This is a genomic window from Yersinia intermedia, assembly GCF_900635455.1.
Lineage (GTDB): Bacteria > Pseudomonadota > Gammaproteobacteria > Enterobacterales > Enterobacteriaceae > Yersinia > Yersinia intermedia.
On sequence record NZ_LR134116.1, the window covers coordinates 2,710,431 to 2,825,773 of the forward strand.

Genomic DNA, 115,343 nt, shown 5'->3' on the forward strand with positions numbered 1-115,343 from the left:
AACCACAGGAGAGGATGAATATGCAAGCTCCCCTAATACCTCAAGATGAGGCTAAGAGAATTGCTACATTACGCGCTTATAATATTCTCGACACTTCTCCTGAAGAACGCTTTGATCGTATCACCCGCTTAGCTAAACGGTTATTTGATGTGCCTATTGCGCTCATATCTATCGTTGACGTAAATCGTCAATGGTTTAAATCACATCCAGGGTTGGTAACCAGCGAGACGCCCAGAGATATATCTTTTTGTGGTCATGCCATTTTAGGTGACGATATCCTCTTAGTGCCCAATGCCCTTGACGATATCCGTTTTAGTGACAATCCATTAGTTACCGACGATCCTGGCATTCGTTTTTATGCAGGCTGTCCACTGGTTGTTCCCAATGGCAGTAAACTTGGGACACTTTGTCTTATCGACCTTAAACCACGCATTTTGGATGAATACGATCAGCAACTTTTATGTGATTTAGCAAAAATGGCCGAGCAAGAAATTGCTGCTGTTCAATTGGCAACTATTGATGAGTTAACACAGTTAACCAATCGTCGGGGTTTTGAGATTTTAGCTCAGCATGCACTAACGTTTTGTTCGCATAATAATATTCCTGCCACTTTGATTTTCTTTGATCTAAATGATTTTAAAGAAATAAATGACTGCTATGGGCATGCCGAAGGTGATAAGGCATTAGTGACTTTCGCTGAAGAGTTACAGCTTTTCTTTCGTGAGACGGATGTTGTCGCCCGCCTGGGTGGCGATGAATTTGTCACATTACTAACGGCATCGAGTTGCAACGATATACCAGAAATATTAAATCGCTTTAAAATTGCCTTAGAATTACGTAATAGCCAAGAATTGCGTGGTTATAATATTGGCTTTAGTGTGGGATATGCCAATTGCAACTTAGATAAAGACACACCGATTAATGAATTACTTGCTGCCGCCGATTCTTCCATGTACACGCATAAGTTAGAGTTACGCACTAAAAAGCCCCCTTTATCTAAGAGTTAATTTCATGTGCTATTACACTTATCAAAGCATCAGCAAGCCGTCGCGTTAATAATTAATCAAATCAAAACTAACGGCCTAAACAATAAATCAGCCAGAAGAGAGATAGGCGATATGCCCCTAAATGGTGCCAACTCCCTAAATAGGGGCACCACCTTAGTTATCCATAATAGAAATAACCAATTTTTCAATTAGTTAGATATGGCGCAGATATTGCTTAACTAAGAGTAACAATACCCAGGAGGAAAAATATGAAAACAATGTCTGCCTACTACTTACAATATGCTGTATTTTTGCTACTGGTTGCTGGAACCATCAATTTTATTTTTCAGTAACCACTATAAGAGTCTCGCTAACGCGCGGCTCTTTTGTTTTATCCGAGATAAAAAGTACAATAAATTGTCGTGTTAATACAAAAAATAGTTGTTTGACTCATTGAACCCCGCCCAGCATGGCTGGCATCCAGCCATCGTGCCTCGACGTTTAGCCTAAAATAGAAAGGATATGCTCAGGAAAGGCAGTATCAAACGTTTGAGCGATTTCCGCTTTCGATCACCATGGGTATTTACTGATCACAAACCCCTCATTATCACTGCCCCTAGATATTATGGGAAACTAAGATTTTTATTGTACAATCTTAGCAAATAAATTATTACGATTATCACAACCACACAGAAAAATAAAGTCACCAGCACAAGCCGATAATCATGGTTGATATTTATTCAATTTTATTTATTCAATTGATATTGGCGTTTTAAAGTATCTACCCATTGTTATGGTTAAGACTTACATAAAGAAGTTGATTAGCCTAATCGGGGTTCACTATTTATATATTATAAAAAATGTGAGGATGGACGATATTGAAATGGTGAAAAAATATGCCCATCTTTCACCGAATAATTTAAATGAACATGCCAGACAAATAGACGCAATATTTAATGATTGTGTCCCAAATATGTCCCATGAAACAGATTTGAAATTAGAGATTAATGCTAAGTGATTGATTTTGTTGGTGGGTCGTGCAGGGTTCGAACCTGCGACCAATTGATTAAGAGTCAACTGCTCTACCAACTGAGCTAACGACCCAACGGCGTTAATTATTCTCCTGTTAGCCTTGGCTGTCAAACATTTCATCAGATTTTTCTGTTTATACTGTTTTATATCCCTCTCTGGAGATTATTTATTCATCTGTTCTTTACGATTATTGTTAGTTATGTAACTTCATGTTGTAATTCCAGATGCTGTGATGAACTTAACAAAATTCAGTGTGTGAAATATAAACACTGGAAAACGAGGCGTATTGTGTAATTATTGTTGCGAAGATATTAAATAATTCACTGATTGTACTTAAAGCATACAAAAAATCCAAAAGACAGACAGACAGACAGACAGACAGACAGACAGACAGACATGCTAAGACCAAAGAGCCAACATAGAGCTCAACAACTTCACAAATACAGGAAGAGGGAATGGGAAAGATGGTAGACCAATCCAAAATAGTGGCAGAACAGTTGCCGGAACCTGAAGAGCACCTTCAACGGAGCCTCTCCAACCGCCATATCCAGCTAATTGCTATTGGTGGGGCTATAGGTACCGGATTGTTTATGGGATCGGGTAAAACCATCAGCCTTGCCGGGCCGTCGATTATTTTCGTTTATATGATAATCGGTTTTATGCTGTTTTTCGTGATGCGGGCTATGGGTGAGCTGCTGCTATCGAATCTGAAATATAAATCATTCAGTGATTTTGCTGCCGACTTACTCGGCCCTTGGGCAGGTTTTTTCACCGGCTGGACCTACTGGTTTTGTTGGGTCATCACCGGTATTGCTGACGTGGTTGCCATCACGGCTTACGCCCAGTTTTGGTTCCCCGGGTTCTCCCAGTGGGTTGCCTCATTGCTAGTAGTTTTACTGTTGCTATCACTGAATTTGGCCACGGTGAAAATGTTCGGTGAAATGGAGTTCTGGTTTGCCATGATTAAAATTGTGGCAATCGTGGCGCTGATCTTTGCCGGCTTAACCATGGTGTTAATGAGTTATCACTCCCCTTCGGGTACCACCGCGTCATTTACCCATTTATGGAATGATGGCGGGATGTTCCCGAAAGGAATCAGTGGGTTCTTTGCGGGCTTCCAGATCGCCGTTTTTGCTTTTGTTGGTATTGAGTTAGTTGGCACCACCGCCGCTGAAACCAAAGATCCTGAAGTGGTATTACCGCGTGCTATCAACTCCATCCCTATCCGCATCATCATGTTCTATGTTTTCTCATTGATTATGATTATGTCAGTAACGCCATGGAGTTCAGTGGTTGCTGATAAAAGCCCGTTTGTTGAGTTATTCGTCCTGGTCGGGTTACCCGCCGCTGCGAGTGTGATCAACTTTGTGGTCCTGACCTCGGCGGCGTCGTCAGCTAACAGCGGGGTATTTTCTACCAGCCGGATGTTGTTCGGTTTGGCAAAAGAAGGTGATGCTCCAAAGCAATTTGGTAAGCTGTCGCGCCGTTCCGTCCCTGCATCTGGCCTGACATTCTCTTGTATCTGTTTGCTAGGTGGTGTGGTTCTCATTTACCTAATCCCGAACGTAATGACTGTCTTTACACTGGTCACCACGGTTTCAGCGATTTTGTTTATGTTCGTTTGGACCATTATCCTTTGCTCTTACCTGGTGTATCGCAAAAGACGCCCGGCGTTGCATAAAAAATCCATCTACAAAATGCCAGCCGGTATTTTCATGTCATGGGTATGCATGGCGTTCTTTGCCTTTGTCTTGGTGCTATTAACCTTGGAAAGTGATACCCGCCAAGCGCTGATGGTGACACCGCTGTGGTTTATCATTCTAACCATTGGTTATATCATCTTGAAAAAACGCAGAACCTACTTGTACGACAATCGTAATCAGTAAGTCGCCATCATCAGGTATAGCGGTTGCTTTATTATCATCAGTTGACTCCCGGCGCGGGAGTCAGCTTTTTACCTACAGACTTACGCTGTCGTAATTGCTTCGCGTAATCGGCGTGGCGTTAAGCCAAAATGCTGCTGAAAACGCGACGTAAAACGGGACGGTGAAATATAACCGTGTTGTGCGGCAATCTCGCCGATCGAAAGTGAGGTGGTTTGCAACGCATGTAACGCACACCCCATACGGACTTCCTCTAAAATCATGCGGAAACTGCGATCTTCTTGCATCAGTTTGCGCCGCAAAGTTGAATCCCCAATATGCAAAGAGCGGGCGACGTCACTCACACTCCAGTTGCGTGCCGGATCGAGCAGTAAAACTTGTTGTACCTGTTCCGCCCATTTATCCCGGCGGTCGATTAATAACACCCCTGCCTGCCCGGCTAAATAAAGTGCCAATAAAACCCCCATAGCTGCATGCTGTAATAGTGCATCCGGCGCATGCCCCTTCACATTGAGTAATAAGCTATCCCACGCAAGGCGAGTATGGATATCCAGAGGAACACATAACGATGGCGCAGGCGCTGGCGTCACCGCCAAGGCACCGTACCAGTGGCGAAACCGGCGTAATAAACTTTGCGGCAGATAGACCATATCAGAACAGTAATGCCCACGTTCCGGGGTATTAGCGATACTGACTTCGGCACCGGCAGGAAACAAAATCAGCGACGACTGGCCGGCACTCGCTGCCTGAGCCCCCCATTGCACCAATTTACTGCCCTGACGGACATGGCACAGTGCAGGTGCAAACACCGTGACCTGATGCAACGTATGCGCCCGGCGGGCAACAATTTCAGCGCTGGAGATGACCATCTGGCTATGATTTATCTGCTGCATACTTTCTGCTCTTGGGTTAATAATTAGCGACTATAGGTGGCCACCAGTTGCGCTTTCGAAATCACATTACTGTTGAGCATAAACCCCACCAATGCACCACTGGCGTCGCTATTGAGAGGTAACTTATCGGTTTTCAATGCCCACACCGTGAACTGATAGCGATGGGGTTTATCCCCTACTGGTGGGCAAGCCCCCCCGAATCCCGCATAGCCAAAGTCATTACGCCCCTGAACGGCACCAACAGGTAACGTGCCATTTTTGCTCTGCCCAGCGTTAGTTGCCAATGAATGAACATCGGCGGGTATATTTACCACCGTCCAATGCCACCAGCCACTCCCCGTTGGTGCATCAGGATCATAAGCGGTTATGGCGAAACTTTTGGTTCCTGCTGGCGCGCCCTGCCATGAAAGCTGTGGCGATTGATTCCCGCCCTCACAGCCAAATCCGTTAAAAACCTGCTGGGTTTGTAAAGGCTTACCTTCAGACATATCGCTACTTTTGACGCTGAAGGTTTGTGCCTGAGCAGATAACGATACTGCGATAATCGCCAGAGACAGTGCTATTTTTTTCATGATGGTTCTCCTATGAGGTAAGTGAGTAGCTTACGCAAACAGGCTTTTTTACATTGTGCCATAACGCTCTGTTATTGTGCCAAAAAGCTCAATCAAGAGCGTTAAGACGTTTTATACTGGAGAGGTGACGCAATACGGTGAAATGCTCACAAGCGTCAGTTAAATAAGTCGTGGTAACACTGTCAGATAGGAGTCGGGAACATGTCATGCTGCTGTCGTGGCAGTGACGAGGGCTTAGGCATAGGTTTGTTGATATCACTTCAAACCTCATAGGAAACTTTGTATGAACCTGTATCGTATTCGTGAATTACGGTTGGCCCGGGCCTGGTCACAAGAACAATTGGCTGAGCTTTGTAGTTTGAGTGTGCGCACGATTCAACGCATAGAGAATGGTGAACAAGCCAGTCTGGAAACACTGAGTGCCATTGCAGCAGTCATGGATCTGAAAGTCGGTGAACTGTATTGCCCACATGCTTCTCAGGAACAAGATACCCCATCGCAAGCCGTTGACCAGCGCGTCATTGATGCCCGCAAAGCGGTTGAGGATGAAATGGCTTTCGTGCGGCAGTTGCTGCGGGCGGTTATCCTGTGTGCGGTACTGTTTGCTATCAATTGGTTTACTTCACCTGGCTATATGTGGGCCTGGTGGGTAGTCCTAGGGCTAAGTATTCCGCTGTGTCTGCGGGCAATAAATCAGTTTTTGCTAGGCAATTGGGTAGAGCGCTGGCAGCAAAAACGCTTACAAAAAAAGTTACGTAATCTGTAATGATATTGCACTAAAAAATCAGCAGAAATAGAAGGTTATCTCATAACCTATGCACTTTCCACTCGACTAATAAGTTGCAGCCTGATTGTATTGGCGTATGGTTAATAGGTGTCATTAGCAGCGACTATGATTACATCATCAGCATTATTCAATAAATTTGATTGGAGCATAGCGAGATGGCGAAAATTTTAGTGCTTTACTATTCCATGTATGGGCATATCGAGACACTTGCCAGTGCGATTGCCGAAGGTGCCAAAAAAGTTAACGGCGTTGAAGTGACCATCAAACGGGTCCCTGAAACCATGCCGCCAGACGCTTTCGCCAACGCAGGCGGCAAAACTAACCAACAAGCCCCGGTCGCGACGCCGCAAGAACTGGCAGATTACGATGGTATCATTTTTGGTACGCCAACCCGTTTCGGTAATATGGCAGGGCAAATGCGCACCTTCCTTGATCAAACCGGCGGGCTATGGGCTTCTGGCGCACTGTTCGGCAAAGTTGCCAGTGTGTTCTCCTCCACCGGTACTGGCGGCGGGCAAGAGCACACCATCACCTCCACGTGGACCACACTAGCCCATCACGGTTTTATCATCGTGCCAATCGGTTATGGGGCCAAGGAGTTATTTGATGTTTCACAAACCCGTGGCGGCACTCCATATGGCGCAACAACTATTGCCGGTGGTGATGGTTCCCGTCAACCAAGTGCTGAAGAGCTTGCCATTGCCCGTTTCCAGGGTGAGCATGTAGCGAAAATTACCGCCAAACTGGTAAGCTAATTCTCTTTGGACTTGATGATGCTACAGCGGTTAGTTTTGCTCGATATCTGACCTGGCCTCGGGTTTCGTAAACAGCGTTCTAATCTGCTTTGAGCACAGATACTGCTGTCTGGTAATAAAAAAAGCACCGCATAAAAGCGGTGCTCTCATTTGCTCATTAAACAGATTTAGGCTTCAAGCAGCCCTTGAGCCAGATAGTGGTTAGCATCAGTCACCCCTGGCAAAACGAAGAAATATCCCCCACCGATCGGCTTGACATACTCTTCTAGCGCCTCACCATTCAAGCGCTTTTGTACTGTCAGGAACGCCTTTTCCAAATCAGATTGATAGCAGATAAACAGTAAGCCCATGTCCAGTTGCCCTGAATTTGACACCCCCAGCGAGTAACTGTAGCCACGGCGTAACATCAGGTTATTCTGGGTTTCCGCGGTACGCGGATTTGCCAGCCGAATATGTGCATCCAGCTTAATCACATTGCCATCGGGATCTTTGGTGTAATCCGGCTCATCATGTTCATGTATGCTACCCAAGGGCGCACCGCTGTGTTTATCACGGCCAAAGATGGTTTGCTGTTCTTGTAACGGTGTGCGATCCCAGAACTCCACTTTAAAGCGAATAATCCGCGCAGCCTGATAACTACCACCGACGGCCCACGCAGGCTCCCCCATATTGCTCTGAACCCATACCACTTGATTGATCAATGGCTTATCACTGGTTTTCGGGTTTGCCGTACCGTCTTTAAAGCCCAACAAATTGATTGGTGTTTCTTTGCCTTTACTGCGGGCCGCATGAGCGGAAATAAAGCCTTCACGCTTCCACCTTACGCTGAGTAAGTCCGGCGAGTGCTTGATAATGTCGCGTAGCGCATGAATCACTGTTTCATTAGTATTGGCACAAATTTGCAGCAAGATATCACCATGGCACAAGCCTGCATCCAGTGAATCATTGGGGAAACGCGCCATTTTTTGTAGCCGTAGGGGTTTTTGCCCCTGCAAACCAAACCGCTCATCAAACAAGGAATCCCCGACAGAAACTGTGATGGTCAGGTTATCCGGGTAAATTTCCGGCCCCATAATCCCAGAGTCCAGCGGGGGTAATTTGGCATTCACCGAAGGTGCATGCCCGCCACTGGTCAGGAAGGCCAGTCGCTCAGTCAGCAGTTTGAATAATCGGGTCAAAGCCGCCTTATCGGTGGCCAGTACATCAAACGCTACCAGCATCATAGCCGCTTGCTGTGGGGTTAATACCCCTGACTGATGCTGACCATAAAAGGGCTGCTTCTGCCAGCGTTCATCTTGCGCAAGCGCGGCTTCAGGTGCCGGGCAATCAGCGGCACGGGCTATTTTTGCCCCACCAAGCGCCAAAGTGCCACTCATCATGCCCATACCCAGCAATAAACGCCGGCGGGACAGCAAGGCCGCCCCGTTATCATGTGGATACGGCCCGTGTTGCGGGCCGGTTTTCTTACTCATCTGAACGCCTCAATCCAAACCTAATACGCCACGAAGCTGAGCAAGGTCTTCCGCCAGTGCCGTAATCGGGCCCTTCATGGCATTGCGATCAGCATCAGTTAATTTCTCGTAAGACTCATAGCCCGCTTTCGTACGATATTTTGCCAATACGCTATCGACGGTTTTGAAATTAGCATCAATTTTTTGCAGCAGCGGTTGATCGGCTTTTTCCAGCAATGGCCGCAGCAGATTAACAATTTTCTGTGCACCATCAACGTTAGCCTGGAAATCCCACAAGTCAGTACGGCTGTAACGGTCTTCTTCGCCACTGATTTTGCTGGCCGCAACCTCTTCGATTAAGCCCGCAGCACCGCCGACCACTTTATTTGGCGCAAATGTCAGGCCACTGATGCGCTGTTGTAATTCAAGGGTGTCCTTATACAGTTGGTCGGCAAATTTATCCGCACCTTTGGTGGTGTTGTCACCAAACAGGATCTTCTCTAAACGGTGGAAACCGGTAAATTTAGGATCAGCAGCTTTCTGCTCAAAATCGTCTTCACGAGCATCGATACTGCCATCCAAATCTGAGAACAATTCAGCAATAGGTTCGATGCGCTCATAATGCTGGCGGGTTGGCGCATACAACTTACGGGCCAGAGCCAGATCGCCTTTCTTGATTGCATCAGTAAAAGCTTTAGTTTGCGTCACTAATTGGGCAACTTCTTGTGTCACATAGACTTTGTATTCTGCAATCGGCCCAACCAATGCCATCGCATCTGGTTTTACCGCAGTCTGATCCCCTGCCGCAGTCACAGTCAATTTGCCTTTCGGATTGCTGAGTAAACCGCAGGTCATATCGTATTCACCCGGCTCCAGATTAGCCGTCATCTTCTGAGTAAAGCCCGGTGCAATATTTTCACGCTCCTCAACCACCATAACGCCTTTGAGGATCTCCCACTCCAGCCCTTTCTGGCTGGCATTATGAACAATAAATTGAGTTTTACCGGCAGGAACAGACAGCACCATTGGCTCACACTGCTTGTCGTTAACGGTAATTTTAATTTGTGGAATATCAGCCGCATGTACGTTGCTAGCAACAACAGGTAGTGCCAATAGTGCAGCGTGCAAGGCGGTGCGACGGAAGAACCGGTTAGACATGTGAAAATCCCTGAATTATTGGTTAGTTTTCCGCGCAACAGAGGCAGTTGTGGCTGCAGTGGTGCGTGGTGGAAGGAAAAATAGGATCAGCGCCGGAAGCAGGTAGATAAAATAGGCTGCGACTTCACTGACTGTCGGAGCCTCCTGATAGCCAAACATGCCTTCAAGGAAGGTGCCAAGTAATGAGTGAGTGGAGAGCACATTAGTCAAATCGAATGCGATATCCTGAAAATGATTCCACAGACCGGCTTCATGGAAAGCTCTAATGGCTCCGGCGGCCAAGCCCGCGGCGACAAACAGAATGAATAGGCTGGTCCATTTGAAGAATTTAGCCAGATGCAACTTAACGCCACCCCAGTAGATCGCCATGCCCACCAAAATAGCGCAGGCCAGGCCAAGTATTGCGCCAATAGGTGCACCAATCCCAACATCTTGCTGGAAAGCCGCCAGTAAGAAGAACACGGATTCAAGCCCTTCTCGGGCGACAGCAAAAAAGACCATCGCCACTAATGCCCAGCCCTGACTACGGCCTGAATTAAGTGCATGATCAATTGCCCCTTCCAAATGGACTTTGACTGATTTGGATACCTTGCGCATCCAGAACACCATATAAGTTAAAATGCAAACTGCGACCACCGCGATAATGCCTTCAAACAGCTCTTGCTGTTTCTGCGGAAACTCACCGGTGGTTTCATTAATAAAGATGCCGATAGCCAGGCACAGCGCTGCCGCTGTTATCACGCCAATCCACACCGCCCCCATCCAGTGACCGCGTTGAGTACGTTTAAGATAACTGGCGATCAAACTAACAATCAGCGCGGCTTCCAGCCCTTCACGAAACATAATAAGAAATGGGACAAACATACTAAGCACCCCTGCGCTGGATATGGGTATAAAGGTGTAATTATAAGTAGCGTCAATTTACGTAAAGAAAAGTAAAACTAAGAACGATAGTGATTATCATTCTGGAAAAAAGAAATTCAAGTAGCTGAATAAGAATATTGTTAAGCAAACTGTGGCAAGTTGTTTCCGTCAAGTTAAATAACGAGTAAATTCATTAGGATATGAATTTTTACATCACACCGTTCTCTTCGCCGGTTTAGCGGTATCAGGTGAAATTTCCAGCAAAAAAAAGCCTCCTGTGTAACAGGAGGCGATATTAAGCAAACGTAAAAACGATTAATAACAACCCGTGCAGGCTATTAAACGGTTTTAAACTCCGCTTCGGCATTATGGAAACGTTCTGTAATGGTGTTAGTTGGCTCACGCCCCAGCAAGCTCACCACCACAATGGCGATACTCGCAAATAAGAAACCAGGGATAATTTCATACAAGCCTAACCAGGCATATTGCTTCCAGACGATAACTGTAATCGCGCCGATCAACATCCCCACCAGCGCACCATTACGAGTCATTCGCGGCCATATCACCGAGATAAGAACGACTGGACCAAATGCAGCACCAAAACCTGCCCATGCATAGCTAACCAAACCAAGAACCCGGTTATCAGGGTTCGCTGCCAGTGCGATAGCTATCAATGCCACCAATAACACCATGGCACGACCTACCCATACTAACTCTTTCTGGCTGGCCTTTTTACGCAAGAATGCTTTGTACAGATCTTCGGTCAACGCACTAGAACACACCAGCAACTGGCAGCTTAAGGTACTCATCACTGCCGCAAGAATGGCGGACAGTAAAATACCAGCAATCCATGGGTTGAACAGTAATTTAGCCAGTTCGATGAAGACACGCTCACCATTCTGGCTCACGTTCCCTGCTTGCTCAGGATGGTTTTCAAAGTAAGCAATACCAAAGAAGCCGACTGCAATGGTCCCCGCCAGACAGAGGATCATCCAGGTCATGCTGATACGGCGGGCGCTACGAATGGTACGGTGAGAGTCTGCGGCCATAAAACGCGCCAGAATATGTGGCTGACCAAAATAACCCAATCCCCAACCAAGCAGAGAGAGGATAGCAACCAGATTCAGCCCTTTAAACATATCGATATTCGCGGGATTTTTCGCGGCAATGATCATCACGGAAGTGTCGATACCGCCCACGGCCAGAATAACGATAATCGGGGTCAGGATCAGAGCAAAAATCATCAGCGTCGCTTGCACAGTATCCGTCCAGCTTACCGCGAGGAAGCCGCCAATAAAGGTATAAGCGATGGTTGCGGCAGCACCTGCCCACAATGCAGTGCCGTAGCTCATATCAAACGTGCTTTCGAATAAACGCGCACCGGCAACGATCCCTGAAGCACAATAAATAGTAAAGAAGACTAAAATAACTACGGCTGATATCACTCGCAGTAATTTACTCTTATCTTCAAAACGGCTAGTGAAATAATCCGGTAATGTCAGAGCATTATCATTGGCTTCGGTATGGACCCGCAAACGACCTGCAACCAACTTCCAGTTAAGATAAGCACCAATCGTTAAACCAATGGCTATCCAACTCTCGGAAATACCTGATAGGAAAATGGCCCCTGGTAGCCCCATTAATAACCAACCACTCATATCAGAAGCACCAGCAGATAATGCAGTCACAACACTGCCTAAACTCCGCCCGCCCAGAATATAATCATCAAAGTTATTGGTGGCCCGGTAGGCCATGAGGCCAATAAATATCATCCCAAAAATGTAAACTAAAAAAGTCACCAGCATTGGTGTATTCATGGTCATGCAACGTCTCCATAGTGCGTATTATCGTTTTAATATATCCCGCTATTTTGAGTTCTTTCCGCTCAGTGCGGTGTCATGTATTCACTCTGGATCGTCGGAACGTGACACTGAGTGGCACCAGAGATGAATGTAGAACCTCAGATAAACTACCAGCGCAACTATTCGCTGGTGAGCGGCTATCTCGCGGTTGCTATCCTAGTGGAGGAGTTTCCTCACCCACAACAAATTAAACAAATTTTTTACAAAAAATTCACGCCACATCACATTAAGCTATGCTGGAAGTTACACCTTCCATTGAAAAATGAGTTACACCTAAGGTTAATGCCTCATCTTCCCTACTATTGTTAGCATTAGCCTCTATCAAACATAATATCCGAATAATCCGTCACTCCCCTTAATTGTTAAAAACAAGACGCAATTCACACTTCATTCACGCCCTGATTTAACACAGTTGCACAAAGTTGCAACATGCCTGATATTGTCAGGAATCAAATCATAATCACCCTTATTAAAAGGAGCCGGACAGCATGGGTAGCACCACAATGGGCGTGAAACTCGATGAAGCAACACGCGACCGTATCAAGGGCGCAGCACAGCGTATCGACCGCACACCACACTGGCTGATTAAGCAGGCCATTTTTAACTATTTGGAAAGACTGGAAAATGGCAGTGTGCTACCCGAGCTGCCAACAACGCATGTGACCCCTATCGCAGAAGCGGACGATATTATGCCGCAAGTCACTGAAAGCGCCCACCAACCATTTTTAGATTTTGCGGAGCAAGTGTTGCCGCAGTCCGTTATTCGAGCGGCCATCACTGCGGCCTATCGCCGCCCAGAAACTGAAGCCATTCCGATGTTATTGGAACAGGCTCGTTTACCGGCAGATTTAGCACAAGAAACACACAAACTGGCCTATTCCATTGCCGAGAAGTTACGTAATCAGAAAAGTGCCAATGGCCGCGCGGGTATCGTGCAAGGTTTACTGCAAGAGTTCTCTCTCTCTTCACAGGAAGGCGTGGCATTGATGTGCCTCGCAGAAGCGCTGCTGCGTATTCCTGACAAACCCACTCGTGATGCACTGATCCGCGATAAAATTAGCAACGGTAACTGGCACTCTCATCTGGGGCGCAGCCCATCGATGTTTGTTAATGCGGCGACCTGGGGGCTGCTCTTTACCGGCCATCTGGTTTCTACTCATAATGAGGCGAAGCTCTCCGGTTCATTAAATCGTATTATTGGTAAAGGTGGTGAGCCATTAATCCGCAAAGGTGTGGATATGGCTATGCGCCTGATGGGCGAGCAATTTGTGACCGGTGAAACCATTGCCGAAGCATTGGCGAACGCGAACAAACTGGAAGATAAAGGGTTCCGTTACTCTTACGATATGCTGGGTGAAGCGGCACTGACAGAGGTTGATGCTCAGGCTTATCTGCTCTCTTATCAGCAAGCAATCCATGCTATTGGCAAAGCCTCAAATGGCCGAGGTATCTATGAAGGGCCGGGCATCTCAATTAAGCTATCTGCCCTGCACCCTCGCTATAGCCGTGCCCAATATGAACGGGTAATGGATGAGTTGTATCCACGGCTATTATCGCTGACCTTACAAGCGCGGCAGTATGACATCGGTATTAACATTGATGCAGAAGAAGCCGATCGTCTGGAAATCTCCCTCGATCTGCTGGAAAAACTCTGTTTCGAACCCAAATTGGCGGGTTGGAACGGTATCGGCTTTGTCATTCAGGCATACCAAAAACGTTGCCCCGCCACTATTGATGCTGTGATAGATATGGCCCAGCGCAGCCGCCGCCGGCTGATGATTCGCTTAGTCAAAGGCGCATACTGGGACAGCGAAATTAAACGCGCTCAAGTTGATGGATTGGAAGGTTATCCGGTTTATACCCGTAAGGTATATACCGATGTTTCTTATCTGGCTTGCGCACGCAAATTACTGGCCGTACCCAATCTGATTTACCCACAATTTGCCACTCATAACGCACATACCTTATCTGCCATCTACCATCTTGCCGGGCAAAATTATTACCCCGGCCAGTATGAGTTCCAATGCCTGCATGGCATGGGGGAACCGCTGTATGAACAGGTTGTCGGAAAAGTTGCCGATGGCAAGCTTAATCGCCCATGCCGCATCTATGCTCCGGTAGGTACCCACGAAACCTTACTGGCGTATCTGGTACGCCGCCTGCTGGAGAATGGGGCCAACACGTCGTTTGTAAACCGCATTGCCGATGCCACGTTGCCACTGGATGAGCTGGTCGCAGATCCCGTTAGTGCGGTTGAAGCCATCGCCGCAAGTGAAGGACAACTCGGTTTACCTCATCCACGGATCCCGTTACCACGCGAGTTATACGGTCAGGCTCGCGCTAATTCCAGCGGGTTAGATTTAGCGAACGAACATCGTCTGGCGTCACTCTCCAGCGCCCTACTCACCAGTGCCAGCCAGATATGGCGTGCAGAACCCATCATTGGTGCAGAGCGTGATAGCGGTATAGTGGTTGATAACCTAACCGAACAAACGGTTATCAACCCGGCAGAACCTACTGATATCGTCGGCTACGTTCGTGAAACAACGGAGGTTGAAGTCAATCGTGCACTGGATGTAGCTGGCAGCGCCGGGGCTATCTGGTTTGCAACGCCACCAGCCGAACGTGCGGCTATTTTAGTTCGCGCCGCTGAACTGATGGAAAGTCAGATGCAAACATTGATGGGGATACTGGTACGAGAGGCGGGTAAAACCTTCAGTAATGCCATTGCGGAAGTACGTGAAGCTGTTGATTTCCTGCACTATTATGCTGGGATAGTACGAAACGATTTCTCCAATGATAGCCACCGCCCTCTTGGCCCTGTGGTTTGTATCAGCCCGTGGAACTTCCCGTTGGCAATATTTACCGGCCAGATTGCCGCAGCATTAGCTGCCGGTAACAGTGTATTGGCAAAACCGGCAGAACAAACGCCACTGATAGCCGCTCAGGCTGTACGTATCCTGCTAGAGGCCGGCATTCCTCAAGGCGTGCTGCAACTATTACCTGGGCGAGGCGACAGTGTCGGGGCGACGCTGGTCAATGATAACCGTGTGCGCGGCGTGATGTTTACCGGTTCAACCGAAGTCGCCGCCATTTTGCAGCGCAGTATTGCTGGCCGTCTTGACCCCCAAGGCCGCCCAACACCATTGATTGCCGAAACCGGCGGTCTCAATGCCATGATTGTTGATTCCTCTGCATTGACGGAACAAGTGGTGACCGATGTCGTCGCTTCAGCCTTTGACAGCGCGGGTCAACGTTGCTCGGCTTTGCGTATTCTGTGTATTCAGGAGGATGTTGCTGAACACACATTGCAAATGTTACGCGGCGCGATGGCAGAGTGCCGGATGGGTAATCCAGAACGCCTGTCTACGGATATCGGGCCGGTGATTGATGCCGAGGCGAAAGCCGGGATTGAGCGCCATATTCAGGCCATGCGCGCCAAAGGGCGTAAAGTTTACCAGGCTGCCCGCACCAACAGTCAGGACGAGACAGAGTGGCAACGCGGTACCTTTATTAAGCCAACATTAATAGAACTGGATAGCTTTGATGAGTTGAAAAAAGAGATCTTTGGGCCGGTACTGCATGTCGTGCGTTTCCAACGTCAGGACCTGAGTTCCTTAGTCGATCAAATCAACGCATCTGGCTATGGATTAACCTTGGGCATTCACACCCGTATTGATGAAACTATCGCTCAAGTCACTGAAAAAGCGAAAGTAGGCAACCTCTACGTTAACCGCAATATGGTCGGGGCGGTGGTTGGCGTACAACCTTTTGGTGGTGAAGGGTTGTCAGGAACCGGCCCTAAAGCCGGTGGTCCACTGTATCTGTATCGCCTGTTGTGCAGCCGCCCAGAAGATGCTGTTCTTAATACGCTGGCACATCAAAATATTGAGCAACCACAGAATATGGCGGGTCGCGAAGCATTACAAATAGCCTATCGCGCCCTAATACAATGGGCTGACAAACAACAATACGGTGAATTAGTACCCTTGGCGCAGCGCTATGGTGAACTGGCACAAAGTGGGACCATCCAATTGTTGCCAGGGCCAACCGGTGAACGCAACAGTTATACCCTACTACCACGTGAACGTGTTCTTTGTCTGGCGGATAATGACGCTGATGCTCTAATACAATTGGCAGCCGTCCTGGCAATTGGCTGCGAGATCTTATGGCCAGAACAGGGGATACAAAAGGATCTGTTACGCCAATTACCTGCGGTAGTGCAATCCCGAATTACCCTTACCCATGACTGGCAAACCGCCAACGTAACGTTTGATGCTGTTATCTATCACGGTGATGCGGATCAATTGCGCACCTTGTGTGAGCAGATAGCTCAAATTGAGGGGCCAATTGTCTCGGTACAGGGCTTCGCCCGTGGTGAAACAAATATACTGCTGGAACGCCTGCTAATTGAACACTCATTGAGTGTCAATACCGCCGCAGCGGGAGGAAATGCCAGCCTGATGACTATCGGCTAGCTTAATAAGCACACGCCTTTTCGCATATGTAATACTGAATCACGGCTCACCAATAAGGTCCTTCGGGGCCTTATTCTTTACATAGACTTGGGTAGCAACTGGCGGGATAGTATTCGATATGTGCCGCATTCCCTGATGTAAAATGGGTATGAAACTATTTTCTTCTGGCAGCCTCTCGCACATTGCCTATCGTTCTCTTGAGTGTTTCCCTCTAATTAACCCATTATTAATCCTGAGAAATTACTGGACTGCCTACGTCCCTAGCTTTCTTCTTAGTGAAGATTCTATGTACAAACCCCTCAGGAGTGATAATAATATTCATGTCTGATAAAAAATTGTCGATGAGACTCATCAAATTGCTAAGCGACGGGGTAATGGTCAATTACGCCGTGAAATATGGGCTAACCGGGTTGGTACTATCACCCGCTATAATTTAGCCTATATCAATCACCATTTATCACAGGGTGATAATGGCCGCGTAGTGGGTTATGACAACGCGCATGGTTTTCACCATCGCCATTACTTAGGCGGTATTGAAACAGTTGATTTTGTCAGTTTTGAACAGATAGAGGATTGCTTTCAGAAGGATTGGACTTCACTAAGGAGAAGTTAATGGACAAACTTGTCATCAAAACAGCAACGGAAGGTGATTTTTTCAAACGAGGCAAGCAACTTGCAGCCTTGGCGGATGCGGGGAAAGCCTTGCCAGAAGAACACACGATTACTTTTGAAGATCCCTTAGAGATGGTTAGGACATTAAGTGCTGCGCGTATTGTCCTACTGCGGGCGGTAAAAATGTACCCCGGCTCAATCACCTCCCTTTCAACACGTTTAAAAAGGGATCGCAGTGCTGTTACTCGTGATGTAGCCATTTTGGAAAAGGCCGGTTTAGTCACGGTTGAACAAAAAGTATTACCGGGCCATGGGCAGATGAAAGAGGTTAAAGCCACCGCGCTCCGCCTTAAGTTGGAGGCTTTTTTGTAGCATTGCTTGATAAAATTGGGGGCAAAATGCCCCCATACTTCAATAGGTTTGGTTATAACGTCGCAAGAAAACTGCTCAGTGATTATTCAGAAACTTATCAAGGAATAACCGAGTACGCTCATGTTGCGGGTGGGCGAACAACTCTTTCGCTGGGCCTTGTTCAACAATCCGCCCATGGTCCATAAAAATCGCCCTATCAGCCACATCTCTGGCAAAGCTCATTTCATGCGTCACAATAACCATGGTGCGTTTTTCCTCAGCCAGTGCGCGGATAGTGTTGAGAACCTCCCCCACCAGTTCAGGGTCCAACGCTGACGTCGGCTCATCAAACAGAATAACCTGTGGTTGCATGGCCAATGCTCGTGCTATGGCAACCCGCTGTTGCTGACCACCGGATAAACGGCGTGGATAAGCATCTTCCTTGCCACTTAGCCCTACTTTTGCCAGCAGTTCACGAGCGCGTTTCTCCGCAGAAGCTCGTTTTTCGCCTTTAACAATAACCGGCCCTTCAATAATATTCTCCAGCACCGAACGGTGTGGAAACAAATTGAAGCTCTGAAACACAAACCCGACTTGTTGGCGCAGCGCTCGCACCTGACGTTGCTGCTTGCTGATAGGTATGCTGCCATCAATCTCAATATCACCAACACGAATAATCCCTGAATCAGGGACCTCCAGCAGATTAATACTGCGCAATAAAGTCGTTTTACCTGAGCCACTCGGCCCGATGATCGCCACCACTTCACCGCTATTTACTTCAAGTGAGATACCGTGCAGCACCTGCTGACCTTTAAACTGTTTAGTCAGTTGTTTAATGTCTATGGCACTCATGGCTACTCCTGATCCTGACGATTAACATGGGCTTCCAGCCGATTTTGTAATGCTGACAATAACGTCGCCATAATCCAATAAATCAACGAAGCCGCCAGATACATAGTGAAAACTTCCAATGTACGGGAAGTGACCAATTGTGCCTGCCGGAAAAGTTCAGGAACCTGGATCGTTGCCGCCAAAGAGGTATCTTTGACCAGACCGATAAAACTGTTACCTAGCGGGGGTAATGCGGTGCGCCCGGCTTGCGGTAATATCACCCGATAAAGAGTCTGCCAACGCGTCATACCGATACTGGCGGCGGCTTCCCACTGCCCTTTTTCAATTGACGAAATAGCGGCACGCAATGTCTCTGATGTATAAGCGGCAGTATTAAGTGACAAGCCGATCAATGCAGCAGGCATAGGATCCAGTTCAATGCCGAACTGTGGCAGACCATAATAGATCATAAACAGTTGGGCAATTAATGGGGTGCCACGGAAAATGGAGACATAGAAACGAGAAAGGAGTGATAACGGCAAGAAACGAGATAACCGCATCATGGCCAACATAAAACCTAATGCCAGACCAAAAAACATCCCCCCCAGACTGAGCTGGAGGGTAAACCAGGCACCTTTCAATAAAAATGGTGCTGAATCCAGCACCAATTGAATACTTTCTTGCATTATTTAGTTACGTCCGCACCAAAATATTTCTCAGAGATTTTGGCCAACGTGCCATCTTTTTGCATCTCAGTGATTGCCTGATTGATTGCCGCTAACAACTCAGGGTTGTTTTTACGCAATGCCACACCGGACTCTTGACGAGCGAACGCCGAGCCAGCAACAGCAAGAGTACCGCCGGTTTTCTTCACCAGATCCAATGCAGCTAAACGGTCAACCAAAATGGCATCAGTACGGCCTACACGCAGATCCTGATATTTAGTTGGGTCATCATCATAGGTACGAATATCAACACCTTTCAGGTTGTCACGTAACCACTGCTCATAGTTGCTGCCCAAACCAACACCGACTTTTTTGCCTTCCAAATCTTCAGGCTTGGTGAAGTTGCCTTCATTGCCTTTTTTAGTCAATACCTGAATGCCAGAGATGGTATAAGGCGTTGAGAAATCATATTTTTTCTTACGTTCTTCAGAAATGGTGACTTGGTTAATCGCCACATCAATACGCTTGGATTCCAATGAAGCCAACATGCCATCCCATTTAGTCGGGGTGATTTTGGCCTTAACGCCCATGTGTTCTGCCAATGCATTGGCAAAATCCACTTCAAACCCAGTGAGTTTTCCATCTTCACCTTGGAAACTGAATGGCGGATAAGTGCCCTCCAGCCCAACAATCAGGGTTCCTCGATCCTTGACCTGACTCAGCAAATCGCCTGCAGCATAAGACTTCACATTCAAGCCTGTTGCCAGTGCGACTGCCACCATGCCCAGAACTACCCGGCGACGAACCATTGAAAAACCCATAAATACCCCGACTGTCATGTTTATTTTTTGATATTCAACACTTTATCAGTGCTGTTAATGGAATAAAGGAATATAAACTAATAACGATAGCTATAAACGGAATAAGCCATAACCAAAGGTTACACCCGTGGATGGTAAGCAAACAATGCTGGCGCACCACCGGTGTGGATAAACAGAATTGGACCATCATCAACAAACTTATTCTGCTCAATACCATCAAGTAAGCCTGCCATCGCTTTACCGGTATACACCGGATCGAGCAATATACCCTCAAGCCTTGCCAGCAACCCAATAGCCGCCAGCCCTTCTTCGTTCGGCATGCCATACTGCGGGGCGAAATAATCATCCCACAAGATAATTTCTGCCTGCTCTCCTGTAATCCCCAGAGACACAGCTAACTCTTGCTGAATATGCGCCACTTTAGGGCGTTGCTCAGCCGCTTTACGCGATACCGTTACCCCAATCAGTTTCGTATCCGGCAATAACTGTTGTAACCCTACCGCCAAACCTGCATGGGTACCTGCACTGCCCGATGCCACAACCACCGAGCTAAAGGCAACATTCCCGGCCGACTGAGCCGCAATTTCTAATGCACATTGCACGTAACCCAAAGCGCCTAAGGCATTAGAACCGCCAACTGGCACCACGTATGGCCGAAAGCCCTGAGCCTCCAGACGAGTTGCCAACTCTGCTAGTTGTTGGTTCGGGTCATGTAACCCGTCGCACATCACCACATCAACGTTAAATAAATCCAACAGCAACCGATTGCCGTTGGTCAGATAATTTTCCTGAGTCGTGCCAATTGGATTCTCAAGCAATGCGACACAGCGCAGCCCTAATTTCGCCGCGACTGCCGCCGTTTGGCGAACGTGATTAGACTGAATAGCGCCTGCGGTAACCAGTGTATCCGCCCCCTGACTCAACGCATCTGCGGCCAAAAACTCTAACTTACGTAATTTGTTCCCCCCTAATGCCAGAGGTGTTACATCATCACGCTTGATATAAATTTCGCGCCCCAGATAATCGGAGAGTCGAGATAGTTTTTCCAATGGCGTCGCGTTACCGACCAGATCCAGACGCGGAAATTGCGCCAGTTTGTGTTGAAACGTCACGTTTCCCCCTGGGGAATTAATAAGTCAACTGTTGCCCAAAGAACTTGGCGTACTGGTAGGTAGCAAACGAATGATTCGGATAAGTCAACGTAACTAGCCACCCTACGGCTACAAGCACCAAGGGGAAATATAGATTTATCAGATGTAACACGAATAATCACTTATTTTTATTATAGATGTCGTTGACGATAACACAGGGGAATAACGTAAGATGCGGGATAAATAGACGATACTCATCGATTGCGAGCGGCAGAAGGCAGCATTGATAATGCTTAACTCAGAAAGTCACTTACGTGAGCAAGGGTTGCTAACCCTCCTACAGCGTACAGAGTGAAGGGTATTAACCCGGCACGGGGAACCTTGCCGGGCGTAAAATAATGACTGGAGGGTTTTGCATTGCACACAAGGTGTCGTTAATAAAAATACAGAGTTTTCTCAACTACCTGAATGCCCCGCAAGTCTCAGTAATTCTTTTGCCATTCCAAATACTGATCATATTTACGCAAAGCAATACGATAATTGTTATGCGCCGCATTAGGCAATTCATCAATAATGCGCTGATGCATAGTTTCACTAGCAAACTTTTCTGCCGGATAATTAGTGGCAACCAACATTTCATCCAGGCGACGTAAGCGCACAACATATTCGCGCACTGTACTATGGCTCATCTCAGTTTGTTCAAATAAATACTGCTTGAACGCCATAATATCAAAATAACCTGGGGTGCTATTACAATATATTTCGCTGCAAAAACGACATAATGCGGTCAACTCATGCTGAAGCTTTGACCAGACTTGATCGTCAATGGGCTGATCCATACCGGAGATAGCTTCTTTATTAATGATTTGTCCACGGAAAACCAACGCCATACGGTCAAGTTCTTTATGACAATGTGAACAATGGGTTTGGCCGTGCTTATAATCTTTTAAATAACGGCTCAGTGGCCGTTTTTTTAACTGAAGTCCTGGCATAAGAAGACCTACATTAATAAAATAGAAACGGTGATATCAGTGAGCGGAAGTGAATTAAGAGTCGTTATTCAAGCGGGCGCGTAAGCGTTTTATCGCCTGGCTATGAAGCTGACTGACACGGGATTCCCCGACTTCAAGCACGGCTCCGATTTCTTTCAGGTTCAGCTCTTCCTGGTAATACAACGTCAGCACCATCTTTTCACGCTCCGGCAATGCCTCGATCGCTTCAATCACGCGTTGACGCAGATTTCCTTCCAACAAATGTTGCAATGGATTGGCATCCTCATGCCCTTCCAGCAAGGGTTCGACACTTTCACCATGCTCTTCCCGCCATTCGTCATAGGAGAAAAGCTGGCTATTGTTGGTATCCAACAAAATCTGGCGGTATTCCGCCAAATCAATATCAAGAATTTGCGCGACTTCCTGCTCAGTTGCAGGGCGCCCCACCCGTTGTTCAACCTTTTGCATGGCACTGGCAACTTCACGTGCATTACGCCGCACACTGCGTGGAGCCCAATCTCGGCTACGCAGTTCATCTAGCATGGCACCCCGTATACGCTGTACCGCATAAGTGGTAAACGCAGTCCCTTGCAAAGCGTCATAACGCTCGACAGCATTCAGCAGACCAATACCTCCGGCCTGCAACAAATCATCCAACTCCACGCTGGCCGGCAGGCGAACCTGCAAACGCAGTGCCTCATGGCGAACCAAAGGAACATAGCGTTGCCAGAGGGAATTTTTGTCCATCACGCCTTCGGCGGTATACAGATCGCTCACTAGACAGGCACCTAAGGGTAAGAGAGTCGTACCATTATCCTGTCAGGTCAGCCAGACAATCGCTTGAATAGGCCTATAAAAGGGCGGCTATTTGGCTTATGCCCATTAGTTTTACTGTTAACCTATTGCAGTCATTGAAAAAATAGAGCGATAAATAGAGATGAAAACCGTTAAAAATAAGCCATTAGCGCCTGGTTTAAACTTATTCCCACTGGAAAGAGCGCTCTTTTCTATTTCCAGTGAGTAATATAAAAACCCCGCCGCAGCGGGGTTGACATAATGTGGTCTTTCTGGCGAATTAACGCAGCAGAGACAGCACAGTTTGTGGTACTTGGTTTGCTTGTGCCAATACTGAAGTCCCTGCTTGTTGCAGGATTTGAGCACGGCTCATGTTAGAAACTTCAGTAGAGTAATCAGCATCCTGGATACGGCTACGAGCTGAAGTCAGGTTATTAATGGTGTTACCCAAGTTGGTGATAGCTGAGTCAAAACGGTTTTGTACCGCACCCAGGCCACTACGCAGCGCATCAACTTGTGCCAGCGCTTTATCAACAGTCGCCAGTTGGTTATCAGTTGATTTCTGAGATGCAGCAGCATCTTCATTGATCAGGGTGGTGTTGCCGTTAGCAGTACGTGACATGTACATTACTTTGCCACCGAGGGTGATTTCATCACCTTTGGCGTTAGCGGTGTATGCAGTACCGTTAACAGTCAAAGTACTGCCAGTTTTGGTAGCACCTTTTAAATCCAGATCAGCTAAGGTTGCAGCACGGTTGGCTTCAGTAGCTTTTGTGGTTAAACCACCACCAACAACAGAGGTGAATACAGCGCTAGAAGTTTTCACTTCAGCAGCGGTGCCGTCAGGTGCAGTACTGGCTGAAGTTGTGAAATCAACACTTTTACCATCAACTGTAGCACTGAAAACACCGTTACCATTTGCGGTAGCCGCAGTCTTAACAGTAAATTCCATGCCTTGAGCAGTGAATTTATCACCTATTGCTTTACCAACAGACGCAGCAGCGATAGAAGTCGCTTCTGCACCAGCGGTTGCTGTAGTTGTGTAGGCAGTTGGGCTGTTATTCGTAGTCGCAGTGCCGGAGAATAGACCGGTACCCGCATCAATATACTGCGCTACGCCGCCCAAGCCATCAGTCACTGCACCTGAGTTAATATCCACTTTATAAGCAACAGCAGGACTACCAACATTGTAGTTCGTGCTACCAGTAGCTTTGAACTGAGAAGTCAGATCATCAACAGAGGCTTGTTTTGCACCATCAACGTTGAAGCCTTGCAGACCCAAACTTTTTGAGTCGATTTTTTCCAGATTGATGCTGATAGTTTCGCCATCGTTAGCGCCAACCTGAACTTTCATGCTACTGTTGCCAGCCAGAACTTTCACGCCGTTGAACTGAGTTTGGTCAGATACACGGTCGATTTCGTCCAGACGTTGTTTAATTTCGTCCTGGATTGATTTCAGGTCAGAAGATGAGTTAGAACCGGTAGCAGCCTGAACACTCAACTCACGCACACGTTGCAAGTTGTTGTTGATTTCGCCCAACGCACCTTCAGTGGTTTGTGCCAGAGAGATACCGTCGTTTGCGTTACGGGAAGCCTGAGTCAGACCTTTGATGTTAGAAGTGAAACGGTTAGCGATTGCCTGACCCGCAGCATCGTCTTTCGCACTGTTGATACGTTGACCAGAGGACAAACGCTCAATGGCGGAACCTAAAGCTGACTGGGATTTGTTCATGTTGTTCTGAGTCGTCAGAGACAGAATGTTAGTGTTAATTACCGCCATAATGTTATTCCTTAAATGCTGTTGGGTTATGGTTTGGGCTTACTGCCCACGGCTTCATCACCGTCACAACTTGTATCGGCGCTCTTTAAGGAACCTTTAGCCATTCTGTGAAATAATTTTAAATTTAGGTAAAATTATTTTTTCTCTCTTCTTTAATTATCACTCTATTCAATAGGGCAAATAGCGCCCTGTTATCCCCCGTTATTCCAGCCATCATAAATTCCATTTTATGTGTAAACTTTTCAATTCTCTGGCCGATAACCCTGTAACGACACTTGAATATTAAGGATTAGACATGGCAAGTATCAGTTCTCTGGGTATCGGTTCAAATTTAGAGCTAGGCACTTTACTGGATAAATTAAGTGCCGGGGAACAAACCCGCTTAACTCCGCTAACCAACCAGCAGACCAGTTATAAAGGCAAGCTTACTGCCTATGGTGTATTACAAAGTGCCCTGGCTAAAGTCGAAACGGCATCTGCAGCACTAAAAAAAGCCGATACCCTAGCCTCGACATCTGTTAACAGCACCAATACCGCTTTCGCTGCCACTACCAGTAGTGGTGCTACAGCAGGAAATTATACGGTTGAAGTGACTAATCTGGCTAAAGCGCAATCATTACTCTCTTCTGATGTGCCGAATGCCACAGATAAACTGGGTAATAGTAACGACAGCCGGACAATTACTATCACTCAACCCGGTCAAACAAAACCACTGGAAGTAAAACTGACCAGTGAGCAGACCTCGTTGACCGGTATTCGTGATGCGATTAATAAACAAGAAGGTAGTGTCAGCGCCAGTATCATGAAAGCGGATGATGATACTTACTACCTCGCATTAACCTCCAAGGAAACAGGGACTAAGTCAGAAATGACAGTCAGTGTTTCTGGTGATGATACCTTAAACAACTTTTTGAACTACACACCAAGCACTACCGGTGGTAGTGGCGCTTTAACGCAAAAAGTAAAAGCTGAAGATGCAACACTAACAGTAAATGGCGTATCCATTACCCGCCAAAGCAATACCATTACTGATGCACCGCAAGGCGTTACACTCAGCCTGAAAGCCTTAACCAAAAAAGATGAACCTGAGCAACTGACAATTACGCGTGACTCTTCCGCAACCAAAGCGGCGATTCAATCATTTGTCGATGCTTATAATTCATTACAAACCACGTTTGCTTCTTTAACCAAATATACTGCGGTTGAACCGGGTAAGGATCAATCAACCAGTAATGGCGCGTTAGTTGGCGATGGGACCTTGCGTAGTATTCAGACACAGCTAAAAAGTCAATTGGCCTCAGCGCAGGGAGGAGATGTAAAAACTCTGGCTGCCATGGGTATTACTCAAGATCTTTCTGGAAAATTAGTCATCGACTCCAAAAAGCTTGATAAGGCGTTGACTGACCAACCTAATAGTGTAACCACATTTTTTGTCGGTGACGGTAAAACCACCGGTTTCGCCACCCAGATGGATAACCTGCTAAATACTGCATTAGATTCCACCAAAGGCTCATTAAAAACAGCCACTGATGGTATCAACAAGACCTTAAAATCATTAGAAAAACAGGTTACCTCAACCACTGATAGCATTAATGCTACTATTGAACGCTATAAGGCACAATTTACCCAGTTGGACAAATTGGTGAGTTCATTAACCAATACCGGCAATTTCTTAACTCAACAATTCTCTTCAAAAGGATAGAGCATGTACAGCCGATCAGGGGTTCAAGCTTACGCAACCGTAGGGATCGAAAGTGGTGTAATGAGTGCCAGCCCTCATCAATTGATCGTGATGCTCTTCGACGGGGCGCAAAGCGCCCTGGTTCGTGCTCGCATCTTGATGAGTCAGGGAGATATTCCGGCCAAAGGTGCTGCGTTGTCAAAAGCCATTAATATTATTGATAATGGGCTGAGTGCAGGACTGGATATGGAAAAAGGCGGTGAGCTGGCACAGAATTTGTCAGCTTTATATGACTATATGTCGCGGCGCTTGCTGCATGCCAATTTGCATAATGACGAACAGGCAATTAATGAAGTGTCTGCTTTGCTCGAAAATATTGCAGACGCCTGGCGGCAGATCGGCCCCAATTATCAACCTGATTAGGACCCCATTTAATGGAACGTCACCAGCACCTTTTGTCCGAATATCAACAAATCCTGACACTCAGTGAGCAAATGCTTGCATTAGCCATTGAGGGGAATTGGGATGCGCTGGTTGATCTCGAAATGACTTACCTTAAAGCGGTAGAAAGCACGGCAAATGTCACTATATCCTCATGCTCATCTCAGGTGTTGCAAGAGCTGTTACGTGAGAAATTGAGAGCTATATTGGAAAATGAAATAGAAATTAAACGTCTATTACAGTTACGCCTGGATGCACTCAGTGAATTAGTCGGGCAATCAACCCGGCAGCAAGCTGTTAATAATACTTATGGTCAATTCCCTGATCATGCATTGCTGCTGGGTGAAACACAGTAGCGGCCAGTTGCCGAAAACGATTACACCTTTTGTTGTAAAGCAATTACATGTCACTGCAATTATTAACATGCCAATTAATTTTTATTGTCATTGTTTTTAACATGGGATTATATTGACAGTAACAATCACTCATATCGAGCTGGCTATTATTCTCACCATTAATCTTTTTCGCTAAAATAGCCAGTTACTGTAAATTTTCTATTAAAATGAGTTGCTACTCTGCCACTCAAAGCGTAAAGATATTCTCAGGCTAAAATTGTGAAATGAATATCGATGGAACGTACAATTAATTTTTGCCCCGGTGTGGGTAGCTCGGCACATGTTATTCAACACACAGAGCTACTACTCACCTCAGTCTATATTGAGCACCCCTTGCTCATTATGGTTAATCGTGGACACAAGATCATTCGCTGGGATAATCAGGAATGTATTATTCAAGCCGGTGAAATAGTTGCGGTGAGCAGTGGCCAAACAGTTGATGTAATTAATGGTTTATCTGACGACGGGCTATTTTTTAGCCACCAACTTCGCTGTGATCCTCGCTTGATTGCAACCTTTGCCAGTCATCCAGCATCGGCTGGTCTTGGGTATGTTACCGGCGTTATGCCCGTGCGTAATTTGGCACCTGAATTCATTAATACTTTTAGCAATACATTTAAAGCAATATCTGATACCGGTGATATTCCACCGACTATCGTCAGGCACCGTATGCTTGAATTGTTGCTTTGGTTGGCTCAGCGTGGCGTTAAATTCATATTAAATGAAAGTGACTCGTTAAGTGAGCGAGTGCGCCGTTGCCTGGCGGTTGACCCGCACAAAATATGGTCAGCATCAGAGGTGGCAGATCATATGGCGATGAGTGAAGTTGTATTACGGCGTAAGTTAGCCGCCGAAAAAATATTATTACGTGATTTGATGATTGATGTTCGCATGACCAGTGCATTGCGTTTATTGCAAGGTACTGATTGGCCAATTTCATTAATCGCCAGCCAGGTGGGTTACGAAAGTGCATCACGTTTTGCTGAACGTTTCCGCAAACGTTTTGGCTTTGCTCCTACCGCCATCCGTGGGCATCATCGCTTACATGCAGCAGATATTGACCCACCACCTGAAAGCTATCATCGCTATTTAGGCCTTCATACGCCTGATTTAGGTTCAATATAACCCTTTTTGAGATGATCATTTTGATAATTTCCGATATAGCTTTTTTAACACCTGTCAGTAAAAACCGTAGCATCCCATTCAAACTCATCCAAGTCCTTTTGACAGTCTAAAACTGGACTGCTAAATACTGCTTTTAGATATTCTGCACGTTAAAACTATTTTTTTCTGACTGTGATTAGTTTTTTCATCCAAAATCCTGATGAAAGTTAAAATAAATTATTTAAAATCATACTGTTATGGTAAATACACCCAAAAAGAGGAGAATATGCTGATTATGTCAGTGCATTCTATGATTATAAGTAATTAAATAATAAACTTCCGGGATGGCTACGATGCTAAGTAATCTGTTCGGGCTAAAAAACCGCTATCCTTTACATATTCAAATTGCAGCGCTCTTTACCTTGCTGATCGTCTCAATAGGCACCGTCATTATTATTTTCGGTCATAGCCAACTGACTAAATTGACTGAAATCAGCACTAATCGTCAGTATCAAAAAACCGGTGAGGCAATTGCTGCAGAATTGGATGCCGTAACGCGGCCAATGATCATGTCGGTTAATATTCTGGCAAGCATGCAAATCACCGAATTGGCGACCCTTGAACAGCGAATGGCCTTTGTCGGTAAATTTATTGAAATTCTGAATCAGAATAGTTATGCCAGTGCCGTCTATAGTGCTTATGCTAACGGTGATTTCTTTATGTTACGGCGTTTGACGGACGCTAACAGGGCATTATTCCATGCCCCTGAAGATGCCAAATGGGTGGTTCAAAGTAATCGTTTTCTCGATAGTTTACCGGAGAAACGTTTTATTTATTTGAATAAACAGCAGCAGGTCATCGCTGTTATGCCACGAGACAATGATAGCTACGACCCACGGCACAGAGATTGGTTTATTCTGGCCGCCGCAAGTCCTACTCTGATTACCTCCCCTATTTATATTTTTAAAGGCACCGGAGAAGTCGGTTTTACTTATAGCCGTCAGGCTGAGAATAAACAAGCAATCATTGGATTGGATGTTTCTTTGGCCTCACTTTCGCAATTTTTAATAAAACAAAATCTGCCACCCGGTAGCCAGGCCATTATTACTAACACTCAGGGTGAAGTTATCGCTAGCCTGCCGAAACCTAAAAATAAGGTGGCAGATAGCACCAATCCAGATCGGCAAATCCCTGTATTGCAAGCTTTGCTCAATGCTCAAAAAAACAACCAGGCGGGCAGCAAGTTACCAGCAAACAATACTAATCGTAGTATCATGTTTGAAGCACAAAATCAGCATTGGTTCGGCTCAGTTGTTGAGATTAATAGCAACGGTAATACCTATCAGTTGATTATTGCCACACCGGCAAGCTATCTGACAGCCGATGCAAATTCTATCCGTAATCACTCAACCTTTATCGCATTTATCCTGTTAATGCTCAGTTTGCCATTAGTGTGGTATTTCTCTCGAAAAATATCCAAGCCCCTTATTCGTCTACGCCAAGACGCTGATTCCATCAGTAACCTCTATTTTGAAGAGCGTGCATTAGAACACTCCATTATTGAGGAAGTTGATGAGCTCCACAAATCAATGTCAAAAATGAAGTCAACACTGAAGCAGTTTATTTCGATGGGCAATATGCTGACAGCAGAAAGTAATTTCTCCCGTCAAATGCAAGGGCTACTAAATGAAACCACGGACATTGCAGCCATGACTGGTGGGATTATTTTCTTGTCAGATAAAGATGAGGGAACCTTTACACCGACGGCATTTCGCTGGGATGGTGAAAATATCCCGGTAGCAGAAATGTCTTCATTACAGATCAAAGAAGATAATCTCGCTACCTTCCTACCCGTACTCGAAGGGAAAACCATTGTAGGAACACTCAATAAAGATAATTTTTTCAGCCAACTACATGATTTTCTACAGCCTTATCTGCCGCTGCGTTTTATTGCCGTACCCATGAAAACACATGATGATCAATTGCTCGGATTCCTGCTGCTATTTAATCCTTATGAGCTGAATGCTGAACGTGAACGCTCAAAAATTCAATTGGTTAATGCCCTCGTGGGCAGTTTATCTGTTTCAGTAGAAACACAGCGATTATTGCAAGAGCAGAAAAACCTGCTCAACGCCTTTATTGAGCTTATTGCTGGAGCCATCGATGCCAAAAGTGCCTATACCGGTGGACACTGCCAGCGGGTGCCTGAAATAACCAAAATGCTCGCCCGTGCCGCAGTCAATAGTAAAGAGGGGCCTTTCGCCAACTTTACGTTATCAGAAAATGAGTGGGAAGAGTTACATACAGCCTGCTGGCTACATGATTGTGGCAAAATCACCACGCCAGAGTTTGTGGTCGATAAATCAACAAAATTGGAGCTGATTTATGATCGCATCCACGAAATACGCATGCGGTTTGAAGTATTAAAACGTGAGAAAGAAATCGCTTTCTTACGCCAATATGGTGCGGTGAGCGCCAGTGAAGCCGATCAACGGTTGTTAGCTGATGAATTGCACCAATTAGATGAAGATTTTTACTTTATTGCCAACTGCAATGTCGGTGGCGAGTTTATGTCTGATGAAGCCATTGCGCGTATTCAGCAAATCGCCGGTTACCGTTGGACTCGCACCTTAGATGATAATGCGGGTATCTCCCATGAAGAGCGAGAACGCAAAGCCAGACAACCCGCTACTCCACTGCCAGTACAAGAACCGATGCTGGCGGACAAAGAAGAACATATTATTTACCGCGATAATAAAAATAAACACCCAGAATATTATGACTTTAAAGTACAGGAACCCGCGTTCCTCTATAACCGAGGTGAAATTTATAACCTCAGTATCCGTCGTGGCACGCTAACCGACGAGGACCGCTATAAAATAAATGAGCATATTATGCAGACCATAGTGATGTTAAATAAACTTCCTTTCCCGCGCACCATGGCGAATGTCCCGGTTATTGCCGGTGGGCATCATGAGCGCATGGACGGCAAAGGATACCCCTATCAGCTCACCTATAAACAAATGAGTATTCCGGTGAGGATGATGGCTATAGCCGATGTATTTGAAGCCCTGACAGCCGCCGACCGCCCTTATAAACCGGGGAAATTATTATCTGAAGCACTCAATATCATGGTCAATATGGTGAATGAAAATCACCTGGATCGCGAACTGTTCATCTTGTTCCTGCAATCAGGTATCTGGCATGAATATGCCGTTGTTCATCTGCAAGCAGATAAAATTGATCCAATTGATATACCTGTATTATTGCAACGAATTGGTCACCAGGATATATCATTGGCGCAGACAGCGTAGCCGCAAGGCACGTTATTTATCTGAATGGTATTGCAAAAAACATCGGCAACAAACAGAGTGTGCCACATCAAGAATTAACGTTATGCTGTTCAGTCGTACATTTTCTCAGCTATATAACAGGGGATCTGGCATGTTCTATCGTTACGGTGAAACAGAAATTAACCATCTCAAACGGCGCGATAAAAAGATGGCGGCAGCCATCGAGCGATTAGGGATGATAACTCGCCCGCTATCCCCTGATTTGTTTGCTGCATTGATCAGAAATATCGTCGACCAACAGATTTCGGTCAAGGCGGCACTAACAGTCAACGCACGGCTGCTCACATTACTGGGCGCAGTGACGCCAATAACTGTTGCCGCTGCCTCTGTAGAGGCGATTCAAGGATGCGGTATGACAATGAAGAAAGCGGGATATATTAAAGGCGCTGCGGATGCTGCACTTAATGGCTCGCTGGATTTATCTGCTATATCCCTGCTGCCCGATAACGACGTTATTGCGCAGCTATCAAACCTCAGTGGTGTCGGCATCTGGACCGCAGAGATGTTATTGATCTCCTCACTTGCCCGACCTGATGTTGTCAGTTGGGGAGATCTAGCCATCCGGCGCGGCATGATGAATTTATATGGTCATAAAACGCTGCCACGAGAACGTTTTGAACGCTACCGCCGCCGTTACACCCCCTATGGAACAACCGCATCCCTCTATCTATGGGCACTGTCACATGAGACGGTATAAGCCGCCTTACACCCCCATATTCATTACATCCTGATAAGCCGCAACCAACTTATTACGAACCTGAATGCCCAGCTGTAAAGATACTGATGACTTTTGCATATCTACCATCACATCATTTAGGCCAACACCGGGGACACCCAATTCAAAATTCTGCGCCTGAGTGCGGGCATGCTGCTGGTTTTCACTGATTTTGCCGATGGCCGCTTTCAACTCACTGGCAAAACCGGCCTCTGCTGGCAACATTTTTGCCGAACCTGATGCCTGCAACGCAGTGACCTGCAACTGCTGTAAAACCCCTTCAATACCTTGAACAGACATGCTCATCCTCAGACGACGTAGTGAGTCAAATAACAACATGGAAAGTGAGTACGCTAATGCGGTTATTCGCCACTCGCCACGTATCACTATTTTCAGGATGACACCCTAACACATCATTTTTGGACTAAAGCCGCTAATTAGATACAAAAATACCGGCTTATTGAGCCATCGAATTCATCACTTACAGCAAATAATGGCATGCCCATAAAAGGGGAGATCAGCTATTGATGCTTTATCGCTCACAGCACTTGGGAGTCTGTTTTGTTTCGACACATTTTTTACATAAAAAATACTAACTCAAACGTTGTTCAGCTTGGCCAAGGACGTGTATGAATGCCTCGATAACTGGCGGTGAAAATCGTGAAAATGTTTTTACGACAACACTGGCACGCCTACGCGCGAATCCAAAAATTCCATTGCTGATTGCTGCGGCTGCGGCCGTCGCTATTATTGTCGCGCTGATGTTATGGGCTAAAAGCCCGGATTATCGCGTCCTTTATAGCAACCTGAATGATCGTGACGGTGGTGATATCGTTACGCAACTGACACAACTGAATATCCCTTACCGCTTCGCTGATAATGGTGGCGCGTTGTTGATCCCGGCAGATAAGGTGCATGAAACCCGTCTGCGTCTGGCACAACAAGGCTTACCGAAAGGTGGGGCGGTAGGTTTTGAACTGCTGGACCAGGAAAAATTTGGCATCAGCCAGTTCAGTGAACAAGTTAACTATCAACGGGCATTGGAAGGTGAGCTGTCCAGAACTATCAGCACCCTTGGGCCAGTGATGAATGTCCGAGTTCACTTGGCAATGCCGAAACCCTCACTTTTTGTCCGCGAACAAAAATCCCCAACCGCATCTGTAACACTCGCGTTGCAACCAGGCCGCGCTCTTGATGATGGGCAAATTAACGCCATTGTGTACATGGTTTCCAGCAGTGTGGCCGGTTTACCACCGGGTAACGTGACTGTCGTTGACCAGACCGGTCGTTTGTTGACGCAATCAGACAGTGCGGGTCGTGATTTAAACGCCGCACAACTCAAATTTACTAACGAAGTTGAAAACCGCTTCCAACGCCGTATTGAAACCATACTCGCCCCGATGGTTGGTAACGGTAATGTGCATGCGCAGGTCACGGCACAAGTTGATTTTGCCAGCCGTGAACAGACCGATGAAGAGTACAAGCCTAACCAGGCTGCCGATAAAGGCGCGGTCCGCTCACAGCAAGTTAGTACCAGTGAACAACTGGGGGGAACCAATGTCGGCGGTGTACCGGGAGCATTATCCAATCAGCCATCTGCCACACCGGTCGCACCCATTGAAACCCCACAAGCGACGCCTGCTGCTGGTGCTGCTGGTGCCACAGCGAACAATGCCAACGCGGCGAATCGCCCGGCCACCACCACCGCTGCTAAATCGACAGCGACATCAAGCAATAGCCGCCATGACCAAACCACTAACTTTGAAGTTGACCGCACAATCCGCCATACCCAGCAACAAGCTGGCATGGTGCAGCGCCTCTCTGTTGCCGTCGTCGTTAATTACGGCAGTGATAAGGCAGGCAAGCCGGTTGCGCTGACGAAAGATCAATTGGCGCAAGTGGAATCCCTGACGCGCGAAGCGATGGGCTTCTCGACTGATCGTGGCGATACATTAAATGTGGTGAATACGCCATTTAGCGCCACCGACGATGCTAGCGGTAACACACTGCCATTCTGGCAGCAGCAGTCGTTCTTTGATCAGATGCTAAACGCTGGCCGTTATCTGCTTATCTTGCTGGTGGCCTGGATCTTATGGCGCAAATTAGTGCGCCCTATGATGGCCAAGAAACAAGTTGCTGATAAAGCTGCGGCATCAATCAATAACATTGTCCAGACTGCGGTAGCGTCTGAAAATGCGAAACAGAGTAAAGAAGAGCTGGCCTTGCGTAAGAAAAATCAGCAGCGGGTGAGTGCTGAAGTTCAGGCCCAGCGTATACGCGAACTTGCGGATAAAGACCCACGTGTTGTTGCGCTGGTTATCCGTCAATGGATGAGTAATGACCAATGAGCCTGACCGGAACTGAAAAAAGCGCCATCATGCTGATGACTCTGGGTGAAGACCACGCCGCCGAGGTGTTTAAACACCTCTCCTCGCGCGAAGTGCAGCAACTCAGTACCACCATGGCCAGTATGCGTCAGGTTTCTCACCAGCAACTGATTGATGTATTGGCTGAATTTGAAGACGATGCTGAACAATATGCCGCACTGAGCGTGAACGCCAGTGATTACCTGCGCAGTGTGCTGATAAAAGCCTTGGGGGAAGAGCGCGCATCCAGCTTGTTGGAAGATATTCTGGAGTCACGCGAAACGACCAGCGGGATGGAAACCCTCAACTTTATGGAACCGCAGATGGCGGCCGACCTGATCCGCGACGAACATCCGCAGATTATCGCCACCATCCTGGTCCACCTGAAACGCGCTCAGGCCGCCGATATTCTGGCGCTGTTCGACGAGCGCCTGCGCAACGATGTGATGTTACGTATCGCCACCTTTGGTGGTGTCCAGCCAGCCGCCTTGGCTGAATTGACTGAAGTATTGAACAACCTGCTCGATGGCCAGAACCTCAAACGCAGCAAAATGGGCGGGATCCGCACAGCGGCCGAGATTATCAACCTGATGAAAACACAACAGGAAGAGACGGTCATGGACGCGGTGCGCGAATACGACGGCGAATTGGCTCAAAAAATTATCGACGAAATGTTCCTGTTCGAGAATTTGGTCAGTGTCGACGACCGCAGCATTCAGCGTTTACTGCAAGAGATCGACAACGAATCACTATTGATCGCTCTGAAAGGCGCCGACCAAGCATTGCGCGAACGTTTCCTCAGCAACATGTCATTGCGTGCAGCAGAAATCTTGCGCGACGATCTGGCAACCCGTGGGCCGGTACGTATGTCACTGGTGGAAAACGAACAGAAAGCCATCTTGCTTATCGTCCGTCGTCTGGCGGAAAGCGGCGAGGTAGTCATTGGCGGTGGCGAGGATATCTATGTCTGACAGGATAAATGCCCTGCCCTGGCAACCTTGGTCACTCAACGACTTTGCCAGTACATCAGATACCACGCCGGCAGCGGCAGCGCCGGATCTCAGTATGCTGTTTACTGATGAACCGGATACGGGTAGCGATAGCGAGTCAACCACGGTTAATGAGCAACAAACATTAGCCAATCTGCAACTCGAAGCTGAGAAACTGGGGCGCCAACAAGGATTCGCCAAAGGGTTACAAGAAGGGTTGGATAAAGGCTACCAGACAGGTCTGGAGGAAGGTCATCAGCAAGCACTGGCCGATGCTCAAAAGCAATTGGACCCGATGACCGCCCACTGGCAACTGATGGTAAACGACTTCCAAAGTACCCTTGATGCACTCGACAGCGTGATTGCCTCACGGTTGATGCAAATGGCCTTGGCCGCCGCCAAACAAATTCTGGGCCAACCCGCAATCTGCGATGGCACAGCGTTATTGGCCCAAATACAGCAACTGATCCAGCAGGAACCCATGTTTACCGGTAAGCCACAATTACGGGTTAATCCTAATGATCTGGCTGTCGTCGAGCAACGCTTAGGCAGCACCTTAAGCCTGCATGGCTGGCGCTTGCTGGGTGATAGTCAAATTCATCCGGGTGGCTGCAAAGTCAGTGCTGAAGAGGGTGATCTGGATGCCAGCTTGGCTACCCGCTGGCATGAGTTATGCCGCCTGGCTGCGCCGGGAGAATTATGATGACCGCGCGCCTTGGCCGTTGGCTCGCCTCTTTAGATAAATTCGAAGAGCGCATCAGTCAGTCAACCACTATCCGCCGCTACGGACGGTTGACTCGCGCCACCGGTTTAGTCCTGGAAGCCACAGGGTTACAACTGCCATTGGGCGCAACTTGCCTGATTGAACGCCACGATAACGGCACAGTGCAGGAAGTTGAAAGTGAAGTGGTCGGTTTTAACGGCCAACGCCTGTTTCTGATGCCGTTGGAAGAAGTCGAAGGCATTGTGCCAGGAGCCAGAGTTTATGCTCGCGTGACCACTGGCGGTGCTTCAGCCAGTAAACAACTGCCGCTCGGCCCGGAACTTTTAGGCAGGGTATTAGATGGCAGTGCCAAACCCCTTGATGGCCTACCCGCACCTGAAACCAGTTATCGCGCCCCATTGATCACCCCGCCGATTAACCCGCTGCAACGTACCGCGATTGAGCAGGTTTTGGATGTGGGGGTGAGAACGATTAATGCCCTACTCACCGTGGGTCGAGGGCAGCGTATGGGCCTGTTCGCCGGTTCGGGGGTGGGTAAAAGTGTGCTACTTGGCATGATGGCGCGCTATACCCAAGCAGATGTGATTGTGGTGGGTCTGATTGGTGAACGTGGCCGTGAAGTAAAAGACTTTATCGAGAATATTTTGGGGCCGGAAGGCCGTGCCCGTTCGGTAGTAATAGCTGCCCCTGCCGACGTGTCGCCATTACTGCGTATGCAAGGTGCTGCTTATGCAACTCGCATTGCAGAGGATTTCCGTGACCGTGGCCAGCACGTATTGCTGATTATGGATTCCCTGACCCGCTATGCCATGGCGCAACGTGAAATTGCACTGGCTATCGGCGAACCACCGGCAACGAAAGGTTATCCGCCCTCCGTATTTGCCAAATTACCGGCGCTGGTGGAACGTGCGGGTAATGGTGTCACCGGAGGTGGCTCGATTACTGCATTTTATACCGTATTAACCGAAGGTGATGACCAGCAAGACCCGATTGCCGACTCAGCACGCGCCATTCTCGATGGGCATGTGGTGTTATCACGCCGTTTGGCTGAATCCGGCCATTATCCGGCCATTGATATTGAAGCATCGATCAGCCGTGCCATGACATCGCTGATCGATGAGAACCATTACAGTCAAGTTCGCCAGTTTAAACAGCTCCTTGCCAGTTATCAGCGTAACCGTGATTTGGTCAGTGTGGGTGCCTATGCCGCCGGTAGTGATCCGCTACTGGATAAGGCCATCGCCCTTTACCCGCAAATGGAAATCTTCTTACAGCAAGGCATGTTTGAACGCAGCAGTTACGAAGATGCATGTCAGCATTTGAAGAGTTTATTTCCGGGTTGATAGCCAGTGACTCAAACCACAGCCCCTGTCGCCTATCCACAGAAATTGGCGTTGCAGGTAAGCGGTAAGTGGATAAAGCCAAATTAAACAGTTAAGTGATTTTGGTAAGTGAACGTAGCCAACAACCCTGCAGCATCAAGTACGAAGGGTATAAGGAATACGATGAAAAGTCAGTCACCTCTCATCACCCTGCGCGATCTGGCCCAAAAGGCCGTCGAACAGGCAAGTACGCAACTGGGTCAGGTTCGCCTGTCATATCAGAATGCTGAGCAGCAACTCACGATGTTGCTAACTTATCAGGATGAATACCGGGTGCGGTTGAATGACACGCTAAGTAACGGGATGGCCTCTTCCAGTTGGCAAAACTATCAGCAATTTATTCAAACTCTGGAACAAGCCATTGACCAACATCGCCATCAATTGGCTCAGTGGAATGTCAAAGTTGAACAGGCAGTTAAGCATTGGCAAGAAAAGCAGCAACGGTTAAATGCATTTGAAACCTTGAATGAGCGGGCTGAAACTACCCTGCGTCTGCAAGAAAGCCGTTTGGATCAAAAATTGATGGATGAGTTCGCACAGCGCGCCTCACAAAGGAGTCTTAATTCATGAATCTGTCCCTATTGCCTGCCACTGCAACTGCCAGTGAAACTGAGGGCGCATCATCCTCTTCATCGATTGCTGCGTTATTTACTGATGCTGGGCTGCCGGCTGATTTTGCCAAATTATTGGGCGACCAACTGGGTAAAGAGCTGACTGCCCTGGATGCCTCGACATTGAAATCATCGCTGGCGGCGACCACTGATATCACTGCCGATGTAGACGGTGGAAAATCAATCGGCGGTAACAGTAAATTGAATCAGTTATTGGCCGCCTTAGGTGATATCAGTGCCACACTGCCAGCCGGCCTGACCCATGCAGGGCAGACTGGGGAAGCCAATAATGTGAAGAAAACCACGTTAGATGATAACGGCAAACTGGATAAAACGACTGAGCAAGTCGACGTCAGTGCGTTACAGTCGTTATTAGCCATGTTACCTCACCAAGTTGCCACCACACTGGGCACCGCCAGCAACGGGCAAAAACCATTGCTAACCGACAACAATGGCCTGACAAGTGGCAAAACCAGTAGTAAGCAGGACTTAGCCACGCTGACCAGTCTAACCTCACAAGATAAAGGTCTGGCGGCATTGATCGGCAGCACTGTCGGCAATGCGAAAAGCGACAATGCCACCAACAACGCACTGCTACCGGCCACCCCCGGTAAGGCTAAAACCACCACAGCCCAAGATAAATTAGTGCGCCTAACAGCAGCACAGGATGCAGATAGCAACCTCAGTGCGAAAGCCGTTCCTGTAGCAGTACAGGCTGACAAAACTATTGCCACAGCCGCTGTGGATAAAATAGCAGTGAGTTCAGCCACCGTGACACCATCACTCCCCCCGGTTTCCAGCCCTGTTCTGCCAGCGGCAGCCAGTGGCCCGGTTAGCGTGCCAGTCAGTGGTCATTTAAGCGCTCAGTTGGGTAGCCAAGAATGGCAGCAATCACTGGGGCAACAAGTGGTGATGTTTAGCCGTAACGGCCAGCAAAATGCCGAACTGCGGCTACATCCACAAGAATTAGGCGCATTGCAAATCAGCCTGAAAATGGAAGATAACCAGGCCCAATTGCACTTTGCTTCAGCACACAGCCAGGTTCGGGCAGCCATTGAAGCAGCGATGCCAAGTTTACGCTCGGCATTGGCTGAAAGTGGTATCCAGTTGGGCCAAAGCAGTGTCGGCAGTGAAGGACAGTGGCAGCAGGCGCAACAGCAAAGCCAACAAAACCAGCAAGGTTTCGCATCACGCGGCCAACCTGCATACGGTAGCACCGCATCTACAGATGCCCCGACCAGCACACCGTTGGTGACACCAGCGGCATTGCAGTCATTGGCTAATGGCAATGGTGGTGTTGATATTTTCGCCTAAAGTTGCTGTTAGTTTCAGCAAAAGGTGACAAACGGGCAAGTTAGGCCGTTTTTCCCCATCTATTCTGCCTATTGGCATTATGGATACGCGGGATAATCATCAGTAATAATTCGGATAGCGTGGGCTTATTTGTCGGTGGTCAGCGGTTTGTTTGTGCTACCCACCAATGATATACCTCAGGTTATTGTCGTGATTCACCGGTTTGATACCGAAACAGGAATTTGTCTTCTCCATGTCTGATAATAACTTCCCGGCCAAGCGTAAGAGTTCGATCTGGGTGATCCTGCTAGTGCTGATTGCTGTGGCAGCATCTGCAGGTGGCGGTTATAGCTGGTGGGTACTCCATAAGAGTAAACCTACCACTGCGAAAGCCGTTCCGGTTATTCCGGTGTTTATGCCGCTTGAGACCTTTACGGTCAATCTGATCACGCCAGATAACAATCTGGACCGTGTGCTTTATATCGGATTAACGTTAAGACTGCCTGACGATGCCACCCGTGCAAAACTCAACGACTATCTGCCGGAAGTTCGTAGCCGCTTGCTGTTGCTGCTGTCTCGTCAGTCCGCCGATAGCTTGTCGAATGAAGAAGGCAAACAACGTTTAGTGGGTGAAATTAAAAACGTACTTAGCCCGCCAATGGTTAAAGGCCAACCTAATCAGGTAGTCAGCGATGTGCTGTTTACCGCATTTATATTGCGATAATCATTATGGGCGATAGCATTCTTTCACAAGCAGAGATTGACGCACTGTTAAACGGTGACAGCGGTGGCGATGAGCCAGTTGCGGTTACCGGTAATGAAACAGACGTTAAACCTTACGATCCGACGACCCAGCGACGTGTGGTGCGTGAACGCCTGCAAGCGCTGGAGATCATCAATGAACGTTTTGCCCGTCAGTTCCGCATGGGGCTGTTTAACCTATTACGCCGCAGCCCTGATATCACTGTCGGCCCGATCAAAATTCAGCCATATCACGATTTTGCCCGTAATCTGCCAGTACCAACCAATCTCAACCTGATTCATCTCAAACCGCTACGTGGTACCGCGCTATTCGTTTTTGCCCCGAGTCTGGTTTTTATTGCGGTTGATAACTTATTTGGTGGTGATGGTCGTTTCCCAACCAAAGTAGAAGGTCGCGAGTTTACCCACACCGAACAACGTGTGATTAACCGCATGTTACGGCTGGCGCTGGATGCCTATCGTGATGCCTGGGCGCCTATCTATAAAATTGATGTGGAATATGTCCGTTCTGAAATACAGGTGAAATTCACCAATATCACCACCTCCCCCAACGATATCGTGGTCACCACCCCTTTCCATGTGGAGATCGGGGCGCTGAGTGGTGAGTTTAATATCTGTATTCCCTTCGCCATGATTGAGCCGTTGCGTGAGCTGCTAACCAATCCACCGTTGGAAAATTCCCGTCAGGAAGATAGCCATTGGCGTGAGACGCTGGTGAAGCAAGTGCAACACTCCGAGCTGGAGCTGGTGGCTAATTTTGTCGATATCCCGCTGAGACTGTCGCAGATACTCAAGCTGCAACCGGGGGATGTATTACCCATAGATAAACCGGATCGACTGATTGCGCATGTCGACGGCGTACCGGTACTGACCAGTCAGTACGGGACATTAAACGGGCAATATGCCCTACGTGTTGAACATTTGATTAACCCTATTTTGAATGCTCTGAATGAGGAACAGCCCAATGAGTGACCCTAAGCTTCCGTCTGACGATGGAAAGGAATCCGTGGACGATCTGTGGGCTGATGCGTTTAATGAGCAGCAGGCAGCGGATAAACCAACGGCCACCACCGAGGGCGTATTTAAATCACTGGAAGCACCGGATGCGATGGGTAACCTACAGGATATCGATTTAATTCTGGATATCCCGGTAAAGCTGACCGTTGAGTTAGGCCGCACCAAAATGACTATCAAAGAGTTACTGCGCTTGTCTCAAGGCTCGGTGGTCTCCCTTGATGGCCTGGCCGGTGAACCATTGGATATTTTGATTAACGGCTATCTAATTGCGCAGGGTGAAGTCGTGGTGGTCGCTGATAAATACGGCGTACGTATCACTGACATCATTACCCCGTCAGAACGTATGCGCCGTCTGAGCCGCTAATGACCGTAGCGCAAGTTGATACTGCCACGTCCACGGTTACAGCACCCGTTGTTACGACACAGGTGACTGCGCCAGCGGATGCTGCCATTGCGGTGGTGACACACGCCCCTACAGCCGATGTCGCAGTGCCCACCCCGCAAACCCCCGTTACTGGCTTTGCGGCCAGCCACCCCGGCACTACGGCGCAGCAGGCAGCACCCGCCATGCCCGCAGGATCGGTGTTAACTCAGGTTGGCAGCGTGCTAGGGGGTATTTTACTGCTGATTTTATGTGGTGCCTGGCTGGTGCGGCGTTTAGGTTTTGCCCCACAGGCCCGTAACAACAAATTATTGAATGTGAAGGCCAGTTGTCAGGTAGGTCAGCGCGAACGGGTGGTCATTGTTGAAGTCGACAATACCTGGTTAGTGTTAGGCGTAACCGCACAACAGGTAACACAACTCCACACTCTGACACGCCCTGTGGTTGATGAAGCCACCGCGGCTTCGTCGTCCGACAATGTGAAACCGGCCGATTTTCGCCAGCTACTGAACAACCATTTGTTTAACAAAAAATTGAAACATCCGGGAAAATCGGCATGATGTCTCTTCGCCCCGTGGCTGCCTCAGCAAATATCGTAGCAATCGCTACGCACAACACTGATTTTAATTATCAGTTGCTGCTTCGTCGTTTTCTGAAGGTACTCACCAATAAAACCACCCTGCTGCTATTGAGCTTACTCTGCTCTCCGGCGGTATTTGCTCAACTGCCGGGCATCATCAGCCAACCCTTGGCTAATGGTGGACAGAGTTGGTCTTTACCGGTGCAAACACTGGTTTTTATCACCACGCTGAGTTTCTTGCCCGCCGCCTTACTGATGATGACCAGTTTTACCCGTATCATTATTGTACTCGGGTTGCTGCGCAACGCATTGGGCACCCCCTCGGCACCACCCAATCAGGTGATGTTGGGCCTGGCGCTGTTTCTGACTTTCTTTATTATGTCGCCGGTATTTGACAAGGTGTATCAGGATGCTTATCTGCCTTTCAGTCAGGACAAGATAAGCATGGAAGTGGCAATAGATAAAGGCGCGCAACCCTTGCGTGAATTTATGTTGCGCCAAACCCGCGAATCGGATCTTGCCCTGTACGCACGGTTGGCAAATCTGCCACCATTGGAAGGCCCGGAAGTGGTCCCGATGCGGATACTGCTACCCGCTTATGTCACCAGTGAGCTAAAAACGGCCTTTCAAATCGGTTTTACCGTATTTATTCCGTTCCTGATTATCGATCTGGTGGTAGCCAGCGTACTGATGGCCCTGGGGATGATGATGGTCCCCCCCGCCAGTATCTCACTGCCCTTCAAACTGATGCTATTTGTCTTGGTTGATGGTTGGCAGCTACTACTGGGTTCCCTGGCACAGAGTTTTTATAGCTAAGGTAGGCTCATCATGACCCCTGAATCGGTAATGGCCCTCGGCGTTGAGGCAATGAAAATTGCGCTTGCACTGGCCGCCCCCTTGCTATTAGCCGCCCTGATAAGCGGCCTGATTGTTAGTCTGTTGCAGGCAGCAACGCAGATTAACGAAATGACATTGTCATTCATTCCAAAAATACTGGCGGTGTTCACCACTATGGTGATTGCAGGCCCATGGATGCTAAATCTGATACTGGATTATATGCGTAATTTATTCACCAGCCTGCCCACGTTGATTGGCTAACGGTGCTTTCCCTCGATACCACTCAACTTAGCGTCTGGGTCAGCCAGTACTTCTGGCCGCTAATTCGTGTGCTGGCGCTAATCACCACCGCGCCAGTGTTAAGCGAAAAGCAGATCAACCGTAAAGTCAAAGTTGGTTTAGCGTTATTAATTACCTTTCTGATTGCCCCTTCGCTGCCCCCGGTCAACATTCCTTTAGTCTCAACCGGTGCTGTCTGGGTCGCCGCCCAGCAGGTGTTAATTGGCGTCGCTATTGGCTTGACCATGCAGTTTGCTTTTGCCGCTATCCGGCTGGCTGGTGAAGTAATTGGTTTACAGATGGGGCTATCGTTCGCCACCTTCTTTGACCCGTCAGGTGGGCCGAACATGCCAGTTTTAGCCCGGTTACTTAACTTGCTCGCCCTGCTGTTATTCCTCACTTTTGATGGCCATTTATGGCTAATCTCATTGTTGGCCGACAGTTTTCATACCTTACCCATTCAGTTCGAACCGCTCAATGGTAATGGTTTTCTGGCCTTGACTCAGGCTGGCTCATTAATCTTTATGAATGGGTTGATGCTGGCATTACCGCTGATCACGCTGTTGTTAACCCTGAATATGGCGTTAGGTATGCTTAACCGCATGACCCCACAGCTTTCGGTGTTCGTTATCGGTTTTCCACTGACCTTGACCGTCGGGATCATCTCAATCGGACTGATAATGCCATTGCTGCCCCCCTTTGCAGAGCACCTGTTCGGTGAGGTATTTGACCGGTTAGCAGGCGTATTGAGCGGAATGGCGAGCTAAGTTTTCCAGCTTGGGGCGGGAGTGATAGAACAAAGTTGACTGGTAACAAAAAAAAGGTATGTCACCCCAAACCTTAGTGGAAGAAGATGACATACCAAAAAGTGCACCCGGTTTAAGTACACTTAATAGGGGACCTGTGGGGTAAGCCCACAGGCAGAAGACGGATTACTTATTCAGCTGGAACAGGGACAAACCCTGCATATCGGTAAATGTGGTATAAGAGGCCTGTAGTGCTGCCTGTTGCATCACATAGGAAGAGATAGCAGCAGTCCAATCCACATCCTGCAAATCACTCAAACGCTGTTTATTAATCAAACTACGATCACTGCCCAAACTGTCCAGGTTGTCTAGCTCTTGCAGTTGGGTACCGATTTCGGCTTGAACCGACAACACATTATTCAATGAGTTGGACAGCCCACGGATACCTTTATCCATATCGGCAGTGGCTTGATCTTTAACCGCATCAGTCGCCCCTTGTAACGGGACTTTCAGCGACTTGAGTACGGTATCGATGGTATTGAAAATATTGCTTTCTGACGCAACCGGCTTACCACCGGCATCATCAGGTTCGGGTTTCGCATTACTGGTCAATGCCATAAAGACACTGGAGCCGGTGTGCCCAACAGTAATCGAGCGGTTAGCATCGACTTTCTGTTCAATGGCAACATTGCCCCCCTGATAAGTCACATCACCGGTCGCACTGACCGCAAACGGCGGTTTGTCACTTTTAAAGCCAGCAAAGATGTAACGGCCGTTGCCATCAGTGGTGTTGGCCTGGTTGACCAGTTGGTCTTTCAAACCCTGTAACTGAGTCGCATAAGAGGCACGGTCATCGTCACTCAATATGTCGCTTTTGGCACTGATCACTAATGTCTGAATTGACTGAATAGTGCTGGTAGCCTGCGCCAGAACCGTGGTTTCCAGCGATGAACTCTGGCGAGCAAAACTACGTGCCAAGGTATATTGGCTATTTTCCGATTGAGCTTGTGACACCATCACCGCTTGAGATGCTGCCATCGGGTCATCGGAGGGGTTAACGACTCGCTTGCCGGAAGAGAGTTGTTGGCCCGACTGCATCCACAGTGACTGGGCGTTAGTCACGCCCTGCATATTTTGCTGATACAGCATGCTGGTACTTAAGCGCATGATGCCAGTTCCTTTTAGTAATCGTTCAGCCCGCAACCCTATCGCAACAATCAATCTGTCTAAACAGTGATGCTAACTAACCGCTAGATAAGATAAGTAGCGGCAGGTACTCTCTGCCGCTGACAAAAAATTAACCGCGCAGGCTCAGCAACGCATTAAACAGCGTCGAAGCCGTCTGAATGACCTGGGCATTCGCCAAATAATATTGCTGGAAACGCTGTAAATCGCCGTACTCTTCATCCAGGTTCACACCGGAAATAGACTGCTGCTCGGCGGTCAATTGTTTGACGATATTGGCTTGTGCTGTGCTGTTGGTTTTCGCGGTGCTGGTTTGGTTACCCACATTACTGACCAAACCGGCATAAGCACCAGACAGCGTGGCTTTGCCATCAACCAGTTTTTTGGTTTGCAGACTTAACAATGCCTGTGCATTAACGTTGTCACTCGCGCCACCATCAGCGGTACCGGCAGCCGCAATTTTACTTGAGTCGGTAATCTCGACCTGTAAATTAGCAGCCACGCTAGAGACCGTTTTGACGATAAACTTATCTCTGGCTTGCGCACCGGTAGTGCCGTTATCAACACTGACGGCGACACCATCAAAGCTCAACCCCGTCGTGTTACCGCTGCCGTCTTTCACTGGGTTAGCGGGCACTTTGGTGTTATCCGACAGGCGCGTTACCTGCCAGTCAGTTCCATCAAACTCTACGCTATAATCACTGGCTTTGACTTTTGAAGTATCGGTATAAGACACAGTCAAGCTGGCATCACCCTGATTTCTGGCGTTTTTTAGCACATTAGGTTGTGCAAAGCTGAAGAAATCTGTACCCGGCTCACCACTGGTATCAAACCCGGCTTTATGCTGAGTATTGAAGCTATCCGCCATGACCAATGCCAATTGGCCCAGTTGGTTACGAGCACTGTCGAGTGCTTCACTGCGGAATTTCAGCGTCCCGCCCAAGGTGCCCGTCGTCAGGCGGCTTTCGTCCACTTCAAGCACATCACCACTGCCATATTTATAGCCAATGGTTAATCGAGTGGCATCACTACTGGAAGGTATTGCTTGAACTTTATAAGAGTCCGGCCCTTGCACCAATGGCAAACCATTGGCAAAAGAAACGTTGTAAGCATCGCCATCTTGCTGGGTCACTGTTACGCCAACAATCTGGTTCAATTCGGTGACCAGTTGGTCACGCTGATCGAGTAACGCATTTGGCTCACTGCCACTGCTGCCGCGCAAACGGGTAATTTGATCGTTTAACTTGGCAATTTGGTCAGCATAGTTATTTATTTGCGTAACGCTTTCGGTGATCTTCTGGTTTACGCCGGTATCCATATCACGCAGATATTTATCCGCGTTCTGGAACTGATTAACCAACCCTTCAGCCTTGCCCAATACCGTTTTACGTGCCGCATCATCACCGGAGTTACTCACCAAATTTTGTAAGTTACTGAAAAAATCCTGCATGGTGCTGGAGAGGTTATTGGACGAATTAGAGAGCAAATTATCGATTTGCGAAATTTGCTGATAATAGGTGGTTAACCCGCTGCTCTGGGTTTGTGAAGACCGTAATTGGTTGGTAATAAAGGAGTTATATTCACGGTTAACACCGGTTACCGCAACGCCATTACCAATAAAACCGGCGGGACTTAGGGTTCCACCGTTTTGTGCAAAAATAGTATTCTGGCGATTATAACCAGCCACTTGGAAATTGGTGATGTTATTACTGACGGTGCTCAGGGCATATTGCGCTGCGCTCAGACCACTCATCGCAGTATTCATTAAACTGTTGGACATGAAGAAATCCTTTTACCACAGACGACGAGCATCGCAGCGCCTGCATTAATTAATATTGGGATACTGCCTGAGGAGACCTTAGCCTCCGCACAGCCTGTGATTATTATCGGCTCGACTTTGGAAAACTTGAGTCAAAATATGGGTGTAAATCTCGATCCTCACCAATCCAATAGGCGTATTGTCGCGGACAGTTTGGGTGCGCCAGCGCACAGGCAACGGTGCGTACACCATGACTTGGTAAATTATGGCTACGTGACGGCACCAAGCACTGTCCAATCCCAAAAATGACAAATAAAATAGCCTATTTAGAACAACTGGCTTAGGTCACTGCTATAAGCTTTCACTGCTTGTTCGCCAGTATTTTTCATTTGCTGGATCACACTGACTAATTTTTGCGCATACTGCGGATCGGTGGCGTAACCAGCTTGTTGCAGCGCATGTGCCCCCTGCTCAGGGCTGCGTGCTGCGGCAACGTTGGCATAGCGCGGGTTTTGCGTCAGTAATTTGACATAATCAGTGACAGCCTCGACATAGGAGCCATATACCCGGAAGCGAGCTTTGGTTTTCTTCGCCACACCTTGCTCATATTCGGTAGTAGTAATCTCACTGACTGGGCCATCCCAGTTACTGCCCGCTTTGATGCCAAACACGTTGTAACTGGTTTTGCCATCTGCCGTCGGAATTTCGCGCTGACCCCAACCTGATTCCAATGCTGCCTGAGCCACAATAAGCTGATGGGGAATACCACTTTGCTGACTGGCAATTTGTGCTGGAATAGACATCCGCGCCACGAAATTACCGGTACCTTGTGGCAATGGCGCGGAGTTGTTGGTGGGCGGTGTTGGCATGGCGCGACGCACCATTTGTGCCAATGCCTGTGCCGGTAATGTTTGCAGGACTTCATTATCCAGCATCATTGGCACCGTCCCTGCCGTTTCACTTGGCGAGGTAGAACCTGAAAGCTGCTCCACCATCATATCGGCCAGCCCCAACCCCTTGGCCGACATTTGCTGAGCGACTTGTTGATCATACATAGAGGTATAAAGCCGGGTCTGATCACTGTTCATCACGCCATCTTGCGGTAAGGCAGAACGCATGCTTTTCAGCATCATCTGCACAAACATCCCCTCGACCTGCTGGGCAACCTGCCGCAAGTTGCCTTGTGGATCTCTGGCCGCATCACGCTTTAAGGTATTCAGTGATTGGGCGTCATAGGCCGCCCCAGACATTGCCATCAGATCACTCATCAGATAATTTCCAATTTAGCCCGCAAGCAGCCAGCGCTTTGCATTGCCTGCAAAATAGACATCAAATCGATTGGAGTTGCCCCTAGCGAGTTCAGAGCACGAACCACATTATTCAGATTTGGGCTGGCATTGACGCGTTGCAATACCCCACCTTGCTGCTGAACGGAGATCTGAGTATTCGGGGTGACTACGGTCTGCCCGCCGCCCAACGGGGTATCTGGCTGGCTGACGGTATTTTGTTTATCAATCACCACCGATAGGTTCCCTTGCGCTACGGCACAAGAATCCAGCATCACATTGCGGTTCATCACTACCGAGCCGGTACGAGAGTTGATAATCACCTTGGCATCACCCGCATCGACATTCACCGGGATATTCTGAATATCTGCCAGGAAACGCACCTGCGAGCTGTTGCCACGCGGAACCAAAACCTGAATGGTGCGAGCATCAATCGCTGTCGCAGAACCAAAACCGCGCTGGCGGTTAATGGCATCACTGACCTGCTGTGCCATGGTGAAATCTTCGGTATTCAATTGAAGATTAATCACACCATCAGTGCCAAAGGTAGTGGGCAACTCACGTTCGATAGTGGCCCCATTGCTGATACGCCCGCCGGTCAGTTGGTTAACCTGTACACTACTGCCCCCCGATGACGCACCTGCACCGCCCACCAGCACGTTACCTTGCGCCAGAGCATAAACTTGGTTATCCACCCCTTTCAATGGGGTCATCAGTAGGGTACCACCACGAATACTTTTGGCATTACCCATTGAAGAAACCACAATATCAATGGTTTGCCCGGCACGGGAGAATGCCGGCAACTTGGCCGTGACCATCACCGCAGCCACGTTTTTGAGCTGCATATTGGTACCTGGCGGTACGGTAATGCCCAACTGTGACAACATGTTACTCAGACTTTGCGTGGTAAACGGCGTTTGCATAGTCTGGTCACCAGAACCATCCAGGCCGACCACCAGGCCATAACCGATTAATGCGTTATCACGCACTCCCTGAACGGTCACCAAATCGCGGATACGCTCTGCCGTTGCAGGTAAGGACACCAGCGTGAGCAGCGCAATAAGCTGTATAACAAATAGAGTGACAAGTGACTGTTTACGCATCGACGGCCTCTTAGTACGGTGAGATATTAAGGAAGAACCGCTGCAACCAGCCCATGGTCTGCGCTTCATTGATATAACCATTACCCACATACTCGATGCGCGCATCTGCAACCTGCGTTGAGGTCACGGTGTTGCTGCCGCTGATGGTGCGTGGGTTCACTACCCCAGAGAAGCGGATAAATTCGGTCCCCTGGTTGATTGCAATCTGTTTTTCACCGACCACATGCAGGTTGCCGTTAGCCAGCACGCGATCGACGGTAACGGTGATCGTGCCACTGAAGGTGTTGTTGGCATTCGCCCCCCCCTTACCGCCAAAGGTATTATCACCCGAGATATCCATATCAGCCCGCGCATTACCCAATAATCCTTCCAGATAACGCGGCGAAGTTGCCACACCAAATTTGCTTGCACCATTGCGGCTGGCATTGGCAGAGGAGCTTTTGCTGGCGCTGACATTTTCCTGCAAAGTAATCGTGAGTGTGTCACCGACATTACGCGGGCGACGGTCTTCGAACAAAGGCTGATAACCATAGTTCATCGGCTGAGCCGCCTGGAAAATAGAGCCATTTGGCAACGGCGCACTGGCCGGTGCCGGCTGTGCCGAGGTGGTGCCATCTACCAGTGATTTATGCGGAATATACGCGCAGCCATTGAGTAGCATCGCCGTCAACGGCATACAAACCCATTTCAATCCACCTGATGTGCGCAGCGGCTTTTTGTCCATCTCTGATTATCAGTCCTGTAACCGGTAAGAGGCCACACAGTCGGCCTCAGATACTCATTATTCTGTTGCAGTCAGGGGGCTAAATTGCCCCCTGAAAGCGGATTTACAGTTGGGTCAGTTTTTGCAACATCTGGTCTGAAGTTGAAACCGCTTTACTGTTGATTTCATAGGCCCGTTGCGTCTGGATCATATTGACTAGCTCTTCCGCCACATTGACGTTAGAGGTCTCAACATACCCCTGATACAGCAAGCCACCGCCGTTCAGACCTGGCGTGGTTTCGTTTGGTGCACCAGAACTGGCGGTTTCCTGATACAGGTTTTCGCCAATACTTTCCAGGCCACTGTTATTGATAAATGTGGTCAGGGTCAGTTGCCCAACTTGCTGCGTGGCGGTTTGCCCCTGCAAGGTGACACTGACTATCCCATCGCGCCCCACCGTCATGCTCAAGGCATTGGCCGGAATGGTAATCGCCGGTTGAACCTGAAAACCGCCGGATGTCACCAACTGGCCGTTTTGGTCCACCTGAAAAGACCCGTCGCGAGTATAAGCATTAGTGCCATCAGGCATTTGCACCTGAAAGAACCCTTCTCCTTTGATGGCAATATCTTTGGTATTGTCAGTCTTGGACAAGTTGCCCTGGCTGTGCAAACGCTCAGTCGCTACCGGGCGAACACCGGTACCAATCTGTAAACCAGAAGGTAGGGTCGTCTGCTCGGAGGATTGTGCCCCCGGCTGGCGCATAGTCTGGTAAAGCAAATCTTCAAATACCGCCCGTTGGCGTTTAAAGCCATTGGTGCTGACGTTCGCCAGGTTGTTGGCGATAACATCCATATTGGTCTGCTGTGCATCCAAACCGGTTTTGGCAATCCATAATGATCGGATCATCAGTTTATTCCTCTGCGCCTGCGCGCTTAGCCCATTGCTAACAACTGATTAGCACGCTGTTCGTTTTCATCCACACTGTGGATGACTTTCATCTGCATTTCGAAACTGCGGGCATTGGCAATCATGTCTGTCATGGCTTCAACCGCTTTCACGTTGCTGCCCTCCAGTACGCCCGGCATAATTTTAATCAACGGGTCATTGGCCAACTGAGCACCACGCGCCTGTTGTGTTGCCGGGGTGAGATGGAATAAACCGTCATCACCGTGCATCACTTCACCGGCATTGGCCCTAACGCGTTTGATTTGACCGAGTTGAGCAATCGTATTCGGTGAGTCACCCGCATTCAGCGCCGAAATAGTACCGTCGGCGGCAATGGTCACTGCGGCCTGCGGTGGCACTTCAATCGGGCCGTTATCCCCCATCAGTGGGTAGCCCTGCACGGTCATTTGACCGTTAGCCGCAACCTGAATATTCCCGTTACGGGTATAAGCCTCAGTGCCATCAGGCAGTTGCACTGCCAGATAGCCATCTTGCTGCAAAGCCACATCCAACGGGCGACCGCTATAGTTCATTGTCCCCTGGCTAATATCCACACCGGGGGTCGATGCCGTCACCATAGTGCGGGTTGCCATGCTCGGCCCGTCGATAGGTACGGCACGCATCGCTGACAACTGCGCACGGAAACCCGGCGTCGAGGCGTTAGCCAGATTGTTAGCCGTAACCGCTTGCTGCTCCAGCGACTGCCTGGCAGCCCCCATCGCGGTATATATTGCGTGATCCATGAGCTTATCCCGTCAGTTCGATTAACGCAGGTTAACCAGTGTTTGTAAGATTTGATCCTGGGTTTTGATGGTTTGCGCATTGGACTGATAGTTACGTTGCGCCACGATCATATTCACCAGTTCCTTACTCAAATCCACGTTAGAAGACTCCAACGCGCCACTGGTCAGGGTGCCGAAACCGCCGCCGCCTGCAGTACCGAGGATCGGGTTACCGGAAGACTTGGTTTCTTTCCAGACGTTATCGCCCTCAGGAGACAAACCTTCAGGGTTAGAGAAGTTAACCAGCACAATTTGTCCGAGCAGTTGGGTCTGCTGGTTTGAATAGGTACCTACAACCGAGCCGTCGTTGTTGATCTGGAAGCCAGTGAACTCACCTGCGGCATAGCCCGTTTGATTCTGTGTCACGATACCGTCAGTACCGGTATTTTGCTGCTTGCTGCCCGCCACATTCAGCGCGAAAGTTTGCGCCGGAGCACCGTTTACCACCGCCATAGGGACGGTCAAATTGAAATCGGTAGTACCCGCGCCATTTTTCACGCTTTTCAGTGCGCCATTGGTATCAAATACCATCGTTCCGCGCAGAGAGGCGGCAGCGGGGTCAGCAGGGTCAAACGGTTTGGTCGCATCGGCCAGTGTCCCGCTGCTGTCCTTGGTATAGACATTCCAGCTATTACCATTTACTGCATCTTCAGCGGTTTTCACATAGTACACATTGATAACGTGGCGGTTACCCAAGCTATCGTAGGTGGTCATGTTATTCACAAAGCTGTAAGTGTCTGGCTTTTGCGGGTCAAAGGTTGCGGTAATAACATCATGGGTTGAGGTCAGGTTAGCGACCATGTTGCCTGAGGTGGTCGCTTTCGCGGCAATCATATCCTGAGGAATAGACAGGGGTACCGGGTTTGCCCCTTGCTGCACGGTAGGAGGAGTGCCAGTTGCCGGATAGCCGGTCAGGCTCAGCCCTTGCATGTTAACGATATTGCGGTTTTCATCGAGTTTGAACTGACCGTTACGGGCAAAGAACACACCGCCGCTGCTGTCTTGCATGCGGAAGAAACCACTCTGGCTGATAGCCAAATCCAAACGGCGGTTGGTGGTCGTTGGCGTGCCATCGTTAAAGTCCTGAGTAATCCCGGCAACTTTAACCCCCATACCGGTCTGAGAGCCTGCGAACATATCGGCAAAAGAAACTGAGCCGGCTTTAAAACCTGATGTCGCCGAGTTGGCGATATTGTTACCGATCACATCCAGATTGCTGGATGCTGCGTTCAAACCGCTGACTGCTTGAGAAAAGCCCATTTTCTTCTCCGTTAGATTCGTGGTCCATTAAAGACCTTAAGCATTGATGGTATATCAATCGCTATCTTTAAAAATTAAAGTGAGTATTTTCAATACATTAACTCACCATGCATATATTTAATTACTGCTGCAAACTGCAAGCTGACCTATAAAATCTGGCGGACTTTATCCAGGGTAATGGTCCCCGCCAGACCCAGATCCAGTTTGGAACCATCGTTGCCACGGGTCACACCATTAACAACGGCGTAGCTCAGTGGAGTGGCAACCAGTGACTCGTTACCACTGCTGGCGGTAATCGTCACGGTGTAAGCACCATCTGGCGCATTGCCGCCAGCATCCAGTGAACCATCCCAGGTAAAGGAGTGGACACCTGCTGACAAGCCACCAATCTCAATAGTTCGTACTGCCAGACCATCTTTGTTGCTGATTGTTGCCGTCACTTTGTCTGCGGAACGTTCTAACTCAACACCAAATGGCGTGGTGGTGACGGTGCCATCTTTGCTGCCTGCCAACACCGTAGTGCCGGGGATCATCACGCCGTGACCAATCAGGCTACTGGCTTGCAGTGACTGACTGCTATCAATCTGTCCAGAAATGGAACCTAGTGTGGTATTCAACTTTTCAATACCACTCACGGTGTTGATTTGCGCCAACTGCGTTGTCAACTCGTTGTTTTGCATTGGGTTAGTCGGGTCCTGGTTCTTTAACTGGGCAACCAGCAACGTCAGGAAACTGTTCTGCAAATCCTGACTGGTGCTACCGCTACCGGTGGTGGAATTAGCCCCGGTTGCGTTGGTAATACCGTAATCGCTCTCAGTCAGAGAATTGGTAATGGCCATATATGCAAGCTCCTGTTATTGACCTAGTGTCAGCGTCTTGAGCATTAGAGATTTAGTGGTATTAAGCACTTCAACGTTGGCTTGATAGCTACGCGAGGCCGAAATGGTGTTAATCATTTCCCCTGTCACATCAACGTTAGGCATGCGGACATAGCCCTTGGCATCGGCCAGTGGGTTACCCGGCTGATACACCAAGCGATCTGGTGCGGGGTCGTCAACGATTTGGGATACACGTACACCACCGGTTTCCTGCCCTGGTTGAGCCGCTACCTGAAACACCACTTGCTTGGCACGATAAGGCTGACCATCCGGGCCGGTAACGCTATCGGCGTTGGCCATGTTACTGGCGCTGACGTTCAACCGTTGCGATTGGGCTGATAATGCCGAACCGGCAATATCAAAAATATTCAGTAAAGACATGCGTCTTATCCTTGTTGTAACACTGACATCATCCCTTTGATTTGGCCGCCAAGAACGGTTAGATCGGTCTGATATTTCAGGCTGTTATCGGCAAAATTAGTACGCTCACGATCCATATCGACCGTGTTACCGTCCATCGCTGGCTGATCTGGCACGCGGAATAAGAGGTCAAGGTCAGGCGGTTGAACCGTACTTGCCGGGATATGACGGGCTGACGTTAAACTGAGCGACACCCCTGTACCATTGGCACGCCCTTGCTCCATCACTTTTTTCAGTTGGCTGGAGAAATCGATATCACGCGCCTGAAAGCCAGGTGTATCCGCATTTGCAATATTGGACGACAGGATCTCCTGCCGTTGCGCGCGTAAATTAAGCGCCTCTTGTTGAAAACGCAGAGCACCGTCCAGTTTGTCGAGCATAGTCCCCCCGCAAGGTTAGAATTTGGAGTCGACAGCATAAACGCCGTATAGGAAAGCCTATCGCCAGAATAAGAGCAAAATGCGTCGCTATTTGTCCCCTTAACCTTATCGAGGTACGGGTACACTAGATGCAAAAGGGGTTCGCCCTTGTATTACCTGGTTGCACAGGCGGAGAGGAAATTGATGGCAATGAAAAAAAATGACGTCATAAAGTTGGCGTGGGGGGTGCTGTTGCTGAGTCAGACCGCCACTCATCCAGCAATGGCGGCAGATTTATCAACGCAGGTAAATCAATTCTTCCAACAGCAATATCCTGATAAAGAGAGTCAGGTTAAGGTGGTTATCAAAACGCCACAGAGTCAATGGCCACAATGTGAATTGCCAGACATCACCCTGCCTGCCAATGCCCGCCCGTGGGGCAATATCAGTTTGTCCGTGCGCTGCGAAGGGGTACGGCGGTTTATTCAGACACAAGTGCAGGTCAGTGGGCATTACGCGGTAGCTGGCCGCCAACTGGCTGTTGGCGAGAAGATTGCCGCATCTGATATCCAGATGAAACAAGGCCGGTTGGATACCCTCCCCCCAGGGGCTTTACTGGAACCTCATTTTGCCCAGGGCGCGGTGAGTTTGCGGCGTATCAATGCCGGTCAGCCTCTGACGCGCAATATGTTACGGCGATTGTGGGTCATTAAAGCAGGGCAAGAAGTGCAAGTCTTAGCGCAGGGAGAAGGGTTTAATGTTAACAGTAATGGTAAAGCGATGAACAACGCCGCCATACAAGATAACGTTCGGGTGCGCATGGCATCAGGCCAAATCGTCAGTGGTACCGTAGGCGAAGATGGCACAATCCGGATTATGCTATAGTGATTAAAGTTTTTTTAACCTTTGCCGATAACTCTGATATGCAGTTATCTGCGGGTGAAACATCGGCTATCCCGCCCTTCTTTTGTTAAAAGATAAAAGTCTCGCGGGTCGATAAACGTCAATCCCGCTATCAAGGGAGCAACACAACATGAGTATTGATCGCACTCAGCCGTTATTACCGGTAACACAAGTGCAGCCACGGGAAACCAGTGACATTGCGCAACAAATGCGTAAGTCTTCTGCCCAGACAAAAGCGCAGGTAAGTGGCACTGAGGTTAAATTGAGTGATGCGCAGGCAAAACTGATGCAACCGGGCAGCCAGGACATCAATGTAGAACGTGTAGAAACGTTAAAACAGGCAATCCGCTCAGGCCAACTGACGATGGACACCGGTAAAATTGCCGATGCCTTGCTCAAGAATGTCGCGGATGATTTGAAAAATAACTAAACGTAACAATAATCGTTAACCCTAGAACAATCGTTAACCGTAAAAGGATACGTGGTGGTGGAAAGATTACAGACCAACCTGGACCAGCAACTGGAACTTCTCGCGTCACTGACGACTGTTGTAGCGCAAGAGCAGCAATTACTCTGCTCCGGTCGGATTCAAGGTGTCGTCTTGCAAGGTGTGACTGAACAAAAAAGTTCAATACTGGCTACGTTGGCTTATCTGGATCAAACCCGGCTCACCACTGAAATTGCGGCCAATCTCCAGGCGCCTTATCATGAGGTTCCAGAGTTGGCGATGCGTTGGCAACGTATCTTGCAGTTGGCTGAGAACCTTCAGTACAGCAATTTGCACAATGGATTATTGTTACAACAGCATATTGAGCATAATACTCAGGCGCTGGCAGTATTGAATACCCGCCACGGGCAGTCACTGTATGGGCCTGATGGTCATTCTAAAGGTGCCAGTCTACTGGGGCGCAAGATCGGGATTTAAGATCCCATGTCTACGGATATAACCCATCGCACAGCCGAGGCTTATATCCGTATGGTTTTCCCATGTCCATTCAGCCGTAATTCCAATGCTTATTACCTACTCAAAAAATGGGTTTTCCTGCTTTTCTCCGATGCATTAATCTGCTGAAACTGAGCAAATGTGCTTAGTTTAAAGGAGGAGATATGAAAAAACGGCATCTAAGTCTGTTATTGGGGTGGGTTTTCTGTGGTGCGGCAGCACTAACTATGAGTCAAACGGTGCAAGCCGTTGAGGTCTACAATCAGTTAGAGCATCCGGTCTATTTCTGTGTGAGTTGCTATTACCCCTTAGTCTGGTTTTAACGATAATTGACCAGCACCTGATTGCTGATCACTTGCAACGGCGGGTTCACACGGCCTTTACCGGCAATAAAGTAAACAAACGTCAGTTGAGTTGCCGCAGCCTCCCCCGCCAGCCCTCGGCTCTGCCCGCTGCCCCCCTCAAGTGGCATACAGCGGTTCGGGGTGCATAATTTAACCTGTAAACCCTCTGGCGCTGTTGACATCAATTGGTAGCGCCAGCCAACAGACACGATACGCGCATTTTCCGACGCCAACGCCACCGGTGGTTTTAGTACCGCCGAAGAGGTGGCGACCCCGCACAAACCCTGTGTAACCCCGATATCGTCCGCGACCCAAGTGCCTGAAGCGACAGCATTCAACGGCAATACACTCACCGCAAGCAGCGTAGCCAACATTATCTGGGAGAGACGAATCAGCATCAAGCAGCTCCTATCGTAGATGTCATACGGATCTGGCGATTATCGCCAATTTCCAGATTAGATAGCACCACCATCTGTGGCAAACTACGGCGCAAGAAACGGGCTAAAAGTGCGCGCAGTGCATGGTTAACCAGCAACACCGGCGGTGCACCCAGCATTTCCTGACGTTGTAGCGCTTGTTTGGATTGATCCAACAGGCGGTCAGCCAACCCCGGTTCCAGACCACCACCGCCTTGCAGTGCTTGTAACAGCAAACGCTCTAATGCTGCATCCAGCCCAATGACCTGAATCTCGCCGGTTCCAGGGAACCATTGTTGTGCGATGGAACGCCCTAATGCGACTCGGACTACCGCCGTTAATTCGTAAGGGTCAGTCTGATTTGGTGCATGTTCAGCCAGCGTCTCAATAATGGTACGCATATCGCGAATTGATACCCGCTCCACTAACAGATTTTGCAGTACCTTATGCAGCGTGGTTAAGGTGACAACACCGGGAATAAAGTCTTCCGTCAGCTTCGGCATCTCTTGCGCAACCCGGTCCAGCAATTGCTGGGTTTCCTGACGGCCAAACAGTTCGCTGGCATATTGGCTGATCAAATGGTTTAGATGGGTCGCCACTACGGTGCTGGCCTCAACCACGGTAAAGCCTTGGATCTGCGCCTGCTCACGCAATGCACTTTCAATCCAAACCGCCGCTAATCCAAAGGCGGGGTCATGAGTGGCCTCACCCGGTAACGAGCCGACCGCATTGCCGGGGTTAATTGCTAACCAACGGCCAGGATGAGCTTCACCACTGCCAATCTCTACCCCTTTCATTAATATCCGATAGTTTGCTGGCGGCAGTTCCAGATTATCTCTGATATGCACCACGGGTGGCAGGTAGCCCATCTCTTGAGCAAACTTTTTACGAATACTGCGAATTCGACCCAGCAACTCGCCATTTTGCTGGAAATCCACCATCGGAATGAGGCGATACCCCACTTCCATCCCCAGCGGATCTTCCAGTTGGACATCAGACCACGTTGCTTCAGCGGCTTGTTGCTGGTCCTGCACCACCGGTGATTCCGCCACCACGGGTTGCTGCATTTGTTTGCCACGTAAACGCCAGGCTAATGCCAACAGCGCGCCGGTGAACAGCAGGAAGACAAAGTTCGGCATGCCAGGCACCATCCCCAGTAACCCTAGCACACTGGCACTTAGCACCATCACGCGTGGGTTATTAAACAACTGGGTGACCATTTGCTGACCAACATCCTGGTCGGTACTGACGCGAGTTACGATAACGCCCGCTGCCGTCGAGATAACCAATGCTGGGATTTGTGCCACCAGGCCATCACCGATCGTCAGCAATGTATAGGTTTCTGCTGCGTGCCCCACGCCCATATCGTGCTGAAGCACACCCACCAGTAATCCGCCGACCACGTTAATCACCATGATCAGTAACCCGGCAACCGCATCACCACGAACAAATTTACTGGCCCCGTCCATAGAACCGTAGAAATCAGCTTCTTGCGTAACATCGGAACGGCGTTTTTTTGCTTCATCTTCGCCAATCAAGCCAGCATTTAAGTCGGCATCGATCGCCATCTGCTTACCGGGCATACCATCCAAAACAAAGCGTGCCCCCACTTCAGCAATACGCCCCGCCCCTTTGGTAATAACCATAAAGTTAATTATGACCAAAATAACAAAGACCACGATGCCGATGGCAAAGTTGCCGCCAACCAGAAAGTGACCAAATGCCTCCACCACGCGGCCCGCAGCCGCCGCACCGGTATGCCCATCCATCAGAATGATACGGGTGGAGGCTACGTTTAGGGATAGACGCAGCAGTGTTGAAAACAGCAGAATGGTTGGGAATGCGGCAAAATCCAGCGTGCGTTGGGTAAACATGGCAACCAACAGCACCATAATGGACAGCGCGATATTAAAGGTAAACAGTAAATCAAGGATGAAGGGCGGCAGCGGCAGCACCATCATCGACAAGATCATCAGGATCAGAATTGGCCCGGCAAGGATTTGCCACTGCGTATCTTTAAAATTGCCCGGTAAACGTAGCAGGGCGGCCAAATTAGCCATTAGTCAGTCTCACTCTCTGTTGCAAAATCCAGCGCTTCCGGCACTGGCAGATGTTCAGGTTTTTTCGGGATTAGCCCGCCTTCCCGTTTCCAACGTTTCAATTGGTATACCCAGGCAAGGACTTCTGCCACCGCAGCATACAGGGTGGCGGGAATATGTTGGCCCACCTCGCTGTGCCGGAACAATGCCCTGGCCAGCGGCGGCGCTTCTAATAACGGAATGCGGTGCTCTGCACCTAACTCACGGATACGCAGTGCCACCGCACCAGCCCCTTTCGCCAGTACCTTAGGCGCACTCATTTTTGCTTCGTTGTATTGCAAGGCAACAGCATAGTGGGTTGGGTTGGTCACAATCACATCAGCTTTAGGGACATCAGCCATCATCCGGCGGCGAGCCATCGCCCGTTGCTGCTGACGAATGCGCCCTTTCACATGCGGATCACCTTCTTGATCTTTAAATTCATCACGTATTTCCTGTTTGGTCATACGTAATTTTTTAATGTGGCTGGTTATTTGGAAGAACACGTCGAATCCAACCATCGGAGTCAGGCCCAATACCACCACCAGTCCACAGAAAATAATCAAGTGGACAGCGTCACCCAAAGCAGCCACCGGGGGGGCGGCCATCAAGCGCATCATATCTGGCCAGTTATGCCAGAGGAATATACCGGTGACCCAACCGACCAGCGTGGCTTTGAGGATAGCCTTCAGCAGTTCAGCCAATGCCTGCGAGGAAAACATACGCTTTAAACCCGCAATCAGGCTCATCCGCTGCAAATCAAACTTGATGGATTCGCCGCTGAACAGCACGCCACCCAACAGCATCGGCACCGCCAACGCCACGATCACCAATCCGGCAAAAATGGGTAGCAATGCCATGATCGTTTGGCTCAGCAGCATCCCTATCTGGCGCAACATCTGTTTATCATCGCTGATAATGCCATGATCGAAATGCAGCCCTTGTGAAATCATAGCCGCCAGTTGGCGAGCCATCGACTCACCAGACACCCACAGGATCGCCAAACCGGCCCCGAGCATCAGCATCGAGGTCAGTTCGCGCGAACGCGGTATTTGGCCTTTTTCGCGAGCCTTCTCCAGCTTGTGGGCTGTGGGTTCCTCGCTCTTTTCCGCGTCGCTATCTTCAGCCACAGCAGGTTTTCCTGTTCAGCGTAAGCGTTCCCATGTCAAATAATGAGGAAATGAAAAATTGCTGTATAGCATGACAAATATTCAGCAAGGTTATGGATGGAACAAAGCAGCAATTAGGGGGTTATTTCTCGGATGAGTACGTCGTGTCAACTTCAGTTGCCTGTAGGGTGCTAGCTGTCGTCAAATTCTGCTAGCCAAGAACACACAACCAGTGATAGAGGATGAAGGGGGGATACTACCAGCCACAACGCCTGAAATAGGCTGTTTCAAATGAAATTATCGCGAGAACAATGCAGCGAGAAATAACGGCAGATGAGAGATCCCCCTCACCTGCCAATTATGACCCACAGCCGGCTTAAAAGCCTAAGCTGTCCAACAGGTCATCAACCTGATCCTGGTTGGCAATAACACCAGCACCATTCTTATCCAATTGTGGCCCGTTAAGTAGACTGTCAGCAGGTTTTTGCGGTTTAGAGGGCATATCTGGAATATTTTCCATCAGTACCATTAACAGTTGCTTCTCAATCTCTTGCACCACATCCATCATGCGTTTGATAACCTGACCGGTAAGGTCCTGGAAATCCTGCGCCATCATGATTTCCAACAATTGTGCGTTGGTAAATGAGGTATGTTGCGGCACAACATCCAAATATTCACGGGTATCAGCAACCAGAGCACGTGCATCTGATAACTCGACAGGGTTAGCAAACCATTCGTCCCAGCGAATTTTAAGCGCCTTCGCCGATGACTCCAGCTCATTTTGGCGCGGCTGTGCTGCCTCAACACAGTTCAGTGCTCTTTCTGCGGCTTGAGCCGTCATATGAACGACGTAATCCAGTCGATCACGGGCATCTGGAATGGCTTCCGCAGCCTGTGCAATCGCCTGATCAAGACCTAATTCGCGTAGGCTGTCGCGTAACATCCGCGTCAATTGGCCAATGCGACTTATTATATCACTGGCTGATGCCGCATCTGTTGCGGGCATTTGATGGTTACTCATCTCGCCTCCTTACATACCCAACTTTTCAAAAATCTTATTGAGCTTCTCTTCCAAGGTAGCGGCAGTGAAAGGTTTCACTACATAACCACTGGCGCCTGCTTGCGCTGCTGCGATGATATTCTCTTTTTTCGCTTCGGCGGTTACCATCAGAACCGGCAAAGTAGCAAGAGCACCATCGGCACGGATAGTTTTTAACAGGTCAAGGCCATCCATATTTGGCATATTCCAGTCAGAAACCACAAAATCAAAACCACCCGCGCGTAATTTATTCAATGCATCGACGCCATCTTCGGCCTCTTCCACATTGTTAAAACCCAGCTCTTTCAGCAGGTTTCTGACAATACGACGCATGGTCGAAAAATCGTCTACCACCAAAAATCTGAGATTCTTATCCGCCATACCAACTCCTAAGGTTTGTTGCTCACCGCTGAGCGATTAAAAACACACGCCCGAAAAATTTCACCCCAACGTCATTGGCGTTACAGTACACCAGCAAGTAAACGAATCCCGATGAGCTGACACAAGTCAGTGATTCGGGTGAGCACACACTGCTGCAACGTCAAGGACGAAGGGAACTAGATCCGCAAGGCTTGACCACTGCTAATCTGCGCCAACATACGCTGGCTTATCTGGTTCAAATCCAGAACTTCATTAACGCCCCCCATACCAATCGCCTCACGCGGCATGCCGAATACCACACAACTGGCCTCGTTTTGCGCGATGGTATAAGCACCGGCGCGATGCATCTCCAATAATCCGGCTGCACCATCATTGCCCATCCCCGTCAAGATAACCCCCACGGCATTACGCCCGGCATATTGCGCCACTGAGCGAAACAGAACGTCAACCGAGGGACGATGGCGATTAACCGCAGGCCCATCATGAATGCGAACCTGATAGTTAGCCCCACTACGCGCCAGCTCCATATGCCGATCACCGGGCGCAATATAGGCATGCCCCGGTAATACCCGTTCACCGTCTTCTGCTTCCTTCACGGTGATTTGGCACAGTTTATTCAGCCGCTCAGCAAATGAACGGGTAAAACCCGGCGGCATATGTTGAGTAATTAATAGTGCCGGGCTGGTTGGTGGTAACGGTTGCAATACCATTCGGATAGCTTCCGTCCCCCCGGTAGAGGCACCAATTGCAATTAACTTCTCACTACTAAGCAGCGGCGTATGCGTAAGCATAACCGGGGCATTTTCCGGTCCGCGCTGTGGCAGGCGGGCTTTAGCGGCGGTACGGATTTTCTCCGCAATCAACTCGCTGTAAGCCAGCATTCCCTCTCTGATACCTAGCTGAGGTTTGGTGACAAAATCAATCGCCCCCAATTCCAGCGCACGCATGGTTATCTCGGAGTTCTTACCGGTTAGTGATGACACCATCACTACCGGCATCGGCCGCAACCGCATCAATTTTTCAAGAAAATCCAAACCATCCATCCGCGGCATTTCAACATCGAGCGTCAAAACTTGCGGATTAAATTTTTTGATCAAATCACGGGCAACCAACGGATCGGGAGCCGCTGCAACCATTTCCATGTCTGGGTGACTGTTTATAATCTCTGTCATTAGCTGGCGCATCAATGCAGAATCATCAACGCACAATACTCTGATTTTACTCATCACCTCTCCTTGGTCAGTCCATAAACGGTCTGCCCGCGCAAATAGAATTCCCGACTAATTTGACTGAAATTCTCCGAGTGACCTGCAAACATCAGGCCGCCGGGTTTTAGCAAAGGGACAAAGCGACGCAGAATGCGCTCCTGCGTTTCTTTATCAAAATAAATCATCACGTTACGACAAAAAATTGCATCAAATTGTCCAGGCAATGCCCACTCAGGCGCCAACAGATTGAGTTGCTGGAAATGGATCATATTGGCCAATTCCGGGCGCACTCGCACCATGCCTTGATGTGGACCAGTACCACGCAAGAAATAGCGCTGCATCTGCTGTGCCGACAATGAACGCAATTCATCCTGTCGGTATATGCCACTGGTCGCTTTTTCCAGTACTTGGGTATCAATATCACTGGCTAGCACCTGGCACGAACCCGCACGATTTCCCAACACATCAGAAAGTGTCATCGCGATAGAATAAGGCTCTTCACCCGTCGATGCTGCCGTACTCCACACCGAATAACTCCCCGGCCGCTGACGAACATGCTCAGCCAGAATCGGAAAATGGTGCGCCTCACGGAAAAATGCCGTCAAGTTAGTGGTCAAGGCATTAACAAATGCTTGCCACTCTGCGCTGTTCGGGTCGGACTCCAGCAAAGCAAGGTATTGACCAAAGTCATTAATTCCCAGCAATCTTAGTCGCCTGACCAGGCGGTTGTAGACCATTTCCCGTTTGTGATCGGCCAGTACGATCCCGGCTCGTTGATAAATAAGTTGGCATATGCGTCGGAAGTGAACATCCGACAGCGGGAGCCGTTGAATCATCTGAGTCAGGATCGACCCAGACTCTTGGGGTAATGGCTGTTTCATCGATGATGGTTTCATCCGGCCTCACCCCACAACAAAGTCTTCGTTACGCCGTTTGACAATCTGGAATTTCCTTAACAGCCGGTTGCTTACCACTGCCGTCTGCTGCCTGCCCCTCCCCGCTGTCGCTATCCTGCTCCAAACGAAAGACAGACACTGCATCGGAGAGCCTACTTGCCTGCTCTTCCAGTGCGTTGGCCGCAGCCGCAGCCTCTTCCACTAATGCGGCGTTTTGCTGAGTGACCTGATCCATCTGTGTTACTGCAAGTGAAACCTGCTCAATACCTCGGCTTTGTTCATCCGAGGCGGAAGCGATTTCACCCATAATGTCGGTAACCCGAGTCACTGAGCGAACAATCTCTTCCATGGTAGTACCCGCATTTTCGACCAGAGTGGATCCCTGTCGAACACGGCTGACCGACTCATCAATCAACCCTTTAATCTCTTTTGCTGCTTGTGCACTGCGCTGGGCCAGATTACGGACTTCACCGGCGACGACAGCAAAACCGCGCCCCTGCTCACCGGCGCGAGCTGCCTCAACAGCAGCATTTAACGCCAGGATATTGGTTTGGAAGGCAATACCGTCGATAACACTGGTTATGGCACCGATCTTCTGTGAACTGGTGGCAATATCATGCATGGTTGTCACCACACTGCCTGCCAACTCGCCCCCTTTGGCGGCGGTCCCTGATGCGTCTTTTGCCAGTAATGTTGCCTGACGTGCATTATCTGCATTCTGTTTCACTGTGGCGGTCAGTTGTTCCATACTGGCTGCTGTTTGTTCCAACGATGCCGCTTGTTGCTCGGTTCTTGCCGACAAATCATTGTTACCCGCAGAAATTTCCTGAATCCCCGTCAGCATGGCTTCAGTACCATCTCGGACATGGCTAACGGTGGTGATCAACGACTGCTGCATGATGCGTAAACTGGCAAACATCTCGCTAATTTCATTGCGCCCAGAGACATAAATCTGCGCCGATAAATCCCCCCGCGCGATGCGGTCAAAATGCGCGCGCATAATTTTCAGCGGCGTGACAAACATGGTGCGCAGCCAAACAAGCGACGAAATCGCCATGGCGATTACCATGACAATCGCAGCACCAAATATCCACATGGAGAGATGATACGCCTGCTGGTTTTGGGTACCGGCCTCAGCAATCACTTCATTGGCGTACTGCAAATACTGTAAAAAATCGGCTTCGAACAAATCTTGTGTTTTCTGGGTGGGTTGATCCATAAAGCCTTGTAAATTACCGGCTTCCAGAAAATCGATTAGTTGTCGTAACGACGTCCGTAAGTTCTGATAACTGTTTTTGGTGGCATCCAACAATTCACTACCGTTATCACTCTCATCAAGGCGTGGCACAGCAATAAACTGATTGAAGTAGAGGTCAGCTTTCTGTAATGAGCTGCGCGCATTGCCCATTAATGCGTTGACTTGCTCCTGAGGTACTTTGAGAGCCGAGCGCGTCCCCGCCCGGTTTAAGGTATTACGCGCCTGAAGCAAGGATACCCAACTGAGGCTTAATGCATCCCGTTGCTGACTACTGAGATCCACCCGGTTCAAATTTTGGTAGTCTGAGCGAAAAGCAGTAAATGACAGACCACTTGAAATTAACTGTATCGAGCAAATCAATATCAGTAACAGGAAAAAGCTGGTAGAAATCCGAATTCGGCCAAACATCGTAACCTCTTCTCAGCCAGCTCATTGGCCGGCTTTATCTATTCCCGTTATACTTCAAGCTGCACGTTGGCTGCGCTCAATCACCCCAGTCACTGACTTGTGTCAGCTCTTGGGGATTAAGAGCCTCATCAGAGGCCCACCCTACGGGCCAGCGCTGGCGCTGTTCAAAATGGTTTACAACCAATTTGTCACTCACTTGCCGCCTTCCTGCAACTCGAATTATTTAGGGTATATTTTTTTGTGTAGGGTCTAGAAAGTTTCCCAATTGTCTTGCAGGTCACTTCCCAGTGTTTTTTTAGCCGTGATGCTCAAATCCTGTGCCGGCTGTTTTATTTTTCTAGCATCTCGTGTAGTACTACCGTTATCCATACGCAGAACGAATACAGACATGGATTGGGTTAACATACTGGCTTGTTCTTCCAGTGCGGCGGCGGCAGAGGCTGACTCTTCCACCAAAGAGGCGTTTTGCTGGGTGACACGGTCCATTTCAGTGACCGCTTGACCCACTTGATCGATACCGCGACTTTGTTCATCAGAAGCAGAAGCGATTTCCCCCATGATGTCGGTGACGCGTGTTACCGCATTAACGATATCCCCCATGGTTTCACCCGCACTTTCAACCAGTACTGACCCCATATCGACACGGCTAACCGAGTCTTCAATAAGGCCCTTAATCTCTTTTGCAGCTTGCGCACTGCGTTGTGCCAGATTACGAACTTCACCTGCCACCACAGCAAAACCACGGCCCTGTTCACCCGCTCGCGCAGCTTCAACGGCGGCGTTCAGTGCCAGGATATTGGTCTGGAAAGCGATACCATCGATAACGCTGGTGATATCAGCAATCTTCTGCGAACTGCCGGCAATTTCATGCATGGTTTGCACCACATTCGCCACCACTTTGCCACCTTTCTGTGCCGTTTCCGACGCACTCAAGGCCAGTTGGCTAGCTTGACGGGCATTCTCAGCATTCTGTTTCACGGTGGCAGTTAACTGCTCCATGCTGGCGGCGGTTTCTTCCAGTGAGGCGGCTTGTTGTTCTGTACGCGCCGACAGATCGTTGTTGCCGGCGGAAATTTCTGAGGCACCGCTATAAATGGCATCGGCACCTAAACGCACATCACTGACGGTAGTAATCAATTCCGTTTGCATGTGTTTCAGGCTGGCTGCCAATGTGCCCATTTCGTTGCGACTATGCACTTCGATAGTCTGGGTTAAGTCACCGTTAGCGATATGTTTAATATGCTCGATCAAGTGCTTAAGCGGATTAATCAAGATGTGTTGCATACCAAGCCAAACAACAATAATCACCGCACATACCACAATCAGTACGGTAATAATCACACCCATCGCGAAGCTAAATGATTGGTTGCTGTCTTCCACTGCGGCGGCATACAAGCGATCATTTTGTGTCAGGTAAGTGTTGTAGTCCTGCTCAAAAGCATTTTGGAAGCTAGAGGTGGGTTGATCGAAGAACTCATTGATCTTGCCAGCTTCCATCAATTGGATCAGTTCGGTCAAAGCACCAAAGTATTGGTCATAAGTCTGTTTTAATTTTTTAGCTGACTCAGCATCTTGTTGGCTATCCAACGGGATCTGTTCGTAACTTTTAAAACGCTCCGCCGCCACACCCAATGTCCCTTTGGCTGAAGCCAACAGGTCATTCACCGTAGGGCCACTACCGGTGTGATTCACATCCATCATGTAACGGATGCCTGCGCGGTTCAGCGTATTACGGGTTTGCAGCAGATTTACCCAACTTTCATTCAACACCGACTGTTGCTGACGAATAACTTGTAAGACCGCGAAGTTCTCTTTGTCATTTTTCAGGGAATTGAAGAAAAGCCCGCCGGAAACGAGCTGCAAGGCACCAAATAGCACTAACACCAACAGGAGGCTGGTGACCACTCTCATACGCTTAAACATGTTATCCCTTCATAAGTACGTCAAAACACGGGTACGCCAAAACATAGGACGTCTAATTAACTGTGTTATCGGCACTGGGAGGGGGAACTTTACCGGAGAGAGACATTATTTTAACGAGATGGGTGTGAGTGTTAGCCGTTTGTTATTATCGATGTAGAAACCGAGCTAATCAGGCTTGATCGGCTAAAAGCGGCCCGCTGTTTCGGCGAAGAACGCGATGGTGATTGGTTCGGTTGATATGAGACATGTGATCACCTGATCACTGAACGAATATCAACCGAAACCTTCTGGGCAGACTAACTTAAACTTACCCTTTAATGACAGAGTCAATCAACGACATCTCTTCACTGCTTAACAACTTTTCAATATCAACCAAAATCAGCATTCTTTCCCCGAGTGAACCTAAACCTGTTAGATACTCAGTTGCCAAAGTGACGGCAAATTCTGGTGCTGGGCGTATCTGTTCAGTGGTTAATGACAGCACATCAGACACCCCATCAACAACAATACCAACCACGCGCTGATCAAAATTCAGCACGATCACCACGGTATTTTCGTTATAACTCACGCCGCTTTGTGCAAACTTAACCCGTAAATCAATAATGGGGACAATGACACCACGTAAGTTAGTGACACCTTTAATAAACGTTGGGGTGTTAGCGATACGGGTCACCTGATCGTAACCACGGATCTCTTGTACTTTCAGAATATCAATTCCGTACTCTTCATCGCCCAGCGTAAAAATCAGGAACTCTTGTCCTACCGTTTCGCCAGCCAGCTTCGTGACGGTTGCTAGTCCTGCCATGTTTTCACCCTTCAATCAATAGGTTGAGTTTATGTTTGTTTTCAGGACCGGAATAAATTCCGCGCCCTATACCTGTTTTCATACGGGTTTAATACAGGCTTCATAGAGGTCCACCTGTTAGGCAGCGACCACATCATCAGCCGTTACGCGCTTTTCCCGGTTTAATGCCTGCAAAGCCGACACATCAACAATTAATGCTACGCTGCCATCACCCAATATGGTTGCGGCAGAAATACCTGGCACCTTGCGATAGTTACTCTCAAGGTTTTTCACCACCACCTGATGCTGACCAATCAATTGATCAACCAAGAGTGCATAGCGACGCCCGGCACTTTGCAGAATCACAACAATGCCCTGAGTCGCTTCAGTTTTGGCATTTTCAACATCAAATACCCGGTATAACTCAACCAAAGGTAAGTATTCACCGCGCACTTGCAATACCCGCTCACCGCCGGCTAACGGATGCAAATCTTCAGCCAAAGGTTGCAGCGATTCCATTACCGCATTCAATGGCAAAATGAAGACTTCATCACTGACTTTTACTGACATTCCATCAAGAATAGCCAGCGTCAATGGCAATAGAATACGGATTGACGTGCCAAGACCGGCCTGGAAACTGACTTGCACATGGCCGCCCATTTCCTGAATATTTCGCTTAACCACATCCATACCGACACCACGGCCGGAAACATCAGTGACTTGCTCGGCGGTGGAGAATCCGGGGGCAAAAATCAGCATCCCCACATCTTCATCGCTCATATGTTCATTAACAGCCATGCCTTGAGATTGGGCTTTTGCCAGAATCTTCTGCCGGTTTAGTCCTGCACCATCATCCAAGACTTCAATGCAGATATTCCCGCCCTGATGCTCTGCGGAGAGTGTCAGATTCCCGACCGGCTGTTTACCCGCAGCAATACGGGTTGCCGCATCTTCAATACCGTGGTCTAAACTGTTACGAACCAGATGGGTTAGAGGGTCAATAATGCGTTCAATCAGGCTCTTATCCAGCTCCGTTGAGCTGCCAAGCAGCGTCAGCTCGACTTGCTTATTGAGCTTGCTGGCTAAATCGCGCACCAAGCGAGGGAAGCGGCTGAACACATACTCCATCGGCATCATACGGATAGACATCACCGACTCTTGCAAGTCGCGCGCATTGCGTTCCAACTGCCCCATGCTATTGAGCAGATCACCGTTGATAACAGGGTCCAGAGTACTGGAGCGCTGTGCCAGCATCGATTGAGTGATAACTAACTCGCCTACCAGGTTAATCAACTGGTCAACTTTCTCAACCGCCACTCGGATACTGGTCGACTCGCTAGCCTTCGCTTTTGGTCTGACATGTTCCGGGCTGGTCGGTGCAGCAATAACCGCCGTTTTAGGCGTACTGTTGATGTCTGCAACCGGCGCGGCTACGGTTTGCGGTGATTCGGCGAGAACCGGTGCAACCACAGCAATTTCAGCCTCTGATTCTGGTTGCAACTCAGCTTGAACAAAACTGATCTGTTCTGGTTCCAGCACAAAACAGAGCACCGCGCTGATATCATCTTCACTGACAGATGTAATCAAGGTAGCTTCCAGGCTATCAGCACTTTGATGCGGATCTTTCACTTCACCCAGATTGCCCAGTTCTTCCAACATCAGCGGGATTTCTTGTTCTTTCAGGCCAGACAAGCGAATACGCATGCCCCCCTGAACCAGCGCCGGTGACTTACCGCCAACTTTGGTTTCGGTCGCTACCGCGCCACCGCTCCCTTGAGCTACAGGCACGCTGCTACTCGGGTTTTGTTGTTCTAAAGCCTCTAAGGCCAGTTGGCGCAATGCGTGGCAAATATACTCATAGCTTTCCGCATTAGGTTCCTGTGAGGTTTTATAAGCGTCCAACTGTTCCTGCATAATATCTTTCGTTTCCAAAAACAGGTTGATGATATCAGTACTCAACCGCATTTCGTCGCGGCGGGCACCATCCAACAGGTTTTCCAACAGATGAGTTGTCCCTTGTAATACCGTAAAGCCAAACGTCGCGGCACCACCTTTAATCGAGTGAGCTGCGCGGAAAATGGCATTGAGTTGTTCTTTATCTGGTGCTAGCGGGTCCAGCAATAGCAAGTGCTGTTCCATATCTGCCAGTAATTCATCTGCTTCATCAAAGAAAGTCTGATAAAACGCGGTAATATCCATGCTCACGGTGTCACCTCTACTGTGCGTCGCGGCTTGTCGGAGAGACCGGTGCATTACTTGCAGGTGCCGCAGGCAACGATGTCGTTGGTCCAGTGGCAGCTCGAGTGATGTTCCCCGTGCTCGATTGTTGTGTTTGTGGTGCTGTTGCCGGCTGCGCTATCGTTTTTACCGGTGCTGCCGTTACCGGTGCTGTTACCGCCGGTACTGTTGCCGCCCCAGTTGTTGACCCCGCAGCGACAGGTTGCTCAGTGGTCGTTGCCGTACCCGTCGCTGCTGGCGCTGTTGCATTCGCAGCAGCGGGAGTAGCGGTTGGCGCAGTACCGCTGGTCTCAAGCTGCTTTAAGCTCGCGGCTTTTTCTATATCCAGCGCTTTGTTATCTAAATTCTCATGCTCAATATCATGTTGCGTCTGTTTGTTCAGCACTAAAATACTGATACGACGGTTAACCGGATCATCCCCTGGTTGCTCTTTCAAGCGCATCGTCGAGGCCATGCCCACTACCCGCAGCACTTTTCCCTCATCCAAACCACCGACGAGTAATTCACGCCGTGAAGCATTAGCGCGATCAGCCGACAATTCCCAGTTGCTGTAACCTCGTTCGCCATTGGCATACGGCAAATCATCGGTATGCCCAGACAAACTGATTTTGTTTGGTATGTCATTCAAAATAGGCGCGATCGCACGTAAAATATCGCGCATATACGGCTCTACCTGCGCACTGCCCATCTTAAACATTGGCCGATTCTGGCTATCAATAATCTGAATTCTTAGCCCTTCTTCCATCATGTTGATCAGAAGATGTGGCCGTAATGCTCTCAGTCGCGGGTCGGATTCGATTAATTGATCCAATTTTTCCCGCAACTTATTAAGTCGATACTCTTCTTTGCGGCTTTCTTCCGAATCGATGTGCTTGCGTACCTCACCCACTTGCTGAGTTGGGTCATCACCGCCCCCCGGAATCGGGCTACTACTGGAACTGCTCTTATCACCACTGGTTAATGCTACTTTCAATGGGGTACGAAAATATTCCGCAATTTGTGTCAGTTGTTGCGGGCTGGAAACCGATAGCAACCACATCACCAGAAAGAAGGCCATCATCGCTGTCATAAAGTCAGCGTAAGCAATTTTCCATGACCCACCATGATGACCGCCACCATGCTTGGCTTTTCGCTTTCTGACCACAATAACGGGGTGGTTCTGATGCTTCATGCGTCCTCTTCTGTCGCTTGCGGTGCCGGAGCTTTCACTCTGCGCACATGCTCTTCCAGCTCAATGAACGATGGACGCTCAGTGGTGTATAGCGTTTTGCGGCCAAACTCTACGGCAATTTGTGGCGCATATCCGTTCAGACTGGAAAGCAGTGTCACCTTGATGCACTGCATCATCTTGGTGGTTTCTGCACTCTGTTGACGCAACAAGGTGGCCAAGGGTGAAATAAATCCGTATGCCAGCAAAATACCCAAGAACGTCCCCACCATTGCATGGGCAATTAGCGCCCCAAGTTCTGCAGCTGGCCGGTCGGCGGAAGCCAGGGCATGCACCACCCCCATAACCGCAGCAACAATACCGAATGCGGGTAACGAATCCCCCACCATCGCCAGGCTACCTGCGGGAACTTCACATTCTTGCTCGTGAGTTTCGATCTCTTCATCCATCAGAGCTTCAATTTCAAAAGCATTCATATTTCCGCTGACAATTAACCGTAAATAATCGGTAATAAATTCCACTAATAGCTTATCGGCCAAGATCCGAGGATAATTAGAGAAAATTTCACTTTCACGCGGACTTTCTATATCCCGTTCTAGTGACAGCATCCCCTGTTGGCGGGATTTAGCTAATAAACGGTAAAGCAACGCCATTAAGTCCATATACAGGACTTTGTTATATTTAGAACGGCGCATCAATTTTGGCATGGCCTTTATTGTGGCTTTTATGGCTTTACCGTTGTTACCCACGATAAATGCACCAACACCCGCACCGCCGATAATTAAAAATTCGGCTGGCTGATACAGTGCGCCAAGGTTGCCACCAACAATCATGTAGCCACCGAAGACCGCACCTAAGACCACGATATAACCCAAAATAACTAACACGCGACATCCTTAGCAAAGTGTATGGGTGGAAGGTGAGGCGTTAGCACTCTTTGAGTACGATGAATTGCCATTAGCTGGCTACAGGAACGGTATCCATACCGCTGCTGCAACCAAAAACTCTGACAACTCAAAGAAACTCAAACTGCGCGTCTAACCTGCTCATCCAGCAGTTGTGAAGTAATATCGGCAGATGGCGGAGAAAGTTTACGTTTTTTTACTGCGCGGGAAGGTGGCTGGCAGAGACTGCAAACAAAGCTGTTTCGTGGTTGATGCGCATGGGTGATAAAAGTCCCACCACAGCAATTGCAACCAGAGAGTTGCAACATACCACTGTCAACGAATCGGACCAGAGTCCAGGCGCGAGTTAACGCCAGTAATGGCGGCACTCCAGACTGGTCAGGACACTGTTCCAGATAAAGACGATAGGCCTTAATAACGGCCTCGACACCGGTGCATTGCCCGCTTTTCAGCAAGAAGCTGTAAGCGTTATAAAACATCGATGAATGAATATTCTGTTCCCAGGTCATAAACCAATCAGTCGAAAATGGCAACATTCCTTTAGGCGGCGGACTGCCTCTTAGCTCCTTGTAGAGCTTAATTAAACGCCCTCGGCTAAGTTGCGTTTCGCTTTCAAGCATCTGCAAACGCGCACCTAAAGTGATTAACTCCATTGCCAAATGAATATCTTTGGCTTCCTGGACAATACTTTTCTCAACCATCAGTCATGCTCTTTTTTTAGGCGCACTACCGTTTTGTAACGATAGCTCGTGGAGTAAATGACTCGACAAAAGGATCCCTGTATGGATTTGCTGCAAGTCATCTACACGAGACTCTTTCGTCAGATGATGAATAGTGTTGTGATCACTAAAACGGAAATGGCAGACTAACTGGTTAGTCTCAGCTAATTTAACCATTTGTGGCAAAGTTAACTGCGCTAATGCGTCGGCCATAGTATCTGTAATACCCAGACGAAACATCGCTGAAGCTTTCTCATCATTAATTAGCCGTTGAGCTAAAAGCAAGTAAGACAAATTAATATCATAAATATGTTTGAGTAATTCAGACGTACTCATTTTATACATCCCGACTGATTATGTTTTAAAACATAAGTTGGATGATAGTATTTTTCACCCAAGACCTGGGATCCTTCCCGATAGACAGTTAATTAAGCCCTTTAGAACTAAAAGTAATTAAAACCTACTGGTGTTACATTACAAAAATACCATTTTGGTATGAAATAACATGTCGTAAACTTGGCAGCTTTATTGAACGCTGCTCTGATAGTGCATCTTGCTGTGAAACTTTTCTTACAAAATATTAGGATTATTCCTAAAGAGGCCCAACTCTACTCCCGAATCGTTAGCACATACAACGTGACTGGTGATTCATTTTAAATGTAATGTGATATGCATCACAAAAATAAAATATAAAGTCATTTTTTACCCCCAAAATCGTTCATTTTTCACCCACCACACTGGTTAAAAAACACTCACAAGTCAGAAAAGAGCTAAAAAACTAGATATATAGGCCAAATTCTTAGCGTTTTTAGATCATTTCGAACAAAAGTATTCCCAAAGCAAAATAGCAGCACATAAATCTGTCATAACCCGAAATTTGTAGTGGTAAGATCTAATTGAGCCCGTTATAGCTCGGTTATCCTGTCAGTAACAATCCGAAACTATTTTGCTTTAACGAATATTTATGCGATTTCAAAAAAAACGTTTATCGCTTATTTATTAACCCACTCAACTTTTAACGTTAATAAACCTGACAACACGTATTAAAAAAGGCAACAGAAGTAACTGCATGTTTCAGACCAACGCTAGCGTATACATTTCATTTAGGCACATTTTAAATTTTGGTCCATAGATGCATCTTTGATAATTAATTGTAAATAAATTGTTATAGTGCTTAATTAATAATGTTTGAAGCATAAGTTACAAAATGCGTTAAATTGCCATTATTTTAATTAAGTTCCTATCACAATTCATATTATTGCTACCTCGTAACCAAATGTGACTGACATCTCATTTATCAAATGTGTATTCCCCTAACCTTTAATCTGTAGCCGTGCTTATGGGAGCTTAATGATGGGATACAGGAATGTACTGGTCGCAGTTGCTCTTTCACCCGATAGTCAGCAGTTGGTTAATAAAGCCGTTTCTATCGTACGGCCCTATAATGGGAAGGTTTCGTTAATTACCCTGACTACCGAACCGGAAATGTACAGCAGTTACGCCGCTCCCATGTTGGGTGATTTGCGATCTGTGTTACAAGAAGAAGCGCAGCTATTTATGGAAGAATTGGCGATTAATGCTGATTATCCCATAACGGATAGATCCATTGTGCATGGTGAGTTCGCTGGTAGCATGGCGTATGTTTGCCAGCAACAGCACATTGATTTGGTTATCTGCGGTAATCACAGTACCCGGCTGATGAATAAATTCTCCTGCTCTGCTGCCAAGCTGATTAATACCAGTACTGTTGATGTGTTGATTGTCCCACTTTGATTGACCCATAGTTGCACATGCGATAACCATGCGATTAACACAGCGATACCTTTCGCTGTCTTGTCGCACTATTAGCTGAAACCATCCCGCCAAGTTCTACTATTATTTTCAACACACGTTATTTTCAACATTCGCTATGTTCACTATTTGCTATGTTCACTACCTACCTTTTTACTACGTCCAAGTAAGGGAATCTGATGCCTCAAGATAAAATCAATAACCGCCGTATTCTGCTGGCTTCTCGACCGCATGGTACGCCTAGCAGTGAAAATTTCGCATTAGATATTCAACCTATTGCGCAACCCGCAGCAGGTCAGGTGCTGTTTCGCACTCGCTATTTGTCTCTTGACCCTTATATGCGTGGCCGCATGAGCGATGCCCCCTCTTATGCTGCGCCGGTGGAAATTGGCGATGTCATGGTAGGTGGGGCCGTTTCACGCGTTGAAGCCTCTAATCACCCAGAGTTTCAAGTGGGGGATTGGGTTTTGGCCAACAGTGGCTGGCAAGACTACACGCTATCGGATGGTTCTGGTGTCCGCAACTTGGGGCCACAGCTCTCCCATCCTTCACGCGCTCTGGGCGTTTTGGGCATGCCTGGTTTCACCGCTTACATGGGGCTATTAGATATTGGTCAGCCCAAAGCAGGCGAAACTCTGGTCGTTGCCGCAGCCAGCGGTGCGGTTGGCTCCGTTGTCGGACAAATTGGTAAACTAAAAGGATGCAAAGTTATCGGCATAGCCGGAGGGTTGGAGAAATGCCGCTATGTGGTGGAAGAACTAGGTTTCGACGCATGTATTGACCACAAGGCAACCGACTTTGCGCAACAATTGGAGAAGGTATGTGTTGAAGGTATTGATATTTATTATGAAAATGTAGGTGGCGCAGTATTTGACGCTGTATTGCCATTGTTGAACCCACGCGCCCGTATCCCGGTATGTGGATTGATAGCACGCTATAATGACACGGAATTACCGGATGGCCCGGATCGTTTGCCGCTGTTGCAAAGTATCATTTTGCGCAAGCGGATTAGAATGCAAGGGTTCATCATCTTTGATGACTACGGCCATCTTTTTGGTGATTTTTTACAGCAAATGACGCAATGGGTTGATCAAGGCAAAATCAAGTTCCGTGAAGACCTGGTCGATGGACTAGAAAATGCGCCACAAGCCTTTATCGGCCTACTGGAAGGCAAGAACTTTGGCAAGCTGGTGATTCGCGTCAGTAACGAATAGTCGAAATAATTCCGGGGCCAACTCGCCCCGGAAACTGTTATATCAATACCCTAATAGCAACAAATAGCCTTGCCGGATATAAAACCTAAACATTAATCGAAGCAATTACAGCCACTCGCCGAACCGGCGGATATAGAACTGCTTCATCATTTGCGCAACAACGCAGTAGCTTATCAATGTACCCGCTAACCATGGGAAATATTGCCACGGCAATGGTTGTAATCCGACTAATGCTCCTAATGGTGAGAACGGAATATAGATACCAATAGCCATGACCAATCCGGTCGTCAAGAGCACCGGCAAGGCGGCTGTACTTTGGATAAACGGTATTTTTTGCGTGCGCAACATATGGACAACCAACGTCTGCGATAACAGACCTTCAATAAACCAACCTGATTGGAATAAAGCCTGATGCTCAACGCTGTTCGCAGCAAAAACAAACCACATCAGTGCATAAGTTGTAATATCAAAAATTGAGGAGGTCGGCCCAATCCATAGCATAAAGCGGCCAATATTCTTAGCATCCCACTTACGTGGTTTACGTAAAAATTCTTTGTCCATTTTATCCCACGGTAAAGAGAGCTGGGAGATGTCATACATCAGGTTTTGTAACAGCAGGTGGATAGCTAACATCGGTAAAAAAGGAATAAAGGCACTGGCAACCAATACTGAGAACACATTGCCGAAATTCGAGCTGGCCGTCATATTCAGGTATTTGATAATATTGCCGAAGGTCTCACGCCCTATAATAACCCCCTCTTCCAGCACCATCAGATTCTTTTCTAACAGAATAATATCAGCCGACTCTTTAGCGATATCGGTGCCGGTATCAACCGATATCCCCACATCAGCATCGCGTAATGCCGGTGCATCATTAATGCCATCGCCAAGAAAACCAACGGTATGCCCATTGCTTTGCAGCATTTTTAGCACCCGTGATTTTTGCAAAGGGGTGAGCTTGGTAAACACCGTGCGCAACTCCACTTCACGCGCGAGTGTTTCATCATCCATACCTTCAATGTCACGACCACTCAGCGGCTCCCCCGGTTCCAAACCAACATCGCGGCAAATTTTTGCCGTAATAATCGGGTTATCGCCAGTTAAGACTTTAACTGCAACACCATTTTCACGTAGTGCGGTAATAGCAGCCTCGGCGCTCTCTTTTGGCGGATCGAGGAAAGTCAGTAGCCCTTGAACAACCAAATCACATTCATCAGCAATATTTAACGGTAATTCGCTAATCTGAGTCCCTAACTCACGGGTTGCCAGTAACAAAACACGAAAACCGTCTTCATTATATTGTGTAGCTAACGCCAGTAATTTGGCTCTGCGGGCGTCATCCAGTGGGTATATCTTATCCCCCTCGCGAACTTGGGTGCAGATACTCAGCATCTCTTCCACCGCGCCTTTGCAGATTAAACGCTGATGCTGTTGCTCATCTTTTACCACAATTGACAAACGGCGACGGATAAAATCAAACGGTAACTCATCCACTTTGTTAAAGCTGCGCAAAGCATCGATTTCTGGTTTACCACGGCTAAATTTCATCACCGCCTGATCCATCAGATTTCGCATACCACTTTGATGGAAACTGTTAAGCCATGCCAATTGCAGTACTTTACTGTCATTGCTGCCACTGGCATCCAGATGGTGTTCAAGAATGATGCGGTCTTGGGTTAATGTGCCGGTTTTATCCGTGCACAATACATCCATAGCACCAAAGTTCTGTATTGCATTCAATCGCTTAACCACAACTTTACGCCGCGACATAGCAATGGCGCCTTTTGCCAGGTTAGAACTGACAATCATCGGCAACATTTCAGGGGTTAACCCAACCGCCACTGCCAGTGCAAATAGTGCCGCTTCAGTCCAATCACCTTTTGTAAAACCATTAATCAGCAATACTATTGGTACCATTACCAGCATAAAGCGGATCAATAACCAACTGACACTGTTGACGCCACGATCAAATGCCGTCTGCGCACGCGTACCAACAATCGACTTAGCAAGCGAGCCGAAATAAGTATGCCCGCCAGTAGCCACAACCACGGCCATTGCCGTTCCACTGGCAACATTCGTTCCCATCAGACAGATATTGGATAGCTCAAGTAACTCACTCTCACTATTGACCTCCGCATCGACTGACTTCGAACTGATGGTCCCCATTGCGTCATACTTTTCAATAGGGATAGCCTCTCCAGTTAGAATCGCTTGGCTGATAAACAAATCTTTGGATTTAATCAGCCGTAAATCCGCTGGAATCATATCTCCGGCTGATAATAGAATAATATCGCCGGGCACTAACTGCTTAATCGCAATTTCTTGCTTTGCCGGTTGGGCGCTATGGCTACTACGACGTAATACTGTGGCGGTGGTTCGCACCATCGATTTCAGAGCTTCAGCCGCTTTATTGGTCCGGTACTCCTGCCAAAAACGCAGTAACCCACTGATCAATACCATTGTCACAATAATACTGGCACCAACCAGATCAGTTTCCTCTCCGTGTTGTAATGGCAGCCAATAATCAGTAAAGAAACTGATTGCCGCCAATATCATCAAAACAAAAATAAAGGGGTTATTAAATGCCGCCAGTAACTGAACCAATGCTGGGGGCGCTTTCTCATGCGCAACCTGATTAATACCGTATAATTCCAGCCGCTCCCTGGCATCCTCTTCTGTCAGACCATTTAAATTAGCATTCAACTTGGATAATGTTTGATCCAGACTGTTTTTGGCTTCCTGCGCAATAGCAAAAGGTTTTCTATTATTGCTACGGCCAGTGGCTGTTTTTTTGAATTGGGTCATAACGCTTCTCTTTTAATTCTAAACGCACAGGGCTTATCCGCTCAATTGCCGAGAGATAAATGTGCTGAACTATTATTGCGCTGCCAATTTTATATTTAATTAGCAGCAGCTAATTTGGTTAACTCCGGGGTGATCGTCCATAACAACTCCTTACTACCACATGGGTCAGCATTTAATTATTTACTGCGAATTTAAGTCACTTATTAGTGAGTAAACTACTTTACAATTAAACCGGTAATTCAGATGCAATGCGCCAATGAACTGCACTGACGCTCCGCTCCAGACTGACACGGCAAACAATACCTTCAATTTCTTTTTGCGCTGCGGGTGTCGCCATTATTTCTGCGCACACTTCCAATTGGCCGGGTTTAGCAATATCTGCACTACAAAGCGACTGTAACCGTAATGCGACGCCATTTAACGCCTGCAAAATAAGGGTGCGAACCAATATCTCATCTTCCGCACCACAAGTGACCTGAATCCGGTAACGAACCTCTAAATCTATAGCTTGTTGCTGAGGCTGCATATTAATCCGTTGCGCCGCCTCACGTAATAATATATTGGCACACAGAATAACCGCAGTGGCAGCTACCGCATTCCAATATAATCCCAGGCCACAAAGCACACCGATCCCCGCCGAGCACCAGAGCGTTGCGGCGGTATTCAAGCCACGAATATTCATGCCTTCACGCATAATGACACCCGCGCCCAGAAAACCAATTCCAGAGACAACTTGAGCGGCAATACGGCCAGGACTATCAGGGGATGTAGCATAAGAGCTGAGAATAAATACTGCGGCACCGGTCGCAACCAATGCATTAGTACGTAAACCCGCCATACGCTGACGCCATTGTCTTTCTGCGCCAATTAATGCGCCCAAGCACATCGCCAGTAATAAATTTACGACAAAAGGAGTTAATGCCATGATTCTCTCCATGAATTAATCATTGGTAGAATAATCATGTGCTAGTTAGCACACAGGTAATTGTGCTGAAACATATAACCTAAAGTTATGAATCAGCAATAGCCTGTATTTATGCCCGGAGGGAATAGTGCGTGGTTGTTAAATACCATAATAGAAACCCGAAACAATACCCTCGATGATTAAACATCGAGTTATATATCAAACCCACAGTAATTGAAGTTATAACCAGACCACAAACGAATAAATCTCGACGGCTGGCTCAAGTTTGTGTTTTAAGTGAATAAACACCATCAACACCACTATAACTTCAACTAATTAGGATCTACTTGGGTATGCACAACTCAGGATATAAGAGAGGGTGCTGCCCGCCATTTTCGGCAAGCAACAAATCAGTAGAGAGATAGGTTAGCTTGCCTTGCTTATTTGACTACTACTTTGCGTATCCATTAATTTCTCCACCTAAATTTTCCAAGAGTATAGTTGCGTGTGATAATTATGTAAAGCCTATATTTCTAAACAAAACCTAAACCAGCTCCAGTGAATTAAATAATAAACTTAATATTTATAATATATCGATTATTTGTGTCGCACCATCATCAAGCCGTTGAGCCTATATTAAGTATGCATAAGAATGAAAGCAGGGATGCGAGAATCAATTTGAGCACTCTCACCCGCCGTTACTCACGCCGATATCCTTCTCGCCTCGCTCAATGACCTTAACGTAAAGGTCGCTGAGGCATAACGTCTATAGCCCCTCATCCAGCCAGCACCGCCTATTCCGGTGATCTCCCCATCAAGTCATTGACGCAATTACAAAAATATAATGAGTCTTTAATCCAAATTGCGATCGTGATCTCATTTATAACCCTAACTATTTTAGGACCGTTGCCGATAGGTTCTTAAAGGACTGTTGAGATTTTTTTTACATATAGGGGTGGATTAACTTTAAGTAGCGATGCCTATACCCGCAGTAATCGGTGTTACAGCGCACAAGGCTATAGCATCAGATATACCGGGTACATCAGGCCAGGACCTTTCCTCGAGCGACTATAGAAACGGAACTAACAATGAAACGTGGAAGTACGCATCAGCCATTGGATATAAAAATAGCGCCAGAACAGAATAAAGATACGAAAGTATTATTTATCAATAACATGCGTCTGGTTACTTTGTTTATCGCCATCTTGGCAGGAATACTGCTTTTATTTGCAGCCGCAATTGGGACGTCTGGCTATTTCTTAAAACAGAGTAACCAATCACTGGAAGAGGCGACACAAGAGCTGGATATCCGCCTTGGCCTGTCCAACAGCTCGAACCACCTGCGCACTGCACGCCTTATTCTGATTCAAGCAGCATCAGCGGCACGCATCGGTGATACCGAGGGTTATCAACAAGGGCTAAAAAACGCTGAGAGTCGTATTACTCAATCGCAGCAAATGTTTGATCTCTACTATAACCGTCCGGTTAAATCCCAAACGGATACCGCATTAGATGTACCATTGAAAAAAGCCTACGAACAGTATCGCGACGAGGGGATGAAAATCATGCTCGACGCGACGAAAGAAGGACATTTTGAAGAAGTTATCTCCCTTGAGACTGAAAAACTTAATCAGTTAGATGATGCTTATAATGAGCCACTGCTGAAAGCCCTTAAATACCGTACCGAACAGGCTAATCAAATTAATCAAGCAGCCCAACAAGAAGCACGGCTTGGTTACATGCTGATGGGTGGTGCTTTTATTCTTGCTATCTTGCTGACAATCGTGGCTTTTTTAGTGATCAGCAAAGTCATCATCAAGCCAATTAATTGGCTGGTAGAACGTATCCAGCGTATTGCTCAGGGGGATTTGACACAAACGTCGGTCTCATTTGGTCGTAACGAAATTGGTGTGCTGGGTAACAATATTCAGCAAATGCAGGATTCGTTATCCATCACTGTTGGAGCCGTGCGCAGCAGTGCTGAATCTATTTACCAAGGCTCTAGTGAAATTGCTCTGGGTAATACCGACCTTTCGGCCCGTACCGAGCAACAAGCCGCATCACTTGAACAGACAGCCGCCAGTATGGAGCAACTGACCGCAACTGTGAAACAAAATGCGGAGAATGCTCATCATGCAAGCCAGTTGGCTGCTGATGCCTCAGGCAAAGCTGCTCAGGGTGGCGATATTGTTAATGATGTTGTTAGTACTATGGATAAAATATCCCTCAGTTCCATGAAAATTGCTGAAATCACCAATGTAATTAACAGCATTGCTTTCCAGACCAACATTCTGGCACTGAATGCGGCGGTTGAAGCTGCCCGTGCGGGTGAACAAGGCCGTGGTTTTGCCGTGGTGGCCAGTGAGGTCCGTAATCTGGCACAACGCAGTGCCGATGCTGCCAAAGAGATAGAATCGTTGATTGAGGCCTCAGTTGATCTGATTGGTGATGGATCAATTCTGGTATCGGATGCCGGTAAAGCGATGAACCAGATTGTAACGGCCGTTACTCATGTAACTGATATTATGGGTGAAATTGCATCCGCTTCTGATGAGCAGAGCCGTGGTATTAGCCAGGTTGCCCAAGCAGTTTCAGAAATGGACAATGTTACGCAACAGAACGCCTCTTTAGTTCAGGAAGCATCAGCGGCGGCAGCCTCTCTTGAACAACAAGCTGAAATATTGACTCAAGCTGTTGCAGTATTCCATTTAAAGGGTCACAACCCTGCCCCGTCACTTAAAACACCTGCACCGATGTCTGCCATGCAAAACAACGCGGCCAAGAATAAGAAGTCCGGTGACGACGCACTAAACTGGGAAACATTCTGAGTTAGCGCTAGAAAATCGTTCAATCAAGCTATGATTTAGATAGTTAGATAGTTAGATAGCAAAACCGGAGGCAAGGCGCACTCACCTTCCTCCGGTTTTTTGCATTACTCACAGCACAACAGGCTGAGTGCAAATGTTACTGGTGTAGCGGCTCGACAAAGGTACCATCATGGCTATCAATCTCGTTAAAGAACCAGACACCTGCCGGGTAATCTTCCAACGAAACCAAATACATGATGCCCTCACTAAACTGCTCGACCTCTAACACAACCCCCTCGCGTCGTGGGCCACCATCGGTTTTTACTGTCACCCGATCATTCACTTTCATGATATTACCTTCAATTAAATCAATGCTGCTAGTGTAGTACAGAATCAGGTGAGAATGATAAGGTTTACGTATAAACAACGGTATGCTTTCGCTAAATATAATTGCGGATAATAGCCGTGCCGGTTTACTTAATAAGGGAACTTGAGTGAATCAGAATAGAGGAAGATGAAGCAGAGGGTCTTACCGGATAGCAGAAAGTAAAAAACCCGCCTTAGCGGGTTTTTTTATAATCAGCCAAAGGCCAATTAGATTGCAGTTACGTTTGCTGCAGACGGACCTTTAGCACCGTTCTCGATAGAGAACTGTACATTCTGGCCTTCAGCCAGGGTCTTGAAGCCTTGATCTTGGATTGCAGAGAAGTGAACGAACACGTCTTTGCTGCCATCAGCTGGAGTGATGAAACCGAAGCCTTTAGACTCGTTGAACCACTTTACTTGACCTTTCATCATGTTAGACATGTGTATTTCCTTTATTAAAAAAATTTGCCACCATGGGCGTGTTATAGCCGGTTATCAGTCGTTACTTATGGAGGCACTATGAAGGAAATTCGTCAGTGAAGAGCTATCAACGATAACGCTTTAAATATGAACCACTTTACTCAAGATGTCGTGCATAAATAGGTCTGTACCACAGGCCGAGACGCATTAACTCATGACCGGCTTTTAATAGCAACTGTTTTTAGCTGGCAAACTGTAGATTCTTGTTTACATGGCTAAAATAAAACCAAAAAAGCTATTAATTATACTCTTGCAGCCCGTTTTTACGCAGAATAATCATAATTTTTATTGTTACTAAACTACTGCTGACCAAACGCGTATGGTAATGAAAAGGACAAAATGCGTTAAATGGGCAGTTTTACGCCATGTTTGCCAGCGGGTACTGAAAGTTTATCTCATGAATTTGCTATGATATGCGCCCACCTACCCCTGAGAGGAACACATGAGGCCTAAGTCTGTCACTTTAGATGATGTCGCACGCCAGGCGGGAGTGTCATATCAAACCGTATCACGTGTTTTAAACCAAGCACCTCATGTCTCACCAAAAACCCGCAGCAAGGTCGAACAGGCCATGGCTGACTTAAACTATGTCCCTAACCGTGTAGCACAGCAATTGGCAGGGAAACATAGCCTTACGCTTGGGCTGGCAACCACAGACCTCGCGTTACATGCCCCCTCTCAAATAGCCGCAGCAATAAAAAGTAAAGCGCGTGAGCTAGGATACGCAGTAGTGATTGCCATGGTCGATGATCAAACTGCCCCTGCTTGCCAGCAAGCGATAAATGAACTGCTAGCCCAACGGGTTGATGGCATCTTAGTGAATATTCCTCTGAAACCTAAAGCCAGTGCGATAATTGCCCAGCAATGTGCGGATACTCCGGTATTGTTTCTGGATGTGGATCCACAATCCACCGCTTTCAGTGTGTTGTTTGACGCCAAGGTTGGAGCCATTCAGGGAGCTGAGCACCTCATTACCTTAGGCCACCAGCAGATTGCCTTTATCTGTGGGCCGAAAAGCGCGATTTCAGCCCAGTTACGTTATCAGGGCTGGCTACAGGCACTCAATGACGCCTCGTTAACCCCTCAGGCGGTCTACTACGGCGAATGGAACGCCCGAAGCGGCTATCAGGCCACACAGAGGCTCATTGCCAGCAATATTCCTTTTAGCGCTATATTGGTCGCTAACGATCAAATGGCTCTTGGTGTATTACGCGCGCTGCATGAGCACAATATCAACGTGCCAGCGCAAGTCTCGGTCATTGGTTACGATGACACCGCAGACAGCGCCTATTTCCAACCGCCACTGACAACGATTAGGCAGGACTTCAAGCAATTAGGGGAAGAGAGCGTTTCCCGCCTGATTGTCAGGCTGCACCACACCATTGAGCCACCGTCTGGGTCTCTCTTGTTAGCCACTGAACTGACAATACGCCAAACAACAGCACGCTTTAAGCGCTCTATCCTTAAAAACAAATAAATGCGATCGCTCTCGACTATTTATCCAACCGCTATTTACTTTACCTGCCGCTGAATTCATCTTTACCGCATTAGAATTGTGAGCGCATAACATTTTTCCTATTTGATCACTTGCCAGCGCTAAAAAGTATCCACGCACATCGCAGAAATGAGGCTGATATCATGACGTCACAGCAAAAGGTTCAACAGCAGGTTCAAACCCCCTTGGCACAGATTTTGTCGCGTAGAGATTGGGAAAACCCGCAGGTGACGCAATATCACCGCCTTGAGGCACATCCTCCCTTTTACAGTTGGCGTGATAGCGATAGCGCAAAAAATGATATCCCTTCGCCACAACGGTGTTTACTCAACGGACAATGGTCATTCAGCTATTTCGACCAGCCAGAAAGGGTACCAGATGAGTGGGTTGAGCACGATTTACCCGGTGCGACACTGCTGCCCGTCCCTGCCAACTGGCAACGCCATGGTTACGACACCCCTATTTACACCAATGTCCAATACCCTATTCCGGTCGATCCGCCGCGAGTACCGCAAGAGAACCCTACCGGTTGTTATTCACGTAATTTCACTTTAGAGCCAAATTGGCTGTCATCTGGCCAAACACGCATTATTTTCGATGGTGTCAGTTCCGCATTTTATCTTTGGTGTAATGGGAAATGGGTGGGGTATTCCCAAGACAGCCGCCTGCCCGCAGAGTTTGATCTCACACCTTACTTACAGGACGGTAATAACCGCATCGCCGTTCTGGTTCTGCGCTGGAGTGACGGTAGTTATCTGGAAGATCAGGATATGTGGCGCATGAGCGGCATTTTCCGTGATGTCAGCTTGCTTCACAAACCAGAGATTCATTTGCGGGATATTCATATCACCACTCATTTATCTCCAGAATTCAGCTCTGCTAATTTAGAAGTAATGGCAGCAATAAATATCCCCGCCCTCAGCATCAACGACCCACACATTACCGGGGCTTACCAAGTTCGCGTACAATTGTGGCTGGCAGATAAGTTAATTAGCAGTTTGCTGCAACCGCTAGGTACCCAAGCTATTGATGAGCGAGGGCAATACACTGATCGTACCCATCTTAAGCTGCGGGTGGAATCCCCCTTTTTATGGAGTGCAGAACAGCCCACGCTGTATCGCGCTGTGATTTCACTGCTCACGCAGCAACAAGAATTGATTGAGTCAGAAGCCTATGATGTCGGCTTTCGACAGGTTGCCATCCATCAGGGTTTGCTTAAGGTTAATGGTAAAGCGGTATTAATTCGGGGGGTGAATCGTCATGAACATCATCCGCAAACCGGTCAGACCATAGATGAAGAGAGCATGCGACAAGACATCATTCTGATGAAACAGCATAACTTTAATGCCGTGCGCTGCTCACACTATCCAAACCATCCATTGTGGTACCGCCTGTGTGATCACTATGGCCTGTATGTTGTGGACGAAGCCAATATTGAAACACACGGTATGCAACCTATGGGGCGGTTAGCGAACGATCCTCAGTGGTTCTCTGCTTTCAGCGAACGAGTCACACGCATGGTTCAGCGTGACCGTAATCACCCTTGTATCATTATTTGGTCTTTGGGCAACGAATCTGGTCATGGCGCAACCCATGATGCCCTCTATCGCTGGATTAAAACCAATGACCCAACACGTCTGGTGCAATACGAAGGCGGCGGAGCAAACACGCCCGCGACCGATATTGTATGCCCAATGTATGCTCGCGTTGATGAGGACCAACCTTTCCCAGCGGTGCCCAAATGGGCAATCAAGAAATGGATTGGTTTGCCTGATGAATCTCGCCCATTGATACTGTGTGAATACGCTCATGCAATGGGGAATAGTTTTGGTGGATTTGCCCGTTACTGGCAGGCATTCCGCCAATATCCCCGGTTGCAAGGGGGGTTTATTTGGGATTGGGTAGACCAAAGCCTTGTCCGCGATGATGAGAATGGCGAACCTTATTGGGCTTATGGTGGTGATTTTGGTGATAGCCCCAATGACCGTCAATTTTGTATGAACGGGTTAGTTTTCCCTGACCGCAGCCCTCATCCCAGCTTGTATGAAGCACAATGCGCGCAGCAGTTTTTCCAATTTTCATTACTGAGCACCACGCCACTGGTGATAAGTGTTACCAGTGAATATCTGTTCAGGCACAGTGATAATGAACAGCTCTATTGGCGAATTGAATTAGACGGCGAATCGATACTGGAGGGTGATTTTTCTCTTGATTTATCTCCTGAGGCTACGCAGCACTATAGGCTGGCAGAGCAATTACCTCTTACAACTAAACCCGGTGATTTATGGTTAAACGTCGACGTCAGGCTGAGAACAAAAACATCTTGGTCAGCCAGTAACCATCGCAGCGCCTGGCAGCAATGGCGTTTACCTCAAGCGTTATCTATACCCTGCCGCTCTGTGCCAAATAGCACTGAGCTAAACAGTACCGAGCCAAGCGAGCTTCAGCTCATCCAAGATGCACACGCTATTATGGTGACTCACCAGCGGCAGCGTTGGCAGTTCAATCGCCAAACTGGCTTGTTGGAACAATGGTGGGTGGGTGAATTACCGATGTTACTTAGCCCGCTGTGCGATCAATTTGTTCGTGCGCCACTGGATAACGACATCGGTATTAGCGAAGCAACCCGTATCGACCCCAATGCCTGGGTGGAGCGTTGGAAAAAAGCAGGGATGTATCAATTGGAACAACGATGTCTATCGTTGCACGCTGATAGCCTCTCCCATTCAATACAAATCTGTGCCGACTACAGCTATGAGTTTGCCAATGAATCGCTATTGCATTCACATTGGCTATACCGTTTTGATCAGCAAGGCCGTATGACCATTGATGTTCAGGTTAGAGTGGCAACATCACTTCCCCCTCCGGCCAGAATCGGCATGTGCTGCCAACTATCAGATCTCGCTCCACATGTTGACTGGCTAGGATTAGGGCCACATGAAAACTACCCTGACCGCCAGCTTTCGGCACAATATGGTCAGTGGTCACAGCCGCTTGAGCAGATGCATACCCCCTACATTTTCCCAAGTGAAAATGGTTTACGCTGTAATACCCACACCCTGCATTACGGCAACTGGCAATTAACCGGTCGCTTCCATTTTGGTATCAGCCGTTACAGCACGCAGCAACTGATGACAACCAGCCACCAGCACTTACTAAAACCAGATCAAGGTACTTGGTTGAATATCGATGGGTTCCATATGGGGGTCGGTGGTGACGATTCATGGAGTCCAAGTGTTCACGCTGATCACTTGCTAACAGGTGAAAGCTATCACTATCAGGTCTGCTGGCACTATAAGGGCTAGGTTTAGCTGACAATACGGCTGCTATCTCGTAGCCGTACTTTGGGATGGTTTTTGGCCAAAATTTCAGATTTATACCTATAGCGTAAGAAAAGTAATGTTCATACAATCAAAGCGTTCCAAACATCTCTTAGTCTTGATTGTAGCCCTGCAAGTAAGCCATACATGCACGACTCCTTTGCAAATTTGTGCGCCCACACCGTTGGGCGCTTTTTTGTTTTCTACTTCACTGATATTTTCTGACGCTTCCCCCCTGTAATCACTTAAGCACATTCTCGTCATGAATTATTCCCATTACCAGACTAAGATACTCTCGTAATCATCGGCATAGCATCGGAGTTACCACCTTTAGGCGACAAGAGGAATATTATGACATCGTTAACACACCTCCAGGCGAATATGGTCGCGATTGAAATCACTCAGTCTGGTGGGCCAGAAGTCTTAGCCGCCGTACAGCGCCCAACACCTATGCCTGCTGCGGGCGAAATATTGGTTAAAGTTTCAGCCGCAGGTGTTAACCGCCCTGATGTAATGCAACGCCGTGGCCAGTATGCGCCACCGCCAGGAGCCTCAGATATTCCTGGATTGGAAGTTGCCGGCGAAGTAGTCGCCATTGCGGCTGATGTTAGCCGCTTTAAGATAGGAGACCGCGTGTGTGGGTTGATAGCTGGCGGGGGTTATGCTCAGTACTGCGTCATACATGAAACCAATGCCTTACCGATTCCCGCCAACCTGACTGATATCGAAGCTTCGGCGCTGCCAGAAACATTCTTCACCGTATGGACCAACCTATTCCAACGAGGCCATTTTAGCGCTGGTGAAACAGTCTTAATTCATGGTGGATCTTCGGGTATTGGGACGACTGCAATATTACTGAGTAAAGCATTTGGCGCACAGACAGTGATTGTCACTGTGGGTTCAGAGGAAAAACGCCAAGCGTGCCTGAAATTAGGGGCAGATGTCGCTATTAACTACCACACTCAGGACTTTGTCGCTGAAACTAAACGTGTGACTGTAGGTAAAGGCGCTGATGTCATTGTTGATTTAATTGCTGGAGATTATGTCGAGCGTAATTATGAAGCGGCAGCCATGAATGGACGTATTGTTCAAATTGGTACACAAAATGGTAACGCTAAAGATCTTAACCTAATGTTAATGTTGCTAAAACGCCTGACACACACCGGTTCCACTTTACGCTCGCGCAGCGTTGCAGAAAAAGCACTGATTGCTCAAGAACTGGAACAACAGGTCTGGCCTATGCTGGGTAAGGGCAACATGAAACCGCAAATCTGCCAAACATTCCCACTGGCAGAAGCGTCAAAAGCACATGAGCTAATGGAAAGTAGCACACATATCGGGAAAATTGTTTTGACCGTTTAACACGGCACAGAACTGTAAATACCGCTATTATTAACATTCATTCGCTGTTAGCCCTTATCGACCTATAACAGTTTAACCAAGTAATTTATTCAACTGATATACTTTAGATTTAACCTTCCGTGCTAATCTAGAACGAACCATTATGGTTTAGTTTTTATGAGTTATTAATCACAAGGTCATAATTATGGACATAATTAAAAAAATATTAATTGACGACATCGCAAGAATAAATCAAAAAGAAAAACGAGATGGTCGGTTAAAGTTTAACAGCGATTTTGTCTACAAACATCCCTATCTTTGCCTGGCAATGCTGGTGTCATATTTTTTAGTCTTAGTTTTGATGTACTTAACACCCTATTTTGGCACTGGATATATGATTGCATTTACTGCTTTCTTTGCGCTAATGTCCGCTGTGCTAATGATGGAAATCAAGCCCGTATTTAAGTTTGAAGATATTGGCATCCTTGACTTACGCGTTTGCTACAACGGTGAATGGTTCTTTAGTCGTGCGTTATCGGCACAAGCGATTGATGAAATATTGAATAACAAAAATATCAGTGATGACTTTAAACTTCGCTTTAAACATATTATTAATAATAAAGGCGAAATAGATTTTTATGATGTCTATGATTTGGCCTATTTACAAAAAAAGTCCGCACAATTCAATGAGTCAAACGTCATATCATCGTTAGCCAGTTCGTCAGTTATCGGGCAGTAAACGCCAGTATTTAGAACACTGTTGCCCCGCCAGGGGCTTTCAATCGTAATATCTAATTAGCCTTTTTATCTATCACGTACATTGGTTTTGTTAGGCAGATATAGTTAATATATTAAAATATTGCCTATAATAAGCGTAATATACCTAATAAAAAGAGGCTGATAGACATGGATAAAATTGACGAGCAACTGATAGCTATTTTAGCGGAAAACTCTCGGATATCTCTAAAAGATCTGTCACAACAAGTAAACCTATCGTCTCCAAGTACATCCGAACGTCTGCGGCGTCTTGAAGAGCGCCAGATCATCCGCAGCTACACTCTCGACTTAGACCAGAGAGCTTTCGGCTATAATTTGCAGGCCATTGTTCGTATAAAGCCACAGACGGGAATGTTGCACCGGGTTGCACAGATGATTCAGGAAACACCTGAATGTGTTGAATGTGACAAAATAACCGGCGACGATTGCTTCATTAGCCGTCTATTCATTCAGTCGTTGGAGCAATTAGATACCATCACTGACCGCTGGGCTGAGCACGCCGACATTCATACCTCAATCGTAAAATCATCCCCTGTTATGCGGCGACTACCCCCATTAATGCAACCCTCCCAGGGAGAAAAAATCTAAAATCTGTGCCTCCAGACTCACTTTATTTATAATAAAGAGTTATGCTTTCTACCATTAGATAGATATCAAGAAACGGATAGTTGATGAGCAGTGGAACCCTAAGTCAAGCGTCAGAGTCATTGATTCTAACGCTCCCCAATAGCCATTGGGATCAGTGTGAAACAGAAGGAGCCAGCGCTGTTGAGGCTCTGGAACAAGGTAAAGTGCTATTTTTACCTCATCTGGCTTTTGAACTAAGCGAGCAGGAAAAACAACTGCTGAACCCTGCTTTAGTTGATGTTAAGCGTAAAAATATCAGTTTCAAGCCGCTGGAAGGCACGTTAACCGGAGTCACTGATGAGAGCAAAGTTGCCTTAACCCGTCAGTTACTTGAACGCTACTACCAAAGTTGCCTAAGTTTAGTTACTCAATTACTGCCAGAATATAAATCTGCCCTGCGCAACCCAACTAACAGCTTACGTTTACACCCAGTTACTGCCTGGCGCGATAATACATCGTGGCGTAAAGACGATAGCCGCCTCCATATTGATGCTTTCCCTTCGCGCCCTAATTATGGTGAACGTATCATCCGTATATTCACCAATATCAACCCTCACGGCGAACCTCGGTCATGGCGTGTAGGTGAAGATTTTACCCAACTGGCCAGCCGCTATTTATCACAACTGGGTCGCTATTCGCCTATCAGTAGTTGGCTGCAAAATAAAGTAGGTATCACTAAACGCCGCCGTAGCCATTACGACTATCTGATGCTTCAGCTACACGACAAGATGAAGTCCGATTTGGATTATCAAAAAAATGGCCTGCAACAAGCCATTGACTTCCCATCAGGTAGCAGTTGGATCTGTTTTTCAGATCAAACCCCACACGCCGCAATGGGCGGGCAATATATGTTAGAACAAACGTTCCTGCTACCTGTTACTGGCATGAAATACCCAGAGCAATCCCCGCTAAAAATACTGGAATCATTGATGCACAAGTCGCTAATATAATTCATGTTGCTAACCCGCCAAGATGGCGGGCTATATATTAAATGCCTGCTGACCAAACCTCACTGGTTATATCGCAAGTGAATTAGCAAAAAAATCATTCTGAAGCTTGATCCTCGATAAAAAATAAATATAATCTCCCACGTTATGTAAGCCAACTCCACCATACGTTGACTTGAGGTAAATAAAATCACCTCATCGTACGCAATCGATACAGGGTATATTATTGCTCTGTTTTCGCTAATTATAGGCATATATCTTAGATGTCGGTTTTATTATATAGATTATTACCGCATCCTATAATCATGGAATCTGATCAGATGGCGATTGGAGGTTAATATGGTTAAGGTCTATGATAGAAACAGAAACCAAATCATCCCAGGCAAACGTGTCATGGTCGCACAAACTGGGGAAATTGACGTAGCAAAAGCGATCCATGCCGACGGGCTATCCCCAGTGCAGGCCGAACGGGAAAGAGTGGTTGAATTGCAGCATACAGGTGAGCGTTACGTGCCTTTCGATTTAGTCCGACTAGGCTAATAGTGCTGCGTGTATATAACCAATAGATTTAAACATGCAGTTTGCTTGCCGAGAAATGAGATAATTCTGTATTAGCAGTGGCTACTAATACGCCGGGGAAGCCTATATTAAAACGGTTACCCCGGCCTTACCATCTATATAATTACGGTATTTGATGGCTCGACTATAATAACCATAAAAACCATAAAAACCATAAAAACCATAACAACTGGGAGTGAAATCCTAATTAACACGTATTACGATTAACTCCAGTAATATATCCGGCTGACATTAATCACTGCCAACCGGACAAGCGCTATTTAAATATGGCAAGCAGGTTCAATCGCCTGAGCCACTTTCTTTTGGAAGGTATCAAGCTGACAAAGTTTGTCATCACCACTATTTTCACAACCGTCTATTGCAACAGGGACCCTACCAGCCGGATTGTTTTTCAGGTCTAGTTTCTCAGCATTTCGTAACTGGCCCATTGTTTGATAGAACATTTTCACCGCGATATAACGTTGATGATTATCTGGGTTTTGCCATAGTTCGAAGACCAATCCGCCCCCAGGAGGGGTATTATCGGGCTGCTGTGGTAATTGCCAGTTAGCCCCCAACATTCCAGCAATATTGGCGATGTTTGTATCATGTCCCCCTAGGAACAGAATTTTGGTTTGGGGTGATAATGGCAATGTTTGCCCCTGAGCATCACGCTGAAGGACAAGGGCAGTCTCGATCTGTTGCAGCAACGGTGTGCCCTTATGACGAGCGATATAAGGTGTTTTTGCCATTAAATCAAATTGCGCATTGTGCAACGATAATAACGAGATCCAATTATCTTCTCCCGTTAACCGATGCCAGGCAACATCAGGCATCGCTTGCGAATTTTGTAGCAAAAAGATCTCACCTAAGGTTGATGATAGCGCCAATGGTCCACTGAGCGAAACTTTTGTCCCCGGCTTGTTCACCGTGATCTTATTCGCTACAAAGTTGGCAAAATCACATACTTTTCCTTGCTGTTGCAGTGATTTACAGTAAGGAGATGCCGCAAAATTCAGAATCTCACCCATCTGGGCAAAGGGCTTAGCATAGCGTTTGCTCAGTTCACTTAATGGCGCACCAAGTCGCTCTTCAACAGCCTTATGGGTTTGTGTCGAATCTAACTTACACACCCCCGCGTCGACGGGGTGAAACAGCGGATCCACTTTTTTTAAATCAGCCTGATAATGTACTTTCAGTCCACACCCCGGTGCTATTCCATCAAGGAATGCCTGTCCCGTTAAACGCGTTCGTTGATCAACATCGGCCTGCGCATAAATAACCGCGTCAGTTGGGCACCCTGCTGCGAGTAACCCTTGGCTACGGTAGTAATCACCATAGAATCCGCCCATCAATGTCACTAATTGTGCACCTCGGGGGGTTAAGTATCCTGCGGCGACCGGCCATTGCGGCCACTTGTCAGGGGTAACATCATTCATTAACTGTGTTTGTTTGGTTGGCGAGCGAACACCATGGCGGCTCAAAATAACCACTCGCTCCAATGTATAGCCCGTGGGTTGTATGGCAACCGGCGCGGCACTAATCGCATAACTACTGAGTATCAAGGTCAGTGCGGATAATCGCAGACTATCTACTGTTATTGTCATAATTTTATATCCTTATTAAAACTACGAATATTTTTACCTCAACGAGTATGGTCGACGATCGCTGACCTCACAATGTGTGAAAACAATAAACAATAGGAGTGGTAATTGGTGCTATTGAGCAAAAAAACATGTCAATTGGCGCTAAACTTGATTCGGTTCTCAGTGTTAGAACGGTAATTAGCCGATGATGTCATTAGCGATATTTATATTGAAAGGAGGTAGGGTAAAAACCCGTTTTATCATTCCGGCCATTGTCCGAAAAGCATTTAGCGCATAAAAGCATTTGGCGCATTAGGATTGGAGAATATAGCCCGTAATCCGGTAGCTATACATACAAATCATAAGGAGTCTGACATGCGGAAAACAGGCGATATCGACAGAGTCATGTCGGCAAGACAACTGCCAAACAAAGCCGTAGCACTGATTCTTGCAGGAGGTCGTGGTTCACGCCTTAAAGATCTTACGTCCGTTCGGGCGAAACCCGCAGTTCACTTTGGCGGGAAATACCGCATTATCGACTTCGCGCTCTCTAACTGCCTCAACTCGGGTATTCGTCGAATTGGCGTGATAACACAGTATCAATCACATACTTTGGTGCAGCATATCCAGCATGGCTGGTCATTTCTCAGCGAAGAGATGAATGAGTTTGTTGATTTGTTACCGGCACAACAGCGCCAAGGACAGGAACACTGGTATACCGGTACCGCTGATGCCGTCTTCCAGAATCTGGATATTATCCGCCGCTATCGTTCTGAATATGTGGTGATCCTCGCGGGGGACCATATATATAAAATGGACTATTCACGCATGCTGTTGGATCACGTGGAAAGCGGAGCAGCCTGTACCGTGGCGTGTATTGAAGTCCCGAAAGAGGAAGCAAAGGCCTTCGGTGTAATGGAAGTGTCTGAAGATCTACAAGTGAAAATGTTTTGGGAGAAACCGGAAGATCCACCGACATTACCCGGTCACCCCGATCGCAGCCTTGCCAGTATGGGAATTTATGTGTTCAACGCTGAGTTCCTGTTCAAGTTACTCGAGAGCGATCATGCTGATGAACACAGTAGTCATGATTTTGGCAAAGATATTCTGCCGAAAATCACTGAACAAGGCCATGTCTGGGCGCATCCGTTCTCACTGTCTTGTGTCTCTACGTCACCCGATGCGCCTGACTATTGGCGCGATGTAGGCACATTGGATGCCTATTGGCAGGCCAACCTCGATCAAGCGGCTATCACGCCAGAGCTGGATATGTATGACGCCCATTGGCCAATACGTACCTATGCCGAACCTTTACCCCCAGCGAAATTTGTTCAGGACCGCTCAGGCAGTCACGGAATGACCATGAACACACTCGTTTCTGGCGGCTGTTTTATTTCCGGCTCAGTGGTAGTCAACTCCGTGCTATTTTCTCGGGTACGGGTCAACTCCTTCTGTAATATTGACTCTTGCGTATTGCTACCTGATGTCAATGTCGGCCGCTCTTGTCGTCTGCACCGTTGTGTAGTTGATCGTGCAAGTACTATCCCCGAGGGAATGGTGATTGGCGAGAATGCAGATGAAGATGCCCGCCGTTTCTATCGTTCAGAGAGCGGCATTGTATTAGTCACCCGTGAGATGCTGGCAAAGCTATAAGGACAGAAGTGGCCTGACATGGACAAGTGAGCAATAATTTATATAATCAGGCCAAACAAATCAAAAGGTCTGATTATGTCATTTACTGAATGGGTCATATTGGGTGTGGTTATTGGTTGTGCTGTTGGCGCTTTACTGAAGATTTTTGGTAAGAAGAAAGACCGCTAACCTTTTCAGTTGTCAGAATATACCCTAAATAATTCAAGTTACAGCGGCCTCAACGTGGTGAGGCCCACAGATGGGCCGAGTAGTGAGCGCAGCCAACACACATGCAGCTTGAAGTATTACGGGTATTGATAGAGTAAGACGGCGCATCACTGTGCCGTCTTTTTTGTGACTGCAATCTTATCATCTATCAGAAGGTGTAACGTAACCCTAAGCGGAAACGATATTGCTCACTGTTGTATTCATACCAACGTTCCGGCCATAAATGAAATAACAGCGGCGCGGTATCGATAAGCAAATACCGCCGTGAGGGCAAACCGCATGCTACAACCAGCTTAGCTATTGTAATGACTGTTGGCCTTCAATTGTTGAGCCAAAATCATCGATAATTGAGAAGAATACCGTCATATTCTTTGCAGGGACTTGGTTACCAACCAGCACGCCATCAGTGCTACTTTTCGGTGCGACCATATCGTCATTCCCCAACTTAACCGTGGTTCTCGTGGCACTTTTACTTTGCGCAATCTCCAGAGTCTGGAAGGTCACATTAAATGGCGTCGGATTGGTTACACGAAAGATCCCTCCACTCCCCTGGGGGATCCATCCGAAAGAGAGTTGGTTAAGCACACCCTCTGAACTGGCTGGAATACCCGCCGGGCGATAAAACAGTTTGATGCGTGAGCGGAAGGCAATTTGTACTTCATTGTTGGCAGCCTGATTGTTGGCAGCCTGCGACGAGGCGCTTTTCGGGGGCACTTCTAATACATTCAACCAAAACATCGATTCGCGATCCGGCGGCAGTTGACTGGCAGTACCGGTATAGTAAATACGAACAGATTTATTGGTTTGAGGATCAAGACGAAAAATCGGAGTCTCAACGACAAACGGCACCTTTATCTGCTCAATGGATTTATCCATTTCAGTAATATTATTATCAACCCACAGTTGCAATAATGCGGGGTGGTTGCCCTTATTGAGGATCTGCACGCTACCTGATTTATCACCCCCAGTAACCACCACCCGGGTCAGACCAATAGCAATACCCGCCTGCGCAGTGGTACTGAGCAAGAATGTGGCAAGGGCCATCGCCGCATATACGTTATACCGATGCGTGAACCTGTGGATATACGGCATGAGCCTGTAAGATAACGTTTTCATTTATAAATCAACGTAAAAGTAAATGCGCCTTTGACGGAACCACTTTGCACGGTACTTGCCGTTTGATAAAGCCCTGCGTTCATGGGCACGGTGTAGCTCTGCGTGCTAGCTGAATTATAGCCGCTCAACGTGTATTCGGTATTCAACACGATCGGTGTATTTGTCTGGCTACGCAAAACTAACCCCACGCCTCTGGCGGTGGATCCACTATCCAGCGCTACCACCCCATTTGCCACATTCAGCACATTGGTTGTCGCACCAAACGTATAATTAATGCCCGCCAACCCACCGGGGCAATTATTAAAGTTGAGATTAAACAATTTTAACCCTTTGATATCGCCAATCCCGGTAAATTTGTTGGTAGCGACATCGGGTAAATTGACGATAACATTCGGGGTGGTACAGGTTTGTGTCATTAATTGGATATTCAGGGAATTTGGCGCAAAATCAAATAATCGGTAGCGGGTTGTTTCAACATAACTACTGGTGCCATTGTTATAGGTACGGTAATCATAGGCATAAGCAGGGTCAAAAGCGGCAGCCCATCCACTGGTTAATGTCGTGGCAATTTTAACAAACTTGATTTGTAGCTCTACGTTCAAGTTAAAATTAGCCCCATTGTTGTAAGGAATGGGGCCTAACAGCGGTGAAGAATAAACCATATTTGCCGCGCTAAAGCCATTCATCGGCTTCCAGTCGCTGCTAAAACCTGCGCCAGTCACGCGAAAACGCAGTGCATACCCTAAGCCCGCTTTACCAGTATAGGAAAATACACTGTGGCTATTACCATCAATGTTGATGGTTCGATCAATACTGTACGGCGCGTACAGTCCTACCCCAGCCTTAATACTGTCACTCATTGAGTCGGGTAATATATGGCACACCCAGCCCCCTGCAGGGAAGCTTATCCATGAGCCAATCGGCGAGCCAACCGCAGTATTGGGTGGAACCCGCAATGTGGTTGTCGGGCCATAAATATAGTAAGTCCCGCTATAGTCACAATCCATGGCATAGCCCAACGCATTAGCATGATGGCTAATCGCTAAACCACTCATCACCAGTGACCACAGCAAAAACTGTTTGAGTTGACGGTACCCGCGCCCTGTCGAATCCCTGACGGCACCACACAGTCTATCGATGTAATATTGCGCTATATTTCGATAAGAACTCATTTGCATATCACCTCTAACTGCCGGAATTCACCCTGAACCAATGCGCTACTGGGCAATTTATAATCAAAGCCGCAACTCTCACCAACCCCTTCCCCCCAGATCACGCGCAGATGCCCGTCTTGCTGGTTCACCCGCACCATGGCTTGCCCACCCTGAGCGATATAGCCCACGCTGGTACCCTTGGCATCTTTCACCTCGGCACCAAACGGTAACGGCGTGTTATCCGCCCGATGTCCGGTCAATAACATCGAATAACCGCTGGAGGTTTCAAACTTCACCAGTGCCACCGCACCGGCAGTAGGAGCAACCCGCTGACTGGTGGTTTTAAATTCCACATCAGACGATAACCCTTTGGGATCCAGTTCTACATCATTCTGCCGGTAAGGACTTAAGTAAGGCACAACTGCACGGCCACTGCCATCGAGACGCATCCCCGAATAGTTGGCGACACGGGCACCCGCAGCATCGGGTGCTTCCACTATCCCTACGGTATCGCCCAAATAGGAGGCAAAAACCACGCCACCACGGTATGCGACGAGGCCACCAGACACACTGGCACTGGCCTGCTCGTAATCCTTACTTTTAGAATAACTGCCGCCAAGCGTCGCTTTAGGAGCCAACCAACTACCGCTCATGCCAACGGTGTTGTAATTGCCGTTCACATCAGTGCGGTTACTTGCCGCCGAAACACCATAGTTAAATTGATTATCGTCGCCAGCAGAGCCTGAAACCCCGGTTTGAACTGAACTGCTATCACGAGTATTGGTGTAACTGGTACTCAAACGTGGTGAACCCCGTTTGCTCCCCAATGGGATGGAGAAAGAGATACTCAGTTGATTATCCCAGTTCTCACTGGACATATTGCGCAGCCGATTAAGGGCCACGTTATAACTCAGTGACTTATAGCTATTATTATAGCCGAACTGGAAATTCATATCGCGGCGCTGCCCGCCCCAATAATCCTGCGCATTGGCATTGGCATAAAACGAGCCATAACCTTCGGGCAAACCTTGGGTAATACTGATTTGTGCCTGATTGCGGCGACGATATTTAAAACTGTCATCGTAGCGGGTGCCATCACTTGGCAGGCTTGAATTGAAAATAGTGTTATTAACTTCGCCATGTTGCAAATAGTCACGCATACGCATCGCTTCTGACGGCGTGTAAAAACCGTCGCTGGAATAATGGTAACTGGCGATGGTCAGGCTGGTATTCGTTTCCGGCAATGAGTTCGCATAGGTTATCCCCATACTCTGACCGCTTTGGTCATTTTCACCGGGCAACCTGGTTTGCGCTTGTGTCAGATTAAAGGCCACCGCCCCGACCGGGGTATTGAATGCCAGCCCGGCAGAAGCAGATAGATACCCTTCGGCCGCAACCACTCCACCGTTACCCGTCATTAAATTGGATAAGCCATGGCGAAACGTCCCCATAAAGAGAGCCGGTTTTTCCACCATTGAATTGTCGCGATATTCACCGGCCATCAAGGAATAACGAGTGGTTCCCGGCCGCAATAGCTCGGCAATCGATGTAAATGGCACGGTAAACGACTGCTCGCTACCATCAGCTTCGGTAATAGTGACAATCAGATTACCGCCCTGCCCTGTAGGGTAGAGATCGTCGATGATAAAAGGCCCCGGTGTTACCGTAGTTTCATAAATAGATTGGCCCTGTTGGCGAACAACGACGCGGGCGTTAGTACGAGCAATGCCACGCACTACTGGCGCATAACCACGCTGAGAATCAGCGAACATGCGGTCATCCGAACTTAATGCAATACCACGATAGCTAATACTGTCGAATACTTGACCATCAGTATTGGAATCACCCACCGTCATTTTGCTGTATAAAGATGGCACCGCACGCTCAGCGTAGGTGGCCAGATTTTGATAATCAAACCCCTGACTGTCACTGCGATTCAATGCACTACGATAATATAAACGCCAACTTTGCCAGTTGAATCCGCCTAACAACCCGAGATATTGATAAGTCTGGCTGCTGGCATCACGCTGATTACTGCGATAACCGGTGTAGTCATATTTCAACGTTGCCGCCGTCACGCCATCATCCCAATATTTAGGATTAACATAGCCACGCGCCTGACGGATTAAAAAGGCTTGTGGAACCTGAATATCCAACCGTTGGATATTCTCATCAAAAATGGCATTGCCACCGTCAAGAAGAGTGCTCAATGATGAGCAAACACCCGCACTTGCGAGTTTTTTCAGTACATCAGGCGTAACCTTAGTAGTATCAATCCCTAATTCATCAAACAGCTTTAAATCAAAACACGGAAGGGCCACTTTAGATTCTGGCGACGGCAATTCAAAGCGCATAGTCTGACGCCCAATCCACTGTTCATTCAAATAGATATCAATGCTATGCTCACCTGGAGCAACAGGATTGCCATCACTGTAGCGGCTGGCATCAACAGAAAATCGCAGGAAAGAGTCACTGAACTCAACATGTTCAGAATCTTCAGCCCAGGCAGGTAAACTAAATAGCATGCCACCCAAGCTAGAAATAACCAGGGAGAAGAATACCGGGAAATATTTCGGGCGCTCGTGTTTTTGATAATACATGTAATAATTAAGCATTATATCGAGGCCATTTAATAAAAGTGCCCCCTGTGGATACAGAGAAACACTGATTAATTATATTTATGTTTTTATTGCACTAACTTCTGAGTACCCGGTGTCTCGCCACCTTGATCATTGATAACAGAATAAAAAACTTGTGTGGTATTATTTATTGGGCCGTTAGCATTAACCGGTAAGCTAAGCTCAGCAAAAGGTGCAATCATCTTATTATTTATTTTGCTCAAACTTGCCACAATCGGGCTATCTTTTGATGCACGTAATTCCAGTGTTCTAAAAGTAATATAATAGGGTGACGCATTTTTTATAACCAGTTGATTACCCTTTTTAAAAAAGGTCACGTTCATAATAGCCTGTTCTATTGGCATGGCTAATTCTGCCGGGCGATAAAACATTTTAATTCTGGTACGGAAAGCCAATTGCAATTTGTTATCATCTCCCACGGCTTTTTTAGTAGGTTTAGGCGGGATTTCTAACAAGTTAAACCAAAAAAGTGTTTCACGATCAGCCGCTAAACCACTGCCAGTTCGGAACAAACGGATAGTCTGATCTCTTTTAGGATCTAAACGCACCACCGGTGGCGTAACACTAAAAGGCACCTTGATAGTATCAGGCCGCGCGTTCGCATCACCGTTATCAATCCAGGCTTGCAGCAGAACGGGCATATTACCGGTATTGGAAACCTTAACCACGCCTTCACGTTGCTTCTCATCGTATATAACGCGCGTACCCGTGATCATCACTTCAGCGCGGGCAACCGTGGCAGCAACCAGTAATGTGACAAAAGAAAAAGCTATAAAACATGTTTTACGCATAGAACTTCCCATTATAGAGCGAATGAAACAGGGAGCATTAAGCTCCCATGGGGTAACAGATAACATTCGCTATAAACAACGCATCGCCATCAGCCACGCTATATCAAACGTTTTGATTAATCGTAAACAATCGTATAGTTGACTTGTGTTGCAACAACACCCGCCGTAACAGCGCTATTAGCATAATATTGTGCGTAATAACCCAATGTCGCACCACCACCGGAAACATCTTCTACCACACCGCCCTGGCTAGTACCGCCGACCACGATTGGCGTGCTGACTTTGTCTAACAAACGAACCTGAGCGCCCGTCGCTGTTCCACTACTGTTGTTCAACCGGCCAGTGCTGGTCTCAACAGTAGGGCCTGGTTCAAAGTAGGCATAAGCGTTATTCAGTGTCGACCCAGCACAGCCAGACAACACGATATTGAAAGGTGTGGTACCCGCAACCGAGCCAATACTACTCAGGGCATTTGCAGAAACAGTTGGTAAGGTAACCGTCCCATCGTTAGTGCCGTTGTTGACAGCGATACTACAAGTCGTATCAGTGATTTGACCGTTGATGGTAATAGTTCCATCAACAGCGAATGCTGATTGTGCAATAAATACGCTGGCGATAGCCGCGATTAATGCATTGCTAGTTTTAATTCTCATATTTATTTCCCCGTACTTTAAAATAAGGTAATGACTAATGACATCAATTAGGATTAATACCCTGAATCAGTAAAGTATGATTTAGTGTGGCTATTATTTCAGCATTTAGAATATTGTCAATCCAGCCCAAAACGTAAAGTTATAAATGCATTGTTAAATAATTAGAACCCATGAATATAAATAAAAGAATAGTAGAGTTGTTTGTAGGATTTATTTCCGAATCTGTAGGAATATTCATACAAGAAATAATTATATATAAAATTAGATTATGCGGGATATTTAATACATCTAATATTTAACAAATAAAAAAAACAATACAAAACAGGATTGTAGGATTTTTCCCACCCTTGCAAATGAGAATATCTTAAAAAGTACGACTATTCGATATATCGCATCGAATAATCGAAAACATAAATTTATTCAAAAATTATCTTTACAAATAATTAACGATTTTAAAGTAAAAAATATTTTGTTTATTGCGAAAATCAATAATTACTAACATTAATCATCTACATGGTTAACAAAAATAACCATGTAGATTAAATTATTAACCGTAGTAATTCTCATTCGTTATCATATCTTGTAACTCAGCTTTATGGGGTGTACATCTCCGCGTCCTTCTGTACCTACTGAATATCGTGTTCTATTTACAGAACTCCTCGGTTACGCCGAACAAGACATGCAAAGCCCGTAGTTGGGGGGAATGTCACCCCAAAAAGCAATGATGAGATAAAACAGCAAAAAATAATGTCACGCCCACTGTTATTGCAGTGAGCGGATAATATGTACCGCACTTATGCCACCGAACTCTCTTTGGTACAAAGGAATGCGTTGAGGTAATTCACTGCCGGTGAGATGACTGATCCAACCTGCGGGATTAGTGAAAATACGAATGCTTGGGTATAAGGCAATGCCCGTCGGCCACACAAGGGATGGCTAGCATCACCGCATCTCCACCCGTGTGCCTAATTTACGCGCTAAACCTTTGGCACCTTCGCGCATGACGCTGTCATGATTCCAGCGAAATAATGGGGCTGCGATTGGTGCCAGGCAGTTCATCCAGCGCGTATTGGTTCGAATGTGCCAATCGTAACGAACAATAGTGTCGGTGCCATTGAAAAATAATGACCACTGCCCAATCCCTTCAACCTCACCACTCGCCTGCCCCTCTAGCAAGCGTAACGGCATAATGGTTAAGACATGAATATCAAAGGTTATCCGATAAGGAAGTACACCTTTCCAAGTGTAACGATGCAATGCGCCGATACCTTGTAGATCACCTTTTTCTATCTCAATGATTTGCTCCAGACTTTTCCACCAATGTGGCCACATATCCGGGTGGCATAGAATATCCCATACCGTCTGAAGCGGTGCCTTGACCTGCCAAGTGGTGGAAAACCGGTACTCAGCCATACCGTCGAACTCCGTATCAAGGGGTGAAAAAACGCTCAGGAAAATGCAGATTGATAATCATCGCCTCCATAATGACCGTTTCCAGTTGCTGTTGTTCCACCCCATAACTGATCACTTTGACTGGGAAGTGGGATCGATTATCTAACCAGATGTCGCAGCGATGTACCTTATCCACCGTGAAACCGGCAGGGCCAGTTATTGAGAGGTGCGATACCGGCTGGTGCGCGAAAACCTCATCACCGAGAATAACGGTATTGCCGCCTTGTTGCAGGAGACGGATGTTGTGTAACAACGTTCCGATATCAGATTTATCCACACGGTGACCACTCTTATCGCGTATCAAGGTATTCGTGGGCAAAAGGCTCAGTACGGGTAACATGTTCATTCCGAATGGCCATAATCTGACCTGGCCGCTGTCAGGGCTATAAATCAGCGCGGCTCCATTGTGGGGTTCAGTAAAATCCATGCGCACATATCCCGGCTTACGGTAGCTGTAACGAATTACCGTCGCATCACCCTGTGCTGACAAGGAGCTAACTCTAACTTGATAGGATTCAATCAGCTCAAAATGGTATTGCGCAACCCTAATCGGGTCAGATGTGCGGCTACCCGATATTGGCGTGACTATCATGCTGGCATCACGCGTTCCATCTGCCACCATCGCTGCATAGGCAACGCGGCCCGATATCAAAAGTACCGCCAGTATTATAATGGATCCGGTTAAGCCGCGAATAGCCTTCTCCTACACTTGGGTTCATCAGCCAGAATTACCTGATGTCATTATTAAATATAGGCCTAAATATCAGCAAACAATCAGCAACCCAGATCTATTATTTATCATCTTGCTACGCCGACTTAGTGTGATAAGGATCGCTGAATTTTTTTTCTATAAGTGCTTGAATAATGGTGGAGCATGCGGGATTTCCCTCTCAGAAAGGTTATCTTATCAGTCATTTTCGGGGCAACCTCTTCAGCCGTTCCGGTATCTCTCTATGAAACGGTTGCGATCATGCACCTTTTTACGGCATGTTTATGGCAACACCTCCCTGCTTTAGATATTCGAATTATCACTTTGTGAGCAACCTGATGATTAAGTGGCTGTGGAAAGCAAATCAACCGCAAGCGGAGATGCTTGCACAGTGGCGTGAAGCACTGAACATCCCACTGTTGGCTCCGCTGAATGAGCAGGAGCAACAGCGGCTGGCTTCTGTTGCCAGTTATTTGCTGCAACAAAAGCGGCTGGTACCATTGCAAGGGCTAGAGTTAACACCGTTGATGCAGGCCCGCCTTTGCCTGCTATTCGCACTACCCGTCATGGAGCTTGGGGCCAAATGGTTAGATGGCTTTCATGAAGTCCTTATTTATCCTTCTCCGTTTGTGGTTGATGACAACTGGCAAGATGATCTCGGCCTGGTGCATTCAGGTCAAACAGTACAATCGGGCCAAAGTTGGGAACAAGGGCCGATTGTCTTGAACTGGCAAGATATTCAAGATTCATTTGATTTATCAGGTTTTAATCTGGTTATTCATGAGGCCGCGCATAAGCTGGATATGCGCAATGGTGGTAATGCTAACGGTGTGCCCCCTATTGCCATGCGTGATGTGGCAGCATGGGAATATGACCTGCATCAGGCAATGGACAGCATTCAAGACGAGATAGATATGGTGGGTGTTGAGGCTGCCAGTATGGATGCGTACGCCGCCAGTGATCCGGCCGAATGTTTCGCGGTGTTATCAGAGTACTTTTTCAGTGCGCCTGAACTATTAGAAAGCCGTTTTCCTGTTGTTTATCAGCATTTCTGCGCATTCTATCACCAAGATCCCCTCGCCCGGCTGAAACGTTGGGAAAATGCCTTAGTGGATAATCAAGATACCGATAATATACCGCCGCAGAGCTAGTTACCTCGTCATTTGCAGAGGCAGTAGCGGTCTGATGGCTAATAAAAAATGGCGGTATTGCCCTATTCAACGGTTATTTACACCGCCTTTGCTCAGATGCTGAGCAGTTAGCTGCAATGCACTAATTTAGCGTTGACAGTATCGGGCATGCTAGATATCATGCGCCCCGTTCACACGATTCCTCTGTAGTTCAGTCGGTAGAACGGCGGACTGTTAATCCGTATGTCACTGGTTCGAGTCCAGTCAGAGGAGCCAAATTTGTGTTTTCATGCATCTTCACGAATCTTTATAAGATTTAGATTCAACGAGTTAGCGTGAAAAGTCTTCCCGACGCATTTTCATTTCCCCCTCCGCATCGAGCAAGATTGGTGGTCTGATTTGGGTCATTTCAGTTCGATTATGGAGTGACCACCCTATATTTCTGAACGACACTAAAATCCGCAGTCTCAAGCCTTCTGAAAAACCTTTCAAAGTTTCCGATTCCCACGGTCTATACCTTTTAGTCAATCCAAGCGGTTCACGTCTCTGGTATCTTAAATATCGTATCAACAAAAAAGAATCTCGCCTTGGCTTAGGTGCCTATCCTGATGTATCTCTGGCCGTGACCGGCTCTGGGATATCGACATATTTCAGGACGCCGGGAACGCCTTCCACGTCATAAACCGCTGCTTTCATAAATTTCCCTCTGTCTCATCAGTAAATCCAGACCAGTCTGGCAAACCATCCCGATCTGGCATATAGCACGTCAGCAATCTCTCTGTTGCCTCTACAGGTAGCGCGGGCTGCCCTGTTGAATTTTCGACTGGCATAAAGACCCGTAACGCTTAGGGCAGCCGGGCAATCACCTTAATCTCAAACTTGAATCCGTAAAGCCACGTCACGCCGATCCCGGTCAACGTAGGGTAAGGCGCTTCCCCCCAATATTCTGGCAGGATACTCCAGATAGCGTCGAGGTTTGACTCGGGATCGACGACAAAGAGGGTAACGTCAACCACGTCACCGAACGTGCAGCCCGCAGCTGCGAGAACAGCATTAAGATTATCGAATGCCAGCCTGACCTGCGCTTTTAGATCGTGCTCAGGCGAACCATCCTCGCGGCTACCAACCTGCCCCGAAACGAACAAGAAACCGTTGGATTTGATGGCCGGTGAATAACGATTACGCTCATAGAGCGCCTGCCGACTGAAGGGAAAAACTGCTTCGCGTACTGTCATGTTTGTACCTTTGCAATGGGGCGAAATCTGCCCGGTGAACATAAAGACACTTTACAGGTGCTAGATCGGGCGGATAAACAAGCGACTTTGTTCATCATTGTTTGTAAAATCCAAACAATCGGTGAAAAGAGAGGATAAGGAATGGATCGTTTCGATGCGATGCGCGCCTTTGCTCGCGTGGTGGAGGCAGGTAGCTTCACAAAGGCTGCCCAAACGCTTCATATGAGCAAAACCACGGTGACACAACTCATTCAGCAGTTGGAAGCGCGCCTGCGCGTCAAGTTGCTCCATCGCACCACCCGCAAGCTCGGCGTGACTCCCGATGGCGCGGTCTACTATGAACGCGTCATCCGCCTGCTGGCGGACATGGAGGATGCTGAAAACAGCCTGTCCAGTGCGGCGATTACGCCCAGAGGACGGCTGCGGGTGGATGTGCCCAGTCCACTGGCCCGCCTCATCCTGGTGCCGGCGCTACCGGCTTTCCACGCACGCTACCCTGATATCCAGTTCGACATGGGCGTGAGCGACCGGATGGTGGATCTGATCGGCGACAACGTAGATTGCGTCCTGCGCGGTGGCGAAATCAACGACCAGTCCCTGATCGCACGCCATGTCGGGGATTTGCAAATCGGCGTCTATGTCGCCCCCAGTTATGTGGAACGCCTTGGCGCCCCTGCGCATCCGCGAGAGCTGGAAAACACCGACCATCGCATAGTGGGATTCTTGTCCTCACGCACCGGTAAGATTGATCCTCTGGTACTGCGCAGTGAGAGTGAACATATTGAAATCACGGGCAGCTATGTACTTGCCGTGGATGATGGCAATGCTTACCTCGAAGCTGGGTTAGCCGGGTTAGGCGTGATTGCGCTGCCAATCTATATGGCGGCAGCACATCAGGCTGTTGGCTCTTTAATTCCGTTATTTGCACAATGGCGTATCAGTCCAATGCCCCTGCACCTGGCGTTTCCGCCGAACCGCCATGTCAACGCCAAACTGCGAGTTTTTATTGATTGGATCGTTGAATTGATGCAGCAGCATGTCCCCAATTCCAACAATAAGTAACTATATCCCAGCCCCTTGATTCGCTCATCAGCGTCGATTGGTGGTCACTCTGGTGGTCTTGACAGACTAGCAATTCAGGTTTGGCTTACTTATTAGCCAGTTACTGGCAAAGGGGATCCCAGTCAGAGAGCCAAATTAAAGAAGCCCGCTTAGGAAACTAAGCGGGCTTTTTGCTTTTAGTGGTTTCTGGCGGTCGGCTAAGGGGGGCGGGCATACATTGTGGTGTATTAATCAGCTCAGTGGATCGTGCGTAATACGCTGGATATAACGCTTGCTGATAACATATAGTTTCCCTTTAAAGCGTGGCTTTTATAGCTGACCTACTCCCGATGGATTAGCTCAACCTCGCCGTTGGGATGAATTTACACCTGTTTAAACCGGTTAATTTGCAACAGCTAAAAACTTTATTATGCTTGATCGTTAACCGCCAACCAATATCTCGATTAGAGGAACTCATCGACCTCGACTTACTTAAAACCTTGGCGATGAGATAGATTTGATGACACTAGCTTAAGTTTGCCGCTTCGGATTACCATTAAAGTATTTTGATTATTGTAATATAGGAAAAGTAATGTATGAATAAAAACCGGATATCTAAAATTCTGTTGGGGGTTATGGCCTTTATTGGCACTATTACACTGATTCCTGCGGCACAAGCCTGTACCAGAGCAGTGTATTTGGGGCCGGACGATTTAGTGATCACCGGTAGGTCGATGGATTGGAAAGAGGATCTTCATTCCGATCTGTGGGTCTTCCCGCGAGGAATGGCGCGCACAGGAAATGCAGGGCCTAACTCGGTGGCCTGGACGTCAAAATATGGTAGCGTGATCACTGCAGCCTACAACATTGCCACCACTGACGGGATGAATGAAAAGGGCTTGGTGGTTAATATGTTGTGGTTGGCTGAATCCCAATACCCAGAGCCAACACCCGCTAAACCCAATATTTCGCTGGCAGCATGGGGGCAATATGTTCTTGATAATTTTGCTAACGTCGATGAAGCCGTTAATGCCTTTAAAAAAGAGCCTATTACTGTATTAACCAGTAAAGTCCCCGGTCAAGAAAGGCTTGGCACTATTCACCTCACGCTGTCCGATGCCAGTGGTGATAGTGCTATATTTGAATATATTGATGGAAAACTCATTATTCACCACAGCCGGGAGTATCAGGTTGTCACGAATTCACCAACCTATGATAAGCAACTGGCCATCAACTCCTATTGGCAAAAAATTGGTGGTACTAACATGCTACCGGGTACCAATAGCTCCAGTGATCGTTTTGTTCGTGCGCAGTTTTATATTAATGCGATCCCTAAATATACTGATAAGCAACTGGCTACCGCGAGTGTACTGAGTGTTATTCGCTCGGTGTCCGTTCCTTATGGTATCAGCACCCCCGATGAACCCAATATTTCATCTACTCGCTGGAGAACACTCTCAGATCAGAAAAACAAGATCTACTATTTTGAATCCACTTTAATGCCAAATACATTTTGGGTTGATTTTAATAAGATTGATTTTTCAAAATCTAGTGAAGTTAAAATACTGAAGCTAAATACCCCACAAGCGGCTCAGTATACTGGCGATGTTTCAGCACATTTCCAACCAGAAAAACCGTTTGTATTTGAGCCTGTTACACCTTCAGCATAACGAGTTAAAAGGGAGGGTAACTCCCCTCCTTCTGCGCTTACTATATCAAAATATACATCACGCCTACCCTGGTAGGCGCATACTGCCACAAATGCCGCTCTCCACGGATATCCTTTAACTCTCCCCAACGTATATTAATACTGAAATCCCTCTCAATATCTGTGGTACTAAGAATCCGAGAACCACAATCCGTCTACACATGAAATATATTTTTGGATTTTTTTAATTAAGAAATTACCGCTCAAAATGAGTATCTTCCCATACTCAAGTCATTGCTGTGTGAGCAGGTTTTATTCATCAAGTAATAAACAGAGCACGCATTATACTCAGGCCGTGGAGATTAATGAGAAAATAGGATAGTGCTCCGACTGAGATCAACTTGATGGTTTGAGTAAGCAATAAAGCTTGAAACAGTGCAAAAATAACCTGTTTGAATAGGTACACTATTGCCATGCGGCGATTGGCCTCGGAAGATTAGGAGGCCCGTAAATAGTCATGGGAATAAAAAAGATTGTTGCATAGAAAATAAATTTCATTATTTAAAAACTGCTATTTTTAATGTTTCAAGATCATCGGGCGTGACATGTATGATACCTTCTCCTGGAATATCAATCTCAGCAATCATAAAAAGGGCAAGAGTGGTTAGAAAAGGTAAAACTAACATTAGCATATTACTACCATGTAGCCCTCTAATATTATAGCCAATTAATATATTTGAAGACACAGAAAAGAATATTAGTAAAATCCAGGCAGCGACCGGAATTTGGTATCGCCAACTTGCCATCGTTTTTTGCTGAGAAGTATATAAATCGCTGTAAGCTGATAGCACTGATACAGTCACTGGGTTAGGATTTGATATTGCCTCTGAAGAGGCAATATTCCAAAGTTGCGTTTGTTTATCTAAAGATAATTCACGCCACTGATTATCATTATCTTTCACGCCTGATTTAAAAAATTGGATTCTCGCTTCTAAATACTGCTTTAAAATATCTTTAGCCTTTCCCTGGTCATTAACAGACAATAATTCTGAACGTTGATAAGCATTCCCGATAGCAATCGTCTCTATCTCTTGTGATTGTTGCCTGGTATTATATCCACTAATTGAAATTGATAATATAAATCCGAGTAGTAGACCAAGAAGGGATAAGGTAGCGCCAAGGATAACTTTAGTTTCATCATCCACTATGGCGCTCTCGTTATGTCTTTTTTTAAAGACAAACTTTCCAATATATGCAGAGGATGCTAATAAAACAAAAAAAGACAAGAATAAAAACATTGAATTAACGAGTATACCATTAACTACATCAGTAAATATTGACACTATTCATATCCTCATTACTTATTTTATTAGGCAATATTAGCAAACACGATTAAATATAGACAACATATTTTGGCGTAGATGCGTATTTTTAGCTGCCATCATCCTCCACATAAGTGATTCGTTTATATAGGTAAATTCTTATGACTTGATTCGGAACAACAAATTCCCCAGCAGAGATTGTCAGCCCCACCACCCGACCATCATGAAGCACACGTACTTGGGTGTTTGCCAGTTCCAGCTCGGCAATAGCCCGTGCCGCATCATCCACTTGCCAGGCGGTGAAATAGCCTTTAGGTCGCCGAGTGATTGGCCCTGCGAATTTTGTTGAGACTTATGTGGGTATAGGGAACATCAGCTTATCATCCCTAACCCACACGGATATTTATTGATAAGCTCTGCCACAGTGCGGGCCCTGACCACCCATTTTTGCAGTATTGCCCATCATGCCACGATGATGCCCCATCAACGGCACGCCGTCTTTTGCTAACTGGGTCTCCATGGTGACACGTTGTTGGTAGATGTTATCACGCAACGCTGTAATCTCTTTGCTGACTGCCAGAACCTTCTGGTCATCGACAGGGGCACGGGTGAGCAGCGCGTTGTATTCATATTGTTTAGAAAGCAATTGCTGATGTAAATTTGCTGTTGCTGTCTGGAAATTATCAAACGCCTTTTGATATATCGCTTGTTGTTCAGCCGTCAAATTCGCCGCGTAGCCGCCTCCCCTGTTCATCATGTTATTCCCCATACCCGGTTGAGCCAGTACCGAACCACTGATGCCCATCAGAGAGCTCAATGAAATGAGGGTGACGATCACTGTTCTATTGAATTTCATAATGACTTTCCTTTGGTCTGATTATCAATCAATAAGGTGTTTTTTTGTTTCTCCCTAAGAGATTTGCAATAACCAGGCCATCTTTTTCTGGCATGAAATTTGATACTCATCAGGTCAGTGCAACAATGCGTTTTTATCGATAATCGCCGCCAAAAGGCCGCCGGCTGCCGCTTGGTGGTTTAAAGGCATTGTCGGGTAATCACCTCCTATACACTCATATTGGCAAAATAGTCACAATTGTTGGTGTTATTCGTTAAGTGAGACCGGGTAATAATTACTCATAAAACTTATCATGTGAGTCATTATGACTCGCAAAACAATATCACTGGATGGGTAACGCCTAACGGGAGAGTGTTGTGAAGGAATTGAAAGGTCAGCATGGATTACTGCCCCTGCTTCCATCGTGGTTTTTTATCAGTTCGGTGCTGGTATTTGTGGTAATCATCGTCGCCATGGCAATAAAAGATCTGAATCGTGGGCGTGAGATTGAAACCCAAACCCTGCTGGAGAAAAGTACCGTATTGATCCGCGCGTTTGAATCAGGTACCCGAACCGGCATGGGGATGCGCTGGCGTCACGATTTGCGTCAGACCCTGTTGGAAGAAATGGCCTATCAACCGGGCGTGCTCTATATCGCAGTGACAACCCCTTCAGGGAAGATAGTGGCCCACAGTGATCCCACTCGCGTGGGCACCCAACTGTACAGTCCAGAAGTGATGAAATCGTTAAATGCAGGGCCTTCCGAACAATGGCGCCTGACGACATTGATGGGAGAACCACACAGCAATCAGAATGCGTTTGAGGTCTATCGCATTTTTAAACTCACCAAACACGACGAGGCGCACCGTGGGCATATGAATCGGCGTAATGTCGCCAGTTCCGAGCCAATTACGGCTGATGACGCTGAGAATAACGTGATTTTCGCCGCTTTCGACACCACAACATTGGATACGGTCCAGGCCAGAGATATTCGTAATACCCTGATATTCGTGTCTATTCTGCTATTGTTAGCACTGGCGAGTATTCTGGCCTTGTATTGGGCCAGGCGATATCAGCAATCAAGCCGAGAATTGCAGGAAGAAGTACGGCGTAAAGACAAACTGGCCGTAATGGGGAATCTGGCTGCCGGTGTGGCCCACGAAATCAGAAACCCACTCTCTTCTATTAAAGGTTTTGCCAAGTATTTTGAGAGCCGTTCATTGCCAGGGAGCGAGGAGCAAGAGCTGGCGAAAGTGATGGCCAAAGAAGTGGACCGATTGAACCGTGTCATTTCCGAATTGCTCGAACTGGTTCGCCCCACAGACCTTCGTTTCCAACGGGTCAATATAAATGAAATCATCGAACATTCACTGCATCTTGTCCGACAGGATGCGGAAAGCAAGCACATTAAGATCCTGTTCGCCGGTGATAGACACCTGCCGTGGGTAGAACTCGACCCTGATCGTTTTACACAAGTTTTGTTGAATCTCTATCTCAATGCAATCCAGGCCATTGGAGCAAATGGAACCCTTGCAATTTCTCTCGAATTGGTCGAAGGAATACACCTGAAAGTCAGTATTAAAGATTCAGGCAAAGGGATCACTGCTGACGACCTGCCCCATATCTTTGACCCTTACTTCACGACCAAAGCCTCAGGAACCGGTCTTGGTCTGGCTATTGTACAGAAAGTGGTCGAAGAGCATCAGGGCCAGATATCTGTCACGAGCACCCCGCAGTCGGGTACAATTTTTAGCCTGACGATCCCGGTCATGCACCGTGTCACCCTCAGAAAGGTATCCCGTAATGACAACGCATAAAGCACACATTCTGGTGGTTGATGATGATTTGAGCCACTGCACCATTATTCGGGCACTGATGACAGGCTGGGGATATCAGGTGAGTCTTGCCCATAATGGCCGTGAAGCCGTGGAACGAACAAAAGAAATCCCCTTCGACCTGATCGTGACCGATGTTCGCATGTCTGAAATGGACGGTATCGAAGCGCTTAAAACTATCAAAGCTTATAATCCGGCCATTCCTATTCTGATCATGACCGCTTATTCAAACATTGAATCGGCGGTTGATGCCATAAAGTCAGGGGCTTACGACTATCTCACCAAGCCGCTTGATTTCGATATGCTTCAACTGACCCTGGCGCGAGCACTTGAGCATACAGGCCTTAAAAATGAGAATAAACAGCTTAAACAGCAATTGACTGTTTCACCACAAAACATGATTGGCCGCAGTCCGCCCATGCGTCGGCTGATGGATATGGTTGCCATGATTGCCCCTTCCGATGCTACGGTGTTAATTTGCGGGGCATCGGGAACAGGTAAAGAGTTGATCGCCCGTTCAGTACACGCTAACAGTGCTCGCCGGGATCAGCCGCTGGTGATAGTGAATTGTGCTGCATTAAGCGAATCACTCCTAGAGTCAGAACTGTTTGGCCATGAAAAAGGGGCGTTTACCGGCGCGGATAAACGCCGGGAGGGGCGCTTTATGGCTGCGGATAAAGGCACTTTGTTTCTGGATGAAATTGGCGAAATTTCATTGTTAATGCAGGCAAAACTGTTGCGCGCGATCCAGGAACGAGAAATTCAGCGCGTTGGCAGCAATCAGACACTCACTGTCGATGTCCGGCTGATCGCGGCAACCAACCGTGACCTGAAAGCCGATGTAGACAGTGGCAAGTTTCGCCAAGATCTCTATTACCGCTTAAACGTAATGACCATTGACACACCCGCACTCAAGGATAGAAGTGAAGATATTCCCGCACTGGTCATGCACTTCCTTGAGAAATTTACCAGCAGAAATGGGAAGTCAGTTAAAGGTTTTACGCCACAAGCCATGGATTTGTTGTTGAAATACAACTGGCCCGGTAATGTTCGCGAATTGGAGAATGCCGTAGAGCGCGCAGTTATTCTGCTGACTGGCGATTTTATCAGTGAGAAAGAACTGCCATTGTGCATCCATCAATTCGCTGAGCAGCATCCGTACAGTAGCCCAACAAATGAAGAAATACA

General features: G+C 47.6%; 101 protein-coding genes, 2 tRNA genes and 3 pseudogenes (1 of these 106 only partly in view). 49 read left to right on the forward strand and 57 right to left on the reverse strand.

What is annotated here, in order from left to right; translation table 11 throughout:
* Positions 1-20: 20 nt before the first annotated feature.
* Complete coding sequence (locus EL015_RS12425; RefSeq protein ID WP_032907167.1) at positions 21-1,007, forward strand: sensor domain-containing diguanylate cyclase; 987 nt, start codon at positions 21-23, stop codon at positions 1,005-1,007.
* 850 nt (positions 1,008-1,857) lie between these two features.
* Positions 1,858-2,004, forward strand: a pseudogene (locus tag EL015_RS22085) (integrase); the annotation flags it as partial.
* A 10-nt stretch (positions 2,005-2,014) separates the two neighbouring features.
* Here the strand turns inward: EL015_RS22085 and EL015_RS12430 are convergent.
* A tRNA-Lys gene (locus EL015_RS12430) sits at positions 2,015-2,090 on the reverse strand.
* 392 nt (positions 2,091-2,482) lie between these two features.
* Here EL015_RS12430 and cycA point away from each other — a divergent pair.
* Positions 2,483-3,904: a D-serine/D-alanine/glycine transporter gene (gene cycA / locus EL015_RS12435; RefSeq protein ID WP_186367965.1), complete on the forward strand. Its 1,422-nt coding sequence runs from the start codon at positions 2,483-2,485 to the stop codon at positions 3,902-3,904.
* Between the two features lie 80 nt (positions 3,905-3,984).
* Here the strand turns inward: cycA and EL015_RS12440 are convergent, their stop codons facing one another.
* Both EL015_RS12440 and EL015_RS12445 read right to left on the reverse strand, forming a co-directional pair.
* Positions 3,985-4,794, reverse strand: coding sequence for a helix-turn-helix transcriptional regulator (locus EL015_RS12440; protein WP_005189441.1), 810 nt, complete (start codon positions 4,792-4,794; stop codon positions 3,985-3,987).
* A gap of 23 nt (positions 4,795-4,817) precedes the next feature.
* On the reverse strand, positions 4,818-5,366 hold the full coding sequence (locus EL015_RS12445; RefSeq protein ID WP_005189438.1) for a kinase inhibitor: 549 nt from the start codon (positions 5,364-5,366) through the stop codon (positions 4,818-4,820).
* Positions 5,367-5,649: 283 nt separating this feature from the next.
* Between EL015_RS12445 and EL015_RS12450 the strand changes: the two genes are divergently transcribed.
* Both EL015_RS12450 and wrbA read left to right on the forward strand, forming a co-directional pair.
* Positions 5,650-6,132 (forward strand): helix-turn-helix domain-containing protein, encoded by a 483-nt coding sequence (locus EL015_RS12450; protein ID WP_005189436.1) that lies wholly within the window; start codon positions 5,650-5,652, stop codon positions 6,130-6,132.
* A 176-nt stretch (positions 6,133-6,308) separates the two neighbouring features.
* Entirely contained in the window at positions 6,309-6,908 is a 600-nt protein-coding gene (wrbA, locus tag EL015_RS12455) for an NAD(P)H:quinone oxidoreductase (RefSeq protein ID WP_005189433.1), read from the forward strand.
* A 167-nt stretch (positions 6,909-7,075) separates the two neighbouring features.
* Here the strand turns inward: wrbA and efeB are convergent, their stop codons facing one another.
* The 4 genes from efeB to putP form a co-directional block, all read right to left on the reverse strand.
* Positions 7,076-8,380, reverse strand: coding sequence for an iron uptake transporter deferrochelatase/peroxidase subunit (efeB, locus tag EL015_RS12460; protein WP_005189430.1), 1,305 nt, complete (start codon positions 8,378-8,380; stop codon positions 7,076-7,078).
* A 9-nt stretch (positions 8,381-8,389) separates the two neighbouring features.
* Complete coding sequence (gene efeO, locus EL015_RS12465) at positions 8,390-9,517, reverse strand: iron uptake system protein EfeO (RefSeq protein ID WP_005189427.1); 1,128 nt, start codon at positions 9,515-9,517, stop codon at positions 8,390-8,392.
* 15 nt (positions 9,518-9,532) lie between these two features.
* The gene (gene efeU, locus EL015_RS12470) at positions 9,533-10,381 is read right to left on the reverse strand and encodes an iron uptake transporter permease EfeU (RefSeq protein WP_032907163.1); all 849 of its coding nucleotides are present in this window, start codon (positions 10,379-10,381) and stop codon (positions 9,533-9,535) included.
* A 338-nt stretch (positions 10,382-10,719) separates the two neighbouring features.
* Positions 10,720-12,204, reverse strand: a complete 1,485-nt coding sequence (gene putP / locus EL015_RS12475) for a sodium/proline symporter PutP (protein ID WP_005189413.1) — start codon at positions 12,202-12,204, stop codon at positions 10,720-10,722.
* A gap of 527 nt (positions 12,205-12,731) precedes the next feature.
* On the opposite strand from putP, the gene putA reads away from it, so the two are divergent.
* From putA to EL015_RS12490, 3 genes are all read left to right on the forward strand, one after another.
* Positions 12,732-16,721, forward strand: a complete 3,990-nt coding sequence (gene putA / locus EL015_RS12480) for a trifunctional transcriptional regulator/proline dehydrogenase/L-glutamate gamma-semialdehyde dehydrogenase (protein ID WP_005189410.1) — start codon at positions 12,732-12,734, stop codon at positions 16,719-16,721.
* 334 nt (positions 16,722-17,055) lie between these two features.
* Complete coding sequence (locus EL015_RS12485) at positions 17,056-17,334, forward strand: toxin-antitoxin system TumE family protein (protein ID WP_071843543.1); 279 nt, start codon at positions 17,056-17,058, stop codon at positions 17,332-17,334.
* Positions 17,334-17,705 carry an HVO_A0114 family putative DNA-binding protein gene (locus EL015_RS12490; RefSeq protein ID WP_005189404.1) on the forward strand — a complete coding sequence of 124 codons (372 nt, stop codon included), beginning with the start codon at positions 17,334-17,336 and terminating at the stop codon, positions 17,703-17,705. The genes EL015_RS12485 and EL015_RS12490 overlap by 1 nt, the downstream gene beginning before the upstream one ends.
* A 75-nt stretch (positions 17,706-17,780) precedes the next feature.
* Here the strand turns inward: EL015_RS12490 and tcyN are convergent, their stop codons facing one another.
* From tcyN to EL015_RS12525, 7 genes are all read right to left on the reverse strand, one after another.
* Entirely contained in the window at positions 17,781-18,536 is a 756-nt protein-coding gene (tcyN, locus tag EL015_RS12495) for an L-cystine ABC transporter ATP-binding protein TcyN (protein WP_005189402.1), read from the reverse strand.
* A gap of 2 nt (positions 18,537-18,538) precedes the next feature.
* Positions 18,539-19,201: a cystine ABC transporter permease gene (tcyL, locus tag EL015_RS12500; RefSeq protein WP_005160319.1), complete on the reverse strand. Its 663-nt coding sequence runs from the start codon at positions 19,199-19,201 to the stop codon at positions 18,539-18,541.
* A complete protein-coding gene (gene tcyJ / locus EL015_RS12505) occupies positions 19,201-20,001 on the reverse strand; it encodes a cystine ABC transporter substrate-binding protein (RefSeq protein WP_053011583.1) in 801 nt (266 codons plus the stop codon). The genes tcyL and tcyJ overlap by 1 nt, the downstream gene beginning before the upstream one ends.
* Positions 20,002-20,120: 119 nt before the next feature.
* Complete coding sequence (locus tag EL015_RS12510) at positions 20,121-21,113, reverse strand: D-cysteine desulfhydrase (RefSeq protein WP_005189399.1); 993 nt, start codon at positions 21,111-21,113, stop codon at positions 20,121-20,123.
* A 461-nt stretch (positions 21,114-21,574) separates the two neighbouring features.
* Entirely contained in the window at positions 21,575-22,084 is a 510-nt protein-coding gene (gene fliZ, locus EL015_RS12515; RefSeq protein WP_005189397.1) for a flagella biosynthesis regulatory protein FliZ, read from the reverse strand.
* A gap of 54 nt (positions 22,085-22,138) precedes the next feature.
* A complete protein-coding gene (locus EL015_RS12520) occupies positions 22,139-22,861 on the reverse strand; it encodes an RNA polymerase sigma factor FliA (protein WP_005189394.1) in 723 nt (240 codons plus the stop codon).
* A 298-nt stretch (positions 22,862-23,159) separates the two neighbouring features.
* Entirely contained in the window at positions 23,160-24,662 is a 1,503-nt protein-coding gene (locus tag EL015_RS12525; RefSeq protein ID WP_086018955.1) for a flagellin N-terminal helical domain-containing protein, read from the reverse strand.
* Positions 24,663-24,954: 292 nt separating this feature from the next.
* Here EL015_RS12525 and fliD point away from each other — a divergent pair, with 292 nt between their 5' ends.
* The 6 genes from fliD (at position 24,955) to EL015_RS12555 (ending at position 32,330) form a co-directional block, all read left to right on the forward strand.
* Positions 24,955-26,361 carry a flagellar filament capping protein FliD gene (gene fliD / locus EL015_RS12530; RefSeq protein WP_005189388.1) on the forward strand — a complete coding sequence of 469 codons (1,407 nt, stop codon included), beginning with the start codon at positions 24,955-24,957 and terminating at the stop codon, positions 26,359-26,361.
* A 3-nt stretch (positions 26,362-26,364) separates the two neighbouring features.
* Positions 26,365-26,763, forward strand: coding sequence for a flagellar export chaperone FliS (gene fliS / locus EL015_RS12535; RefSeq protein ID WP_032907161.1), 399 nt, complete (start codon positions 26,365-26,367; stop codon positions 26,761-26,763).
* 11 nt (positions 26,764-26,774) lie between these two features.
* On the forward strand, positions 26,775-27,137 hold the full coding sequence (gene fliT / locus EL015_RS12540; RefSeq protein ID WP_005189383.1) for a flagella biosynthesis regulatory protein FliT: 363 nt from the start codon (positions 26,775-26,777) through the stop codon (positions 27,135-27,137).
* 273 nt (positions 27,138-27,410) lie between these two features.
* On the forward strand, positions 27,411-28,301 hold the full coding sequence (locus EL015_RS12545; RefSeq protein ID WP_005189381.1) for a helix-turn-helix transcriptional regulator: 891 nt from the start codon (positions 27,411-27,413) through the stop codon (positions 28,299-28,301).
* Between the two features lie 332 nt (positions 28,302-28,633).
* The gene (locus EL015_RS12550) at positions 28,634-31,594 is read left to right on the forward strand and encodes an HD domain-containing phosphohydrolase (protein ID WP_005189378.1); all 2,961 of its coding nucleotides are present in this window, start codon (positions 28,634-28,636) and stop codon (positions 31,592-31,594) included.
* 130 nt (positions 31,595-31,724) lie between these two features.
* Positions 31,725-32,330: a DNA-3-methyladenine glycosylase family protein gene (locus EL015_RS12555; protein ID WP_005189376.1), complete on the forward strand. Its 606-nt coding sequence runs from the start codon at positions 31,725-31,727 to the stop codon at positions 32,328-32,330.
* Between the two features lie 6 nt (positions 32,331-32,336).
* On the opposite strand, the gene fliE is transcribed toward EL015_RS12555, so the two are convergent.
* Positions 32,337-32,648, reverse strand: coding sequence for a flagellar hook-basal body complex protein FliE (fliE, locus tag EL015_RS12560; RefSeq protein WP_005189374.1), 312 nt, complete (start codon positions 32,646-32,648; stop codon positions 32,337-32,339).
* A gap of 329 nt (positions 32,649-32,977) precedes the next feature.
* Between fliE and fliF the strand changes: the two genes are divergently transcribed.
* The 13 genes from fliF to fliR all read left to right on the forward strand — a co-directional run bounded on the left by fliF (position 32,978) and on the right by fliR (position 44,337).
* Positions 32,978-34,696 carry a flagellar basal-body MS-ring/collar protein FliF gene (gene fliF / locus EL015_RS12565; RefSeq protein ID WP_005189372.1) on the forward strand — a complete coding sequence of 573 codons (1,719 nt, stop codon included), beginning with the start codon at positions 32,978-32,980 and terminating at the stop codon, positions 34,694-34,696.
* Positions 34,693-35,685 carry a flagellar motor switch protein FliG gene (fliG, locus tag EL015_RS12570; protein ID WP_032907159.1) on the forward strand — a complete coding sequence of 331 codons (993 nt, stop codon included), beginning with the start codon at positions 34,693-34,695 and terminating at the stop codon, positions 35,683-35,685. The genes fliF and fliG overlap by 4 nt, the downstream gene beginning before the upstream one ends.
* Positions 35,678-36,406, forward strand: coding sequence for a flagellar assembly protein FliH (fliH, locus tag EL015_RS12575; protein WP_032907157.1), 729 nt, complete (start codon positions 35,678-35,680; stop codon positions 36,404-36,406). The genes fliG and fliH overlap by 8 nt, the downstream gene beginning before the upstream one ends.
* Complete coding sequence (gene fliI, locus EL015_RS12580) at positions 36,406-37,770, forward strand: flagellar protein export ATPase FliI (protein WP_005189368.1); 1,365 nt, start codon at positions 36,406-36,408, stop codon at positions 37,768-37,770. The genes fliH and fliI overlap by 1 nt, the downstream gene beginning before the upstream one ends.
* A gap of 162 nt (positions 37,771-37,932) precedes the next feature.
* Positions 37,933-38,379 (forward strand): flagellar export protein FliJ, encoded by a 447-nt coding sequence (gene fliJ, locus EL015_RS12585; RefSeq protein ID WP_005189365.1) that lies wholly within the window; start codon positions 37,933-37,935, stop codon positions 38,377-38,379.
* Positions 38,376-39,734 (forward strand): flagellar hook-length control protein FliK, encoded by a 1,359-nt coding sequence (locus tag EL015_RS12590; RefSeq protein WP_032907155.1) that lies wholly within the window; start codon positions 38,376-38,378, stop codon positions 39,732-39,734. Before fliJ ends, EL015_RS12590 begins: the two co-directional genes overlap by 4 nt.
* Before the next feature lie 232 nt (positions 39,735-39,966).
* Positions 39,967-40,437 carry a flagellar basal body-associated protein FliL gene (gene fliL / locus EL015_RS12595; RefSeq protein WP_005189362.1) on the forward strand — a complete coding sequence of 157 codons (471 nt, stop codon included), beginning with the start codon at positions 39,967-39,969 and terminating at the stop codon, positions 40,435-40,437.
* A gap of 5 nt (positions 40,438-40,442) precedes the next feature.
* On the forward strand, positions 40,443-41,447 hold the full coding sequence (gene fliM / locus EL015_RS12600) for a flagellar motor switch protein FliM (RefSeq protein ID WP_005189361.1): 1,005 nt from the start codon (positions 40,443-40,445) through the stop codon (positions 41,445-41,447).
* The gene (gene fliN, locus EL015_RS12605; RefSeq protein WP_032907154.1) at positions 41,440-41,856 is read left to right on the forward strand and encodes a flagellar motor switch protein FliN; all 417 of its coding nucleotides are present in this window, start codon (positions 41,440-41,442) and stop codon (positions 41,854-41,856) included. Before fliM ends, fliN begins: the two co-directional genes overlap by 8 nt.
* Positions 41,856-42,434, forward strand: coding sequence for a flagellar biosynthetic protein FliO (gene fliO, locus EL015_RS12610; RefSeq protein WP_005189360.1), 579 nt, complete (start codon positions 41,856-41,858; stop codon positions 42,432-42,434). The genes fliN and fliO overlap by 1 nt, the downstream gene beginning before the upstream one ends.
* Positions 42,431-43,270 (forward strand): flagellar type III secretion system pore protein FliP, encoded by an 840-nt coding sequence (gene fliP, locus EL015_RS12615; protein ID WP_226967851.1) that lies wholly within the window; start codon positions 42,431-42,433, stop codon positions 43,268-43,270. Before fliO ends, fliP begins: the two co-directional genes overlap by 4 nt.
* 12 nt (positions 43,271-43,282) lie before the next feature.
* The gene (fliQ, locus tag EL015_RS12620; protein WP_004700941.1) at positions 43,283-43,552 is read left to right on the forward strand and encodes a flagellar biosynthesis protein FliQ; all 270 of its coding nucleotides are present in this window, start codon (positions 43,283-43,285) and stop codon (positions 43,550-43,552) included.
* A gap of 2 nt (positions 43,553-43,554) precedes the next feature.
* A complete protein-coding gene (gene fliR / locus EL015_RS12625; RefSeq protein ID WP_005189358.1) occupies positions 43,555-44,337 on the forward strand; it encodes a flagellar biosynthetic protein FliR in 783 nt (260 codons plus the stop codon).
* 165 nt (positions 44,338-44,502) lie between these two features.
* On the opposite strand, the gene flgL is transcribed toward fliR, so the two are convergent.
* The 11 genes from flgL to flgB form a co-directional block, all read right to left on the reverse strand.
* Positions 44,503-45,483 (reverse strand): flagellar hook-associated protein FlgL, encoded by a 981-nt coding sequence (gene flgL / locus EL015_RS12630; protein ID WP_032907152.1) that lies wholly within the window; start codon positions 45,481-45,483, stop codon positions 44,503-44,505.
* A 130-nt stretch (positions 45,484-45,613) separates the two neighbouring features.
* Entirely contained in the window at positions 45,614-47,281 is a 1,668-nt protein-coding gene (gene flgK / locus EL015_RS12635) for a flagellar hook-associated protein FlgK (protein WP_005189353.1), read from the reverse strand.
* Positions 47,282-47,586: 305 nt separating this feature from the next.
* Entirely contained in the window at positions 47,587-48,528 is a 942-nt protein-coding gene (flgJ, locus tag EL015_RS12640; RefSeq protein WP_032907151.1) for a flagellar assembly peptidoglycan hydrolase FlgJ, read from the reverse strand.
* Positions 48,528-49,649, reverse strand: coding sequence for a flagellar basal body P-ring protein FlgI (locus EL015_RS12645; RefSeq protein WP_005189350.1), 1,122 nt, complete (start codon positions 49,647-49,649; stop codon positions 48,528-48,530). Before EL015_RS12645 ends, flgJ begins: the two co-directional genes overlap by 1 nt.
* Before the next feature lie 10 nt (positions 49,650-49,659).
* A complete protein-coding gene (gene flgH / locus EL015_RS12650) occupies positions 49,660-50,373 on the reverse strand; it encodes a flagellar basal body L-ring protein FlgH (RefSeq protein ID WP_005189346.1) in 714 nt (237 codons plus the stop codon).
* Between the two features lie 103 nt (positions 50,374-50,476).
* Positions 50,477-51,259, reverse strand: a complete 783-nt coding sequence (flgG, locus tag EL015_RS12655; RefSeq protein ID WP_005189344.1) for a flagellar basal-body rod protein FlgG — start codon at positions 51,257-51,259, stop codon at positions 50,477-50,479.
* A 26-nt stretch (positions 51,260-51,285) separates the two neighbouring features.
* Complete coding sequence (locus EL015_RS12660; RefSeq protein WP_005189342.1) at positions 51,286-52,041, reverse strand: flagellar basal body rod protein FlgF; 756 nt, start codon at positions 52,039-52,041, stop codon at positions 51,286-51,288.
* A gap of 21 nt (positions 52,042-52,062) precedes the next feature.
* A complete protein-coding gene (gene flgE, locus EL015_RS12665) occupies positions 52,063-53,340 on the reverse strand; it encodes a flagellar hook protein FlgE (RefSeq protein WP_005189326.1) in 1,278 nt (425 codons plus the stop codon).
* A gap of 146 nt (positions 53,341-53,486) precedes the next feature.
* Entirely contained in the window at positions 53,487-54,179 is a 693-nt protein-coding gene (gene flgD, locus EL015_RS12670) for a flagellar hook assembly protein FlgD (RefSeq protein WP_005189324.1), read from the reverse strand.
* A gap of 15 nt (positions 54,180-54,194) precedes the next feature.
* Entirely contained in the window at positions 54,195-54,599 is a 405-nt protein-coding gene (gene flgC / locus EL015_RS12675) for a flagellar basal body rod protein FlgC (RefSeq protein ID WP_005189321.1), read from the reverse strand.
* Positions 54,600-54,604: 5 nt separating this feature from the next.
* Complete coding sequence (gene flgB, locus EL015_RS12680) at positions 54,605-55,018, reverse strand: flagellar basal body rod protein FlgB (protein WP_005189319.1); 414 nt, start codon at positions 55,016-55,018, stop codon at positions 54,605-54,607.
* 183 nt (positions 55,019-55,201) lie between these two features.
* Between flgB and flgA the strand changes: the two genes are divergently transcribed.
* From flgA to EL015_RS21730, 4 genes are all read left to right on the forward strand, one after another.
* Positions 55,202-55,882, forward strand: a complete 681-nt coding sequence (gene flgA / locus EL015_RS12685; RefSeq protein WP_005189317.1) for a flagellar basal body P-ring formation chaperone FlgA — start codon at positions 55,202-55,204, stop codon at positions 55,880-55,882.
* Positions 55,883-56,030: 148 nt separating this feature from the next.
* Entirely contained in the window at positions 56,031-56,330 is a 300-nt protein-coding gene (gene flgM / locus EL015_RS12690) for a flagellar biosynthesis anti-sigma factor FlgM (protein WP_005189313.1), read from the forward strand.
* Positions 56,331-56,384: 54 nt separating this feature from the next.
* The gene (locus tag EL015_RS12695) at positions 56,385-56,825 is read left to right on the forward strand and encodes a flagella synthesis protein FlgN (protein WP_032907150.1); all 441 of its coding nucleotides are present in this window, start codon (positions 56,385-56,387) and stop codon (positions 56,823-56,825) included.
* 182 nt (positions 56,826-57,007) lie between these two features.
* Positions 57,008-57,166, forward strand: coding sequence for a hypothetical protein (locus tag EL015_RS21730; protein WP_153802301.1), 159 nt, complete (start codon positions 57,008-57,010; stop codon positions 57,164-57,166).
* On the opposite strand, the gene EL015_RS12700 is transcribed toward EL015_RS21730, so the two are convergent.
* From EL015_RS12700 to flhD, 15 genes are all read right to left on the reverse strand, one after another.
* Complete coding sequence (locus EL015_RS12700; protein WP_032907148.1) at positions 57,163-57,585, reverse strand: flagellar protein FlhE; 423 nt, start codon at positions 57,583-57,585, stop codon at positions 57,163-57,165. The genes EL015_RS21730 and EL015_RS12700 overlap by 4 nt on opposite strands.
* Positions 57,585-59,663: a flagellar biosynthesis protein FlhA gene (gene flhA, locus EL015_RS12705; protein WP_005189309.1), complete on the reverse strand. Its 2,079-nt coding sequence runs from the start codon at positions 59,661-59,663 to the stop codon at positions 57,585-57,587. The genes EL015_RS12700 and flhA overlap by 1 nt, the downstream gene beginning before the upstream one ends.
* Positions 59,663-60,811: a flagellar biosynthesis protein FlhB gene (flhB, locus tag EL015_RS12710; protein ID WP_032907147.1), complete on the reverse strand. Its 1,149-nt coding sequence runs from the start codon at positions 60,809-60,811 to the stop codon at positions 59,663-59,665. Before flhB ends, flhA begins: the two co-directional genes overlap by 1 nt.
* Positions 60,812-61,166: 355 nt before the next feature.
* On the reverse strand, positions 61,167-61,811 hold the full coding sequence (gene cheZ / locus EL015_RS12715; RefSeq protein WP_005189306.1) for a protein phosphatase CheZ: 645 nt from the start codon (positions 61,809-61,811) through the stop codon (positions 61,167-61,169).
* Between the two features lie 9 nt (positions 61,812-61,820).
* Complete coding sequence (gene cheY / locus EL015_RS12720; protein ID WP_032907145.1) at positions 61,821-62,210, reverse strand: chemotaxis response regulator CheY; 390 nt, start codon at positions 62,208-62,210, stop codon at positions 61,821-61,823.
* Between the two features lie 176 nt (positions 62,211-62,386).
* Complete coding sequence (locus EL015_RS12725) at positions 62,387-63,436, reverse strand: protein-glutamate methylesterase/protein-glutamine glutaminase (protein ID WP_005189298.1); 1,050 nt, start codon at positions 63,434-63,436, stop codon at positions 62,387-62,389.
* A complete protein-coding gene (cheR, locus tag EL015_RS12730) occupies positions 63,436-64,314 on the reverse strand; it encodes a protein-glutamate O-methyltransferase CheR (RefSeq protein ID WP_032907144.1) in 879 nt (292 codons plus the stop codon). Before cheR ends, EL015_RS12725 begins: the two co-directional genes overlap by 1 nt.
* A 28-nt stretch (positions 64,315-64,342) precedes the next feature.
* Positions 64,343-65,980 (reverse strand): methyl-accepting chemotaxis protein, encoded by a 1,638-nt coding sequence (locus EL015_RS12735; protein ID WP_005189295.1) that lies wholly within the window; start codon positions 65,978-65,980, stop codon positions 64,343-64,345.
* Positions 65,981-66,229: 249 nt separating this feature from the next.
* Positions 66,230-67,903 (reverse strand): methyl-accepting chemotaxis protein, encoded by a 1,674-nt coding sequence (locus EL015_RS12740; protein ID WP_032907928.1) that lies wholly within the window; start codon positions 67,901-67,903, stop codon positions 66,230-66,232.
* A gap of 307 nt (positions 67,904-68,210) precedes the next feature.
* The gene (cheW, locus tag EL015_RS12745) at positions 68,211-68,708 is read right to left on the reverse strand and encodes a chemotaxis protein CheW (protein ID WP_005192503.1); all 498 of its coding nucleotides are present in this window, start codon (positions 68,706-68,708) and stop codon (positions 68,211-68,213) included.
* Positions 68,709-68,825: 117 nt separating this feature from the next.
* Positions 68,826-70,886, reverse strand: a complete 2,061-nt coding sequence (cheA, locus tag EL015_RS12750; protein ID WP_005192501.1) for a chemotaxis protein CheA — start codon at positions 70,884-70,886, stop codon at positions 68,826-68,828.
* A 16-nt stretch (positions 70,887-70,902) separates the two neighbouring features.
* Entirely contained in the window at positions 70,903-72,096 is a 1,194-nt protein-coding gene (motB, locus tag EL015_RS12755) for a flagellar motor protein MotB (protein ID WP_032907927.1), read from the reverse strand.
* Entirely contained in the window at positions 72,093-72,980 is an 888-nt protein-coding gene (gene motA, locus EL015_RS12760; protein ID WP_005192498.1) for a flagellar motor stator protein MotA, read from the reverse strand. The genes motB and motA overlap by 4 nt, the downstream gene beginning before the upstream one ends.
* A gap of 137 nt (positions 72,981-73,117) precedes the next feature.
* Positions 73,118-73,699 (reverse strand): flagellar transcriptional regulator FlhC, encoded by a 582-nt coding sequence (gene flhC / locus EL015_RS12765; protein ID WP_005192497.1) that lies wholly within the window; start codon positions 73,697-73,699, stop codon positions 73,118-73,120.
* 3 nt (positions 73,700-73,702) lie between these two features.
* Positions 73,703-74,053, reverse strand: a complete 351-nt coding sequence (flhD, locus tag EL015_RS12770) for a flagellar transcriptional regulator FlhD (RefSeq protein WP_032907926.1) — start codon at positions 74,051-74,053, stop codon at positions 73,703-73,705.
* A 1,017-nt stretch (positions 74,054-75,070) separates the two neighbouring features.
* Here flhD and uspC point away from each other — a divergent pair.
* Together uspC and EL015_RS12780 are read left to right on the forward strand one after the other, a co-directional pair.
* A complete protein-coding gene (uspC, locus tag EL015_RS12775) occupies positions 75,071-75,490 on the forward strand; it encodes a universal stress protein UspC (protein ID WP_032907929.1) in 420 nt (139 codons plus the stop codon).
* A 197-nt stretch (positions 75,491-75,687) separates the two neighbouring features.
* Positions 75,688-76,722: an NADP-dependent oxidoreductase gene (locus EL015_RS12780; RefSeq protein ID WP_005192494.1), complete on the forward strand. Its 1,035-nt coding sequence runs from the start codon at positions 75,688-75,690 to the stop codon at positions 76,720-76,722.
* Positions 76,723-76,827: 105 nt separating this feature from the next.
* On the opposite strand, the gene mgtA is transcribed toward EL015_RS12780, so the two are convergent.
* Both mgtA and EL015_RS12790 read right to left on the reverse strand, forming a co-directional pair.
* Positions 76,828-79,527 (reverse strand): magnesium-translocating P-type ATPase, encoded by a 2,700-nt coding sequence (gene mgtA, locus EL015_RS12785; protein ID WP_005192493.1) that lies wholly within the window; start codon positions 79,525-79,527, stop codon positions 76,828-76,830.
* Between the two features lie 226 nt (positions 79,528-79,753).
* Complete coding sequence (locus tag EL015_RS12790) at positions 79,754-80,452, reverse strand: MgtC family protein (RefSeq protein WP_005192492.1); 699 nt, start codon at positions 80,450-80,452, stop codon at positions 79,754-79,756.
* 1,067 nt (positions 80,453-81,519) lie between these two features.
* Here EL015_RS12790 and EL015_RS12795 point away from each other — a divergent pair.
* Positions 81,520-83,259, forward strand: a complete 1,740-nt coding sequence (locus EL015_RS12795) for a methyl-accepting chemotaxis protein (RefSeq protein ID WP_005192490.1) — start codon at positions 81,520-81,522, stop codon at positions 83,257-83,259.
* Between the two features lie 136 nt (positions 83,260-83,395).
* Here the strand turns inward: EL015_RS12795 and dsrB are convergent, their stop codons facing one another.
* Both dsrB and cspE read right to left on the reverse strand, forming a co-directional pair.
* Positions 83,396-83,587, reverse strand: coding sequence for a protein DsrB (gene dsrB, locus EL015_RS12800; protein ID WP_005192489.1), 192 nt, complete (start codon positions 83,585-83,587; stop codon positions 83,396-83,398).
* Between the two features lie 245 nt (positions 83,588-83,832).
* Entirely contained in the window at positions 83,833-84,045 is a 213-nt protein-coding gene (cspE, locus tag EL015_RS12805) for a transcription antiterminator/RNA stability regulator CspE (protein WP_002210893.1), read from the reverse strand.
* Between the two features lie 481 nt (positions 84,046-84,526).
* Here cspE and EL015_RS12810 point away from each other — a divergent pair, with 481 nt between their 5' ends.
* The 7 genes from EL015_RS12810 to ydfZ all read left to right on the forward strand — a co-directional run bounded on the left by EL015_RS12810 (position 84,527) and on the right by ydfZ (position 93,131).
* Entirely contained in the window at positions 84,527-85,561 is a 1,035-nt protein-coding gene (locus tag EL015_RS12810; RefSeq protein WP_032907924.1) for a LacI family DNA-binding transcriptional regulator, read from the forward strand.
* 161 nt (positions 85,562-85,722) lie between these two features.
* A complete protein-coding gene (locus tag EL015_RS12815; RefSeq protein WP_005192487.1) occupies positions 85,723-88,884 on the forward strand; it encodes a beta-galactosidase in 3,162 nt (1,053 codons plus the stop codon).
* A 366-nt stretch (positions 88,885-89,250) separates the two neighbouring features.
* Complete coding sequence (locus tag EL015_RS12820; protein ID WP_032907922.1) at positions 89,251-90,261, forward strand: NAD(P)H-quinone oxidoreductase; 1,011 nt, start codon at positions 89,251-89,253, stop codon at positions 90,259-90,261.
* Between the two features lie 184 nt (positions 90,262-90,445).
* Complete coding sequence (locus EL015_RS12825; RefSeq protein WP_005192485.1) at positions 90,446-90,979, forward strand: YlaC family protein; 534 nt, start codon at positions 90,446-90,448, stop codon at positions 90,977-90,979.
* A 167-nt stretch (positions 90,980-91,146) separates the two neighbouring features.
* Positions 91,147-91,605, forward strand: a complete 459-nt coding sequence (locus EL015_RS12830) for an Lrp/AsnC family transcriptional regulator (protein ID WP_032907921.1) — start codon at positions 91,147-91,149, stop codon at positions 91,603-91,605.
* Positions 91,606-91,688: 83 nt separating this feature from the next.
* A complete protein-coding gene (locus tag EL015_RS12835) occupies positions 91,689-92,594 on the forward strand; it encodes a Kdo hydroxylase KdoO (protein WP_005192483.1) in 906 nt (301 codons plus the stop codon).
* 336 nt (positions 92,595-92,930) lie between these two features.
* The gene (gene ydfZ, locus EL015_RS12840) at positions 92,931-93,131 is read left to right on the forward strand and encodes a putative selenium delivery protein YdfZ (RefSeq protein WP_032907920.1); all 201 of its coding nucleotides are present in this window, start codon (positions 92,931-92,933) and stop codon (positions 93,129-93,131) included.
* A gap of 299 nt (positions 93,132-93,430) precedes the next feature.
* Here the strand turns inward: ydfZ and EL015_RS12845 are convergent, their stop codons facing one another.
* A complete protein-coding gene (locus EL015_RS12845; protein ID WP_005192481.1) occupies positions 93,431-94,756 on the reverse strand; it encodes an AppA family phytase/histidine-type acid phosphatase in 1,326 nt (441 codons plus the stop codon).
* 354 nt (positions 94,757-95,110) lie between these two features.
* On the opposite strand from EL015_RS12845, the gene glgC reads away from it, so the two are divergent.
* Positions 95,111-96,388, forward strand: coding sequence for a glucose-1-phosphate adenylyltransferase (glgC, locus tag EL015_RS12850; RefSeq protein WP_005192479.1), 1,278 nt, complete (start codon positions 95,111-95,113; stop codon positions 96,386-96,388).
* A gap of 504 nt (positions 96,389-96,892) precedes the next feature.
* Here the strand turns inward: glgC and EL015_RS12855 are convergent.
* From EL015_RS12855 to EL015_RS12885, 7 genes are all read right to left on the reverse strand, one after another.
* Positions 96,893-97,711 (reverse strand): fimbrial biogenesis chaperone, encoded by an 819-nt coding sequence (locus tag EL015_RS12855; protein WP_032906468.1) that lies wholly within the window; start codon positions 97,709-97,711, stop codon positions 96,893-96,895.
* Positions 97,708-98,883 carry a fimbrial protein gene (locus EL015_RS12860; RefSeq protein WP_158505890.1) on the reverse strand — a complete coding sequence of 392 codons (1,176 nt, stop codon included), beginning with the start codon at positions 98,881-98,883 and terminating at the stop codon, positions 97,708-97,710. Before EL015_RS12860 ends, EL015_RS12855 begins: the two co-directional genes overlap by 4 nt.
* Positions 98,880-101,480 carry a fimbria/pilus outer membrane usher protein gene (locus EL015_RS12865; protein ID WP_032906464.1) on the reverse strand — a complete coding sequence of 867 codons (2,601 nt, stop codon included), beginning with the start codon at positions 101,478-101,480 and terminating at the stop codon, positions 98,880-98,882. Before EL015_RS12865 ends, EL015_RS12860 begins: the two co-directional genes overlap by 4 nt.
* 71 nt (positions 101,481-101,551) lie before the next feature.
* Complete coding sequence (locus EL015_RS12870) at positions 101,552-102,295, reverse strand: fimbrial biogenesis chaperone (protein WP_005185627.1); 744 nt, start codon at positions 102,293-102,295, stop codon at positions 101,552-101,554.
* A gap of 116 nt (positions 102,296-102,411) precedes the next feature.
* Complete coding sequence (locus EL015_RS12875; protein ID WP_005185623.1) at positions 102,412-102,948, reverse strand: fimbrial protein; 537 nt, start codon at positions 102,946-102,948, stop codon at positions 102,412-102,414.
* A 942-nt stretch (positions 102,949-103,890) separates the two neighbouring features.
* Complete coding sequence (locus tag EL015_RS12880) at positions 103,891-104,361, reverse strand: SRPBCC family protein (protein ID WP_005185616.1); 471 nt, start codon at positions 104,359-104,361, stop codon at positions 103,891-103,893.
* 16 nt (positions 104,362-104,377) lie between these two features.
* The gene (locus EL015_RS12885; protein ID WP_230830710.1) at positions 104,378-105,052 is read right to left on the reverse strand and encodes a LolA-like protein; all 675 of its coding nucleotides are present in this window, start codon (positions 105,050-105,052) and stop codon (positions 104,378-104,380) included.
* Between the two features lie 395 nt (positions 105,053-105,447).
* Here EL015_RS12885 and mtfA point away from each other — a divergent pair, with 395 nt between their 5' ends.
* The 3 genes and pseudogenes from mtfA to EL015_RS12900 form a co-directional block, all read left to right on the forward strand.
* A complete protein-coding gene (mtfA, locus tag EL015_RS12890) occupies positions 105,448-106,260 on the forward strand; it encodes a DgsA anti-repressor MtfA (RefSeq protein WP_032906462.1) in 813 nt (270 codons plus the stop codon).
* Positions 106,261-106,439: 179 nt separating this feature from the next.
* A tRNA-Asn gene (locus EL015_RS12895) sits at positions 106,440-106,515 on the forward strand.
* A 160-nt stretch (positions 106,516-106,675) separates the two neighbouring features.
* A pseudogene (locus EL015_RS12900) lies at positions 106,676-106,861 on the forward strand (Arm DNA-binding domain-containing protein); the annotation flags it as partial.
* A 223-nt stretch (positions 106,862-107,084) separates the two neighbouring features.
* Here EL015_RS12900 and EL015_RS12905 read toward each other — a convergent pair.
* Complete coding sequence (locus tag EL015_RS12905) at positions 107,085-107,474, reverse strand: RidA family protein (protein ID WP_032906460.1); 390 nt, start codon at positions 107,472-107,474, stop codon at positions 107,085-107,087.
* A 141-nt stretch (positions 107,475-107,615) separates the two neighbouring features.
* Here EL015_RS12905 and EL015_RS12910 point away from each other — a divergent pair, with 141 nt between their 5' ends.
* Entirely contained in the window at positions 107,616-108,536 is a 921-nt protein-coding gene (locus tag EL015_RS12910) for a LysR family transcriptional regulator (RefSeq protein ID WP_005185600.1), read from the forward strand.
* A gap of 614 nt (positions 108,537-109,150) precedes the next feature.
* Complete coding sequence (locus EL015_RS12915; protein WP_413771671.1) at positions 109,151-110,185, forward strand: linear amide C-N hydrolase; 1,035 nt, start codon at positions 109,151-109,153, stop codon at positions 110,183-110,185.
* A gap of 535 nt (positions 110,186-110,720) precedes the next feature.
* On the opposite strand, the gene EL015_RS12920 is transcribed toward EL015_RS12915, so the two are convergent.
* The 3 genes and pseudogenes from EL015_RS12920 to EL015_RS12930 form a co-directional block, all read right to left on the reverse strand.
* Entirely contained in the window at positions 110,721-111,461 is a 741-nt protein-coding gene (locus EL015_RS12920; protein WP_042570140.1) for a bestrophin-like domain, read from the reverse strand.
* Between the two features lie 184 nt (positions 111,462-111,645).
* Positions 111,646-111,804 (reverse strand): annotated as a pseudogene (locus EL015_RS12925) (multidrug transporter subunit MdtN); the annotation flags it as partial.
* Between the two features lie 84 nt (positions 111,805-111,888).
* Positions 111,889-112,341: a periplasmic heavy metal sensor gene (locus tag EL015_RS12930; RefSeq protein WP_032906459.1), complete on the reverse strand. Its 453-nt coding sequence runs from the start codon at positions 112,339-112,341 to the stop codon at positions 111,889-111,891.
* Positions 112,342-112,697: 356 nt separating this feature from the next.
* Here EL015_RS12930 and zraS point away from each other — a divergent pair, with 356 nt between their 5' ends.
* Positions 112,698-114,137: a two-component system sensor histidine kinase ZraS gene (gene zraS / locus EL015_RS12935; RefSeq protein WP_005185578.1), complete on the forward strand. Its 1,440-nt coding sequence runs from the start codon at positions 112,698-112,700 to the stop codon at positions 114,135-114,137.
* Positions 114,124-115,343, forward strand: partial view of a sigma-54-dependent Fis family transcriptional regulator gene (locus EL015_RS12940; protein WP_032906457.1) — the 5' portion only. 130 nt of this gene lie beyond the right edge of the window; the window shows 1,220 of its 1,350 coding nt (coding positions 1-1,220); the start codon lies at positions 114,124-114,126; the stop codon falls past the right edge of the window. The genes zraS and EL015_RS12940 overlap by 14 nt, the downstream gene beginning before the upstream one ends.

Coding starts and splice junctions, on each gene's coding strand:
- fliN (WP_032907154.1), top strand. CDS start 41,440: ATGAGTGACCCTAAGCTTCCGTCTGACGATGGAAAGGAATCCGTGGAC.
- EL015_RS12490 (WP_005189404.1), top strand. CDS start 17,334: ATGGACAAACTTGTCATCAAAACAGCAACGGAAGGTGATTTTTTCAAA.
- flgJ (WP_032907151.1), bottom strand. CDS start 48,528: ATGAGTGATCTGATGGCAATGTCTGGGGCGGCCTATGACGCCCAATCA.
- fliQ (WP_004700941.1), top strand. CDS start 43,283: ATGACCCCTGAATCGGTAATGGCCCTCGGCGTTGAGGCAATGAAAATT.
- EL015_RS12930 (WP_032906459.1), bottom strand. CDS start 112,341: ATGAAATTCAATAGAACAGTGATCGTCACCCTCATTTCATTGAGCTCT.
- EL015_RS12820 (WP_032907922.1), top strand. CDS start 89,251: ATGACATCGTTAACACACCTCCAGGCGAATATGGTCGCGATTGAAATC.
- efeB (WP_005189430.1), bottom strand. CDS start 8,380: ATGAGTAAGAAAACCGGCCCGCAACACGGGCCGTATCCACATGATAAC.
- flgE (WP_005189326.1), bottom strand. CDS start 53,340: ATGGGCTTTTCTCAAGCAGTCAGCGGTTTGAACGCAGCATCCAGCAAT.
- fliL (WP_005189362.1), top strand. CDS start 39,967: ATGTCTGATAATAACTTCCCGGCCAAGCGTAAGAGTTCGATCTGGGTG.
- efeU (WP_032907163.1), bottom strand. CDS start 10,381: ATGTTTGTCCCATTTCTTATTATGTTTCGTGAAGGGCTGGAAGCCGCG.
- EL015_RS12815 (WP_005192487.1), top strand. CDS start 85,723: ATGACGTCACAGCAAAAGGTTCAACAGCAGGTTCAAACCCCCTTGGCA.
- EL015_RS12880 (WP_005185616.1), bottom strand. CDS start 104,361: ATGGCTGAGTACCGGTTTTCCACCACTTGGCAGGTCAAGGCACCGCTT.
- flgH (WP_005189346.1), bottom strand. CDS start 50,373: ATGGACAAAAAGCCGCTGCGCACATCAGGTGGATTGAAATGGGTTTGT.
- cheW (WP_005192503.1), bottom strand. CDS start 68,708: ATGGCAGGACTAGCAACCGTCACGAAGCTGGCTGGCGAAACGGTAGGA.
- mgtA (WP_005192493.1), bottom strand. CDS start 79,527: ATGACCCAATTCAAAAAAACAGCCACTGGCCGTAGCAATAATAGAAAA.
- flgB (WP_005189319.1), bottom strand. CDS start 55,018: ATGCTCGACAAACTGGACGGTGCTCTGCGTTTTCAACAAGAGGCGCTT.
- fliT (WP_005189383.1), top strand. CDS start 26,775: ATGGAACGTCACCAGCACCTTTTGTCCGAATATCAACAAATCCTGACA.
- flgC (WP_005189321.1), bottom strand. CDS start 54,599: ATGTCTTTACTGAATATTTTTGATATTGCCGGTTCGGCATTATCAGCC.
- fliF (WP_005189372.1), top strand. CDS start 32,978: ATGAATGCCTCGATAACTGGCGGTGAAAATCGTGAAAATGTTTTTACG.
- dsrB (WP_005192489.1), bottom strand. CDS start 83,587: ATGAAAGTGAATGATCGGGTGACAGTAAAAACCGATGGTGGCCCACGA.
- EL015_RS12555 (WP_005189376.1), top strand. CDS start 31,725: ATGTTCTATCGTTACGGTGAAACAGAAATTAACCATCTCAAACGGCGC.
- wrbA (WP_005189433.1), top strand. CDS start 6,309: ATGGCGAAAATTTTAGTGCTTTACTATTCCATGTATGGGCATATCGAG.
- EL015_RS12445 (WP_005189438.1), bottom strand. CDS start 5,366: ATGAAAAAAATAGCACTGTCTCTGGCGATTATCGCAGTATCGTTATCT.
- EL015_RS12860 (WP_158505890.1), bottom strand. CDS start 98,883: ATGAGTTCTTATCGAAATATAGCGCAATATTACATCGATAGACTGTGT.
- EL015_RS12440 (WP_005189441.1), bottom strand. CDS start 4,794: ATGCAGCAGATAAATCATAGCCAGATGGTCATCTCCAGCGCTGAAATT.
- EL015_RS12920 (WP_042570140.1), bottom strand. CDS start 111,461: ATGTTTTTATTCTTGTCTTTTTTTGTTTTATTAGCATCCTCTGCATAT.
- EL015_RS12590 (WP_032907155.1), top strand. CDS start 38,376: ATGAATCTGTCCCTATTGCCTGCCACTGCAACTGCCAGTGAAACTGAG.
- flgK (WP_005189353.1), bottom strand. CDS start 47,281: ATGTCCAACAGTTTAATGAATACTGCGATGAGTGGTCTGAGCGCAGCG.
- EL015_RS12845 (WP_005192481.1), bottom strand. CDS start 94,756: ATGACAATAACAGTAGATAGTCTGCGATTATCCGCACTGACCTTGATA.
- flgM (WP_005189313.1), top strand. CDS start 56,031: ATGAGTATTGATCGCACTCAGCCGTTATTACCGGTAACACAAGTGCAG.
- fliG (WP_032907159.1), top strand. CDS start 34,693: ATGAGCCTGACCGGAACTGAAAAAAGCGCCATCATGCTGATGACTCTG.
- fliH (WP_032907157.1), top strand. CDS start 35,678: ATGTCTGACAGGATAAATGCCCTGCCCTGGCAACCTTGGTCACTCAAC.
- EL015_RS12910 (WP_005185600.1), top strand. CDS start 107,616: ATGGATCGTTTCGATGCGATGCGCGCCTTTGCTCGCGTGGTGGAGGCA.
- EL015_RS12825 (WP_005192485.1), top strand. CDS start 90,446: ATGGACATAATTAAAAAAATATTAATTGACGACATCGCAAGAATAAAT.
- tcyN (WP_005189402.1), bottom strand. CDS start 18,536: ATGAGTGCCATAGACATTAAACAACTGACTAAACAGTTTAAAGGTCAG.
- flhC (WP_005192497.1), bottom strand. CDS start 73,699: ATGGTTGAGAAAAGTATTGTCCAGGAAGCCAAAGATATTCATTTGGCA.
- fliJ (WP_005189365.1), top strand. CDS start 37,933: ATGAAAAGTCAGTCACCTCTCATCACCCTGCGCGATCTGGCCCAAAAG.
- flgA (WP_005189317.1), top strand. CDS start 55,202: ATGGCAATGAAAAAAAATGACGTCATAAAGTTGGCGTGGGGGGTGCTG.
- flgD (WP_005189324.1), bottom strand. CDS start 54,179: ATGGCCATTACCAATTCTCTGACTGAGAGCGATTACGGTATTACCAAC.
- cheA (WP_005192501.1), bottom strand. CDS start 70,886: ATGGATATTACCGCGTTTTATCAGACTTTCTTTGATGAAGCAGATGAA.
- EL015_RS12810 (WP_032907924.1), top strand. CDS start 84,527: ATGAGGCCTAAGTCTGTCACTTTAGATGATGTCGCACGCCAGGCGGGA.
- fliP (WP_226967851.1), top strand. CDS start 42,431: ATGATGTCTCTTCGCCCCGTGGCTGCCTCAGCAAATATCGTAGCAATC.
- EL015_RS12740 (WP_032907928.1), bottom strand. CDS start 67,903: ATGTTTAAGCGTATGAGAGTGGTCACCAGCCTCCTGTTGGTGTTAGTG.
- EL015_RS12795 (WP_005192490.1), top strand. CDS start 81,520: ATGAAACGTGGAAGTACGCATCAGCCATTGGATATAAAAATAGCGCCA.
- EL015_RS12875 (WP_005185623.1), bottom strand. CDS start 102,948: ATGAGAATTAAAACTAGCAATGCATTAATCGCGGCTATCGCCAGCGTA.
- ydfZ (WP_032907920.1), top strand. CDS start 92,931: ATGGTTAAGGTCTATGATAGAAACAGAAACCAAATCATCCCAGGCAAA.
- EL015_RS12450 (WP_005189436.1), top strand. CDS start 5,650: ATGAACCTGTATCGTATTCGTGAATTACGGTTGGCCCGGGCCTGGTCA.
- flgG (WP_005189344.1), bottom strand. CDS start 51,259: ATGATCCGATCATTATGGATTGCCAAAACCGGTTTGGATGCACAGCAG.
- EL015_RS12780 (WP_005192494.1), top strand. CDS start 75,688: ATGCCTCAAGATAAAATCAATAACCGCCGTATTCTGCTGGCTTCTCGA.
- EL015_RS12830 (WP_032907921.1), top strand. CDS start 91,147: ATGGATAAAATTGACGAGCAACTGATAGCTATTTTAGCGGAAAACTCT.
- motB (WP_032907927.1), bottom strand. CDS start 72,096: ATGAAGCATCAGAACCACCCCGTTATTGTGGTCAGAAAGCGAAAAGCC.
- EL015_RS12700 (WP_032907148.1), bottom strand. CDS start 57,585: ATGCTGATTCGTCTCTCCCAGATAATGTTGGCTACGCTGCTTGCGGTG.
- fliI (WP_005189368.1), top strand. CDS start 36,406: ATGACCGCGCGCCTTGGCCGTTGGCTCGCCTCTTTAGATAAATTCGAA.
- EL015_RS12735 (WP_005189295.1), bottom strand. CDS start 65,980: ATGTTTGGCCGAATTCGGATTTCTACCAGCTTTTTCCTGTTACTGATA.
- cheZ (WP_005189306.1), bottom strand. CDS start 61,811: ATGAGTAACCATCAAATGCCCGCAACAGATGCGGCATCAGCCAGTGAT.
- EL015_RS21730 (WP_153802301.1), top strand. CDS start 57,008: ATGAAAAAACGGCATCTAAGTCTGTTATTGGGGTGGGTTTTCTGTGGT.
- efeO (WP_005189427.1), bottom strand. CDS start 9,517: ATGTCTAACCGGTTCTTCCGTCGCACCGCCTTGCACGCTGCACTATTG.
- flgL (WP_032907152.1), bottom strand. CDS start 45,483: ATGCGCTTAAGTACCAGCATGCTGTATCAGCAAAATATGCAGGGCGTG.
- EL015_RS12905 (WP_032906460.1), bottom strand. CDS start 107,474: ATGACAGTACGCGAAGCAGTTTTTCCCTTCAGTCGGCAGGCGCTCTAT.
- fliZ (WP_005189397.1), bottom strand. CDS start 22,084: ATGCCAGGACTTCAGTTAAAAAAACGGCCACTGAGCCGTTATTTAAAA.
- glgC (WP_005192479.1), top strand. CDS start 95,111: ATGCGGAAAACAGGCGATATCGACAGAGTCATGTCGGCAAGACAACTG.
- cheY (WP_032907145.1), bottom strand. CDS start 62,210: ATGGCGGATAAGAATCTCAGATTTTTGGTGGTAGACGATTTTTCGACC.
- EL015_RS12790 (WP_005192492.1), bottom strand. CDS start 80,452: ATGGCATTAACTCCTTTTGTCGTAAATTTATTACTGGCGATGTGCTTG.
- EL015_RS12855 (WP_032906468.1), bottom strand. CDS start 97,711: ATGAAAACGTTATCTTACAGGCTCATGCCGTATATCCACAGGTTCACG.
- putA (WP_005189410.1), top strand. CDS start 12,732: ATGGGTAGCACCACAATGGGCGTGAAACTCGATGAAGCAACACGCGAC.
- EL015_RS12545 (WP_005189381.1), top strand. CDS start 27,411: ATGGAACGTACAATTAATTTTTGCCCCGGTGTGGGTAGCTCGGCACAT.
- fliE (WP_005189374.1), bottom strand. CDS start 32,648: ATGTCTGTTCAAGGTATTGAAGGGGTTTTACAGCAGTTGCAGGTCACT.
- fliS (WP_032907161.1), top strand. CDS start 26,365: ATGTACAGCCGATCAGGGGTTCAAGCTTACGCAACCGTAGGGATCGAA.
- fliM (WP_005189361.1), top strand. CDS start 40,443: ATGGGCGATAGCATTCTTTCACAAGCAGAGATTGACGCACTGTTAAAC.
- mtfA (WP_032906462.1), top strand. CDS start 105,448: ATGATTAAGTGGCTGTGGAAAGCAAATCAACCGCAAGCGGAGATGCTT.
- cspE (WP_002210893.1), bottom strand. CDS start 84,045: ATGTCTAACATGATGAAAGGTCAAGTAAAGTGGTTCAACGAGTCTAAA.
- flhA (WP_005189309.1), bottom strand. CDS start 59,663: ATGGCTAATTTGGCCGCCCTGCTACGTTTACCGGGCAATTTTAAAGAT.
- EL015_RS12425 (WP_032907167.1), top strand. CDS start 21: ATGCAAGCTCCCCTAATACCTCAAGATGAGGCTAAGAGAATTGCTACA.
- EL015_RS12915 (WP_413771671.1), top strand. CDS start 109,151: ATGGCCTTTATTGGCACTATTACACTGATTCCTGCGGCACAAGCCTGT.
- EL015_RS12835 (WP_005192483.1), top strand. CDS start 91,689: ATGAGCAGTGGAACCCTAAGTCAAGCGTCAGAGTCATTGATTCTAACG.
- fliD (WP_005189388.1), top strand. CDS start 24,955: ATGGCAAGTATCAGTTCTCTGGGTATCGGTTCAAATTTAGAGCTAGGC.
- EL015_RS12550 (WP_005189378.1), top strand. CDS start 28,634: ATGCTAAGTAATCTGTTCGGGCTAAAAAACCGCTATCCTTTACATATT.
- cycA (WP_186367965.1), top strand. CDS start 2,483: ATGGTAGACCAATCCAAAATAGTGGCAGAACAGTTGCCGGAACCTGAA.
- fliO (WP_005189360.1), top strand. CDS start 41,856: ATGACCGTAGCGCAAGTTGATACTGCCACGTCCACGGTTACAGCACCC.
- EL015_RS12870 (WP_005185627.1), bottom strand. CDS start 102,295: ATGCGTAAAACATGTTTTATAGCTTTTTCTTTTGTCACATTACTGGTT.
- uspC (WP_032907929.1), top strand. CDS start 75,071: ATGGGATACAGGAATGTACTGGTCGCAGTTGCTCTTTCACCCGATAGT.
- EL015_RS12660 (WP_005189342.1), bottom strand. CDS start 52,041: ATGGATCACGCAATATATACCGCGATGGGGGCTGCCAGGCAGTCGCTG.
- EL015_RS12645 (WP_005189350.1), bottom strand. CDS start 49,649: ATGCGTAAACAGTCACTTGTCACTCTATTTGTTATACAGCTTATTGCG.
- cheR (WP_032907144.1), bottom strand. CDS start 64,314: ATGAAACCATCATCGATGAAACAGCCATTACCCCAAGAGTCTGGGTCG.
- EL015_RS12725 (WP_005189298.1), bottom strand. CDS start 63,436: ATGAGTAAAATCAGAGTATTGTGCGTTGATGATTCTGCATTGATGCGC.
- EL015_RS12865 (WP_032906464.1), bottom strand. CDS start 101,480: ATGCTTAATTATTACATGTATTATCAAAAACACGAGCGCCCGAAATAT.
- putP (WP_005189413.1), bottom strand. CDS start 12,204: ATGACCATGAATACACCAATGCTGGTGACTTTTTTAGTTTACATTTTT.
- tcyJ (WP_053011583.1), bottom strand. CDS start 20,001: ATGGGTTTTTCAATGGTTCGTCGCCGGGTAGTTCTGGGCATGGTGGCA.
- tcyL (WP_005160319.1), bottom strand. CDS start 19,201: ATGCAAGAAAGTATTCAATTGGTGCTGGATTCAGCACCATTTTTATTG.
- flhD (WP_032907926.1), bottom strand. CDS start 74,053: ATGAGTACGTCTGAATTACTCAAACATATTTATGATATTAATTTGTCT.